Annotated in this window: 110 protein-coding genes and 2 pseudogenes (2 of these 112 cut by a window edge); 53 read left to right on the forward strand and 59 right to left on the reverse strand. The window is 70.9% G+C overall.

Annotation, left to right across the window (positions count from 1 at the left end; translation table 11 throughout):
* Together ABG085_RS00550 and ABG085_RS00555 are read left to right on the forward strand one after the other, a co-directional pair.
* Nucleotides 1–906, forward strand: partial view of a patatin-like phospholipase family protein gene (locus tag ABG085_RS00550; RefSeq protein WP_347977512.1) — the 3' portion only. It extends 9 nt beyond the left edge of the window; the window shows 906 of its 915 coding nt (coding positions 10–915); its start codon lies beyond the left edge, outside the window; the stop codon is at nt 904–906.
* Complete coding sequence (locus tag ABG085_RS00555; protein ID WP_347977513.1) at nt 906–1,973, forward strand: 1-acyl-sn-glycerol-3-phosphate acyltransferase; 1,068 nt, start codon at nt 906–908, stop codon at nt 1,971–1,973. The genes ABG085_RS00550 and ABG085_RS00555 overlap by 1 nt, the downstream gene beginning before the upstream one ends.
* A gap of 30 nt (nt 1,974–2,003) precedes the next feature.
* Here ABG085_RS00555 and ABG085_RS00560 read toward each other — a convergent pair whose 3' ends face one another.
* The 5 genes from ABG085_RS00560 to ABG085_RS00580 all read right to left on the reverse strand — a co-directional run bounded on the left by ABG085_RS00560 (nt 2,004) and on the right by ABG085_RS00580 (nt 6,905).
* Complete coding sequence (locus tag ABG085_RS00560) at nt 2,004–2,993, reverse strand: hypothetical protein (RefSeq protein WP_347977514.1); 990 nt, start codon at nt 2,991–2,993, stop codon at nt 2,004–2,006.
* Nucleotides 2,994–3,032: 39 nt separating this feature from the next.
* Nucleotides 3,033–3,839 carry a hypothetical protein gene (locus ABG085_RS00565; RefSeq protein WP_347977515.1) on the reverse strand — a complete coding sequence of 269 codons (807 nt, stop codon included), beginning with the start codon at nt 3,837–3,839 and terminating at the stop codon, nt 3,033–3,035.
* Between the two features lie 124 nt (nt 3,840–3,963).
* Nucleotides 3,964–4,101 carry a hypothetical protein gene (locus tag ABG085_RS00570; protein ID WP_204260058.1) on the reverse strand — a complete coding sequence of 46 codons (138 nt, stop codon included), beginning with the start codon at nt 4,099–4,101 and terminating at the stop codon, nt 3,964–3,966.
* Nucleotides 4,102–4,234: 133 nt separating this feature from the next.
* Nucleotides 4,235–6,568: a phosphoribosylformylglycinamidine synthase subunit PurL gene (purL, locus tag ABG085_RS00575; protein ID WP_347977516.1), complete on the reverse strand. Its 2,334-nt coding sequence runs from the start codon at nt 6,566–6,568 to the stop codon at nt 4,235–4,237.
* 181 nt (nt 6,569–6,749) lie between these two features.
* Nucleotides 6,750–6,905, reverse strand: coding sequence for a hypothetical protein (locus ABG085_RS00580; protein ID WP_347977517.1), 156 nt, complete (start codon nt 6,903–6,905; stop codon nt 6,750–6,752).
* A gap of 156 nt (nt 6,906–7,061) precedes the next feature.
* Here ABG085_RS00580 and ABG085_RS00585 point away from each other — a divergent pair, with 156 nt between their 5' ends.
* Nucleotides 7,062–7,550: a hypothetical protein gene (locus ABG085_RS00585; RefSeq protein ID WP_347977518.1), complete on the forward strand. Its 489-nt coding sequence runs from the start codon at nt 7,062–7,064 to the stop codon at nt 7,548–7,550.
* Nucleotides 7,551–7,573: 23 nt separating this feature from the next.
* On the opposite strand, the gene ABG085_RS00590 is transcribed toward ABG085_RS00585, so the two are convergent.
* Nucleotides 7,574–8,296 carry an alpha/beta hydrolase gene (locus ABG085_RS00590; RefSeq protein ID WP_347977519.1) on the reverse strand — a complete coding sequence of 241 codons (723 nt, stop codon included), beginning with the start codon at nt 8,294–8,296 and terminating at the stop codon, nt 7,574–7,576.
* Between the two features lie 145 nt (nt 8,297–8,441).
* Here ABG085_RS00590 and ABG085_RS00595 point away from each other — a divergent pair, with 145 nt between their 5' ends.
* The 5 genes from ABG085_RS00595 to ABG085_RS00615 all read left to right on the forward strand — a co-directional run bounded on the left by ABG085_RS00595 (nt 8,442) and on the right by ABG085_RS00615 (nt 12,174).
* Nucleotides 8,442–9,107, forward strand: a complete 666-nt coding sequence (locus ABG085_RS00595) for a GntR family transcriptional regulator (protein ID WP_347977520.1) — start codon at nt 8,442–8,444, stop codon at nt 9,105–9,107.
* A gap of 150 nt (nt 9,108–9,257) precedes the next feature.
* On the forward strand, nt 9,258–9,698 hold the full coding sequence (locus tag ABG085_RS00600) for a metalloregulator ArsR/SmtB family transcription factor (protein WP_347979247.1): 441 nt from the start codon (nt 9,258–9,260) through the stop codon (nt 9,696–9,698).
* A gap of 2 nt (nt 9,699–9,700) precedes the next feature.
* Nucleotides 9,701–10,681 carry an SRPBCC family protein gene (locus ABG085_RS00605; RefSeq protein ID WP_347977521.1) on the forward strand — a complete coding sequence of 327 codons (981 nt, stop codon included), beginning with the start codon at nt 9,701–9,703 and terminating at the stop codon, nt 10,679–10,681.
* Nucleotides 10,682–10,701: 20 nt separating this feature from the next.
* Nucleotides 10,702–11,580 carry an alpha/beta hydrolase gene (locus ABG085_RS00610; protein WP_347977522.1) on the forward strand — a complete coding sequence of 293 codons (879 nt, stop codon included), beginning with the start codon at nt 10,702–10,704 and terminating at the stop codon, nt 11,578–11,580.
* A 99-nt stretch (nt 11,581–11,679) separates the two neighbouring features.
* Nucleotides 11,680–12,174 (forward strand): SRPBCC domain-containing protein, encoded by a 495-nt coding sequence (locus ABG085_RS00615; protein WP_347977523.1) that lies wholly within the window; start codon nt 11,680–11,682, stop codon nt 12,172–12,174.
* Between the two features lie 48 nt (nt 12,175–12,222).
* Here ABG085_RS00615 and ABG085_RS00620 read toward each other — a convergent pair whose 3' ends face one another.
* The 8 genes from ABG085_RS00620 to ABG085_RS00655 all read right to left on the reverse strand — a co-directional run bounded on the left by ABG085_RS00620 (nt 12,223) and on the right by ABG085_RS00655 (nt 21,616).
* On the reverse strand, nt 12,223–13,302 hold the full coding sequence (locus ABG085_RS00620; protein ID WP_347979248.1) for an acyl-CoA desaturase: 1,080 nt from the start codon (nt 13,300–13,302) through the stop codon (nt 12,223–12,225).
* 276 nt (nt 13,303–13,578) lie between these two features.
* Nucleotides 13,579–14,268 carry a response regulator transcription factor gene (locus ABG085_RS00625; RefSeq protein ID WP_347977524.1) on the reverse strand — a complete coding sequence of 230 codons (690 nt, stop codon included), beginning with the start codon at nt 14,266–14,268 and terminating at the stop codon, nt 13,579–13,581.
* Complete coding sequence (locus tag ABG085_RS00630) at nt 14,265–16,802, reverse strand: DUF4118 domain-containing protein (RefSeq protein ID WP_347977525.1); 2,538 nt, start codon at nt 16,800–16,802, stop codon at nt 14,265–14,267. Before ABG085_RS00630 ends, ABG085_RS00625 begins: the two co-directional genes overlap by 4 nt.
* 43 nt (nt 16,803–16,845) lie before the next feature.
* Nucleotides 16,846–17,457 carry a potassium-transporting ATPase subunit KdpC gene (gene kdpC / locus ABG085_RS00635; RefSeq protein ID WP_347977526.1) on the reverse strand — a complete coding sequence of 204 codons (612 nt, stop codon included), beginning with the start codon at nt 17,455–17,457 and terminating at the stop codon, nt 16,846–16,848.
* A 26-nt stretch (nt 17,458–17,483) separates the two neighbouring features.
* Nucleotides 17,484–19,703 (reverse strand): potassium-transporting ATPase subunit KdpB, encoded by a 2,220-nt coding sequence (gene kdpB, locus ABG085_RS00640; RefSeq protein WP_347977527.1) that lies wholly within the window; start codon nt 19,701–19,703, stop codon nt 17,484–17,486.
* Nucleotide 19,704: 1 nt separating this feature from the next.
* Complete coding sequence (kdpA, locus tag ABG085_RS00645) at nt 19,705–21,387, reverse strand: potassium-transporting ATPase subunit KdpA (protein ID WP_347977528.1); 1,683 nt, start codon at nt 21,385–21,387, stop codon at nt 19,705–19,707.
* Nucleotides 21,387–21,476, reverse strand: coding sequence for a K(+)-transporting ATPase subunit F (gene kdpF, locus ABG085_RS00650; RefSeq protein WP_347977529.1), 90 nt, complete (start codon nt 21,474–21,476; stop codon nt 21,387–21,389). Before kdpF ends, kdpA begins: the two co-directional genes overlap by 1 nt.
* Nucleotides 21,473–21,616 carry a hypothetical protein gene (locus ABG085_RS00655; protein WP_347977530.1) on the reverse strand — a complete coding sequence of 48 codons (144 nt, stop codon included), beginning with the start codon at nt 21,614–21,616 and terminating at the stop codon, nt 21,473–21,475. Before ABG085_RS00655 ends, kdpF begins: the two co-directional genes overlap by 4 nt.
* Nucleotides 21,617–21,840: 224 nt before the next feature.
* Between ABG085_RS00655 and ABG085_RS00660 the strand changes: the two genes are divergently transcribed.
* Both ABG085_RS00660 and ABG085_RS00665 read left to right on the forward strand, forming a co-directional pair.
* Nucleotides 21,841–22,353 carry a toxin-antitoxin system HicB family antitoxin gene (locus ABG085_RS00660; protein ID WP_347977531.1) on the forward strand — a complete coding sequence of 171 codons (513 nt, stop codon included), beginning with the start codon at nt 21,841–21,843 and terminating at the stop codon, nt 22,351–22,353.
* A 16-nt stretch (nt 22,354–22,369) separates the two neighbouring features.
* Nucleotides 22,370–23,224 carry a hypothetical protein gene (locus tag ABG085_RS00665; protein WP_347977532.1) on the forward strand — a complete coding sequence of 285 codons (855 nt, stop codon included), beginning with the start codon at nt 22,370–22,372 and terminating at the stop codon, nt 23,222–23,224.
* Nucleotides 23,225–23,319: 95 nt separating this feature from the next.
* Here ABG085_RS00665 and sufU read toward each other — a convergent pair whose 3' ends face one another.
* From sufU to ABG085_RS00680, 3 genes are all read right to left on the reverse strand, one after another.
* Nucleotides 23,320–23,787: a Fe-S cluster assembly sulfur transfer protein SufU gene (gene sufU / locus ABG085_RS00670; RefSeq protein WP_347977533.1), complete on the reverse strand. Its 468-nt coding sequence runs from the start codon at nt 23,785–23,787 to the stop codon at nt 23,320–23,322.
* Nucleotides 23,784–25,106 carry a SufS family cysteine desulfurase gene (locus tag ABG085_RS00675; RefSeq protein WP_347977534.1) on the reverse strand — a complete coding sequence of 441 codons (1,323 nt, stop codon included), beginning with the start codon at nt 25,104–25,106 and terminating at the stop codon, nt 23,784–23,786. Before ABG085_RS00675 ends, sufU begins: the two co-directional genes overlap by 4 nt.
* Before the next feature lie 71 nt (nt 25,107–25,177).
* Nucleotides 25,178–27,190 (reverse strand): APC family permease, encoded by a 2,013-nt coding sequence (locus ABG085_RS00680; protein WP_347979249.1) that lies wholly within the window; start codon nt 27,188–27,190, stop codon nt 25,178–25,180.
* 442 nt (nt 27,191–27,632) lie between these two features.
* Here ABG085_RS00680 and ABG085_RS00685 point away from each other — a divergent pair, with 442 nt between their 5' ends.
* Nucleotides 27,633–28,694 carry a VanZ family protein gene (locus ABG085_RS00685; protein ID WP_347977535.1) on the forward strand — a complete coding sequence of 354 codons (1,062 nt, stop codon included), beginning with the start codon at nt 27,633–27,635 and terminating at the stop codon, nt 28,692–28,694.
* Between the two features lie 84 nt (nt 28,695–28,778).
* Here the strand turns inward: ABG085_RS00685 and ABG085_RS00690 are convergent, their stop codons facing one another.
* The 3 genes from ABG085_RS00690 to ABG085_RS00700 form a co-directional block, all read right to left on the reverse strand.
* Nucleotides 28,779–30,005 (reverse strand): amidohydrolase, encoded by a 1,227-nt coding sequence (locus ABG085_RS00690; RefSeq protein WP_347977536.1) that lies wholly within the window; start codon nt 30,003–30,005, stop codon nt 28,779–28,781.
* Between the two features lie 146 nt (nt 30,006–30,151).
* Entirely contained in the window at nt 30,152–31,171 is a 1,020-nt protein-coding gene (locus ABG085_RS00695) for a LacI family DNA-binding transcriptional regulator (protein WP_347977537.1), read from the reverse strand.
* Between the two features lie 127 nt (nt 31,172–31,298).
* Complete coding sequence (locus ABG085_RS00700) at nt 31,299–32,981, reverse strand: alpha-amylase family glycosyl hydrolase (RefSeq protein WP_347977538.1); 1,683 nt, start codon at nt 32,979–32,981, stop codon at nt 31,299–31,301.
* Between the two features lie 213 nt (nt 32,982–33,194).
* Here ABG085_RS00700 and ABG085_RS00705 point away from each other — a divergent pair, with 213 nt between their 5' ends.
* Entirely contained in the window at nt 33,195–33,713 is a 519-nt protein-coding gene (locus ABG085_RS00705) for an adenine phosphoribosyltransferase (RefSeq protein ID WP_347977539.1), read from the forward strand.
* Between the two features lie 264 nt (nt 33,714–33,977).
* Here ABG085_RS00705 and pucL read toward each other — a convergent pair whose 3' ends face one another.
* From pucL to ABG085_RS00735, 6 genes are all read right to left on the reverse strand, one after another.
* A complete protein-coding gene (gene pucL, locus ABG085_RS00710; protein WP_347977540.1) occupies nt 33,978–34,889 on the reverse strand; it encodes a factor-independent urate hydroxylase in 912 nt (303 codons plus the stop codon).
* Between the two features lie 2 nt (nt 34,890–34,891).
* Nucleotides 34,892–35,230: a hydroxyisourate hydrolase gene (gene uraH, locus ABG085_RS00715; protein ID WP_347977541.1), complete on the reverse strand. Its 339-nt coding sequence runs from the start codon at nt 35,228–35,230 to the stop codon at nt 34,892–34,894.
* Between the two features lie 4 nt (nt 35,231–35,234).
* A complete protein-coding gene (gene uraD, locus ABG085_RS00720; protein ID WP_347977542.1) occupies nt 35,235–35,735 on the reverse strand; it encodes a 2-oxo-4-hydroxy-4-carboxy-5-ureidoimidazoline decarboxylase in 501 nt (166 codons plus the stop codon).
* 45 nt (nt 35,736–35,780) lie between these two features.
* Entirely contained in the window at nt 35,781–36,572 is a 792-nt protein-coding gene (locus ABG085_RS00725; RefSeq protein WP_347977543.1) for an ABC transporter ATP-binding protein, read from the reverse strand.
* An 11-nt stretch (nt 36,573–36,583) separates the two neighbouring features.
* Entirely contained in the window at nt 36,584–37,468 is an 885-nt protein-coding gene (locus tag ABG085_RS00730) for an ABC transporter permease (RefSeq protein ID WP_347977544.1), read from the reverse strand.
* A gap of 118 nt (nt 37,469–37,586) precedes the next feature.
* Entirely contained in the window at nt 37,587–38,576 is a 990-nt protein-coding gene (locus tag ABG085_RS00735; protein ID WP_347977545.1) for an ABC transporter substrate-binding protein, read from the reverse strand.
* Between the two features lie 236 nt (nt 38,577–38,812).
* Between ABG085_RS00735 and ABG085_RS00740 the strand changes: the two genes are divergently transcribed.
* From ABG085_RS00740 to ABG085_RS00765, 6 genes and pseudogenes are all read left to right on the forward strand, one after another.
* On the forward strand, nt 38,813–39,499 hold the full coding sequence (locus ABG085_RS00740; protein WP_347977546.1) for an XRE family transcriptional regulator: 687 nt from the start codon (nt 38,813–38,815) through the stop codon (nt 39,497–39,499).
* Nucleotides 39,500–39,656: 157 nt separating this feature from the next.
* Nucleotides 39,657–40,946 (forward strand): annotated as a pseudogene (gene allB / locus ABG085_RS00745) (allantoinase AllB); the annotation flags it as partial.
* Nucleotides 40,947–41,108: 162 nt separating this feature from the next.
* Nucleotides 41,109–42,188: an acetamidase/formamidase family protein gene (locus tag ABG085_RS00750; protein WP_347979250.1), complete on the forward strand. Its 1,080-nt coding sequence runs from the start codon at nt 41,109–41,111 to the stop codon at nt 42,186–42,188.
* A complete protein-coding gene (locus ABG085_RS00755; RefSeq protein ID WP_347977547.1) occupies nt 42,181–43,857 on the forward strand; it encodes an AtzH-like domain-containing protein in 1,677 nt (558 codons plus the stop codon). The genes ABG085_RS00750 and ABG085_RS00755 overlap by 8 nt, the downstream gene beginning before the upstream one ends.
* Entirely contained in the window at nt 43,854–45,080 is a 1,227-nt protein-coding gene (locus tag ABG085_RS00760) for an alanine--glyoxylate aminotransferase family protein (RefSeq protein WP_347977548.1), read from the forward strand. The genes ABG085_RS00755 and ABG085_RS00760 overlap by 4 nt, the downstream gene beginning before the upstream one ends.
* 2 nt (nt 45,081–45,082) lie before the next feature.
* Entirely contained in the window at nt 45,083–46,387 is a 1,305-nt protein-coding gene (locus ABG085_RS00765) for an allantoate amidohydrolase (protein WP_347977549.1), read from the forward strand.
* 143 nt (nt 46,388–46,530) lie between these two features.
* Here ABG085_RS00765 and ABG085_RS00770 read toward each other — a convergent pair whose 3' ends face one another.
* The 9 genes from ABG085_RS00770 to ABG085_RS00810 all read right to left on the reverse strand — a co-directional run bounded on the left by ABG085_RS00770 (nt 46,531) and on the right by ABG085_RS00810 (nt 57,616).
* Entirely contained in the window at nt 46,531–47,403 is an 873-nt protein-coding gene (locus tag ABG085_RS00770; protein WP_347977550.1) for an ABC transporter permease subunit, read from the reverse strand.
* Complete coding sequence (locus tag ABG085_RS00775; RefSeq protein ID WP_163615954.1) at nt 47,400–48,209, reverse strand: ABC transporter permease subunit; 810 nt, start codon at nt 48,207–48,209, stop codon at nt 47,400–47,402. The genes ABG085_RS00770 and ABG085_RS00775 overlap by 4 nt, the downstream gene beginning before the upstream one ends.
* Nucleotides 48,209–49,084 carry an ABC transporter ATP-binding protein gene (locus ABG085_RS00780; protein ID WP_347977551.1) on the reverse strand — a complete coding sequence of 292 codons (876 nt, stop codon included), beginning with the start codon at nt 49,082–49,084 and terminating at the stop codon, nt 48,209–48,211. Before ABG085_RS00780 ends, ABG085_RS00775 begins: the two co-directional genes overlap by 1 nt.
* Nucleotides 49,085–49,109: 25 nt before the next feature.
* Nucleotides 49,110–50,228, reverse strand: coding sequence for an ABC transporter substrate-binding protein (locus ABG085_RS00785; protein ID WP_347977552.1), 1,119 nt, complete (start codon nt 50,226–50,228; stop codon nt 49,110–49,112).
* A gap of 132 nt (nt 50,229–50,360) precedes the next feature.
* Nucleotides 50,361–53,255, reverse strand: coding sequence for a molybdopterin cofactor-binding domain-containing protein (locus ABG085_RS00790; protein WP_347977553.1), 2,895 nt, complete (start codon nt 53,253–53,255; stop codon nt 50,361–50,363).
* Nucleotides 53,252–54,091 carry an FAD binding domain-containing protein gene (locus tag ABG085_RS00795; protein ID WP_347977554.1) on the reverse strand — a complete coding sequence of 280 codons (840 nt, stop codon included), beginning with the start codon at nt 54,089–54,091 and terminating at the stop codon, nt 53,252–53,254. The genes ABG085_RS00790 and ABG085_RS00795 overlap by 4 nt, the downstream gene beginning before the upstream one ends.
* A gap of 176 nt (nt 54,092–54,267) precedes the next feature.
* Nucleotides 54,268–54,900, reverse strand: a complete 633-nt coding sequence (locus ABG085_RS00800) for a pyridoxamine 5'-phosphate oxidase family protein (protein ID WP_347977555.1) — start codon at nt 54,898–54,900, stop codon at nt 54,268–54,270.
* 134 nt (nt 54,901–55,034) lie between these two features.
* Nucleotides 55,035–56,393 (reverse strand): 8-oxoguanine deaminase, encoded by a 1,359-nt coding sequence (locus tag ABG085_RS00805; RefSeq protein WP_347977556.1) that lies wholly within the window; start codon nt 56,391–56,393, stop codon nt 55,035–55,037.
* Nucleotides 56,390–57,616 (reverse strand): XdhC family protein, encoded by a 1,227-nt coding sequence (locus ABG085_RS00810; RefSeq protein WP_347977557.1) that lies wholly within the window; start codon nt 57,614–57,616, stop codon nt 56,390–56,392. Before ABG085_RS00810 ends, ABG085_RS00805 begins: the two co-directional genes overlap by 4 nt.
* A 93-nt stretch (nt 57,617–57,709) precedes the next feature.
* Here ABG085_RS00810 and ABG085_RS00815 point away from each other — a divergent pair, with 93 nt between their 5' ends.
* Nucleotides 57,710–58,330 (forward strand): NTP transferase domain-containing protein, encoded by a 621-nt coding sequence (locus ABG085_RS00815; RefSeq protein WP_347977558.1) that lies wholly within the window; start codon nt 57,710–57,712, stop codon nt 58,328–58,330.
* 301 nt (nt 58,331–58,631) lie between these two features.
* Here ABG085_RS00815 and ABG085_RS00820 read toward each other — a convergent pair whose 3' ends face one another.
* A complete protein-coding gene (locus ABG085_RS00820; protein ID WP_347977559.1) occupies nt 58,632–59,564 on the reverse strand; it encodes a 2-hydroxyacid dehydrogenase in 933 nt (310 codons plus the stop codon).
* Nucleotides 59,565–59,669: 105 nt separating this feature from the next.
* On the opposite strand from ABG085_RS00820, the gene ABG085_RS00825 reads away from it, so the two are divergent.
* Nucleotides 59,670–60,101: a DUF1761 domain-containing protein gene (locus ABG085_RS00825; RefSeq protein ID WP_347977560.1), complete on the forward strand. Its 432-nt coding sequence runs from the start codon at nt 59,670–59,672 to the stop codon at nt 60,099–60,101.
* 18 nt (nt 60,102–60,119) lie between these two features.
* On the opposite strand, the gene purQ is transcribed toward ABG085_RS00825, so the two are convergent.
* The gene (gene purQ, locus ABG085_RS00830; protein ID WP_347977561.1) at nt 60,120–60,827 is read right to left on the reverse strand and encodes a phosphoribosylformylglycinamidine synthase subunit PurQ; all 708 of its coding nucleotides are present in this window, start codon (nt 60,825–60,827) and stop codon (nt 60,120–60,122) included.
* Nucleotides 60,824–61,072, reverse strand: a complete 249-nt coding sequence (purS, locus tag ABG085_RS00835; protein ID WP_347977562.1) for a phosphoribosylformylglycinamidine synthase subunit PurS — start codon at nt 61,070–61,072, stop codon at nt 60,824–60,826. Before purS ends, purQ begins: the two co-directional genes overlap by 4 nt.
* 350 nt (nt 61,073–61,422) lie before the next feature.
* Here purS and ABG085_RS00840 point away from each other — a divergent pair, with 350 nt between their 5' ends.
* From ABG085_RS00840 to ABG085_RS00860, 5 genes are all read left to right on the forward strand, one after another.
* The gene (locus ABG085_RS00840) at nt 61,423–62,667 is read left to right on the forward strand and encodes an ABC transporter substrate-binding protein (RefSeq protein WP_347977563.1); all 1,245 of its coding nucleotides are present in this window, start codon (nt 61,423–61,425) and stop codon (nt 62,665–62,667) included.
* A 90-nt stretch (nt 62,668–62,757) separates the two neighbouring features.
* Nucleotides 62,758–63,792: a sugar ABC transporter permease gene (locus ABG085_RS00845; protein WP_347977564.1), complete on the forward strand. Its 1,035-nt coding sequence runs from the start codon at nt 62,758–62,760 to the stop codon at nt 63,790–63,792.
* Nucleotides 63,789–64,703 carry a carbohydrate ABC transporter permease gene (locus ABG085_RS00850; RefSeq protein ID WP_347977565.1) on the forward strand — a complete coding sequence of 305 codons (915 nt, stop codon included), beginning with the start codon at nt 63,789–63,791 and terminating at the stop codon, nt 64,701–64,703. Before ABG085_RS00845 ends, ABG085_RS00850 begins: the two co-directional genes overlap by 4 nt.
* A 63-nt stretch (nt 64,704–64,766) precedes the next feature.
* Nucleotides 64,767–66,245, forward strand: a complete 1,479-nt coding sequence (locus ABG085_RS00855) for a family 1 glycosylhydrolase (RefSeq protein WP_347977566.1) — start codon at nt 64,767–64,769, stop codon at nt 66,243–66,245.
* Between the two features lie 45 nt (nt 66,246–66,290).
* The gene (locus ABG085_RS00860; protein ID WP_347977567.1) at nt 66,291–67,304 is read left to right on the forward strand and encodes a LacI family DNA-binding transcriptional regulator; all 1,014 of its coding nucleotides are present in this window, start codon (nt 66,291–66,293) and stop codon (nt 67,302–67,304) included.
* A gap of 177 nt (nt 67,305–67,481) precedes the next feature.
* On the opposite strand, the gene ABG085_RS00865 is transcribed toward ABG085_RS00860, so the two are convergent.
* Nucleotides 67,482–68,369 (reverse strand): VOC family protein, encoded by an 888-nt coding sequence (locus tag ABG085_RS00865; protein ID WP_347977568.1) that lies wholly within the window; start codon nt 68,367–68,369, stop codon nt 67,482–67,484.
* A gap of 170 nt (nt 68,370–68,539) precedes the next feature.
* Entirely contained in the window at nt 68,540–69,886 is a 1,347-nt protein-coding gene (locus ABG085_RS00870) for a solute carrier family 23 protein (protein ID WP_347977569.1), read from the reverse strand.
* 220 nt (nt 69,887–70,106) lie between these two features.
* Between ABG085_RS00870 and ABG085_RS00875 the strand changes: the two genes are divergently transcribed.
* From ABG085_RS00875 to ABG085_RS00890, 4 genes are all read left to right on the forward strand, one after another.
* Nucleotides 70,107–70,871, forward strand: a complete 765-nt coding sequence (locus ABG085_RS00875) for an ABC transporter ATP-binding protein (protein ID WP_347979251.1) — start codon at nt 70,107–70,109, stop codon at nt 70,869–70,871.
* Complete coding sequence (locus tag ABG085_RS00880) at nt 70,853–72,430, forward strand: hypothetical protein (RefSeq protein ID WP_347977570.1); 1,578 nt, start codon at nt 70,853–70,855, stop codon at nt 72,428–72,430. The genes ABG085_RS00875 and ABG085_RS00880 overlap by 19 nt, the downstream gene beginning before the upstream one ends.
* 141 nt (nt 72,431–72,571) lie before the next feature.
* Nucleotides 72,572–73,108 carry a thioredoxin family protein gene (locus tag ABG085_RS00885; RefSeq protein ID WP_347977571.1) on the forward strand — a complete coding sequence of 179 codons (537 nt, stop codon included), beginning with the start codon at nt 72,572–72,574 and terminating at the stop codon, nt 73,106–73,108.
* Nucleotides 73,108–73,857, forward strand: coding sequence for a cytochrome c biogenesis protein CcdA (locus tag ABG085_RS00890; protein ID WP_347977572.1), 750 nt, complete (start codon nt 73,108–73,110; stop codon nt 73,855–73,857). The genes ABG085_RS00885 and ABG085_RS00890 overlap by 1 nt, the downstream gene beginning before the upstream one ends.
* A gap of 54 nt (nt 73,858–73,911) precedes the next feature.
* Here ABG085_RS00890 and ABG085_RS00895 read toward each other — a convergent pair whose 3' ends face one another.
* Both ABG085_RS00895 and ABG085_RS00900 read right to left on the reverse strand, forming a co-directional pair.
* Nucleotides 73,912–74,883 (reverse strand): phosphoribosylaminoimidazolesuccinocarboxamide synthase, encoded by a 972-nt coding sequence (locus ABG085_RS00895; RefSeq protein WP_347977573.1) that lies wholly within the window; start codon nt 74,881–74,883, stop codon nt 73,912–73,914.
* A gap of 39 nt (nt 74,884–74,922) precedes the next feature.
* Nucleotides 74,923–75,285 carry a hypothetical protein gene (locus ABG085_RS00900; RefSeq protein ID WP_347977574.1) on the reverse strand — a complete coding sequence of 121 codons (363 nt, stop codon included), beginning with the start codon at nt 75,283–75,285 and terminating at the stop codon, nt 74,923–74,925.
* A gap of 102 nt (nt 75,286–75,387) precedes the next feature.
* Between ABG085_RS00900 and ABG085_RS00905 the strand changes: the two genes are divergently transcribed.
* The 5 genes from ABG085_RS00905 (at nt 75,388) to ABG085_RS00925 (ending at nt 80,125) form a co-directional block, all read left to right on the forward strand.
* Entirely contained in the window at nt 75,388–76,068 is a 681-nt protein-coding gene (locus ABG085_RS00905) for a PadR family transcriptional regulator (protein WP_347977575.1), read from the forward strand.
* A complete protein-coding gene (locus tag ABG085_RS00910; protein WP_347977576.1) occupies nt 76,065–77,660 on the forward strand; it encodes a DHA2 family efflux MFS transporter permease subunit in 1,596 nt (531 codons plus the stop codon). The genes ABG085_RS00905 and ABG085_RS00910 overlap by 4 nt, the downstream gene beginning before the upstream one ends.
* 108 nt (nt 77,661–77,768) lie before the next feature.
* Nucleotides 77,769–77,927: a hypothetical protein gene (locus ABG085_RS00915; RefSeq protein ID WP_204259964.1), complete on the forward strand. Its 159-nt coding sequence runs from the start codon at nt 77,769–77,771 to the stop codon at nt 77,925–77,927.
* 119 nt (nt 77,928–78,046) lie between these two features.
* The gene (locus tag ABG085_RS00920; protein ID WP_347977577.1) at nt 78,047–79,144 is read left to right on the forward strand and encodes an acyl-CoA desaturase; all 1,098 of its coding nucleotides are present in this window, start codon (nt 78,047–78,049) and stop codon (nt 79,142–79,144) included.
* 129 nt (nt 79,145–79,273) lie between these two features.
* The gene (locus ABG085_RS00925) at nt 79,274–80,125 is read left to right on the forward strand and encodes a CPBP family intramembrane glutamic endopeptidase (RefSeq protein WP_347977578.1); all 852 of its coding nucleotides are present in this window, start codon (nt 79,274–79,276) and stop codon (nt 80,123–80,125) included.
* A gap of 12 nt (nt 80,126–80,137) precedes the next feature.
* Here ABG085_RS00925 and ABG085_RS00930 read toward each other — a convergent pair whose 3' ends face one another.
* From ABG085_RS00930 to purD, 4 genes are all read right to left on the reverse strand, one after another.
* Nucleotides 80,138–80,782 carry a response regulator transcription factor gene (locus ABG085_RS00930; RefSeq protein WP_347979252.1) on the reverse strand — a complete coding sequence of 215 codons (645 nt, stop codon included), beginning with the start codon at nt 80,780–80,782 and terminating at the stop codon, nt 80,138–80,140.
* Nucleotides 80,779–81,897, reverse strand: coding sequence for a histidine kinase (locus ABG085_RS00935; protein WP_347977579.1), 1,119 nt, complete (start codon nt 81,895–81,897; stop codon nt 80,779–80,781). Before ABG085_RS00935 ends, ABG085_RS00930 begins: the two co-directional genes overlap by 4 nt.
* A gap of 4 nt (nt 81,898–81,901) precedes the next feature.
* The gene (locus tag ABG085_RS00940; protein ID WP_347977580.1) at nt 81,902–82,597 is read right to left on the reverse strand and encodes a DUF2306 domain-containing protein; all 696 of its coding nucleotides are present in this window, start codon (nt 82,595–82,597) and stop codon (nt 81,902–81,904) included.
* Between the two features lie 99 nt (nt 82,598–82,696).
* Nucleotides 82,697–83,971 (reverse strand): phosphoribosylamine--glycine ligase, encoded by a 1,275-nt coding sequence (gene purD / locus ABG085_RS00945; RefSeq protein ID WP_347977581.1) that lies wholly within the window; start codon nt 83,969–83,971, stop codon nt 82,697–82,699.
* 105 nt (nt 83,972–84,076) lie between these two features.
* Here purD and ABG085_RS00950 point away from each other — a divergent pair, with 105 nt between their 5' ends.
* The 6 genes from ABG085_RS00950 to ABG085_RS00975 all read left to right on the forward strand — a co-directional run bounded on the left by ABG085_RS00950 (nt 84,077) and on the right by ABG085_RS00975 (nt 89,050).
* Nucleotides 84,077–84,445: a sterol carrier family protein gene (locus tag ABG085_RS00950; RefSeq protein ID WP_347977582.1), complete on the forward strand. Its 369-nt coding sequence runs from the start codon at nt 84,077–84,079 to the stop codon at nt 84,443–84,445.
* A gap of 232 nt (nt 84,446–84,677) precedes the next feature.
* On the forward strand, nt 84,678–87,284 hold the full coding sequence (locus ABG085_RS00955) for a nitrate- and nitrite sensing domain-containing protein (RefSeq protein WP_347977583.1): 2,607 nt from the start codon (nt 84,678–84,680) through the stop codon (nt 87,282–87,284).
* Nucleotides 87,281–87,685, forward strand: a complete 405-nt coding sequence (locus ABG085_RS00960; protein WP_347977584.1) for a roadblock/LC7 domain-containing protein — start codon at nt 87,281–87,283, stop codon at nt 87,683–87,685. Before ABG085_RS00955 ends, ABG085_RS00960 begins: the two co-directional genes overlap by 4 nt.
* A gap of 27 nt (nt 87,686–87,712) precedes the next feature.
* Complete coding sequence (locus ABG085_RS00965; protein WP_347977585.1) at nt 87,713–88,066, forward strand: DUF742 domain-containing protein; 354 nt, start codon at nt 87,713–87,715, stop codon at nt 88,064–88,066.
* A 13-nt stretch (nt 88,067–88,079) separates the two neighbouring features.
* A complete protein-coding gene (locus ABG085_RS00970) occupies nt 88,080–88,658 on the forward strand; it encodes an ATP/GTP-binding protein (protein ID WP_347977586.1) in 579 nt (192 codons plus the stop codon).
* A gap of 38 nt (nt 88,659–88,696) precedes the next feature.
* Nucleotides 88,697–89,050: a potassium transporter Trk gene (locus ABG085_RS00975; protein ID WP_347977587.1), complete on the forward strand. Its 354-nt coding sequence runs from the start codon at nt 88,697–88,699 to the stop codon at nt 89,048–89,050.
* A 44-nt stretch (nt 89,051–89,094) separates the two neighbouring features.
* On the opposite strand, the gene ABG085_RS00980 is transcribed toward ABG085_RS00975, so the two are convergent.
* Nucleotides 89,095–89,706, reverse strand: coding sequence for a zinc-binding alcohol dehydrogenase (locus ABG085_RS00980; RefSeq protein ID WP_347977588.1), 612 nt, complete (start codon nt 89,704–89,706; stop codon nt 89,095–89,097).
* A gap of 497 nt (nt 89,707–90,203) precedes the next feature.
* On the opposite strand from ABG085_RS00980, the gene ABG085_RS00985 reads away from it, so the two are divergent.
* The 3 genes from ABG085_RS00985 (at nt 90,204) to purF (ending at nt 93,993) form a co-directional block, all read left to right on the forward strand.
* Entirely contained in the window at nt 90,204–91,088 is an 885-nt protein-coding gene (locus tag ABG085_RS00985) for a DUF559 domain-containing protein (protein WP_347977589.1), read from the forward strand.
* A gap of 230 nt (nt 91,089–91,318) precedes the next feature.
* Nucleotides 91,319–92,467: a phosphoribosylformylglycinamidine cyclo-ligase gene (purM, locus tag ABG085_RS00990; RefSeq protein WP_347977590.1), complete on the forward strand. Its 1,149-nt coding sequence runs from the start codon at nt 91,319–91,321 to the stop codon at nt 92,465–92,467.
* 65 nt (nt 92,468–92,532) lie between these two features.
* Nucleotides 92,533–93,993, forward strand: a complete 1,461-nt coding sequence (gene purF, locus ABG085_RS00995; RefSeq protein ID WP_347977591.1) for an amidophosphoribosyltransferase — start codon at nt 92,533–92,535, stop codon at nt 93,991–93,993.
* Nucleotides 93,994–94,035: 42 nt separating this feature from the next.
* On the opposite strand, the gene ABG085_RS01000 is transcribed toward purF, so the two are convergent.
* From ABG085_RS01000 to ABG085_RS01010, 3 genes are all read right to left on the reverse strand, one after another.
* Nucleotides 94,036–94,638 (reverse strand): TetR/AcrR family transcriptional regulator, encoded by a 603-nt coding sequence (locus ABG085_RS01000; RefSeq protein ID WP_347977592.1) that lies wholly within the window; start codon nt 94,636–94,638, stop codon nt 94,036–94,038.
* Nucleotides 94,639–94,736: 98 nt separating this feature from the next.
* Complete coding sequence (locus ABG085_RS01005) at nt 94,737–95,528, reverse strand: strictosidine synthase (RefSeq protein WP_347977593.1); 792 nt, start codon at nt 95,526–95,528, stop codon at nt 94,737–94,739.
* 33 nt (nt 95,529–95,561) lie between these two features.
* Nucleotides 95,562–96,419, reverse strand: coding sequence for an alpha/beta hydrolase (locus tag ABG085_RS01010; protein ID WP_347977594.1), 858 nt, complete (start codon nt 96,417–96,419; stop codon nt 95,562–95,564).
* Nucleotides 96,420–96,593: 174 nt separating this feature from the next.
* Between ABG085_RS01010 and ABG085_RS01015 the strand changes: the two genes are divergently transcribed.
* A complete protein-coding gene (locus ABG085_RS01015; protein ID WP_347977595.1) occupies nt 96,594–97,850 on the forward strand; it encodes an MFS transporter in 1,257 nt (418 codons plus the stop codon).
* Between the two features lie 52 nt (nt 97,851–97,902).
* Nucleotides 97,903–98,289: a TIGR02611 family protein gene (locus tag ABG085_RS01020; RefSeq protein WP_347977596.1), complete on the forward strand. Its 387-nt coding sequence runs from the start codon at nt 97,903–97,905 to the stop codon at nt 98,287–98,289.
* A 115-nt stretch (nt 98,290–98,404) separates the two neighbouring features.
* Here ABG085_RS01020 and ABG085_RS01025 read toward each other — a convergent pair whose 3' ends face one another.
* Complete coding sequence (locus tag ABG085_RS01025) at nt 98,405–98,599, reverse strand: DUF3073 domain-containing protein (protein WP_163616007.1); 195 nt, start codon at nt 98,597–98,599, stop codon at nt 98,405–98,407.
* 168 nt (nt 98,600–98,767) lie between these two features.
* Here ABG085_RS01025 and ABG085_RS01030 point away from each other — a divergent pair, with 168 nt between their 5' ends.
* A complete protein-coding gene (locus tag ABG085_RS01030) occupies nt 98,768–99,307 on the forward strand; it encodes a universal stress protein (RefSeq protein WP_347977597.1) in 540 nt (179 codons plus the stop codon).
* A gap of 91 nt (nt 99,308–99,398) precedes the next feature.
* Here ABG085_RS01030 and ABG085_RS01035 read toward each other — a convergent pair whose 3' ends face one another.
* Both ABG085_RS01035 and ABG085_RS01040 read right to left on the reverse strand, forming a co-directional pair.
* Nucleotides 99,399–100,007 (reverse strand): PadR family transcriptional regulator, encoded by a 609-nt coding sequence (locus ABG085_RS01035; protein WP_347977598.1) that lies wholly within the window; start codon nt 100,005–100,007, stop codon nt 99,399–99,401.
* Nucleotides 100,007–100,960, reverse strand: coding sequence for a DUF4097 family beta strand repeat-containing protein (locus ABG085_RS01040; RefSeq protein WP_347977599.1), 954 nt, complete (start codon nt 100,958–100,960; stop codon nt 100,007–100,009). Before ABG085_RS01040 ends, ABG085_RS01035 begins: the two co-directional genes overlap by 1 nt.
* Nucleotides 100,961–101,231: 271 nt before the next feature.
* On the opposite strand from ABG085_RS01040, the gene ABG085_RS01045 reads away from it, so the two are divergent.
* Nucleotides 101,232–102,011, forward strand: coding sequence for a MerR family transcriptional regulator (locus ABG085_RS01045; protein ID WP_347977600.1), 780 nt, complete (start codon nt 101,232–101,234; stop codon nt 102,009–102,011).
* Nucleotides 102,012–102,093: 82 nt separating this feature from the next.
* Here the strand turns inward: ABG085_RS01045 and ABG085_RS01050 are convergent, their stop codons facing one another.
* Entirely contained in the window at nt 102,094–102,258 is a 165-nt protein-coding gene (locus ABG085_RS01050; RefSeq protein ID WP_194412039.1) for a hypothetical protein, read from the reverse strand.
* Between the two features lie 211 nt (nt 102,259–102,469).
* On the opposite strand from ABG085_RS01050, the gene ABG085_RS01055 reads away from it, so the two are divergent.
* The 6 genes and pseudogenes from ABG085_RS01055 to ABG085_RS01080 form a co-directional block, all read left to right on the forward strand.
* Nucleotides 102,470–103,357 carry an SDR family oxidoreductase gene (locus tag ABG085_RS01055; protein ID WP_347977601.1) on the forward strand — a complete coding sequence of 296 codons (888 nt, stop codon included), beginning with the start codon at nt 102,470–102,472 and terminating at the stop codon, nt 103,355–103,357.
* A 36-nt stretch (nt 103,358–103,393) separates the two neighbouring features.
* Complete coding sequence (locus ABG085_RS01060; protein ID WP_347977602.1) at nt 103,394–103,660, forward strand: Rho termination factor N-terminal domain-containing protein; 267 nt, start codon at nt 103,394–103,396, stop codon at nt 103,658–103,660.
* 87 nt (nt 103,661–103,747) lie between these two features.
* The gene (locus tag ABG085_RS01065; RefSeq protein ID WP_347977603.1) at nt 103,748–104,716 is read left to right on the forward strand and encodes a DNA topoisomerase IB; all 969 of its coding nucleotides are present in this window, start codon (nt 103,748–103,750) and stop codon (nt 104,714–104,716) included.
* 102 nt (nt 104,717–104,818) lie between these two features.
* Complete coding sequence (locus tag ABG085_RS01070) at nt 104,819–105,232, forward strand: CrcB family protein (protein WP_347977604.1); 414 nt, start codon at nt 104,819–104,821, stop codon at nt 105,230–105,232.
* A complete protein-coding gene (locus ABG085_RS01075; RefSeq protein ID WP_347977605.1) occupies nt 105,229–105,606 on the forward strand; it encodes a CrcB family protein in 378 nt (125 codons plus the stop codon). Before ABG085_RS01070 ends, ABG085_RS01075 begins: the two co-directional genes overlap by 4 nt.
* 116 nt (nt 105,607–105,722) lie before the next feature.
* Nucleotides 105,723–108,797, forward strand: a pseudogene (locus ABG085_RS01080) (efflux RND transporter permease subunit); the annotation flags it as partial.
* Nucleotides 108,798–110,029: 1,232 nt separating this feature from the next.
* On the opposite strand, the gene ABG085_RS01085 reads toward ABG085_RS01080, so the two are convergent.
* The 5 genes from ABG085_RS01085 to ABG085_RS01105 form a co-directional block, all read right to left on the reverse strand.
* Nucleotides 110,030–110,467, reverse strand: coding sequence for a VOC family protein (locus ABG085_RS01085; protein WP_347977606.1), 438 nt, complete (start codon nt 110,465–110,467; stop codon nt 110,030–110,032).
* Nucleotides 110,468–110,501: 34 nt separating this feature from the next.
* Entirely contained in the window at nt 110,502–110,732 is a 231-nt protein-coding gene (locus ABG085_RS01090; protein ID WP_347977607.1) for a YkvA family protein, read from the reverse strand.
* Between the two features lie 93 nt (nt 110,733–110,825).
* Nucleotides 110,826–110,996: a hypothetical protein gene (locus ABG085_RS01095; RefSeq protein WP_347977608.1), complete on the reverse strand. Its 171-nt coding sequence runs from the start codon at nt 110,994–110,996 to the stop codon at nt 110,826–110,828.
* Nucleotides 110,997–111,023: 27 nt separating this feature from the next.
* Complete coding sequence (locus ABG085_RS01100) at nt 111,024–111,191, reverse strand: hypothetical protein (protein WP_347977609.1); 168 nt, start codon at nt 111,189–111,191, stop codon at nt 111,024–111,026.
* A 147-nt stretch (nt 111,192–111,338) separates the two neighbouring features.
* A protein-coding gene (locus ABG085_RS01105) for an NAD(P)/FAD-dependent oxidoreductase (protein ID WP_347977610.1) crosses the window boundary here: on the reverse strand, nt 111,339–112,458 show its 3' portion. The gene runs 29 nt beyond the window's last position; the window shows 1,120 of its 1,149 coding nt (coding positions 30–1,149); its start codon lies beyond the right edge, outside the window — the gene reads right to left on this strand; the stop codon is at nt 111,339–111,341.

Below are 112,458 nucleotides of genomic sequence, written 5' to 3' on the forward strand. Positions count from 1 at the left end.
GCGTTCGTTCTCGGCGGTGGCGGCGTCCGCGGCGCGGTCGAGATCGGCATGCTGCGGGCGCTCCTCGAGTCCGGCATCCGTCCCGATCTGGTCGTCGGCACCTCGATCGGCGCCATCAACGGCGCGCTCGTCGCGAGCGACCCGACGCCGGCGGTCATCGGGCGCCTGCTGGACGCGTGGACGTCCCCCGCGGCGAACGCCGTGTACGGCGACTCGCTCCTCTCGCAGTTCACGCGGTTCGTGAAGACCAAGACGCACCTCAACTCCCCGGCGCCGCTGCGGCACCTGCTCGAGCGGTCGCTCGGCGCAGACACCCGCTTCGAGGACCTGCCGGTGCGCCTGCGGGTGGTCGCCGCGAGTATCGAGCGCGCCGCCGAGCACGTGTTCGAGTCGGGACCCCTGATCGAGGCGATCCTGGCGTCCGCGTCGGTGCCCGGCCTCCTGCCCCCCACGCGCATCGGCGACGAGCACTTCATCGACGGCGGCATCGTGAACTCGATACCGATCTCTCAGGCGGTGGATGCCGGCGCCCGCACCGTCTTCGTGCTGCAGGTGGGCCGCATCGAGGCGCCGCTCGCCGCGCCGCGGTCGGCCGTGGAGACGGCGCGCGTGGCGTTCGAGATCGCGCGTCGCCACCGGTACGCACGCGACATCGCGACGCTGCCGGAGGGTGTCGACCTCCACGTGCTGCCCAGCGGCGGCGGTCTCGACGGCGACGACGCGCTGATGTCGTACCGCCGCATGGACACCGTTCGCCGGCGCATCGACGCCGCCTACGACGCGAGCCGGTCGTTCCTCGCCGAGCGGGGCCTTGCCGGCGAGCGGGGCCTCGGCGGCGAGCAGCCGGCCGGAGGCGACGCCGCGCTCCGTGGCGACGACACCGCCCGCGGCGAGGGCGGACTCTGATGGGCGTGCCGCCGACCTGGGTGCGCCGCATCCTGCTGGCGCCGCTCGTGATCGTCGCCGCCCTCGTCATGCTGGTGCTCACGCCGGTGTGGCTGCTCGTCGCGCTCGCCCTCACGTCGCTGGTGCCCGGGCGGTTCCGCCTGCCCCGCGTGCTCTGGCTCGTGACCGTGTACCTGCTGTGGGACGCCATGCTCGTCATCGTGCTGTTCGGGCTGTGGATCGGCTCGGGTTTCGGCTACGCGATCTGGCGACCGGGGTTCGTGACCGCCCACTATCGCCTCGCGGCTTGGGCGCTGCGGGTGCTGTTCCGGATCTTCGGCGGCGTGCTGAGGCTCACCATCACCACCACGGGGGCCGATGACGGCGAGGCGGCGTCGAGCCTGGCCGCGTTCGAGCGGCTCTTCTCCTCCCGGACCCCGCTGGTCGTCGCGAGCCGGCACGGGGGGCCGGGCGACTCGCTGATCCTGATTCACACGCTGCTGAACGAGGTCGCCCGGCAGCCGCGCATCGTGCTGAAGTACACGCTGCAGTGGGATCCTGCGGTCGACATCCTGCTGCACCGCGTGCCGGCGCGGTTCATCGTGCCGACCGGCTTCGGGAAGCGGCACACGGGCGGCGGCCTGCGCGTGGAGGAGGCGCTGGCCGAGCTGGCGACGGGACTCGGTCCCGACGACGCGTTCGTCATCTTCCCCGAGGGCGGCAACGTCAGCCCCACGCGGCGCAGCTCGCGGATCGCGCGTCTCCGCGACGCCGGGCGCGAGGCGATGGCCGAGCGGGCCGAGGCGCTGCGGCACGTCATGGCGCCGCAGCCGGGCGGCATGCACGCTGCGCTGGATGCCGCTCCCGACGCGGACGTCGTCTTCATCGCCCACACCGGGCTCGACCGGCTCGTCACCCTCCGCGACATCTGGCGCGAGCTGCCGATGGACAAGGGCATCACCATGCGGGCCTGGCGCGTCCCCCGTACGGAGGTGCCCGAAGACCTGGATGCCCGCGCGGCGTGGCTGTTCGACTGGTTCGCCCGCATCGACGCGTGGATCGACGCGCAGCCCGTGGTCAGCGCCTGACCGCACGCGGCGTCTGGCGCGTTCGGACGCTCAGCGGTGGGGCTTGGGATGCGTGACCCGGCCGGGCACGTCGCCCGTGCCGCGGGCCGGGACCGGCCACTGGGCGGCGGCGGGCGGGGTCGTGCTCGGGCGCTTCGGCGCGGGCAGCGGTTCGGCGACGGGCTCCGGTGACGCCGGCGGCGGGGAGGCCGCAGGTGCGACGGGTTCGGACGTGGGCGGGGCGACGGCGGGCGTCGGCCCGGTGCTGGGTCCGAGCTCGAGCATCACCTTGTTCTCGAGCACCTCGATCGCCTCGTCCGAGATCGAGATGAGCCCGTCGAGCTCTTCGCGCACGCGCCGGTAGGCGAGCTGGCGCTCCGCGGGCGTGGCCGCCTCGTCGATGGCGACGGTGAGAAGCTTCTTGGCGGTGTCGAGCCGCTTGCGCTCGACCTCGGTGAAGCTCGAGTCGCGCAGGCGCCGGGCGTCGCGCTCGGCGACATCGAAGGCGACCTCGAAGTCGGCCACGGCGTTGCGGTACTCGGTGAGCTGCTCCTTCGACAGACGCGCCTTGGATGTTGCCGGGCGCAGTCCGTCGGCGATGCGCTTGGCGCGCAGGAATGCCGCCGTCAGCGGCTGGCGACCGTCGCTCATCGCCGGGAACGCGATGATCTTGGCCACGTCGAGCTCGTACTCGAGCCACCGCGCCGTGACGGCGTCGTGCGTCGCGAACAGGCGCTCGAGCTGGGTGGCCTGCGTCTCGCGCACCGGTGCCGCGGCCCCACGGCCTGCGGCGACCTCGTCGCTCACGCTCTGGGTGATCGATCCGGCGTCGACGGAAGGCAGGGATGCCGCCGGCACCACCTTGCCACGCGCCGCGGCCTGTGCGGCCTTGAGCTCCGCCTTCGCGTGCATCAGCTCGAGGCGCCGCTTGTGCCGGCGTCTCGTGCCCTGCTCCCATGCGTTTCCCAGAGCGGCAAGAAGACCGAACGCAGGGAAGGCCAGCCACCAGAAATCGCCCAGGAACTCGAAGAACGGCTCCACCCTGTCATGCTAACGGCCTCGCGGGCCGCTGTGTCGGGCTCAGGGCACCCTGCCAGCGGGTGGGTCGCTCCGCCGCGGCGGCGGCATCCGTGCGATGAGCGAAGGCAGGCGGTCTGCGAGCTCCGCGACGACGGCGGCCGCGGCGGTCAGCCCGGCGGCGGCGGTCGCTGCGGGTGAGGCGGGGCGGGCGGCTCCGGGGACCCCTGCCTGACGCTCGGCCTCGTCGAACGTGGACTCGAGATGGCGCACCGCGGCGCTGTACTCGCGGAACTGCTCGGGCGTCGCGCGCTCGCGCAGCGTCGGGCGCGCGGCGAGGGCCTCGCGCTGGGCACGGAGGAAGGCGACGGTGGCCGGATGCCGCACGTCGGTCATCTGCGGGTACTTCAGCGCCCGGTCGACGTCGGTCTCGTAGGCCAGCCATCGCAGGTTGACGGCGTCATGCGCGGCGTACAGCCTGTCGATCGGAAGGGGATCGCTCGACGTCGCCGCCCGGTACTGGGCGTAGCCCGCCTGCACCCGGGACCTGCTCGCGCGGAGCGCGAGCGACGCCGTCTTCTCCGCCTGCTTGGCGGCCAGCAGCTCGCGGCGCGCGTCGCCGGCCTGGAAGGCGGGTGCGCCCTGGCGCGATTTCGCCGTGAGCAGGTCGGCGGTCGCGGTGCGCACCCGCGCCTTGGCGGCGACGAGCTCGCGGTAGGCCAGCGACTCCTCCTGGCGCGCGGCATCGAGCTCGAGCCTTCTGGCTCGGCGGCTGCGCGTCGTCAGACCGGCATAGGTCGCCGCTCCGGCGCCGGCGGCGGCCGGAGCGATCCACCACCAGCTCGACACGATCAGGAGGATCGGCTCCACCCTGCCATGGTAGCCGCGGCTGCGGCCGCTGAGCCCGGGAGTTCGCCGACGATCTGCAGCGGTGCTCCGGGCCGGGCCCCCTGAGAAGCGCCGCCTCGAGCGTGAGGTTCGGCGAAAGAGCGGATCAGCCGAAGAGGAGGGCGAAGACCGTGGCGCCGCCGCCGACGAGGATGAGGGCGACGATCGTCACCCACGCGATGATCTTGACGCGCCGCTGCCGGGTGTCGTTGAAACCGCTGTACTCGTCGTCTTCCGGCGCCATGGGCTCAGTCTAGTGGCCGCGTTCGGGGCGCAAATCGTCCGTCGGGGCGCAGAAATCGCGCCCCGACGGAGCGAATACGCCCCAAACCCGGAAGCTCGCTGCCGCGAGGGGGCCACGACGGGGGAGTGGCGGGTCAGGCGGTGTGCTCGGTGACGATCGGTCCGAAGGCGTCGGGAAGGGTCGACGTCGACAGGCCGCGCAGTTCGGCGAGCGGCACCGTGAACAGTCCCTGCACCTCGAGCGCCGGCTCGTCGCCGTCCGCCGCGCTGTCGGTGACGCCGATGCGCAGCACCGGGTAGCCCCGGCCCTCGCACAGGCCGCGGAACTTCACGTCGTCCTCGCGCGGCACCGTGACGATGACGCGGCCCGTGGATTCGGAGAAGAGCGCGGTGGCGGCATCCACACCGTCCCGCTCCATGATCTCGTTCAGCCACACCCGCGCACCGACGCCGAAGCGCATGACACCCTCCGCGAGGGTCTGCGCGAGGCCGCCCGACGAGAGGTCGTGCGCCGACGACACCAGCGACTGCTGGCCGGCGGCGTGGAGCAGCTCGGCGAGCTTCTTCTCTTGCGCCAGGTCGACCGCCGGCGGGCGACCGCCGAGGTGACCGTGGATCGTGCCGGCCCACTGCGAGCCCGAGAGCTCGGTCGCCGTGACGCCGAGGAGGTAGATGTTCTCGCCGGCGTCCTGCCACCCCGAAGGGATGCGGCGGGCGACGTCGTCGATGATGCCCAGCACGCCGACCACGGGCGTCGGGAAGATCGGCTGGTCGCCGGTCTGGTTGTAGAACGAGACGTTGCCGCCGGTGACGGGCACGCCGAGTTCGAGGCAGGCGTCCGACAGGCCGTCGACCGTCTGCGAGAACTGCCACATGACCTCGGGGTTCTCGGGGCTGCCGAAGTTGAGGCAGTCCGTGACGGCGGTCGGCACCGCGCCGGTGACGGCGACGTTGCGGTACGCCTCGGCCAGCGCCAGCTTCGCGCCCTGGTACGGGTCGAGCTGGCAGTAGCGGCCGTTGCAGTCGGTGGCGATGGCAAAGCCCAGGCCCGAGTGCTCGTCGACGCGGATCATGCCGGCGTCGTCGGGGAACGCCAGCGCGGTGTTGCCCATGACGTAGTAGTCGTACTGGTTGGTCACCCACGACGTATCGGCCAGGTTCGGGCTCGAAACGAGGCGCGTGAACTGGTCGCGGAGGGTGCCGGCGTCGGTCGAGCGGGGAAGAGCGGATGCCGAGTCCTCGCGCAGCGCGTCGATCCAGGTCGGGTAGGCCACGGGGCGCTCGTAGACCGGTCCGTCGACGGCGACCGTCGACGGATCGACGTTCACGATCTCCTCGCCGTGCCAGAAGATCTGCAGGCGGCCGTCGCCGGTGACCTCGCCGAGCACCGACGTCTCGACATCCCACTTGCCGACGACTGCCAGGAAGGCGTCGAGCTTCTCGGGAGCCACGATCGCCATCATGCGCTCCTGGCTCTCGCTCATGAGGATCTCCTCCGGCGTGAGCGAGGGGTCGCGCAGCAGCACGTTCTCGAGGTCGACGCGCATGCCCGAGCCGCCGTTCGCGGCGAGCTCGCTCGTGGCGCACGAGATGCCTGCGGCGCCGAGGTCCTGGATGGCTTCGACGAGCTCGTCGCGGTAGAGCTCGAGGCAGCACTCGATGAGCACCTTCTCGGCGAACGGGTCGCCGACCTGCACCGCGGGGCGCTTGGTCGGGCCGGTGCTGTCGAACGAGTCGGAGGCGAGGATGGATGCTCCGCCGATGCCGTCGCCGCCGGTGCGGGCGCCGAACAGCACGACCTTGTTGCCGGCGCCGGTCGCGTTGGCGAGCTTGAGGTCTTCATGGCGCAGGACGCCGACCGCGAGCGCGTTGACGAGCGGGTTGCCCTGGTACACCGCGTCGAACACCGTCTCGCCGCCGATGTTCGGCAGACCCAGGCAGTTGCCGTAGAAGCTGATGCCCGAGACGACGCCGTGCACGACGCGCGCAGTGTCGGGGTTGTCGATGGCGCCGAAGCGCAGCTGGTCCATCACCGCGACCGGGCGCGCGCCCATCGAGATGATGTCGCGCACGATGCCGCCGACGCCGGTCGCGGCGCCCTGGAACGGCTCGATGTAGCTCGGGTGGTTGTGCGACTCGACCTTGAAGGTGACCGCCCAGCCCTCGCCGATGTCGACGACGCCGGCGTTCTGGCCCATGCCCACCATGAGGCGCGTCTTCATCTCGTCCGAGACCTTCTCGCCGAACTTGCGGAGGTAGATCTTGGAGGACTTGTAGGAGCAGTGCTCCGACCACATGACGGAGTACATCGCCAGCTCACCGGAGGTGGGGCGGCGACCGAGGATCTCACGGATCCTGTCGTACTCGTCAGGCTTGAGACCGAGCGCCGCGTACGGCTGCTCCTTCTCCGGCGTGGCGATGGCGTTGTCGACGGTATCGGCGACGGCGGTCGAGGAGGGGGTGGTCACGCGGCTCAGCTCCAGAAATTCGGGGATGCCGGACCGGTCCAGTCTAGTTCGGCCGCGGCATCCGCTCGTCTCGTGCGACGGCTGCCTCCAACCAGGGGATCCGCCGCCGAACCCGCGGGTGTCTCGGGTCCGTGTTGGCATGGATGAGCGAGGCGCGTGGTGCGGCAGGATGGCTCCGATGTCAACGCCAGCCGATCCTCGCCTCGAGGAGCTTCACGCTCTTCGCACCCGTGCGTACGGACCGCACGCCGACATACACGAGGATGCGGCGGCGCTCGCCCGCCTGCGTGAACTCGAAGCGCACCCGGACGGCGAAGTCGGTGAGAGTCCGATCCACGCGCAAGCCGTCCAGGGGCGCCTAGAGTCGACGGCCGGCCCGTCGGCCCCGGCAGGCGCCGGGCACGCCTCCCTCGAGCCTGGCGGCGACGTATCGGCCCCGGGCGCGCCCGTCGGTTCCGTGGAGTCTCCGGCGTGGTGGCGCCGGAGGGTACCCGTGCTCTGGACCGCCGCTGCGGTCGTGGTGGGCATGGTGCTCGGCATGGGAGTGATGTTGCTCGTGCAGCCGGCTGCGTCAGGTCAGGTCGCGGTGGCGCAAGCCGCTGCGCCCACGCCCCGCGAATCCGAGCCCGCGGAATCCGTTACCCCGCCAGTCACCGACGCAGAGACGTGCGCGGCTATCGCCGACGTCCAAACGATCACGTTCAACGCTGACAACGGGGTGCGCGACGGCCGGATGGTCACCCAGGAGCAGCAAGGCTGGTACCGACTCGCGGCACGTACTCTCGCTGCGGTTCCGACTCGAGGGGAAGGACCCGTCAGCGACGCGGTCGCCGGCCTGCAAGAGGTCGCCCCGGTCAGAGGACCCGTGCTGACTGGGACGCAGATCGGATCGGACCAGTGGAACGCCGCAGCACAGGTGGTGTTCGAATCCTGCCGGGAGGCAGGGGCCCAGGTCATCGTGGAGGCCTACACCGGCGGATAGCAGCAGTCTCCCGATTCACCGGTTCAGCGAGCGCCGGCTGCGGCCGCCACCTTGGCGGCAGAGTTCGCGGCAGTGGCGATCACGTCGGCGACGGTCTCGGCCTGCGTGAGGAACAGGGCGTGGCTGCCGGGAACGTTCGTGATCTCGGCGCCGATGCGGCTGGCCATGTGCTGCAGCATCGCCTGGTCGAACGCCTTGTCCTCGGTGGCGATGACCGCCCAGCTCGGCTTGTCGCGCCATGCGGCAACCGTGACCGCTTCGCCGAACACGGCCATGTTGACCGGCACCTGACTGTCGGCCATGAACATCGCGTCGGCCTCGCTCACGTCGGCGGCGAATCCGGCATGGAAGGCGTCGCGGTTGAGGTAGCCGAAGCCGTCGCCGGTCACGTCGATGACGAACTCGGGCGTGGCGGCGAAGCCCTCGTACTGCTGCCCGCTGGTCTCGCCGACATCCGGGATCAGGGCCGACACATAGACCAGCCCGGCGACCTTCGGGTGCACGCCCGCCTCGGTGATGACGGTGCCGCCCCACGAGTGGCCGACGAGGATGGCCGGACCGTCCTGGGCGTCCAGGACACGGTTGGTCGCAGCGACGTCGTCGGCGAACGAGGTGAGCGGGTTCTGCACGATCGACACGCGGTAGCCGCGCGCGGTGAGGAGGTCGTAGACCCGGCGCCAGCCGGACCCGTCCGCGAACGCCCCGTGCACGAGGACGACGTTCTTGATCTCTTCGGTGGTTGTCATGACTCTTCCTTCCGATTCGGCTCCGACGAGCCGGGTGGTTGTGAGGTGTAACACCAGCGATACGCAATATATTGCACACAGGATTCAAGACGCAAGAGGACATGCCGACTTGCATTCGCGGCCGACAACGTGCGCAATATATTGCATGCCGATTCCTCAGCAAGCCCCAGGCGTGGACCGCAGGCTTCTGCGTGACGACGTCTTCCGTCGGTTGCGCGATGCGATCGTCGATTGCACGTTCCTGCCCGGCGAGCAGTTGAAAGACACAGATCTCGCCGAATGGCTCGGTGTGAGCCGGACGCCGGTGCGTGAAGCGCTGCTGCGGCTCGCGGCGAGCGGGCTCGTGATCGCCAAACCGGGCCGATCCACCACGGTGAGCGCCATCGATCCCAAAGCCGTCCGCGATGCCCGAGACGTCGTCGCTGCGATGCACGTGCTCGCCGTCCGTGAAATGGCGGGGAACGCCACAGAGGCGGAACTCGACCGTATGAGGGATGCGAACCGCCGCTTCGCGGAGGCGTTGAGCGCGGGCGACATCGCCGCGGCGATGGACGCCGACGAGGACTTCCATCGAGTGCCCGTGACAGTACTCGGCAACGATGCGATCGTGTCGGTGCTGGACCAGTTCGGGCCCGTCGTGCGCCGTGCGGAGCGCATGCGCTTCGCCGCGGACGGCCAGTCTTCGCTCGAACGTCACGAGCAGCTCATCGCGCTGATCGCCGGCGGGGACGCTGAAGGGGCATCGGATCTGACCTTCAAGACCTGGCACACCCTGTCCGTCGACGACGACCCGTCACCCGAACAGAGCTGAGCCGAAGAATTGCGGCGATGCCTCCACGCGCTGGAGGCACTCGCCGTCGTTCGCCGACGTCGCCGCGCTCGGGAATGCGCTCGTGACGAATCTCTTCGTCGCGAGAAAAACTGTTGACGGATGCCGCAGGCGGGCGTAACGTACAACCAAATGGTTGTACGAATTGAACTCACCGACGATGAGACCGATCGCGTGTTCCACGCGCTCGCGGCGGCGACGCGGCGTGACATCCTGCGCCGCGCGATCGAGCGCGAGCACTCGGTCTCGGCGCTCGCGCGCGACTACGACATGTCTTTCGCGGCGGTGCAGAAGCACGTCGCCGTGCTGGAGGCGGCCGGGCTCATCGTCAAGCGCGCCGAGGGCCGCGAGCGCCTCGTGCGAGCGGACCCGACGATGATCGCCCGCGCGCGTGCGCTGCTGGGGCACTACGAAGAGATGTGGCGCGGGCGCATCGACCGGCTCGACGCACTCCTGGCGGGCCCGCGTGGGTCGGGGCCGCCGACGGCCCCGACCGGGCCTGACGAATCCACGACGCAGGAATCCACGACACACAAGTCCACGACGCAGCAATCCACGACACAAGGAGAATGACAATGCCTGTCACCGATGTCACCACCGACGCAGAAGCGCTCACACTGACCATCACGGCCGAGTTCCCGGCCCCGGTCGAGCGCCTCTGGGAGGCCTTCACCGATCCCCGCCAGCTCGAGCGCTTCTGGGGCCCGCCCGGATACCCCGCGACGTTCACCTCGTTCGACCTCACGGTCGGGGGCCGCGCGCGCTACCTCATGACCAGTCCCCGGGGCGAGAAGTACCACGCGACGTGGGAGTTCCTCGAGATCGACGGCCCGCGCTCGCTCGCGGTGCTGGACTCGTTCGCCGATGAGACCGGCAAGGTGCTCGACGACATGCCGACCTCGCGGATGACGATGACCTTCGAGCCCACGTCATCCGGCACGCGACTGGAGACCGTCACGCGCTTCACCTCGGCCGATGCGCTGGAGCAGGTCGTGGCGATGGGGATGGTCGAGGGCACGACCATGGCGATCAACCAGCTCGACCGCGTGCTGCAGGGCCTGCGCGAGTACGCCGCGGGCAAGGGCACGCAGGTCGAGATCCTCGACGACAGGCACGTGCGGATCACCCGGCTCATCGACGGGCCGATCGATCTCGTGTGGCGCGCCCACCAGGAGCCCGAGCTGCTCGAGAAGTGGATGCTCGGACCCGACGGCTGGCGGATGTCGGTGTGCGAGGTCGACCCCGCGGTCGGCGGTCGCTACCGCTACGAGTGGGAGCCCCTCGAAGGCACCGAGGGCCGGCGATTCGGCTTCGACGGCGAGACCCTGCTCTCGGAGGCGCCGCGCCGAGCGGTCACCACCGAGCACATGACCGGGACGGACTACCCCTCGACGCTCAACGACCTGAACCTCGAGGAGGAGGACGGCGCCACGCTCATCACGCTCCTCATCGAGTACCCCGACAAGGAGACGCGCGACATGGTGCTCGCCACCGGCATGACCGACGGCATGGAGACGAGCTACGCCCGTCTCGAGGGCGTGCTGGCCGCCGTCTGACGGGCGAAGCGGAGACGATGATGACTGAGAACACCGTCACGCGCGCCGTGACCACTCATGTCGTGGGCGCCGGAGACGACGCCATCACCTACGACATCCACGGCGACCTGACCGAGGCGACCGTCGATCGGCCCGCGCTGTTCCTCTTCGCCGGTCCGATGGACGCGAGCGGGCTCGCACTCCTCGCCGCGCGCATCACGGACAGGCCGGTGGTGACGTACGACCCGCGCGGTGCCGGGCGCAACCCCGTCGGCACCGCCGACATCACCGTCGAGCAGCACGCGTCCGATCTGCATCGCGTCATCGCGGCGCTCGGCGTCGGCAGCGTCGATGCCTTCGGCACGAGTGGCGGGGCGGTACACCTGCTCGCGCTCATCACGGCCCACCCGGACGACGTGCGGATCGCCGTCGCGCACGAGCCGCCCCTCGCTGAGCATCTCCCCGACCGCGATGCGGTGCTCGCCGTGATCGCCGACATGAAGCGCACCTACGCCGAGCAGGGCGATGGCGCTGCAATGGCGAAGTTCATCGCCTTCGTGACGTTCGACGGACCGGTGCCCGACGACTACCTCGACGCAGCTGCGCCCGATCCCGAGATGTTCGGCATGTCGTCCGAGGATGACGGCGCCCGCACCAGTCCGCTGCTGCGGAACATGCCGGGGACCATCGCCTACAACCTCGAGGTCGACGCGCTGCGAGCGCTGGGCGAACGCCTCGTCGTCGCGGTCGGCGTGGAGTCCGGCGACACGCTGGCCGCGCGCGGTGGCCGCTCGGTCGCCGCCGCGGTCGGCGTGCCGGTGGTGGAGTTCCCCAGCCACCATGCCGGCTTCACCGATCAGCCGGGGTATCCCGGCGACCCGGCGGGCTTCGCCGCTCGCCTTCAGGAGGTTCTCGGTTGACGGATCGGGGCCGCCGCGAATTCGGCGGCGAGCCCCGCCACCCGCGCCCCTGAGGGCGTGACCGCGACGGTACGGTACGACCAGAAGAAGGAGAGGACGATGGCTACGACGTTCGACGTAGAGGTGAGCCGCGAATTCGATGCGCCGATCGAGCGCGTCTGGGGGGCGTGGACCACGCCCGCCGACCTGCGGGAGTGGTGGGGACCGGAGGGGTTCACGTGTCCTCGCGCCGAAGCCGACATCCGCGTCGGCGGCGCGATCATCGTGACGATGCGCGCGCCGGCGGAATGGGGTGGCGTCGACTACCACAACCGCTGGGACATCACCGAGCTCGAGGCGCCGACGACCCTCCGCTACATCATGCGATTCTGCGACGAGGACGGGACGCCGATCACCCCGGCTGAGGCCGGAGTCCCCACGGCGACGACCGAAGACGGCCGCCACGAGGTGACGTTGACACACCTCGGCGGCGGGCGCACCCGCCTCGACATGGTCGAGCACGGCTACCTGACCGCCGAGGCGCGGGACATGTCGACGATGGGCCTGGAGCAGTGCCTCGACAAGATGCAGCGCCTGGTCACCCCGCAGCCGTGAACGCGAAGGGGACGGATGCCGCGGCATCCGTCCCCTTCTCGAATCAGCTCAGACGGTGCGGAAGCGGTTGACCATCGGGCAGTCGAACGGGTCGCGGGCCGAGAGGCCGACGCGGTTCAGGTAGGCGATGACGATGCCGTACGACTGGATCAGGCTGGTCTCGGTGTAGGGCACGCCGCGCGTGCGGCACTGCTCCATCACGATCTCGCGGGCCTTCGCGAGGTACGGCCGCGCCATGCTCGGGAAGAGGTGGTGCTCGACCTGGTAGTTGAGGCCGCCCATGAGCGTCGTCGCCCACCAGCCGCCGCGGATGTTGCGCGAGGTGCGCACCTGCTTGGAGAAGAAGTCGAGCTTCGCGTCGGCCGCGATGATCGGCATGCCCTTGTGGTTCGGCGCGAACGAGGCGCCCATGTAGACGCCGAACACGGCCAGCTGCACACCGAGGAAGGCGAACGCCATGCCGATCGGCAGGAACAGGAACAGCGGCGTGAGGTAGAGCGCGAAGCGCACGACGATCAGCGAGAGCTCGATCCAGCGGCCCTTGACCTCGCCGCGCGAGAGGAGGTGCTTGAGGCCGAGGAAGTGCAGGTTCAGGCCCTCGAGCGTGAGCAGCGGGAAGAACAGCCAGCCCTGCTTGCGGGTGATGAGCGCGCCCAGGCGGCTCACCTTGGCGGCGTCCTCCTCGAGGAAGCGGATCGTGTCGACCTCGATGTCGGGGTCCTTGCCGACGCGGTTGGGGTTCGCATGGTGCCGGTTGTGCTTGTTGTTCCACCAGGAGAGGCTGATGCCCACGACGCCGGAGGCGAGGAAGCGCCCCAGCCGGTCGTTCGCGGGTCCGGAGGCGAGGATCTGCCGGTGGGCGGCCTCGTGCGCGAGGAACGAGACCTGCGTGAAGATGATGCCCAGCGCGCCGGCGATCAGCAGCTGGTACCACGTGTCGCCGAGCAGGATGAATCCGGTGATCGCGCCGCCGAGGGCGAGTACGAGTGCGGCGCCGACGAGGGCGTAGAACCACTGGGCCCGCGCGAGCAGGCCGGTCTCGCGGACGACCTGCGAGACCTCGGTATAGGCCCGGGCGACGGGGGGAAAGGTCTCGGTGCCGGCGTAGGTCTGTCGGACCGGGCCCAGACGGGCGACCTCGGGTGCGACAGCGGTGATGGTGGCGATGATCGCACCTGCTCTGGTCGATTGCCGACCGCCTGGTCGACGCGTAGCCACAGACGGATGCCGGTCGCTAGGGCCCACACTACGCAGGTGCATATGACCGCAGGGGAATGGGCTGGCGATGCCCAGCATGTTGGGGGTCCATGCCCAGGCGCGCCCTCTTGACAGGCCCAGGCGCGAGCGCCGCTTACGGTGGCGTGGACGTCTCCTTCGCTCCACGCCCGCTCCCGGGCCGCCGGGTCAGGCGGCGTCCGGGGTGTCGGTGAGCAGGCGGTAGCCCATCCCCGACTCGGTGAGAAGGTGCGCCGGGTGGCCGGGGTCGGCCTCGAGCTTCTTGCGCAGCTGCGAGATGTACAGCCGCAGGTAGCCGGTGTCGGCCACCTGCTCGGTGCCCCAGATGTCCTTGAGAAGCGCCTGCCGGGTGACGAGCGAACCCGGGTTGCGGGCGAGGAACTCGAGGATGCGCCATTCCGTCGGCGTCAGGTGCACGCGCTCGCCGCCGCGGGTGACGGTCTTCGTCGAGAGATCGACGACGACGTCGCCGAACGTCACGACGGGGGCTCCGGATGCCGCGCCCAGGCGTCGTGACAGCGCGCGCAGCCGTGCGAGCAGCTCGTCGATCTGGAACGGCTTGGTGACGTAGTCGTCGGCACCGGCATCCAGCGCCTCCACCTTGTCGGCCGAACCGGTGCGGCCCGAGACCACGATGATCGGGGCCGTCGTCCAGCCGCGCAGCGCCTGGATGACCTGGACGCCGTCGAGCCGGGGCATCCCGAGGTCCACCATCACGATCTCGGGATGCTCCTTGGCCGCGAGCGCCACGGCCGCCGCCCCGTCGGGAGCGGCGATGACCTCGTAGCCGTGGGCGGCGAGCGTGATGCGGAGAGCCCGGACGAGCTGCGGATCGTCGTCGGCGATGAGCACCTTCACGACAGGTCATTCATGAGAGGGGCCTCTCTGGGCGTGGAGGGTTCGGCCACGGGCAGGGAGATGACCATCGTGAGACCGCCGCCCGGGGTGTCTTCGGGGGCGAGCGTACCGCCCATGCCCTCGGTGAAGCCCTTGGACAGGGCGAGCCCGAGACCGAGGCCCGCGGTGTTGTCGGTGTCGCCGAGACGCTGGAACGGCGTGAACATGTCGTCGCGACGCTCGGGCGAGACCCCGGCGCCGTGGTCGATGACCCGGATCTCTGCGATGCCCCCGAGGCGGCTCGTCGTCACCCGGACGCGGGTGCCGGAGGGCGCGTAGCGGGCGGCGTTCGCGAGCACGTTCACGAGCACGCGCTGCAGGAGCACCGGGTCCGCCTCGACGGACCGCAGCTCCGCGTCGAGGGCGAGCTCGAACCGATCGGGGCCGGCGCCCAGCTCGTCGAGCGCCGCGAGCACGACCCCCGCGCTGTCGACCTCCTGCAGCGAGACCGCGAGCACCCCCGCCTGCACGCGGCTGACATCGAGCAGATCGGTGACCAGCGCCGACAGCGTCGTGAGCGACTCGTCGGCCGTCGCGATGAGCTCGGCGCGGTCTTCGGGTGACAGATTCCCGCCGGAGGCGCGCAGGCCCCCGACGGCCGCCACGGCAGCCGCGAGCGGCCGGCGCAGATCGTGGCTCACCGCCGAGAGCAGCGCGCTGCGCACCTGGTCGGTTTCGGCGAGCACACCGGCCTTGCGCGCGGCCGCCGTGAGATCGGTGTGCTCGAGGGCGGCCGAGAGCTGCGCCGTCACCGCATCGATGAGGCGGCGCTCCGACGCGTCGAGCACGTGGCCGTGCAGCTCGAGCGTGGCCGGCGGGCCGCCGTTGCGGCGGGCGACCGTGACGGCGTCGAAGCGCCCGTCGCGCACGGGCTCACCGTCCGTCGCGAGCACCGAGCCGTCGGCATCCACGAGTCGCACACCCGCAAGACCGATCGACTCGCGTGTCCGCGCGATCAGGGCGGGCACCGCCGAGTCGCCGCGCAGGACGCTCCCGGCGACCGTCGCCAGCAGCTCGGCCTCGGCCTCGGCGCGCCGGGCGGCGCGTGCGGCGCGGGCGGCACGGTCGACGATGAAGCTCACGAGCACCGCGATGACGACGTAGAGCAGCAGGGCCCACACGTTGCGCGGATCGGCGACGCCGACCGTGTAGTACGGCGGCACGAAGAAGAAGTTGAGGGTGAGTCCCGACATCACCGCCGCGAAGACGGCCGGCCAGATCCCGCCGACGAGGGAGACGAGCACGACGAGCAGCTGGTAGGCCAGGACGTCGCTCGTGATGGTCTCGTCGCTGCGGATGGAGACCAGCAGCCAGGTCAGCAGCGGCCCGCCGACGATCGCCAGCAGGAAGCCCAGCAGGCGCCGCTTCATGCTCAGCGCGCCGCCCGTGATGCGCGGCAGCCGGAAGCGGTCGCCGGCGGCGGCGTGGGTCACGATGTGCACGTCGATGTCGCCGGACTCTCGGATCACCGTCGCGCCGATGCCGGGGCCGGTGAGGGCCGCGGCGAGCCGCCCGCGCCTGCTCACGCCGATGACGAGCTGCGTCGCGTTCACCGAGCGGGCGAACTCCACGAGCGACCGGGGGACGTCGTCGCCGACGACCTGGTGGTACGTCCCGCCGAGCGACTCGACCAGCGCCCGCTGGGCGGCGAGCGCGCCCGGGTCGCCGGAGCGCAGACCGTCCTGACTCGACACGTGCACGGCGAGCAGCTCGCCGCCGGCCGATCGCGCGGCGATGCGGGCGCCGCGGCGCAGCAGCGTCTCGCCCTCCGCGCCGCCGGTGAGCGCGACGACGACCCGCTCGCGCGCCTGCCAGGTGCCGCTGATGCCGTGCTCGGCGCGGTACGTCTTGAGGGCGCTGTCGACCTCGTCGGCGAGCCACAGCAGTGCGAGCTCGCGCAGCGCGGTCAGGTTGCCGAGGCGGAAGTAGTTCGACAGCGCCGCGTCGATCCGCTCCGCCGGGTACACCAGCCCGGCCGACAGGCGGTCGCGCAGCGACTGCGGCGACAGGTCGATCACCTCGACCTGATCGGCGGCCCGGACGACGGCATCCGGAACCGTCTCCTGCTGTGCGACGCCCGTGATCTGCTCGACCACGCCGCCGAGCGACTCGATGTGCTGCACGTTGACCGTCGTGATCACGTCGATGCCGGCGTCCAGGAGCGCGTCGACGTCCTGCCAGCGCTTGTGGTGCGGCAGCCCGGGGGCATTGGTGTGGGCGAGCTCGTCGACGAGCGCGATCTCGGGATGCCGCGCGAGCACGCCCTCGAGATCCATGTCGGTCAGCTCGACCCCGCGGTGCGAGATCCTGGTGCGGGGTACGACGGCGAGGCCCTCGACGAGGGCGCCCGTCGCGGCGCGGTCGTGCGTCTCGACGACGGCGATGACGACGTCGCGGCCGTCGTCGGCGAGGCGGCGGCCCTCTTCGAGCATCTCGTACGTCTTGCCCACTCCGGGCGCCGCCCCGAGCAGCACCCGCAGCTTGCCGCGCTTCATGTGGTCACCCTATTTCGTCGGGAGGTCGTGCAGCGCGTGCCCGTCAGCGGCGCAGGGCGTCGAGCGCGAGGTTGAGCTCGAGCACATTCACGCGGGGCTCACCGAGGTAGCCGAGGTCGCGCTGCTGGATGTGGTGCTCGACCACCGCGCGTACCTCGGACTCATCCACTCCCCGCGCGGCGGCGACGCGCGGCGCCTGCAGCAGGGCGTACGCCGGGCTGATGTGCGGGTCCAGGCCCGAGGCGGATGCGGTGACGGCATCGGCCGGAATCTCGGACACATCGACGCCCTCGAGCTCGGCGATCGCGACCCGGCGCTCCTCGATGGCCGCGATCAGGTCGGGGTTCTCGGGGCCCAGATTGGAGCCGCTCGACGCGCTGCCGTCGTAGCCGTCGCCGGCCGCCGACGGGCGGGACTGGAAGTACTCGGGAAGCGCGTCGCCGTCGGCATCCGTGAACGACTGCCCGATGAGCGCGGAGCCGACCGGCTCGTCGCCGGCGGTCACGACCGAGCCGTTGGCCTGCCAGGGCAGCGCGAGCTGCCCGATGCCGGTGACCAGCAGTGTGTAGCCGACCCCCAGCGCGAGGGTGAACACGAGCATGGCGCGCAGCGCCACGCCCGTCGTGCGAACGGTGGTGCGGGTGATGGTGGACATGTGCGTCTCCTGTCGGGCTCGAAGGCTCAGAAGCCCGGGATGAGGCTCACGACGAGGTCGATGAGCTTGATGCCGAGGAAGGGGGCGATCACGCCGCCCAGGCCGTACACGAGCAGGTTGCGGCTGAGGATCTGCGAGGCGCTCGCCGGGCGGTACTTCACGCCGCGCAACGCCAGCGGGATGAGGACCACGATGACGAGGGCGTTGAAGATGATGGCGCTGGTGACGGCGGATGCCGGCGAGCTGAGCTGCATGACGTTCAGCGCCGCGAGCCCGGGGAAGATCCCCATGAACATCGCGGGGATGATCGCGAAGTACTTGGCGATGTCGTTGGCCAGCGAGAACGTCGTCAGCGCGCCGCGCGTGATGAGCAGCTGCTTGCCGATCCGCACGATGTCGATGAGCTTCGTCGGGTCGGAGTCGAGGTCGACCATGTTGCCGGCCTCCTTCGCTGCCGACGTGCCCGTGTTCATCGCCACCCCGACGTCGGCCTGCGCGAGCGCGGGGGCGTCGTTGGTGCCGTCGCCGGTCATCGCGACGAGGTTGCCGCCCTCCTGCTCGCGCCTGATGAGCGCGAGCTTGTCTTCGGGGGTGGCCTCGGCGAGGTAGTCGTCGACGCCCGCCTCCTTGGCGATGGCCCGCGCGGTCAGCGGGTTGTCGCCGGTGATCATGACGGTGCGGATGCCCATCGAACGCAGCTCGGCGAATCGGGCGCGCAGGCCGTCCTTGACGATGTCCTTCAGGTGCACGACGCCGAGCACCCGCCCGGCGCCGTCGGCCCCGAGCGTCGCGACCACCAGGGGGGTGCCGCCCGACTGCGCGATGGCGTCGGTCTCGCCGATCAGCTGTGCGCGGGTCGCGGGCACGACGGGGGATCCGGATGCCTCCAGCCACGCGAGCACCGCCGAACCGGCGCCCTTGCGCACCTGCGTGCCGTCTGCCAGGTCGACGCCGCTCATGCGGGTCTGCGCGGTGAAGGGCACGCTGGTGGCGTCGTCCGGCGCCGTGACATGGATGCTGCGGACCGCGGCCAGCTCCACGACCGAGACGCCCTCGGGCGTGGGGTCGGCCAGTGACGAGAGCGCCGCAGCGCGGGCGAGCTCCTCGTCGGCGATGCCCGGCATCGTGACGAAGTCCGACGCGCGGCGGTTGCCGTAGGTGATGGTTCCCGTCTTGTCGAGCAGGAGGGTCGTGACGTCGCCGGCCGCCTCGACGGCCCGGCCCGACATCGCGAGCACGTTGCGCTGGACGAGACGGTCCATGCCGGCGATGCCGATCGCCGACAGCAGCGCGCCGATCGTGGTGGGGATGAGGCACACCAGCAGCGCGACGAGCACCGGGATGCTGACGGGCGCCGCCGCGTACGACGCGATCGGGTTGAGCGTGAGCACCACGATCACGAACACGATCGACAGGCTCGCGAGCAGGATGTTCAGCGCGATCTCGTTGGGCGTCTTCTGGCGGCTGGCGCCCTCGACGAGGGCGATCATGCGGTCGACGAACGTCTCGCCGGGCTTCGAGGTGATGCGCACGACGATCCGGTCCGACAGCACCCGGGTGCCGCCGGTGACGGCGCTGCGGTCACCACCGGACTCGCGCACGACCGGTGCGGACTCGCCGGTGATGGCCGATTCATCGACCGTGGCGATGCCGTGCACGATGTCGCCGTCACCCGGGATCAGCTCTCCGCCCGTCACGATGACGATGTCGCCGAGCGTCAGGTCGGAGGACGCGGCTTCGACGGTCTCGGCGCGGTCGGCTGCGGCATCCGTCTTCGCATCGTAGGCCAGCACCCGGCGCGCCATGGTGGAGGTGCGGGTCTTGCGCAGCGTCGCCGCCTGCGCCTTGCCGCGCCCCTCTGCCACGGACTCGGCGAGGTTCGCGAACAGCACGGTGAGCCACAGCCACACCGCGATGCCCCAGGTGAATCCGAAGGGAACCGCGGTGCCGCCCGAGGACTCGGGACCTCCGAGGAACGGCTCGGCGATCGCGATCACGGTCGTCAGGGCCGCACCGACCCACACCAGGAACATGACGGGGTTGCGCCACAGCGCGGCCGGGTTCAGCTTGCGCAGCGCACCCGGCAGGGCGGCCCACAGCTGCGCCGAGTCGAAGGCGCGAGAGGTTTGCGGGCGTTTCGTCTCGGCCGCTCCGCTCGCTCGCTCAACGACCGGCGTCTCGGTCGTTGAGCGAGCGAAGCGAGACGAAACGTGCTCGGGGGCGGTGGGGGACTGTGTTTCGGACATTTCAGACGAGCCCTTCCGCCAGGGGACCCAGCGTGAGAACGGGGAAGTAGGTGAGCGCGGTGATGACGACCGCGACGACGGCCAGGAGGCCGACGAACTGCGGACGATCGGTGGGGAGCGTGCCCATGGTGGAGGGCACGGACTTCTGGGCGGCGAGCGAGCCGGCCAGCGCCAGCACCAGCACGATCGGGATGAAGCGGCCGAGCAGCATCGCGACGCCGAGCGCGGTGTTCAGCCACGGTGTGTTCGCAGTGAGCCCCGCGAAGGCCGACCCGTTGTTGTTGGCCGCCGAGGTGAAGGCGTAGAGCACCTCACCGAGGCCGTGCACGCCCGGGTTCCAGATCGACGTCGACTCGACGTCGTCGCGGATGCCGGGGACGGCGAAGCTCAGCGCGGTGCCGGCCAGCACGAGCGTCGGCGTGACCAGGATGTACAGGCTCGCGAGCTTGATCTGGGTCGGGCCGATCTTCTTGCCGAGATACTCGGGCGTGCGTCCGACCAGCAGCCCGCCGACGAACACGGCGATCACCGCGAGCACGAGCATGCCGTAGAGGCCCGATCCGACGCCGCCCGGGGCGACCTCGCCGAGCATCATGTTGATCATCGGGATCATGCCGCCCAGCGCCGTGTACGAGTCGTGCATCGAGTTGACGGCGCCGGTGCTGGTGAGCGTGGTCGCGCCCGCGAACAGCGTCGAGCCGAAGATGCCGTAACGCACCTCCTTGCCCTCCATCGCCGAGCCCGCGAGCTGAGGCGCGGTGCCGAGGCCCAGCGACTCGATCCAGGTCAGCGCGGCGATCGACACGACCGCGATCGAGCCCATGGCGGCGAGGATCGCGTAGCCCTGTCGGTTGTCGCCCACCATGCGGCCGAAGGCGCGCGGAAGAGCGACCGGAATCGCCAGGAGCAGCAGGATCTCGAGCACGCTCGACCAGGGAGTGGGGTTCTCGAACGGGTGCGCGGAGTTGGCGTTGAAGAAGCCGCCGCCGTTCGTGCCGAGCTCCTTGATCGCCTCCTGTGACGCGACCGGTCCGCCGGGGATCAGCTGCGTTCCGCCGCTGATCGTTCCCACCTCGGTGAAGCCGTTGAAGTTCTGGACCACTCCCGCGATCATCAGCGCGATCGCCGAGAGCAATGCCAGCGGCAGCAGCAGCCGGGTGACGCCGCGCGTGAGGTCGACCCAGAAGTTGCCGATGGTGGCCGATCCGCGCCGCGAGAACCCGCGTACGAGCGCGATCGCGACCGAGATGCCGACGGCGGCCGACACGAAGTTCTGCACCGCCAGACCGGCGAGCTGCACCGTGTACCCCAGCGTCAGCTCGGGGGAGTACGACTGCCAGTTCGTATTGGTGACGAACGACACCGCGGTGTTGAAGGCGAGACCCTCGGGCACGGCGGGCAGCTCCAGCGAGTACGGCAGCACGGCCTGGAAGCGCTGCAGCGCGTACACGAACAGCACCCCCACGGCCGAGAAGGCCAGGACGCCGCGGACGTAGGCCTGCCACGTCTGCTCCGACCCCGGGTCCACGCCCATCAGTCGATACGCGCCGCGCTCGACGCGCCAGTTCCTGTCAGTGGTGTAGATGCGCGCGATCCCGTCGCCCAGCGGGCGGTACAGGAGCGCGAGGATGAGGAAGACCGTGGCGATCTGAAGGATGCCGGTCCACACGGTGGCAGCGTCCATCAGAACCTCTCGGGCTTCACGAGGGCGACCACGAGGTAGACGATCGCGGCGACGCCGAGGGCGGCGCCGATGAGCGAGAAGACGATCATCGGCTGCCCTCCTCGCCGCGCATCGCGTCGTGCGGAGCCGTGGCGCGGCCACGGGCCGCCAGTTTCTCGGCGCCCCGGGCGATCACCCACACGAGGGCGAAGAGCGCGAGCGTCAGGGCGAGGTAGATGACATCCAGCACAGGGACTCCCGGAGGGTGCGGTCCGCGCGGCGGACCGTGCGGTCGCCCACCGTGCGGCGGGCGTGGACTCGATGCAACTCCCGAGCGGATGCCGCAGCCGCCGTCCTCACGGAATCCGAACGCCGCGCGTCCTGACGCTCACGGTCCCCACACGGTCGCGGCCTTCGGCCGCTCCGCTGGAATCCGGCGTTGACGTGACGCCATTGTGATGTCAATCTGACGTCATGCAGATCACCGTCCATGTCGAGGAGCTCCAGCGACAGCTCGCGGCGGCGGCCGCCGCCGGCGGGACCGAGGCCGCCGAGGTCGCCGGGCGCCTGGCCGCCGCGCTCGAGCCTGCCGCGCGGCTGGCGATCCTCGAGGCGCTGTCGGAGGCGGCGGGCGAGATCACGCGCGAGCTCGCGCCCGGCTCCGTCGACGTGCGCCTGCGCGGTCGCGAGGTCGACTTCGTCGTGTCGCGCCCCGGTGCTGAGATCAGTGCGACGGCAGCGAATGCCAGCGGGCCGGTCTCCATCGCCTCGGCGTCGGCTGCGGCATCCGCCGACGACGCCGACGACGCCACCGCCCGCACGACGCTCCGGCTGCCGGACTCGCTCAAGGTGCGCGCCGAGGCCGCAGCCGCGGCGGAAGGGCTGTCGCTCAACACCTGGCTCGTGCGCGCCGTGACGGCCGCGCTCGATCCTGCGGCGGACGCCCCGGCACGCACGAGCGCGTCCTACACCGGCTGGGTGCGCTGATAGGGGGCGTGCGCTGATGACGACGTTTCCGGTCTCGGGTCCGGCCGCCGTGCGCATCGAGCTGCAGATGGGGCGCATCGACGTCGTCGCCGAGCAGCGCCGCGACCTCGCGGTCGACGTCGGTCCGGCCAACCCGCATCGCAACGGCGACCGCAGCGCCGCCGACGCCGTGCGGGTGATCCACTCCGGCTCCGACCTGCGCATCGTCGGCCCCGTGCGGTTCACCCTGTTCGGCTCAGGTGATTCGGTCGACGTCTCGGTGCGTGTGCCGACCGGCTCCGACGTGTCGCTGGCGCTCAAGTACGGGTCGATCCGCGTCGCAGGAGCGGTCGGCACCGCTCGCATCGCTCTCGACTACGGCGACGCCACCCTCGAGCGCACCGGCCGGGCCGACCTCGGTCTCGGACACGGCGAGCTGCGGGTCGAGCACGTGCGCGGCGACGCCGATGTGAGCATCAGCTCCGGGCGTGCGCGCATCGGCATCGTCGACGGCGCGCTGAGGCTGAAGGGATCGGATGCCGGCATCGACGTCGGCTCCGTCTCGGGCGTCGCCGACATCGCGACGTCGAGCGGTGTCGTCCACCTCGGCGATCCCGGCCCGGCGCTCACCGTCCGCTCGGCCTACGGACCAGTGCGGATCGGCGATCTCAACGGCGGCACGGCACGGGTCGAGGCGTCGTACGGCGCGGTGACGCTCGGCATCCGCTCGGGCACCGCCGTCTGGCTCGACGCGTCCAGCCAGCACGCTGCGGTGCGCAACGAGCTCGCCGCCGCGACCGGCCCGATCGACGGCGAGGCCACGCTGGAGCTCTACGCGCGCACCGGGTACGGCGACATCACCGTGCACCGGACGCACCCGGTCGCCGGCTGACGCTCTCGGTCGCTGAGGGTGTCGAAGGGCGGTTCGACAAGATCAGCGACCGGTAGGAGGGCGCTTCGACAAGCTCAGCGAGCGCGATGTGCGCGTCAGGCGCGGGCGGTGGCGTCCTCGAAGGCGACCCACGCGAGCATGGCGCACTTCACGCGGGCCGTGAACTTCGAGACGCCCGACAGCGCGGCGGCGTCGCCGTACACCTCTTCGTCGAGCGGGATCTCTCCGCGCGAGCGCAGCGCCTCGCGGAAGCCCTCGACGAGAGCGGATGCCTCGGCCCGCGGCATCCGTCCCTCCTCTTCGATCAGCGCGGCGAGCATGGATGCCGACGCCTGCGAGATCGAGCAGCCGGCGCCGTCCCACGTCACCTCGTCGACGGTGGTGCCGTCATCGGACAGGCGGACGCGGAGCGTGATCTCGTCGCCGCAGATCGGGTTGCGCTGGTACGACGTGGCGACCCGGCCGGTCTCGGCGGCGTGGGCTTCGGCGAGGGGCCCCTTGCCGTGCGGACGCTTGGAGTGGTCGAGGATGAGCTCCTGGTACAGCGACTCGAGGCCGTTCATGCGCCGGCTCCGAAGAAGCCACGCACACCCGAGAGCGCGTCGAGGAACACGTCGACGTCGTCGGCGGTGTTGTAGAGCGCCGTCGACGCGCGCACCGACGCCGTGAGGCCGAATCGGCGATGCAGGGGCTGGGCGCAGTGGTGCCCGACGCGCACGGCCACGCCGCGGGCATCGAGGAACTGCCCGACGTCGTGCGCGTGCACGCCGTCGACATCGAACGACCAGAGGCCCACGCGCTCCGCGCCCTCCCTGGTTGCTGAGCCTGTCGAAGCGTCGCCGAGCAGGCGGATGCCGGGGATCGATCGCAGCCCCTCGCCCATGCGGGCCTCGAGCGCCTTCTCGTGCGCGTGGACCGCGCTCATGCCGACGCCGTCGAGATAGCGGACCGCGGCCGCCAGGCCGATCGCCTGCGACACGGGCTGGGTGCCGGCCTCGAACCGCTGCGGCGGCGGCAGGTACGAGGCTTCGTCGAGCGTCACCGTCGTGATCATCGAGCCGCCGGTGAGGAACGGCGGCAGCGCCTCGAGCACGTCGGCACGGCCGTAAAGGCCTCCGACGCCGTACGGCCCGAGCATCTTGTGACCCGAGAACACGGCGAGGTCGACCCCGAGGCTCGGGAGGTCGAGGGGCAGATGCGGCGCGGACTGGCAGGCGTCGAGCACGGTCACCGCGCCGACGGACTGCGCCAGGACGACGAGCTCGGCCACCGGGTTCACGATGCCCAGCACGTTCGAGACGTGCGTGAACGCGACGACGCGCGTGCGCTCGCCGATGACGTCGGCTGCGGCATCCATGTCCAGCGTCCCGTCGTCGTGAACGGGGATGTGGCGCAGGACGGCGCCGGTGCGGGCGGCGAGCTCCTGCCACGGGATGAGGTTCGCGTGGTGCTCGGTCTCGGTCACCACGATCTCGTCGCCGGGATGCAGCGCGAAGCGGGTGGATGCCGGGGCTCCGCGCCCGATCGACGCGTTGCCGATCGCGTAGGCGACGAGGTTGAGTCCGGCGGTGGCGCCGCTCGTCCACACCAGCTGCTCGGGCGGTGCACCGACGAATCCGGCGACGGTGGCGCGTGCGTCCTCGAAGAGCTCGGTCGCCTCGGCGGCGAGGGTGTGCGCGCCGCGGTGGACGGCGGAGTTCGCGCGAGTGAGGAAGTCGACCTCGGCGTCGATGACCGCCTGCGGCTTCTGGCTCGTCGCGCCCGAGTCGAGGTAGACCAGGCGCTCGCCGTTGACACGCTCGCCGAGGATCGGGAAGTCCGCGCGGAGCGCCGCGGCGTCCGGGAGCACGGCCGGCGAGGGGGCAGAAGCGGGAGGGGTCACCCTTCAAGGCTACGCGGGATGCCGCCGCCCGGCGCGGGCCCGCATGACATCGTCGCGTGCGACGCTCGCGGTCATCGCTGCGCCGGAACCGGCGGCTCGGTGCTGTCCGCCTTCTCGGGCGGCCCGGCCGGGCGGATGACCCGCCGGCCTCCGCGATGGACCTCGAGCTCCGACATCCGTCCCCCACGGTCGTCGCCGGGAAGCGCCCGGGAGCGGCGGCCGTAGATCAGCTCCGAGGAGTCCAGCAGCCACGGCACCAGCGTGATCGAGACGCCGTGCACAAGCATGAGCTGCTGCGCGATGCGGCGCGCGCGGCGGTTGTGCAGGAGCGACTCCCACCAGTGACCGACGATGTACTGCGGCAGGTAGACGGTGATCACCGCCGAGCCGTTCTGCTCCCGGTACGCCTTGACGAACTCGGCGATCGGGCTGGCGTAGGTGCGGTACGGCGACTCGATGATCTTCAGCGGGATCGGCATGCGGTGCGCGCGCCATTCGGCCTCGAGGGCCGCGGCATCCTCCTTCGTCACCGAGATGTGCACCGCGAACGTCTTGTCGTGCTTGGCGGCCAGGGCGTAGTCGACCGCCTTCACGACCGGCTTCTGCAGCTTGTTGACGAGGATCAGGGCGACGTCGCCGGTCGAGCCGAAGTGGATCCGGTCGTCCATCGCGATCTCGTGATCGACGTCGCGGTAGTAGCGGTGCACGCCGATCATGAGGAACGACAGCACGGGGATGGCGAGGAAGATGAGCCAGGCGCCGTGCGTGAACTTCGTGATGGTGACGATGATGAGCACGGATGCCGTCATCGTGGCGCCGAGCGAATTGATGAAGAGGCCCTTGCGCAGGCCGAACATCTCGGCGCGGACGGCCTTGCTGTCGCGCTGTTCGGCCGGGAGCAGGCGGATGGCGCGCAGTCCTCGCGTCCAGTGCCGGATCATGCCGATCTGACCGAGCGTGAACGAGACGAAGACGCCGATGATGTACAGCTGGATGAGGTTCGTCAGATTCGCCTGGTAGACGATGAGCACGCCGATCGCGACCAGACCCAGGATGATCATGCCGTTGGAGTACACCAGGCGGTCGCCGCGGGTGTTGAGGGCCTTCGGCGCGTAGCCGTCGCGGGCGAGCACAGAGCCCAGCAGCGGGAACCCGTTGAAGGCCGTGTTCGCCGCGAGCAGCAAGACGATCGCGGTCGCCGCCTGGATCACGAAGAACGGGATCGAGTTCATGCCGAAGACGGCCGACGACACCTGCGCCATGAGGCTCGGCTGCGGGTTCGCGCAGTCGAAGCCGATGAGGTCGCAGGGGTTCTCGGCGTAGTGCACGCCCGCCATGAGCGCGATGGCGGTGAGGCCGGAGAAGAGCAGGATCGCGATCCCGCCCATGAGCGCGAGCGTGGTCTGCGCGTTGCGCACCTTCGGCTGGCGGAAGGCCGGCACGCCGTTCGAGACCGCCTCGACGCCCGTCAGCGCCGAGCAGCCGCTCGAGAACGCCCGCAGCACCAGCAGCATGACGGCCGCCTGTGTGAGATCCTGCGTCTCGACCGCGTAGTGCGCGCTCGACGCCACCGGCGGGTCGCCCATCACGACCTGGAACAGTCCGACGACGATCATGACGGCGACCGACCCGATGAAGACGTACGTCGGGATCGCGAACGCCCGCGAGGCCTCGCGGACGCCGCGCAGGTTCATGACGACGATGAGGATGACGAAGCCCACGGCCAGCTCGACGCGGAACGGATCGAGCCCCGGCAGCGCCGAGATGATGTTGTCGACGCCGGAGGCGACCGAGACCGCCACGGTGAGGGCGTAGTCGACGGCGAGAGCCGAGGCCACGACCACGCCGGGGATCTCGCCCAGGTTCTTGCGGGCGACCTCGTAGTCGCCGCCGCCGGACGGGTAGGCCCTGATGAGCTGTCGGTAGCTGATCACCACGACGGTGAGGAGCACCACCACCGCGGCCGCGATCCACGGGGCGAAGGCGAGGAACGCGAGGCCACCGGTCAGCAGGATGAGGAGGAGCTCCTGGGGCGCGTACGCGACGGACGACAGCGCGTCGGAGGCGAAGATCGGCAGCGCCATCTTCTTCGGGAGCAGGTGCTCGTCGGTGTCGGTGGACGCCAGCGGATCGCCGAGGATCAGGCGTTTGGCCTTCGGCGCCTCGTCGACCGACGGCTCGCGGCTTTCGTTCGTCACGGCCGGTAAGGCTACGCGCGAGGACTTCGTGAGGACGCATCCAGACAGCGATCCTCACGGAATCCATGCACCGCCCCTGCGCCCGGTCGTTGAGCGAGCGAGGAGCGCGGTCGTTGAGCGAGCTCGCGAGTCGAAACGCAGAGACGAAACGCCCCGATGCGGTCGCGACCACGGGCCGCGGCATCCCCTGGGACACTCGAAGCATGCAGGACCGGGTCATCCTCGCCGTCCTCGCGCCCGGTCGTTGAGCGAGCGAGGAACGAGCGAGACGAAACGCCCCGATGCGGTCGCGACCACGGGCCGCGGCATCCCCTGGGACACTCGAAGCATGCAGGACCGGGTCATCCTCGCCGTCCTCGCGATCACCCTCGGGGTGGTCGTCGCGGTGCTGGTGTTCGTGCCGTTCGTCGCGCTCAGCTTCCGTCGCCGCGGCGGCTTCGGCGTGCGACGGTTCCTGCTCTGGGGTGCGGCGCTCGTCGCCGTGATGGCGATCTGGACCTACACGCTGCTGCCGCTGCCCGATCCCGACGCGATCCGCTGCGCGGGCGTCAACGTCGACGTGACCGCGCTCGCCGACGACGTGCGCGGTGCCATCGCCCGCAGGGGGAGCGCGGCGGCCGGCGATCCCGCCGTGACGCAGCTGCTGCTGAACGTGCTGCTGTTCGTGCCACTCGGGTTCTTCATCCGTGTGCTGGGCGGGCGCGGCGTCGTCACGGCCCTCGTGGTGGGCGCCGCGCTGTCGGCGTTCATCGAGGTGACGCAGCTCACGGGGGTCTGGGGCCTCTACCCGTGCGCGTACCGGGTGTTCGACGTCGATGATCTGCTCACGAACACGTTGGGAGCGGTCCTCGGTTCGCTGCTCGGGCTGGTCGTGCCGCGGCGTCTTCGCGGCTCGCCGCGGCTTCCCGGCGCCGACGAGCCGCGGCCGGTGACGCGGGGCCGGCGGCTGCTCGGCATCCTGTGCGATGCCCTCGCCGCCTGGGTGCTCGGCCTCGCCGTCATCGTCATGGTGCAGGTCTCGCTGTACCTGCTCGGCGCGGAGTCTGCTGTGCAGGACGGCTCGGCCGCGACCGTGGTGGGCAGCGTCGTGCCGATCGTCCTGTGGCTCGTCGTCACGCTGGCGACGGGCCGCACCATCGGCGACCACGCCGTGGAGCTGCGCTTCGCCGGAGGGCCGCTGCCCGTCGGCCTCGCCCGCGCGCTGCGCTTCGTCGGCGGCATCGGCGGCTGGATGGTGCTCAACTCGCTCCCCGGCGCGTGGGCGTTCGTCGCCGGGGTGTTCGCGGTTCTGTCGGTCGTGCTCCTGCTCGTGACCCCTGACGGTCGCGGACTGCCGGGGCTCGCGTCCGGTCAGCGCGTGGTCGACGCGCGCGTGCCGGAGGATCGCTGAAGACCGGATGCCGGCGGCCGGCGCCACGGCGGGCACGCGAACGAGATGCGAAGCCCCTGACGCGGGCCGCGGCATCCGTCGTGTTCAGGCGGTGGGCTTTCCCAGGAACTCGCGTGCGGCGACCACGAGCGCGTCGACGCCGCGGCTCAGCGTGGGCTGCAGCACCGGCGCGAAGAAGGGGGAGTGGTTGGTGGGGATGTCGCGCTCCAGGGTGCCCGCGGCGGACGCCTCGGCGAACTTCGCGGGATCGACACCGCCCCAGAACCAGAACACCAACGGGACGCCGGCCTCGCGGGCGAACCACGACACGTCCTCGCTGCCGGTGAACATGCCGGGGTCGATGACCGTGCCGTCGCCGAACGCGGCGTCGAAGGCGGTGGTGAGGCGCTCGGTCGCGGCGACGTCGTTGATCGTCGGCGGCAGCGTGTGGTCGGTGACGATCACCGGGGGCTGCTCGGCGCCGGACGCCTGCGCCTCGGCGCGCACGATGCGCTCGACCTTCTCGAGCACGCGGGCACGGGCCTCGTCGTCGGGGTAGCGCAGGCTCAGCTCGAGCTTCGCCTCGGCGGGGATGATGTTGTTCTTGAGGCCGGCGTGGATGGAGCCGACGGTGACGACCGCGACGTCGCGGGGGTCGACCTCGCGCGACACGATGGTCTGCAGGCGCATGACGGTGGCCGCCGCCATCACGACCGGGTCGATGGTCGCCTGGGGCCGCGAGCCGTGGCCGCCGCGACCCAGCAGGGTGACGGTGAGACCATCGGATGCCGCCATCTGGGTGCCGCTGCGCACGCCGATGGTTCCCGCGGGCAGCGGCGTGACGTGCTGACCGAGCACGATGTCGGGCTTCGGGAAGCGGTCGAGCACGCCGTCGGCGATCATCGCCTGCGAGCCGGCGCCGTACTCCTCGGCGGGCTGGAAGACGGCGACGATCGTGCCCGACCACTCGTCCTTCGTGGCGACCAGCCGCTCGAGCGCGCCGAGCAGGGCGGTGACGTGCATGTCGTGGCCGCACGCGTGCATCACCGGCACGTCGTTGCCGGACGGGTCGGTGCCGCGGGCGGTGCTGGCGTACTCGAGGCCCGTCTGCTCGGGTACGGGCAGTGCATCCATGTCGGCGCGCAGCCACACGACCGGGCCCTCGCCGTTGCGGATAACGGACGCGACGCCGGTCTTGCCGATGCCCTCTTCGAACTCGATCCCCAGCTCGGTGAGGCGCTGCGTGATCACGCCCGCGGTGCGGGTCTCCTGGAAGGACAGCTCCGGATGCCGGTGCAGATCGATGTAGAGCGCTTCGAGGTCGAGGGTCATGGGCACGAGCCTATCCGCGGGCGTTCCCGGTCGTTGAGCGCGCGAGGCGAGAGGCCTGGGGCGAGGCCCATCCCGGTCGTTGAGCCAGCGAGGAACGAGCGAGACGAAACGCCCCGAGCGCGGCCACGACGCCGGGCCGCGACGCGTCAGGAGAGGAGGCGCGCGGTCGAGCCCCGGACGATCAGCTCGTACGGCAGCTCGCCGGGCCGGTGCGGCGGGGCGTCGGAATCCGCGGGCTCGAGCGCCTCGAGGATCGCGTCGGCGGCCCGCTCGCCCTGGCCGAGGGGGAACTGGTCGACGGTGGTCAGACGGAAGAACTCGCCGAGCTCGTGGCCGTCGATGCCGATGACCGAGAGGTCCTCGGGCACGCGGTAGCCCAGCTCACGCGCGGCCAGCAGCGCCCCGATCGCCATCTCATCCGATGCGGCGAAGATCGCGGTCGGCCGCCCGCCCGGCTTCCCGAGCAACTGCTTGGCGGCACGGAAGCCGCCCTCGATCGTGAAGTCGGCAGGCTCGAACAGCGACGGGCGGACGGTGATGCCGGCATCCGCCAGCGCCTGCTCGAAGCCCTGACGCCGCTGCGTCGGGATGTGGAAGTCGATGTCGAACTCGGGGCTCGCGCCGATGTGCGCGATCTCTCGGTGGCCCAGCGCGAGCAGATGCTCGGTGGCCAGGCGGGCGACGGCGACGTCGTCGACCGTGAGGGTGGTGAGGCGCGGATTCGGCCCGCCGATGGCGATCACCGGCAGGTCGAGCGCCACCAGCCGCTCGGTCTCCTCCTCGCCGAGCTCCAGCGAGATCGCGATGACGCCGTCCACGCGCTGACGACGCAGGAAGGTGTCGAAGATGTCGCGACGCTCCGCGCGGTCCGCGGTGAGGCTGTACAGCGTGATGTCGTACCCGCGGCGCATGAGGGCCGAGGCGATGCCGCTCAGCACCGTCGAGAAGAACCAGCGGTCGAGGAACGGCACGAGCACGCCGATGTTGCGCATGCGCCCCGACGCGAGACTCGAGGCGGATGCCGACACCACGTAGCCGAGGCTCTTCGCGGCCGCCTCCACCTTCGCCTTGGCGCCGGCCGACACGTGACCTCGCCCGCTCAGCGCGCGCGAGACGGTCGCCGTCGAGACGCCCGCCTGGCGGGCGACCTCGTCGATGCTGACCACGCCGTCACCTCTCTTCGCCCCGGTTGACTTGCCCTATATGTACAACACGCGCCGCGTGTCGCGTGCATATGGGGCACGTCAACGAGCGTGTTCGTGCCCGGAGGCCGCCGTGCCCGGGGGCTCCGGCTCAGTCGTTCGTCAGCCAGACCGTCGTGTCGGCCGGCAGTTCGCCGCCCGCGAGGGGACCGCTCGACGCGATCACGATACCGCTCGGCAGCGGGATCGGCGTGGAACCGGTGTTGGCGATCACGGTGACATTCCCGTTGCGGAATGCGACGGCATCCGTTCCGTAGCCGTCGATCCACTCGAGTGAGCCCGCGCCGAGCGCCCGCGCGCGACGCTCGGCGAGCAGCGTCCGGTACAGCTCGAGCGTCGATCCCTCGACGCCGGACTGGGCGCTGCGGGCCAGCGTGGCCCACTCGGCCGGCTGGGGCAGCCACGAGGCGCCCGTCGGGCTGAAGCCGTAGGCCGGGGCATCCGCGGTCCACGGGATCGGCACGCGGCAGCCGTCGCGGCCGTACCGCTCGCCGTTCGTGCGGAACCACGTCGGGTCCTGACGGGCGGAGCCGGGTATGTCGATGACCTCGGGGAGGCCCAGCTCCTCGCCCTGGTACAGGTAGGCCGAGCCGGGCAGCGCGAGCATGAGCGTCGTCGCGGCGCGGGCGCGGGCGAGGCCGACCTCGGGGATCGGCTGGCCGGGGGACTCGGGGCCGATGCCGTGACCCTGCGGGTTCTCGGCGGTCAGCGCGAGGCGCGACGCGTGGCGCACGACGTCGTGGTTCGACAGCACCCACGTGCTCGGCGCGCCGACGCCCGGGAACGCCTTCAGCGACACGTCGATGACTTCGCGGAGGTGAGCGGCGTTCCACTCGGTCGAGAGGTAGGGGAAGTTGAAGGCCTGGTGCATCTCGTCGGAGCGCACCCACTGCGCCGTCCGCTCGGCGGTCGGCAGCCACGCCTCGGCGGCGAGGGCACGGTCGCCCTCATACTCCTCGAGGATCTTGCGCCAGTCGCGGTACACCTCGTGCACGGCATCCTGTCCCCAGTAGGGCACGTTCTCCTCTTCGCCGCCCATCGATCCGGTCTCGGGGTCGGGGATGTAGTCGGGGAGGCCCTCGGCCTTGATCAGGCCGTGGGCGACGTCGACGCGGAAGCCGTCGACGCCGCGGTCGAGCCAGAAGCGCAGGATGCGGCGGAACTCCTCGCGCACCTCCTCGTTCGACCAGTCGAAGTCGGGCTGCGACGAGTCGAAGAGGTGCAGGTACCACTGGCCGAGCCGGCCGTCGGGCTCGACGACGCGCGTCCAGGCCGGGCCGCCGAAGACCGACTCCCAGTTGTTCGGCGGGAGCTCGCCGTGCGCGCCTTGTCCGTCGCGGAACATGTAGCGCCCGCGCTCAGGGCTGCCGGGAGCCGCGACGAGCGCCTGCTGGAACCACTCGTGCTGGTCGGACGAGTGGTTCGGAACCAGATCGACGATGACACGGATGCCGCGGCCATGGGCTCCGGCGAGCATCGTGTCGAAGTCGGCCAGCGTGCCGAACAGCGGGTCGACGTCGCAGTAGTCGCTGACGTCGTAGCCGGCGTCCTTCTGCGGCGACCGCTGGAACGGGCTCAGCCAGATCGCGTCGACGCCGAGGCTCTTCAGGTCGTCGAGGTGCGACGTGATGCCGGGCAGGTCGCCGACGCCGTCGCCCGAGGCGTCGGCGAAGGAACGGGGGTAGATCTGGTAGATGACGGCGGTGCGCCACCATTCGCCCCCGATGGGGGCGAGGAACGCGTCCGTGCGCTCAGCGGTCTCTGCGGAAGTCATCGGGCCAGTCTACTGCAAGCGCTTACAGTGTGACGTTGCCCCGGCCGGCGGTCCTCAGTCGAGGAACAGGGCCGAGATGAGGACCGAAACGCCGTGCGCGGCCCCTCATTCCGGCACCGTTCCTCAACTGAGGAACGACCCAGGCGCCGGGCCGGCGCGGTGGTGGCGAAGCGCGGAGGCGGCGGGAATCGAGCCCGGGCGTAGGGTGGGCGAGTGCCGTCCGAAGCCCTCACACGCGCCGAATCCCTCATCCGCACGATCCCCGACTACCCCGAACCGGGTGTGCTGTTCCGCGACATCACGCCGCTGCTGGCGGATGCCCGCGCCCTGCGCACGGTCATCCACGCGATGATCGCCCCGTTCGAGGGATCGTTCGACGTGGTCGCCGGGGTCGAGGCGCGCGGGTTCCTGCTCGCTGGCGCCGTGGCGATGGAGGCCGGTGTGGGCCTGGTGCCGATCCGCAAGGCCGGCAAGCTGCCGCTGCCCGCGGCATCCGTCACCTACGCGCTCGAGTACGGCACCGCCACGATCGAGGCGCACGACGACATCGCCCAGGGCAGTCGTGTGCTGCTGGTCGACGACGTGCTCGCCACCGGCGGCACCCTGGTCGCCGCCCATCAGCTGGTCGGCGAGCTCGGCGGCGTCGTCGTGGGCACGGCGGTGCTGATGGAGCTGACCGCGCTCGGCGGCCGCGAGGTCGTCGGCGACGTGCACACGGTCTTCACCGGCTGAGCTCGTCACCGAGCCGATGGTCTGCGCCGGGTACGGGGCGTTTCGTCTCTGCGTTTCGACTCGCAAGCTCGCTCAACGACCGCGTTCCTCGCTCGCTTAACGACCGGAACACCGCAACACCGGAACAGCGGAATACCGGAACAGCGACCCCCGGTCGTTGAGGAGCGCCAGCGACCGAGAACACCGCAACAGCGCCCCGGTCGTTGAGCGAGGGAGCGCCAGCGACCGAGACGAAACGCGGCGAGCCCGCCGACGAGCCAGGGGTCAGACGAAGCCCGGCAGGTCCAGCCACGCCGCGGGCGCGGCATCCACCCCATCCCGGACGACGGTGCCTTCGATGAGGCCGTACGGACGGTCGGCGGCGTAGAACACCTCGTTGGGGTTCTCGAGCCCGAACGGCGACAGGTCGTAGGCGAAGTGATGCTTGTTCGGCATCGCGAAGCGCACCTCGGCGATCTCGGGCCGTGCCTCGATCGCCGCCTTGCCCATCGCGAACAGGGTCTGCTGCAGCGCGAGCGAGTGCACGGTCGCGAAGGTTGACAGCAGCACGCCCAGCACCTCGGCGTAGAGGCCGTTGTAGTCGATGCCGGCGGCGACGGCGTCGGGCAGGAAGCGCCACCGCCCCGTGACCGAGGTCGCCATGATGCGGTCGGTCGCCTCGGGCAGGGTCGTGTACCGGTCGCGCGGGAACCCCGAGAACTCCGAGCCGGTCGACTTCAGCACGGTGAGATCCTTCACGCCGCCCGTGACGTGCGTCGCGCCGTCGATCTTCTGCACGGTCGCGAGCCGGGTGCCCTGGCCCTTGCGCACGAACGAGTGGTCGTGCGGCACGCCGTCGACGAGGATGCGCTCCCACTCGTACTGCTCGGCCTGCCAGAGGCCGCCCTCGATCCAGTCGAAGGCCGACACGAAATGGTCGCCGAGCGTCAGCAGGTACTCCTCGGGAGAGGGGATGCCGTGCTCCTTGGCGAAGGCGAACGCCGTGTTCTTCTGCGTGTCGGTGGCGACGATCATCGCGTTGTCGCCCTCGAGGAACGAGCTCGCGAGCGCCGCTCCCCGCAGCTGGGACGTGACGCTGAGGTCGACGATCTCGTGACGAGGCGCGTCGCGGTAGATCCGCACGAGGCGGTTCTCCGCCTTGCCGTACTTGTTGGGGCCGAGGCTCACCGAGACCATGACTAGCTCCCTCTGTAGGTCGAGTACGCGAACGGGCTGAGCAGGAGCGGCACGTGGTGGTGCCGGTCGGTGTCTTCGACGGTGAAGGTCACGGTGACGAGGGGGTAGAACGTCGGGATGCCGCGGTCGGCGAACCACGCCCCGGTGCCGAAGGTGAGCGCGTACATGCCGGGCTCCAGCCGCTCGGGGCCGAGGGCCGCGCGCCCGTCGGTATCGGTGAATCCCTGCGCGACGCCGGTGGTGCCGCCGCCGGGCAGGTGCCGGGCGAGGGACACGACGACGTTCTCGGCGGGGGTTCCGCTCGTGGCGTCGAGGACATGGGTGGTCAGGTGGCTGCTCATGCCTTCATCCTGGCGTCACGGCGGCACGCAGGCGCAGCAGCGCGATCTCCGCGAGCTGGCCGGCGGCTTCGCGAGCCTCGGTCTCGTCGTCGTTCGCGAGCCGGCGTTCGAGCTCGGCGAGCATCTCCTCGGGCGATCGGCCCGCAGCGCGGATGAGGAACACGCGACCGAACCGCGTCTCGTAGTCCGCGTTGCCGGCGGCGATCCGGGCGGCGACGTCGGCGGCGGCATCCGTCATCGAGGCCTGTTCGCGACGGGATGCCGCGGCCTCCGCGTCGTCGCCCGTCACGCGCGCGCCGATCCGGGGGTGATGTGCGAGCGCGGTGTCGAGATCGGCGCGCGTCCAGTCCCGGGTGGCGGATGCTGCGGCAACGGCCAGATCGTCAACGTCGTGGTACGGCCGGCCGCCGATCACGGCCTCCACCCACGACGGGATGGCCGCCCAGACCGCGACCTCGGCCCGCGCCGAGGCGGCGTCGAGTCCGTTGAAGTGGTCGATGTTCATCGGCGTCCTTCCCGGCGTGACGCCGCCCCCGCCCCCGCGGCCGACTCACACATGGCCGGCCACCGCGTGCACGAGGTCGGAGATCTCGCGCTTGTACTCGTTGAAGTCGGGGCTCGTGATGTCGCGTTCCCCGGGCAGGTCGATCGTGACGACGCGGCTGATGTGACCGGGCAAGCCGTGCGAGGCGCCGCCGGTCATCACGACGACGCGGTCGGCGAGGAACACGGCCTCCTCGATGGAGTGGGTGACGAACACCACGGTCGTCCTGGTCTCGACGTGGATGCGCTTGAGCTCGGCCTGCAGATCCGACCGGGTGAGCGCGTCGAGCGCGCCGAACGGCTCGTCCATCAGCAGCACCGTGGGTTCGTTCGCGAGTACCCGGGCGATCGCGACGCGCTGCTGCATGCCGCCGGAGAGCTGGCCCGGGTACTTGTCGGCGAAGCGCGTGAGGCCGACGGTCCGGATGAAGCGCTCGGTGAGCTCTCCTGCCCGCGCGCGGGGGACACGGCGGCGGCGCGGACCGTAGGCCACGTTCTCGTGGACGGTGAGCCAGGGGAACAGCCCGTAGTCCTGGAACACGACACCCCGTTCGGGGCCGGGCGCCGTGATCGGCGCGCCGCCGACGGTCACCGTGCCGCCGGTGGCGGGCTCGAAGCCGGCGAGGATGCGCAGCACGGTGCTCTTGCCGCACCCCGAGGCGCCGACGATCGCGACGAACTCGCCGGAGGCGATGTGCAGGTCGACGTCGGCGACCGCCTGCACCCCCGCGCCCTCCGGGCCGTAGCGCTTGGAGAGCCCGCTGATGTCGACGTGGGCGTTGGTGGTGATGTCGCTCATGGCGGGTCCTGTCACTTGATCAGCGGGCGGCCGCGGGTGAACAGCTGGAAGGCGCCCATCAGGATGCGGTCGGAGAGGAAGCCGGCGACGCCGACGACCATCATGCCGACGACGACCATGTCGGTGCGCACCACGTCGCGGGCGAGGATGATGTTGGCGCCGAGGCCGACGTTCACGCCGACGCCCTCGCCGAGGACGAGCACGACCCAGGCGATGCCGAGGCCAACGCGCATGCCGTTGACGACGGCGGGGGCGGAGGCGGGGACGACGACCTGGGCCAGCACCTCCCAGCGCCGGGCGCCCAGCATCCGTCCGGCTTCGATGAGGCGCGGCGGGACCTCTTTCGAGCCGCTGATCGCGCCCAGCACGATCGGGAAGAACGCCGACAGCGCGATGAGGAAGATCGTGGCCTGGTCGCCCCAGCCGATCAGGAGGCCGACGAGGGGCACCCAGGCGGTCGCGGGGATGGGGCGGAAGAGGTTGATGAACGGATCGAAGAGTGCGTCCATCGTGTAGTAGCGGCCCATCAGGATGCCGAGGGGCACGGCGATCGCGGACGCGATGGCGAATCCGACGAGCACGCGCAGCGAGGACGTGCCCAGGTTGATCCACAGGTCGCCCGAGAACGCATCGTCATGGATGCCGCCGAAGGCGTAGTCCCAGAGCGATGCGACGACGTCGGCGGGAGAGGGCAGGTACCCCATGCGGATGCCGACGACGGGGATCTCCCACGCCTGCTCGCGGCCGACCTGCCAGACGATGAGGAACAGGATCGGCACGATGCTGCCGAGCAGCACGCGATTCAGCGCGGAACCCCGGGCGAAGGGGCGTGGCCGGCGCCGCGGGGACGCAGGCGAGGGGTCGGGGGCGAGGTCGGTCACGATGGCCTGGGTCACGATGACCTCCTTTCGAACGGATGCCGGATGCGGCGGTGAAGCAGTGGGTCTGTCGCGCTGCGGTGGTGCGAGGGGTGAGGCGGTGGCGGCGCGGGGGGCTCGCCGCCACCGCCGCCTGTCACGGGGCGAACGTCGTGTCGACGATGTCCTCGCCCGTGGGCGCGTCCGTGATCAGGCCGATCTCGGCCATCGCGGACGCGAGCGCCTCGAGCTGGCCGACGTACTCGTCGGACAGATCGGAACGCAGCCAGAAGTTCTCGAGCGCCGAGGTGAAGACATCCTCGTCGCCGCCGAACTCCTCGACCATGCCCGGCAGCCACTCCTCGATGTTGTCGGCCATGTACTCCGTCGTGACGGCGTGGGTGTCGACGACCTTCTGCACGAGCTCGGGGTCCTCCTCGATCAGCGCGCCGGTCGTGATGAGGCCGATGTTGACCTTGCCGATGGGGGTCGAGTAGGGGTCGACGACCTCGGTGCCGCCGTTCGCCTTCGCGATGGAGACGCCGATCTCGACGCCCATGAACGCCGCGATGTCGCCGGCCGCGAAGGCCGACGCCATCTCGGGCACCGGGATGACGGTGAGGGCGAAGTCCTCGGGGGTGAGGCCCGCGTCCTCGATCAGCAGGCGCAGGGCGACCTCCTGGGCCGAGCCCTGAACGATGCCGATCTTCTCGCCGACGAGCTCGTCGAGCGACGACTCGCCGTTGCCGATGAAGCCCGAGCCGCCGTCTGCGGCACTGGCCACGACCTGGAGGTCGCGGTCCTGCGAGATCGAGGCGATCGTCGGCGTGACGCCCGAGATGGCGAAGTCGATCGATCCCGACACGAGGGCGTCCGACAGCGCCGGCGTCGTGTCGAGGGTGACGACCTCGAACTCGACGCCGTCGACGGCGTGGTCGTTGTAGAGGAACGGCTGGTAGAAGTGCGGCTGGCCGCGGAGCGTCCCGATCTTGACGGTGACGGTCTCCTCGCTCGAGGAGGCACCGGACGACCCGTCGTCGGCGGACGAGGAGCCGCTGCAGCCGGCGAGGGCGAGCACGGCGGCGGTGGCGAGGGCGGCGCCCGCGGCGAGGCGGTGGGCGAGGGTGCGATGGGACAGGGGGCGCATGGAGGACACTCCTGGGTCGGGCTCCGGCGACGGAGGGCGGGGGATGCTGTGTGGGACTGGCCTCATTCAAGGACGCCCGTTCGCGCGGGCCGTGAAGGCCGTGTAACGAGTGTGTTAAGTGATCGCTTAAGGAGTGGTTCGACTGTCGGGTCGACGGCTCTCGCCCCCGGTGAGGGCCGCCGGCGTCATACGATGTGGCGCACAGCCCGGCCGGCAGCCGGAGTGAGGAGGCGTCGATGGGTGAGGTGCCCACGCAGATAGGACCGCGACTGCGCACGCTCCGCGCCGCCACCGGGCGGTCGCTCTCGTCCGTCGCACACGAGCTGGGGATCTCCTCGAGTGCGCTGTCCCAGATCGAGACCGGAGTCATGCAGCCGTCCGTCAACCGGCTCATCGATCTCGTGGGCGTGCTCGGCGTGCCGGTGTCGGCGATCTTCGACGACGCCGGACGGTTCGCCCCGCGACCGCACGACGACCGCTCCGACGTGTCGGAGCAGCTTCCCGGGGTGCTCGTCGCGCACGCCGGCAGGATGTCGCCCGCCGCGCTGGCCGAGGGGGTCACCTATCGCCGGCTCTCACCGGCGTCGCTGCCGGGAGTCGACTGGTTCGAGTCCACGTATCCCCCCGGTTCGTCGTCGAGCGTCGACGGCACGATGCTCGTGCACGCCGGGTACGAGAGCGGATGGGTCGCCCGCGGCGAACTGACCTTCGAGTTCGCGGACGGCAAGGTGCGGCTCGGTCCTGGCGGGTCGCTCTCCTTCCCGGCATCCCGCCCCCATCGTGTGGTCAACGACACGGCCGAGCCCGCCGTCGCGATCTGGCTCACGCTCACCGGGCCCGCCGCCGGCGCTGCCGGCGACGCGGGCGCCGCCGCCGGCGACGCGGGTCGCGCGGGCGGCGGAGGCGTTGACGGAGAGGCGTAGTCACGAGGGCGTTACACGGGGGTAACCCGGCGGGCGACATTAAGCAATAGCTTTACGGGATGCGGCATCGCCGCGTCGCGGCATCCGCTCATCGACACCCTCTGGAGATCGCCATGACCTCTCCCGCCACCTCCCACCGGCCGGGGATCGAGACGCCATGACGCGCGGGCGGTCTGTCATCCGCGCCCAGCGCACCTGGATCGGAGGCTCCTTCCGGCCCGCCGCGATCGTCGTCGAGCGGGGGCTCGTCGCCGGCATCGTCGATGTGCGCGCGCATGTGGCCGGGGCGCGCACCGTGCTGGTGCCCGACGACGCGGTGCTCCTCCCCGGGCTCGTCGACTCGCACGTGCACGTGAACGAGCCGGGCCGCACGGAGTGGGAGGGCTTCCGGTCGGCCACCCTCGCGGCCGCCGCGGGCGGCGTCACGACCATCGTCGACATGCCGCTGAACTCACTGCCGCCCACCACGACGCCGGACGCGCTCGAGGTCAAGCGTGCGGCGGCCGTGCCGTCGGCCTTCATCGACGTCGGCTTCTGGGGCGGCGCGGTGCCCGAGAATCTCGGCGCCCTCGCGCCCCTGCACGACGCCGGCGTGTTCGGGTTCAAGTGCTTCCTCTCGCCGTCGGGCGTCGACGAGTTCGGCCACCTCGACCGTGCCCAGCTGCTCGCCGCGATGACCGAGATCGCCGCGATCGGGTCGCGGCTGATCGTGCACGCCGAAGACCCGGCGCTGCTGCACGACCATGGCCCGCTCGGTCGCGAGTATGGCGCGTTCCTCGCGTCGCGGCCCGCCGAGAGCGAGGCATCCGCCATCGACGCCGTGATCGACGCGGCCCGCCGCACCGGCGCCCGTGCGCACATCCTGCACCTGAGCGACGCACACTCGCTGCCCGCGATCCGGGCGGCCAAGGCCGAGGGCGTCGCACTCACGGTCGAGACGTGCCCGCACTACCTGACGATCGCCGCCGAGGAGATCCCCGAGGGTGCGAGCGAGTTCAAGTGCTGCCCGCCGATCCGCGAGGCCGCGAACCGCGACCTGCTCTGGCAGGGCGTCGTCGACGGCACGATCGACGCGATCGTGAGCGACCACTCGCCCTCGACCGTCGACCTGAAGCGCTCCGGTGACGGCGACTTCGGCCTGGCGTGGGGCGGGATCTCGGGACTGCAGGTGGGTCTCGCGGCGGTCTGGACCGAGGCTCGGGGTCGCGGCATCCCGCTGGAGACGATCCTGCCGCTCTACACGACCGGGCCCGCGCGGGTCGCGGGCCTGGACGGCGTGGGCGCCATCGAGGTCGGTGCGCCCGCGCACCTGACGGTCTTCGGCGTCGACGACCCCTTCGCGATCGACGCGGCGCGGCTGCTGCACAAGAACCCGATCACCGCCTACGACCGCCGCGTGCTCACCGGCCGCATCCGCCGCACCTGGCTGCACGGCGAGTCGGTGTTCGACGTCACCTCCGGTGGACCCGGCGAGGCGCCGCTGTTGCGCGGTGCGCCGCGCGGCCGGCTGCTGCGGGCTACCGCCGGCAGCGACGGCAGCGCCGCCGGCCTGCCGGCCGACGCGCCGGGAACAGACGGGCAGGCGCCGACCACCCCGACCGCGCCGCCGGTGCTGCAGCGCCGCACCGGGCCCATCGCGGGCGACCACTACCTGCCGGCCTCGCCGGACACCGTGCTGTGGGGCCGGCTGCCGTGCGAGACGGATGCCGCGGCGCTGACGATCGCGCCAGGTGAGACCGTGACATTCGACACCGTGAGCCACGAGGGGATCCTCGAGGACCAGGGCAAGGACCCGCTGGCGTTCTTCACGGGGCACGGCGTGGCGGCGGCATCCGTCCTCGACGATGCGATCGAGATCGCCGCGACCCTGTCGCGCGACCCCGCCGCCGACGGCCCGCACGTCGTCACGGGGCCCGTATTCGTCGAGGGCGCCGAGCCCGGCGACCTGCTGAAGATCACCGTGGAGCGGCTCGTTCCCCGCGTGCCGTACGGCGTGATCTCGAACCGTCACGGCAAGGGCGCACTCGTGGGCGAGCTGCCCCGCGGTGCGGCGAACGTGAGCGTCTTCACCCCGGTCGAGGAGCGCGCGTCGGGGCTGGTGGGCCTCCTGCCGGTGACCGAGGGCGGGCCGCGCGTCGTCGAGTTCCCGCTCGCACCGTTCCTCGGCACGATGGGCGTCGCGGTGGCGGGCGCCGCGCGGCCGCACTCGGTTCCGCCGGGGGCGCACGGCGGCAACATCGACATCAACCTGCTCACAGAGGGGGCGGTGCTGTACCTCCCGGTGCAAGTGCCCGGGGCGCTCGCGTACGTCGGCGACCCGCACTTCGCGCAGGGCGACGGCGAGGTGGCACTCACGGCGCTCGAGGCGTCGCTGCGCGCGACGCTGCGCTTCGAGGTGGTGCCGCGCGCGACCGCGCTCGCCGAGTTCGGCGACGTCGCAGGCCCGCTGGTCCGCTCGCGCGGCTATCTCGTGCCCACGGGGCTCGACCCCGACCTGAACGTCGCGATGCGCCACTGCGTGCGGGCGGCGCTCTCGCTGCTGCAGGCGCGCTACGGCATGGACGAGCACCTCGCGTACGCGTACCTCTCGGCGGCGACGGACTTCGACATCTCGCAGGTCGTCGACATCGTGTGCGGGGTGCACGCACGCATCCGCGAGGCGGACTTCGCGGCGGTGGAACGTGGCTGAGCCGACGCCGCCGCGCACCGCCGTCTCCGGCGCCGAGACGGTGCCGGCGGACCTGCTCGCCGCATTCGAGCGGTACGAGGCGGCCATCGTCGCCGACGACGTCGAGGTGCTCGACGAGACGTTCGCGCCCGGCCCCGACACGCTGCGCGGCGACACCGCGGGCCTCCTCGTGGGGCATGACGCGATCTCGGCCTTCCGCGGCACGCGGGGCGGCGTCGCGCCGCGGTCCATCGAGCGCATCGAGCACCGTGCGGTGGGGACGGATGCCGCGCTCCTGGTGTCGGTGTCGCGCTACGCCGGCGGGGGCCGGGGACTGCAGACGCAGCTCTGGCAGCGCATCGACGGGGCGTGGCGCATCACCGCGGCGCACGTCTCGCCGCGCCCCCAGCCGCTGGACCGCACGGTCTGGCGCACGGTCGGCGACCCGCTCTGGCAGGGCGCCTGGGACGGAGCGCTGACGGGACTCACCGTCGCGGTCAAGGACCTCTTCGCGATCAGGGGCTATCGCATCGGCGCCGGCAATCCGGCGTACCTGGACTCCGCGCGGCCCGAGACCACGACCGCACCGGCGGTGAGCGATCTGCTGCGCGGCGGGGCGTCCGTGCGCGGCATCGCCCGCACCGACGAGTTCGCGTACTCGATCGCGGGCGACAACGTGCACTACGGCACGCCCCCGAACGGCGCCCTGCCCGGCGCGCTCCCCGGCGGCTCGTCGAGCGGGCCCGCGACCGCCGTGGCCACCGGCCAGGCGGACATCGGGCTGGCGACCGACACCGCAGGGTCGGTGCGCGTGCCGGCCTCCTACCAGGGTCTCTGGGGCCTTCGCACGACGCACGGGCTCGTGCCGCGTCAGGGCCTCCTGCCGCTCGCGCAGTCCTTCGACACCGTGGGCTGGCTCACGCGCGACGGCGACACGCTGCAGCGGGTCGTCGACTGGTGCCTCAGCTACGACGGAACGTCGGTCGCGGGCGACGGCGTGGAGTCCGACGGCGAGTCGGGCGCGGACTCCGGCCGAGGGCGCTGGGGCGAGTCCGGCGCCGACCTCCCCTGGCGATTCGTCGTGCCCGACGAGGCGCTCGCCGCGGCCGAGCCGGCCACGCGCGACGCCGTCGAGTCGCTGCTCGCGCGGCTCGCCGCCGAACCCGGCGCTCCGGCCGTGTCGCGCGCGTCGATCGGCGACCTCGATTCCTACCTCGTGCCATTCCGCACCGTGCAGGCCGCCGAAGCCTGGCGCAACAACGGCCGGTGGGTGCGCGAGCACCCGGGCGCCGTCGGCCCCGCCGTGGCCGACCGCCTCGCAGCGGCGGCCGCCGTCACCGCCGAGGACGAGGCATCCGCTCGCGCCCTTCTCGCGCCGCTGCGCGAACGCGTACGCGATCTCGTGCAGTCGGAGGTGCTGCTGCTGCCGACCGTGCCGGGTGCGGCACCGGCACGGGGCCAGAGCGGTGAGGGCATCGACGCCGTGCGCCTGGCGACCCTCCGCATGACGACGCCGGCCGCCGTCGCAGGACTGCCCGCCCTGTCGGTGCCGCTCCTCACGGTGCCCTCCGTGCTCGGCCCCGCGCCGGTGGGGCTCTGCCTCGTCTCGCGCGAGGGCACCGACATCGCCCTCGTGCGCCTCGCGCGGCGCCTCGCCGCAACCGTCTCAGCTTCTGGAGTCACGCCATGACCGACCTTCCCGGCCCGATCGACCCGCCCGCACGCCTGCTGATGGGCCCCGGCCCGATCTCGGCGTATCCGAGCGTGCTTCGTGCGATGTCGGCGCCGCTCGTCGGGCAGTACGACCCGTTCATGACCGCCGCGATGACCGAGACGCAGGAGCTCTATCGCGGTGTCTGGGCCACGGGCAACGAGGCGACGCTGCTCATCGACGGCACCTCGCGCGCCGGCATCGAGGCCGCGATCGTGTCGCTCGTGCGCCCGGGCGACCGCGTGCTCGTGCCGGTGTTCGGCCGCTTCGGCCATCTGCTGGCCGAGATCGCCGAGCGTGCAATGGCCGAGGTGCACACCATCGAGACCGAGTGGGGGCAGGTGTTCCCGGTGTCGGTCATCGAAGAGGCGATCGTGCGGGTGAAGCCCACGCTCCTCGCGATCGTGCAGGGCGACACGTCGACCACGATGAATCAGCCGCTCGACGAGGTCGGCGCGATCTGCGCGCGCCACGGCGTGCTGTTCTACACCGACGCGACGGCGACGCTGGGCGGCAACCCGTTCGAGGCCGACGCCTGGGGGCTGGATGCCGCCACCGCCGGTCTGCAGAAGTGCCTCGGCGGTCCGTCGGGGTCGTCGCCCCTCACCCTGTCGGACCGCGCCGTCGAGGTGGTGCGGTCGCGCACGCGCATCGAGGCGGGCATCCGCGAGGCCGGCGACCTCTCGGCGGCCGATTTCGTGCGCTCGAACTACTTCGATCTCGGCATGATCCTCGACTACTGGGGTCCGCGCCGCCTCAACCACCACACCGAGGCGACGTCGATGCTGTACGCCGCCCGCGAGTGCGCGCGGGTGCTGCTGATCGAGGGGCGGGATGCCGTCATCGAGCGTCACCGCGTCGCCGGTGCGGCGATGCTGGCGGGCGTCCAGGCGCTCGGCCTGGCGGTGTTCGGCGACCTCGCCCACAAGATGAACAACGTGGTCGCCGTCGAGATCCCGTCCGGGGTTCCCGGCGACGAGGCCCGCAGGGCGATGCTCGACGACTTCGGCATCGAGATCGGCACGTCGTTCGGGCCCCTCCACGGCCGCGTCTGGCGCATCGGCACGATGGGCTACAACGCCCGCGAGGACGCCGTCCTGACGACGCTCGCCGCCCTCGAGGCGGTGCTGCGGCGGTTCGGCGCGTCGGTGCCGGCCGGTGGCGGGACGGATGCCGCCGCCGACGTCTTCCGGAGCGCGTGACGATGGCCCTGCTCGCGGTCGACCGCGACCGCATCGCGGCAGCGGCGCGTCGCGTGATGGCGCGGTGCGACGAGCTCGCGCGCGTGTCGGCGACGAGCGGCGCGATCGAGCGCGTGTACCTCTCGCCCGAGCACGCGCGCGTGAATCGACTCGCGGCGGAGTGGATGCGCGAGGTCGGCATGGCGACGCGCCAGGACGCCGCGGGCAATCAGCTCGGGCGGATCGACCCTTCGACGAGCTCAGGGACCGATGGGGGCGACGCGCCCGCGCTGCTGCTCGGCTCGCACCTCGACACCGTGCCCGACGCGGGCCGCTTCGACGGCATCGTCGGGGTGCTGATCGCGCTCGAGGTCGCGCGCCTGCTGCGGGCGCCCGGCGACGGGCCGGCGCGGGCCGGCCTGCCGTTCGCGCTCGAGGTGATCGCCTTCTCGGACGAGGAGGGCACCCGCTTCGGCAAGGCGCTGCTCGGCTCGTCGGCCGTCGCGGGAACGTGGGACGACGAGTGGTGGACGCTGACGGATGCCGACGGCACGAGCCTGCGCGAGGCCTTCCTCGAGTTCGGCCTCGACCCCGCCCGCGTGGGCGAGGCGGCGCGCCGACCCGCCGAGCTCGTGGGATACCTGGAGGCCCACATCGAGCAGGGTCCCCAGCTCGACCGGCGCGGCGAGTCGCTCGCCGTGGTGTCGTCGATCGCGTCGGCGCGGCGCTTCCAGCTCACCGTCGAGGGCGAGGCGCGCCACGCGGGCGGAACGCCCTACGACATGCGCCGCGACGCGCTGCTCGGCGCCTCGGAGGCCGCGCTCGCCGTCGAGAGCATCTGCCGCGCCGAGCACCACATCATCGGCACCGTCGGTCAGCTGGAGGCCTTCCCGGGCGCGGTCAACGTCGTGCCCGGCGAGGCACGGCTCTCGCTCGACCTCCGGGGCGAGTTCGACGGCGAGCGGGACCGCGTGTGGCTCTCGATCGAACGCGAGCTCGACGCGATCATGGGGCGCCGCGGCCTGCGCTGGCGGGCTCAGGAGGTGCACAGCGCCCCCGCCGTGTTCTGCGCGCCGCTGCTGCAGGATGTCGTGCGCGAAGGCATCCTGTCGACCCTCCCCGGCGGGGCCGGCGACCCTGCCGTCCTCTTCAGCCCCGCGGGCCACGACGGCATGGCCATCGGGGCCATCACGGACGTCGGCATGCTGTTCCTCCGCAACCCCGATGGCATCAGCCACCACCCCGACGAAGCGGTGTCGGCCGGCGACGTCGCGCGCGGCATCCAGGCGCTCGCCGAGGCCGTGCTGCAGCTCGCCGCCGACCGCTGACGTCGGCGCGGCTCCGCACGCCTCCGCGATACCGGGGAGTCCCGTCGAGCCCGAGGACGTCGCCCCATGGTTCGACGGAAATCCCCTGGTTCGCCTTCGAGAACGCGGAGGGTCGCGTCCGCGAGGTGCCGCGGGCGCGCAGCTCAGCGTCCGGACGTCGGCATCCCCATGCGGGCCAGCACGACGTTCTCGACGACCTGGACGATGTTGTAGAGCAGCAGCGTCACGATCGTGATGAGCGCCACCGAGGCCCACAGCTCGTCGAAGCGGGCGGAGGCGCTGAACTTCTGGATCATGCCGCCGATCCCCTGACCGGTCGACAGCCACTCCGCGAGCAGGGCTCCGGTCACCGCTCCCGGCACCGAGACCCGGGCGGCGGCGAACAGCGACGGCAGGGCCCCCGGAACGTTCACCTTGCGCAGCTGCGTCGCACGACCGCCGCCGTAGACGTGCACGAGATCGAGGCTCTCCTTCGACGCCCGGCTGAGGCCGAACATGATCGAGGCGAGCGCGGGGAACAGCACGACGATCGAGCCGATGACGGCGACGGATGCCGGAGTCCCGCGTCCGGTGATCAGGATGATGACCGGGGCGATGGCGACGAGCGGCACCGAGCGCAGCAGCAGCGCGAGCGGCATCACGCCCATCTCGACCGAGCGTGACAGCGAGAACGCCAGGGCGAGGACGACGGCGACGAGCATGCCCACCACGAAGCCGATCGCGGCGTCGGCCAGGGTCTGGGCCAGCAGCGGCATCATCTCGGCCCGGTTCGCGGCCGCCTCGTCGGACGTGAAGAAGAACTCCCACACGTCGGCGGGACCCTTGGCGACGTAGGGAGAGATGCCGGTGAGGTTCACCACCGCCCACCACAGGGCGATCACGATGACGAAGGTGAGCAGCGCGTTCACGAGCGACCGGCCGACGGCACGCGAGACGGCGCTGGCACGGGCGGAGCGCGGGGCGGAGGCGGTCGGCGCGGAGGCGTTCGCCGGGGCGTTCGGGATCGTCGCGGTCATGCGGCCACCGCCTTCCCCGAGACCCAGGGTGTCACCGCTCGGGCGACGAGGCCGACGAGTGCATACCCGACCAGGGCGACGACCGCCGAGAGCAGGAACACCGCCCAGACGCGCGCCGAGTCGAGATCGCCCTGCAGGCGGATGAGGGTGATGCCGACTCCGCGGTCGGTGCCTCCCATGTACTCGCCGAGGATCGCGCCGAGGAAGGCGGAGGGCACTGCGATCTGCAGGGCGTTGAGGATCGCCGGCGTCGCGGCGATGAGCCGCACCTTGCGCAGCTGCGTGAACCGCGACCCGCCGTACACCCGCACGACGTCGAGGCTCGAGCGGTCCGCCGCGCGGAAGCCGAGCAGGGCGCCGACCACCGTGGTGAAGAACACGGCGAGGGCGGCGAGGAAGATCGCCGTCGCACTCGGATCGCCGGCGCGCTTCGCCCCTCCGAGCACCACGATCGCGATGCCGCCGACCGCGACGACCGGCAGGCAGTAGCTGACGACCGCGATCTGCACGACGACGGTCTCGATGCGCGGCAGCAGCAGCACCGTCGCCGCCACCAGCAGGGCGATGCCGTTGCCCCAGGCGTAGCCGATGAGCGCCTCGGTGATCGTCACCTGGAAGACGCTCCAGTACGCGGCCAGCCCGTCCTGCCAGATCGTCTGGAACACGACGAACGGCGACGGCACCGGGGTGAACGTCGTGCCCGGCGGCGGCTGGAAGACGGTGACCGAGAACAGCCACCACGCGGCGATCAGGGCGGCCGCGCCGATGATCCCCGCGAGCCAGCCGGGAAGGGAGCGCCCGCGCATCAGGACTCCGCGGCGGCGCGGCCGTCCGCGCCGAAGAGCAGCTCCGACGCGCGGTCGACGAGGAGGTGGAACTCGGGGGAGCGCTGCATGTCGGGCGTGCGCGGATGCGGCAGGTCGACTTCGATGATCTCCTTGATGCGGCCGGGGCGCGGCGACATCACCGCGACACGGTCGGACAGGAAGATCGCCTCCGAGACGCCGTGCGTCACGAGCAGGGTGGTGGCCGGCTTCTCGGTCCAGATGCGCAGCAGCTCGAGATTGAGGTTCTGGCGCGTCATGTCGTCGAGGGCGCCGAACGGCTCGTCGAGCAGGAGCACAGAGGGCTTCAGGGCGAGCGCGCGCGCGATCGACACGCGCTGGCGCATGCCTCCCGACAGCTGCGCCGGCTTGGCCTTCTCGAAGCCGGTGAGGCCGACGAGGGCGATGAGCTCGTCGATGTACGCCTTGTCGGCCCGACGGCCGGCGATCTCGAAGACCAGCCGGATGTTCGCCGTGACGCTGCGCCAGGGCAGCAGCGCATGGTCCTGGAAGGCGATGCCCAGCTCGCTGTCGCGGCGCAGCTGCGCCGGTGTCTTGCCGTCGACGAACACCTCGCCGGTGGTGGGCGTCTCGAGGTCGGCGAGGATGCGGAGGATGGTCGACTTGCCGCAGCCGGAGGGGCCGAGCAGAGCCAGGAACGACCCCTGGTCGGTGTGCAGGTGGGTGTCCTGCAGGGCGGTCACGCTCTGGCCGCGACCCGTCTGGAACGTCTTGCTGAGTCCGTCGATGCGGATGCCGGTGCCCGGGGCGGGCGCCGCCGGCGAGGTTTCCCCCGCCGACGGCGCCACGGCCGCGGCATCCGTCGCCCTGGTGCTGTTCAGGTGCGTGTCGGTCATGATGATTGCCGCCCGGTCTCGGGGACTACGGCAGGTAGTCCTTGAGCTCGGGGTTCTCCTCGTAGATCTCGTCGATGATCGTCGTGTCGAACAGGTCCTCGACCGAGACGTCCCAGCCCGCGGCGGCGAGCGACGCGACGGTCTGCTCCTTGAGCTCGTCCGAGATGGTGAAGAGGCCGTTCGCCTCGGTCTCCTCGGTCGAGATCAGCAGCTTCTCGGCCTCGAGCCCCTTGGCGGTCTTGACCGGGTCGAGGGCGCCGAAGACGGCCTCCAGGCCGTCCTCCGACTCGGACGCGGCCTCGTTGTAGTACGTCTCGATGAGCGCGACCGTGTCGTCGGTCGACTCGAGGAAGACGTCGGTCCAGCCCTTGATCTCGGCGATCAGGAACGCCTTGAGCAGGTCCTCGTTCTCGGCGAGGAACTGGTCGGTGACGCTGAACGCCTCGGCGACGTAGGGCACGCCGTTCTCGGCGTACGAGAGGTTGGTGACCTCGTAGCCGGCGAGCTCGACCGTGAGGGCCTCGTTCGTCAGGTACGCCATGAAGCCGTCGACCTCGCCGTTCATCAGCGGGGTGGGGTCGAAGTCCACCGGCACGACGGTGACGTCGGCCGGGTCGATGTCGTTGGCGTTCAGGAGGGCGGCGAACACCGAGGCGTTCGAGTCCTGGACGCCGATGGTCTTGCCGACGAGGTCCTCGGGGGTGGTGATGTTGCCGCCGTCGGCCAGCGAGAGGATCGTGAAGGGGTTCTTCTGGAAGGTCGTGCCGATGATCTTCAGCGGCGCCTCCTCCTCGGCGATCGCGGCGCCGATCGAGGCCGCGTCGCTGAGGGCGACCTGGACGCTGCCCGAGAGGAGCTTGGCGACGCCGGTGTCGGGTCCGGAGATGCCGATCACCTCGTCGAAGCCGGCCTCGTCGTAGTAGCCGTTCTCGTACGCGTAGAACTCTCCCGCGAACTCCTCGTTCTTGATCCAGGAGTACTGGACGCTGATCTCGCCGTACGACGCCTCCTCTTCGCCGCCGCCGCTCGCGCCGGGCGCGGAGCCCCCGGATGCGCAGCCGGCGAGGACGAGGGCAGAGGTGACGAATGCGGCCGCGGCCGCCGCGAAGCGGCCGGACCGCCTCAGGTTGCTGTGTCGTGCCATCGGGTGTGGCTCCCCTTCTGATGCGATGTGATCTGAGCGACGCTATGACCTCGACGTTTCGCCTCGTGCGCCCCGGTGTTTCCGGGGTGTGACGAGGTGCTCAGGGCGCGGAATCGGCACCGCGGGAGCCCCTCAAGGGCGGACGGACACCTCGACCGGGACGGATGCCTCGACAGGCACGGATGCCGCATCCGTCGCGCCGTCCTGCAGCAGGCGCCACACCCGCTCGCGGGTGAACGGCTGGTGGTACGGGCGCCGGCCGACGGCCCGCGCGATCGCGTTGCCCACGGCCGCCGCGACCGGGTTGTAGGGGGACTCGCTCATCGACTTCGCACCGAACGGGCCGACCGAGTCGTGCGTCTCGGCCAGCAGCACCTCGGTGGTCGGCACGTCGGCGAACTGCGGCACGCGGTACAGGCGGAACACCGGATTCGCGACCGCTCCCGCGTCGTCGATCAGCACCTCTTCGTACAGCGCGCTGCCGAGGCCCTGCGCGGCACCGCCCTCGATCTGCCCGCGGCACTGCGCCGGGTTCATCACGAACCCGGCGTCGGCGGACTGCACCGACTGCAGCACGCGGACGGTGCCGGTCTGCGGATCGACGGCCACGCGGACGGCGTGGACGTTGAACGAGAGGCTCCGCTCGTCGCCGTGCTCGCTGCCGGTGCCGACGATGCCCTCCGCCGTCCGTTGGGCGGCCGTCGCGGCGCGCACGAGCTCGGTGTACGAGACGAGGCGATCTCCCGCCTGCACGCCGCCGGGAGCGAGGCGCACGGCATCCGCCCCGGTGATCCGGCGTGCGGACTCGAGCATGCGCGTCTTCAGCTGCCGGCACGCGGCGGTCAGCGCCTTGCCGGCGCCGGTGACCCCGGACGAGGCGAACGCTCCGGTGTCGTGCAGGACGAGATCGGTGTCGGCGCCGCGCAGCACGATCCGCTCCGGTGCCGCCTCGAGCACGGTCGCCGCGATCTGACGCATCACGGTGCTCGTGCCGTTGCCGAACTCGGCGGTGCCGACCGCCAGGGCGATCGTGCCGTCGGTGCGGAGCGTCGCCGACGTGTGCGCGTGGTGGCCGCCGGGCGCCATCGCGGCGATGAACGACAGCGCCATGCCCTCGCCGACGAGCCAGCCGTCGGGCACTGCGACGCCGTTGCCGCGGCGCAGCGCGCCCTGGGCGAGGTCGAGGCACTGGTCGAGGCCATAGCTGCCCCACACCAGGTCTTCGTCGTGCTCGTCGTGCACGGTGAGGAGCGGGTCGCCCGCCCGCACCGCGTTGAGCCGGCGCAGGTCGAACGGATCCATGCCGAGCCGCTCGGCGAGCATGTCGAGCGCCGACTCCACTCCCAGGATCACCTGGCCGAGCCCGTAGCCGCGGAAAGCCCCCGACGGCACGTTGTTCGTGTAGACGACCTCCGCGTCGACGCGCTTGACCGGACAGCGGTAGACGTTGATCGATTCGGCGCAGCCGTGGAACATCACGCCGATGCCGTGGTTGCCGTAGGCGCCCGTGTCGCTCAGCACGTCGAGCCTGATGGCCGTGAGAACGCCCTCCGCCGTCGCGCCGAGCGTCACGCCGACACGGAAGGGATGCCGCACCGAGGTGCGGCGGAATTCGTCGGCGCGCGTGAACTCATAGGCCACCGGGCGGCCGGTGCGGAGCACCGCCAAGGCGACGAGGTCTTCGGCGAACATCTCCTGCTTGCCGCCGAAGCCCCCGCCCACCCGCGCCGCGTGCACGCGGATGCGCTCACGCGGCAGCTCGAACAGGCGCGCCAGCTCGTCGCGCACGAGGAACGGCACCTGCGTGCTCGAGCGGATGACGAGCCGCCCCTCCTCGTCGAGCCGGCCGACCGCGCCGTGCGTCTCGAGCTGCGCGTGGGAGACGCGGCTCGTCTGCCAGGTGCCGGTGACGGTGACCGCGCTCGCCGCGAGAGCGGCGTCGACATCGCCGCCGATGCCGTCCTGGAGCGTCGCGAGCACATTGCGGGAGGCCTTGGCCACGCGATCCTCGGCGGTCCGGCCGGGGTGCAGCACCGGTGCGCCGGGGCGGCGGGCCTCCTCGGGATCGAAGACCGCCTCGAGCACGTCGTACTCGACGGCGATCAGCCGGCAGGCCTCGTCGGCGGCCTCGGCCGTCTCAGCGACCACGGCGGCCACCCGCTGCCCGACGAAGCGCACGACGTCGTCGAGGATGCGGGTGTCGTCGGGGTCGTCCTCGCGGTGCTCGTGCCGCGCGGTGGAGAACCGCCGCGCCGTGACGTTCTGGTGCGTGAAGACCGCGACGACCCCGGGCACGGCGCGCGCCGCCGTCGCGTCGATCGAGACGATGCGGGCGTGCGCATGCGGCGAGCCCACGACGCGGAGCACGAGGGTGTCGGAGGCGTCGGTGTCGAAGGTGAAGGGCTCGAGCCCCTGCACGATGCGCCGGCCGGGCTCGGGCCGCACCGACTGCCCGACGTGCCCTTCGACAGGCTCAGGGACCGGGGGCGCATGCTCAGGGGCCGGGGCTACGGGCTCAGGGGCCGACGTGCCGGTCGCTGAGCCCGTCGATCCGGTCGCTGAGCCTGTCGAAGCGCGCCCGGTCTCGCGCACCGGGCCGAGCACCGCTGCGTGGATCGCGTCGCGGATCGGCCGGTACCCCGTGCACCGGCACAGGTTGCCCTTCATGCGCCGGTCGAGGTCGGGCAGGTCGTCGGCGCTCAGCGTCGAGGCGGTCACGGCCATGCCCGGGGTGCAGAACCCGCACTGGAACCCGAAGTGCTCGACGAGCGCCTCCTGCACCGGGTGCAGGTCGTCACCCGGCGCGAGCCCGGCCGCCGTGGTGACGGAGGCACCCTCGGCGCGCACCGCCGGGATGATGCAGGAGTGCACCGGCACGCCGTCGAGGATCACGCCGCACGCGCCGCAGTCCCCGGCGTCGCAGCCCTTCTTCACCTCGTGGTGGCCGCTCTCGCGCAGCAGGGTCCGCAGGCACTGCCCCGCGCGGGGTTCGGCCTCGAGCGGCTCCCCGTTGACCTCGAGCCTCATGCCGCCGCCTCCTCGGCGGCGAGCTCGCCGCGGATCCGCTCGGCCAGCACGACGCTCACGGCCCGCCGCCAGTCGGCGGCTCCCAGCGCGTCGCCGTAATACCCCGGAGCGCCTTCGATGACCTCGGCGAGGAGCGCCGCATCGGGCACCTGCGGGAATCGGAACACGACGGGTCGCTCTGTCGCCGCGGTCACGGTGACCACGCATTCGCCGTCGACGTCGACGCGCCCGGTCACGACAGCGCCCGATCGCCCGTGCTCGGCGAGGGCGATCTTGCGCAGCAGCACGCGCGACCGCAGCGCGTGCTCGGGCAGGTCCACGGCTCGCAGCACCTCCCCGCGACGCAGCGAGTTCTCGCCGTTGGCCGTGATGAGGTCCGCGACCGGCAGCGTGTACTTCCCGCCTCCGGCCGTCCACACCTCGGCGGTGCCGTCGAGGGCGACGGCGAGCGAGATCATGGCGCCGGCGGCGAACGAGCGGCATACGTTGCCGCCCACGGTGGCGGTGTTCCAGATCTTGAACGACGCGAGCAGCGCGTTCGCCGCGTCGGGAATGACCGATGCCGCGGCCCACGCCGCCGGCACGCGCGGCTCGACGCGGCCCTCCGCCCAGGCGACGAGGTGCGCGATCGTGCACGTCGCTCCGATCCGCAGGCCCTCACGGGTGAGCTCGAGGGCGGGCCAGCCCATGGTCGTCAGATCGACGAACCCCGTCGTGCCGGGCTGCGGCTCGCTCATGAGCCAGGTGCCTCCCGCGAGGAACGTCTCGCCCGCGGCGAGGCGCAGATCCTGCCGTGCGCACGCCGGGCGGTACGAGGTGACCGAGGTGATGTCCACGCGTGCGTCCTTCCACTGCGACTGCCGGGCGTCCGCCGGGTCGAGCCCGTGCGGGTCGAGCCGGTGTGGGCCGCTGGTCCGCCAGTCAAGCAACGCGCGGTTTCGACGGTGTTTCGCTCGATTGCGGGCGCGCGGCGATTCGCCGGTGACGGGCTGCCGAGGGCCGCGAAGACGCCTCAGTCGCCGGGTTCGCGGCCCGCATCGCCGGGGTGCGCGGCAGTGGGGCGGGGACCGTGGTGCGGGATCGGCTGCGGCGCCTCGCCGCGGGACGGGTGGGGTGGCTCAGGAAGGGCATCTGCGTGCACACGCCCCTCGAAGGCGATCAGCCGATCAGTGCGACCGGAGCGCTTCGGGAAGCGACGGCCCGTCACCGTGTTCGCGGTGATCTTGATCGCGAAGAACTTCGGAGTGGGGCTCCAGGACTCGAGCTCCCTCACGCCGCTGCGGCGGAGATCGTCCTCGCTCGTGACGCGGGCGGCGCTGCCGCGGACGACGACGCTCCAGCGGGAATCATCCGTCTCGCCATCGACCTCGAACGCGACCAGCGGATGCTGTGCGATGTGCAGGAGCTTCGCATCGCGGGCCGTGCGCACGAAGAGCGAGCCCTCGGAGGTGGTGAAGTTCACGGGGAAGACGTCGGGCGCGCCGTCGGCGTGGATCACCGCGAGCCGGCCCAGCCGAGCCTCCTCGAGCAGCGTCCAGCATTCCGCCGTCTGCAGGCGCTCCACCTGCGGGGTCACGGGTGCAGCGGCTCCGCCGTCGGCGGTTGCCGCGGACGCGTCGCGCCCCGTCGACCGGGATGCCTCCATCGCCGCCTCCTCTTCCTCCTCCTTCGGTCATACCCCCGACCGGCGTGATTGGGAAGGGCCCGCGGCGCGACGGAGGGCCGGGTGCGGCATCCGTCCCACTCCTTCCACGCCCCGTTGCGCGGGGCGACCGTTCGTCAGAGGCGCTCCGCAAGGGCGACGGATGCCGCGGCCACCTCCCGGGCGAGCCGCCCCTCGTCTACGGTGACCAGCGTCCCGTCCTCGACGACCGTCTTGCCGCCGACGTAGAGGCGCTTGAGCGGTGGCAGCGCGCCGAGGCCGAGCGCGGCCACCGGATCGAGGATGCCGGCGTGCTCGATGCCGTCGACCTGCCACACGGCGATGTCGGCGAGCTTGCCGGGCTCGAGCGACCCGATCTCCTGCTGCCTGCCCAGCACCCGGGCGCCGCCCATCGTGGCGATGCGCAGCCCGTCGCGCACGCTCATCGACTCCGAGCCGGTGCGGAGGCGATTCATCAGCACCGATTCGCGGATCTCGATGCCGAGCTGACCCGATTCGTTCGAGGCGGAGCCGTCCACGCCGAGCCCGACCGGGACGCCGGCGTCGAGCAGCGCCCGCACCGGCGCGATGCCGGCGGCGAGCCGCGCGTTCGACGACGGGCAGTGCGCGACCCCCGTACCGGTCGCGGCATAGCGCTCGATCGCGGGGGCGTCGAGGTGCACGCCGTGCGCCATCCACACGTCGTCGCCGAGCCACCCGAGCTCTTCCAGGTACTGCGTCGGGGTCCGGCCGAAGTGCTCGGCGCAGTACGCGTCCTCCTCGACCGTCTCGGACGCGTGGGTGTGCAGCCGCACGCCGAGCGACCGGGCCAGCATCGCGGCCTCCCGCAGCAGGTCGGCCGTCACCGAGAACGGCGAACAGGGGGCGATCGCGATCCGCACCATCGCGTCGAACGAGGGGTCGTGGTAGCGCTCGACCGCCGCCTGCGACGCCTGCAGGGCGGCATCCGTCGTCTCGACCGCGAAGTCCGGCGGAAGCCCGCCCTGCGACTGCCCGAGGTCCATCGACCCGCGCGTCGCGTGCAGGCGCACGCCGATGGTCGATGCCGACTCGACGAGGGCGCCCACGATGTCGCCCGACCCGCGGGGGAAGACGTAGTGGTGATCGCCGACCGTGGTGCAGCCCGACCGCGCGAGCACCGCCATGCCACCCGCAGCGCCCACGCCGGTGAGGCCCGCATCGATGCGCGCCCACAGCGGGTACAGCGCCGTGAGCCAGTCGAACAGGATCGAGTCCTGCGCGTAGCCGCGCGTCAGCCACTGGTACAGGTGATGGTGAGTGTTGATGAGGCCCGGCGTCACCAGGCATCCGCGCGCGTCGACGATGTCGGCGCCCTCGCGCCAGCGCCCGTCCGCACGTCCGTGGCCGACCGCCACGATGAGTCCGTCCTCGATGACCACGTGCCCGCCGGCGTGCTCGGTGCCGACGGCGTCGACGGTCACGACATGCGCGTTCTCGATGAGGGTGCGGGTCATGAGGCTCCTGCCGCGAGGGGGATGCCGCAGCCCGACGTCGCGCCGGCGGCAGGGGACTGCGGCGCAGGGGCCGTGGAGATCGGGGCGCCGGACGCTTCCTCGTCTGAGGGCGACGCGCCGGAGGAGGTCTGGGCGGAGTCCCGTGCGGCGGCAGCGGGTCTGCGATGGAGAGGCCCCGAGCGCGCGCTCAGCGGGACGCCGGACCCGCCGTGCCGCGTCGCGACGATCTCGGCGAGCACCGAGATCGCGGTCTCGTCGGGGCTGGCGCCGCCGAGGTCGAGGCCGAGCGGCGACCGCACCCGCGCGATGTCGGCCGCCGTGACACCGGCGTCGCGCAGCTGCGCCGTGCGGTGGGTCACGGTGCCGCGGGCGCCCATGGCGCCGACGAACCCGACCGGAAGCGCCAGCGCCGCGGCCAGCGCCGGAACGTCGAGCCGCTCGTCATGGCTCAGGACGCAGACGGCCGTGCGGGAGTCCACGACGGAGGCATCGAGCTCGGCGAGGTACTCGTGCGGGAGTCCGACGATCAGCTCGACGGCCGCGGGGAAGCGCTCGCACGTCACGAGCGTCTCCCACACGTCGCACACGGTCACCGCGAAGCCCGCGGCCGCCGCCACGCGGCAGAGGGCCGCGGCGTGCTCGCCGGCGCCGACGACGATGAGACGGGGTGCCGGGGCGTGCGACAGCACGAGGACATCGTGACCGTCGAGCGCACCGGGGAGCACGACGGTCGTGCGGTGGCGGAAGGCGTCGTCGAGCGCCTCGTCGGCCGCTTCTGGACGCCCCGCGAGCGCCGCACGGAGTGCGGCCTCGTTCAGCATCGTGCCCGCGGCCGGCCCACCGAGCACGAGGCCCACCGTCGCACCACGGCCCGAGGCCGCCGCCTCGAGCGCATCGATGACCGCCGGTTCGGCGCGCACCGCGTACGCCGCGACATCCACGCTTCCGCCGCAGGCGAGCCCTGCGGCATGGGCGGCGTCGTCCGAGAATCCGAGGCGTGCGGTGCGGGGCGCTCCGTCGACACGGGCGCCGTGCGCGAGCAGGATCGCGTCGCCCTCGACGCAGCCGCCCGAGATCGATCCGATCACGCGCCCATCCGCCGTCACCGCCATCGTCGCGCCGGCGCCGCGGGGCGCGCTCCGGTCCACCCGGGTCACCGTCACCGCCGCGACCACGCCGCCGGTCCGCAACAGCGGCAGCAGTTCACGGGCGCGTTCGAGCATGCCCACACGCTAGGCCCGCCGTGTTTCGTTCGCACTACGCTCAGGAAACGCCGCCGGCACCGCCGCGGCATCCCATTCCGAGGAGGCCGGTTCGTGCGCATCTGCGGCATCGTGCTCGCGGCCGGCGCGGGCGCCCGATACGGGTCGCCGAAGGGTCTCGCGCACACCCCGGACGGCGAGCCCTGGGTCGCTCGGGCCGTCCGCACGCTGCGGGAGGGCGGCTGCGACGAGGTGCTGGTCGTCGTCGGCGCGCGCGCGGACGAGGTCGCAGCACTCGTGCCGGACGACGCCGGGCTGGTCGAGGCCGCAGACTGGGCCGCCGGACTCTCAGCGTCGCTGCGGGCGGGACTGCGCGCGGCGCAGGGCGCGCGGCACGGCCCGGAGGACGGCGCGGAGGACGCGGCATCCGCTGATCCGGGGTCCACGGCTGCTGCGGCGTTCGACGCCGTCGTCGTCATGCCCGTCGACACCCCCGATGCGCCGGCATCCGTCGTTCGTCGAGTGATCGCGACGCTTCGTCGGGGAGCCCCCCTCGTTCAGGCCGTCTACGGCGGTGTGCCGGGGCATCCCGCGGCGATCGCCCACTCGCACTTCGCCGCGCTGGCGGCCGCGCTGGACGGAGACCGCGGTGCACGACCGTATCTCGTCACCCACGGCGTGTTCGAGGTCGAGTGCGGCGATGTCTGGTCGGGAGCCGACATCGACCACCGGTGACCCCGCGCCGGACGCTGAGCGAGGCCAGGGCACAGCTGCCACCGGTCGTTGAGCGAGGGAGCGCCAGCGACCGAGACGAAGCGTCTCGAGCCGACGTTCAGCGCCGGGTGCGGGCGTTTCGTCTCGCTCGTTCCTCGCTCGCTCAACGACCGGTACCTCGACCTCCGGTCGTTGAGCGAGGGAGCGCCAGCGACCGAGACGAAACGCCTTGAGCCGACGCCCTGCGCCGGGTGCGAGCGTTTCGTCTCGCTCGTTCCTCGCTCGCTCAACGACCGGGCGCCTCGCCCGCGTCGTCGGTGCGTCAGTCGCCCAGGACGACGTTGAGCGGCGGCTCGCCGGCGACGAGGCGCTCGATCTGGGTGCGCACGAGCTTCGCCACGCGCGGGCGCATCGCGCTCGAGGCTCCGCCGACGTGCGGGGTGATGAGGACCCCGGGAAGGCTCCACAGCGCGTGCCCTTCGGGCAGCGGTTCGGGATCGGTGACATCGAGCGCCGCGCGGATGCGGCCGCGGCCGACGTGATCGACCAGCGCCTCGGTGTCGATCAGCGACCCGCGTCCGACGTTGACGACCAGCGCGCCGTCGGGCAGCGCCGACAGGAACGCATCGTCGACCAGGTTCTTCGTCGCGTCGCCGCCGGGAAGCGTCAGCACGACGATCTCGGCGCGGGGGAGCAGGGCGGGCAGCTCGTCGATGCCGTGGACGGCCACGCCGTCCTCGTCGCGTGCCCGCGAGGCGACCGGAATCAGCTCCACCTCGAAGGGTGCGAGCCGTGCGGCGACCGCCTTGCCGACGCCCCCGTAGCCGAGCAGCAGCACTCGGCGGTCGGCGAGGCTCTGTGCGAAGACCGGCGCCCACCGGCCGCCGGCGGTGTCGACGGCGAACGCGTCGATGTGCCGCTGCGCCGCGATCGCGAGGCCTACCGCCAGCTCGGCGGTCGAGGTCTCGTGCACCGAGGCGGCGTTGGCGAAGGGGAGGCCCTCCGGCAGGATGTCGGCGACGCCGTCGTAGCCGATGGACTGGCCCTGGACGAGCCCGACCTCGACGTCCTCGAGGCGCTCGAGCACCCGCGCCATCGACATGTACGGCGGCACCACCATGTCGAACCGCGGGCGGGGGGCCGCGGCATCCATCGGCCACACCACCAATTCGACGCCCGCGGGGAGCTCCCCGAGATCGGCGGCGAGTTCTTCGGTGGGGACGCTGACGACAAGATTCCGGATGCCACTGCTCACGCCGTCCACGCTACCGGCGCGGTGCGGTGCGGGCGTCGCCGGGCGGCGCTACGCTCTCGGCCAGCGGACACCGTCGCCCGAGCGGCGCCGCACGAGGAGGCGGACGTGGTTCCCGAGATCAACTACTGGGCGGTGCTGATCGCGACGGCGTCGAGCATGGTCGTCGGCTCGATCTGGTACACGCCGAAGGTGTTCGGCACGCGATGGGCGAAACTCGCGAACGTCGACATGGACCGGCCGGGCGCCAGCGCCGTGGTGCCGATCGTCGTCACCCTGATCGTGAGCTTCATCACGGCGTGGGTGCTCGCCGGCGCGACGTCGATCGCCTGGCATTTCTACGGTGGCGGGTATCTGCTCGCTGCGGTGGGCACGGGTGTCATCCTGTGGGCGGGCTTCACGGCCGCGCGGTTCATCACCCACGATGCGTTCGAGGGCCGGCCGTCGTCGCTGACGGTGCTGAACATCGCCCACGAGCTGGTGACGATCGTCATCATGGCTCTCATCATCGGCGTGTGGCCGCCCGCCGGCACCGTGTGAGCAGGTCGCCGCTGGGGCTCAGGCGGCCTGGGCCACCACGGCGGCGATGGCCGAGGTGAAGAACGACCGGCCGTCGACGCCCGATCGCATGGCGTCCGCGGTGTCGGGGCCGAAGCCGGGCTCGACCGCGTGCTCGGGGTGCGGCATGAGGCCGACCACGTTGCCGCGTTCGTTGGAGATGCCGGCGATGTCGCGCAGCGAGCCGTTCGGGTTCACGCCCACGTACCGGAAGGTGACGAGGCCCTCGCCCTCGAGGCGGTCGAGCTCGTCCTCGGAGGCGATGTAGCCGCCGTCGGCGTTCTTCAGCGGGATCACGATCTCCTGGCCGGAGGCGAAATCGCTGGTCCACGCGGTGTCGTTGTTCTCCACGCGCAGGCGCTGGTCGCGGCGGATGAACTGCTGGTGCGCGTTGCGGATCAGGCCGCCGGGGAGCAGGTGCGCCTCGACGAGCATCTGGAAGCCGTTGCAGATGCCGAGGATCGGCATGCCCTGGGCTGCGGCATCCTTCACCTCCGACATGATCGGGGCGAGCGCGGCGATCGCTCCGGCGCGCAGGTAGTCGCCGTAGCTGAAGCCGCCGGGAAGCACGAGGCCGTCGACCCCGTCGAGGTCGTGCGAGCCGTGCCAGAGGGCGACGGGCTCACCGCCGGCGATCTCGATCGCGCGCTGCGCGTCGCGGTCGTCGAGCGAGCCGGGGAACGTGATGACGCCGATGCGGGCGGTCATTCGACGACCTCGATGCCGACGACGTCCTCGATCACCGCGTTCGACAGGATCTCGTCAGCAATGCGCTGGGCCTCGGCGAGGACCTCTTCGGTGACCTCGCCGTCGACGGTGAGCTCGAACCGCTTGCCGATGCGCACCGCGGTGAAGTCCGAGACGCCGAGCCGGGCGAATGCGCCCGAGACGGCCTTCCCCTGCGGGTCCAGGAGCTCGGCCTTGGGCATGACGTCGACGACGATGGTGGGCATGTCGATCCTCCTGGCGGCCGGAGGCCGCAGCTATCGGTCGTTGAGCGACGAGCGCAGCGAGGAGTCGAAACGCCGGATGTCGCGGGCAGGGGTCTCGTCCAGTCTACGGGCCCCGGCATCCGTCGTTCTCTCGCCCACGTGAGCGGTCCGTGACGCAACCGTGATCAAACCGTGGGAGCGCTCCCTTGACTTCATGGGAGCGCTCCCGTAGCGTGACGTCTCGACTGTTGGGAACGCTCCCACGGTCGCACCACACGGCACGGATCCGATCCGCGCCGATCCTGCAACACACACGACCCTGACAACACAAAGGAGTGACAGTGAACGCACGCGCCTTCCGCAGAAGCGCTGTGGCAATCGCCGCATTCTCGGCTTCCGCCATCGTCCTCGCCGGCTGCGCCGGCGGCACCGGCAACGAAGATGCCGGCGGCGAAGACGGCGAGATCACGCTGACCGTGGCCACCTTCAACGACTTCGGGTACACCGATGAACTCCTCCAGGAGTACATGGACGAGAACCCGAACGTCACCGTCGAGCACACCCGTGCCGCCGAGTCGGGCGACGCCCGCTCGAACTACTTCGCGAAGCTCGGCAAGGGCGGCCTCGCCGACATCGAGGCCGTCGAGATCGACTGGTTCGCCGAGGCCATGCAGTACTCCGACCTGCTCGCCGAGGCGCCGGACGACGTCAAGGGCCGCTGGCTGGACTGGAAGGAAGCCGCCGCGACGGACGCGGACGGCCGTCTGGTCGGCTTCGGCACCGACATCGGCCCCCAGGGCATCTGCTACCGCGCCGACCTCTTCGCCGAGGCCGGTCTCGCGAGCGACCCCGCGGGCGTCGCGGACCTGTTCAACGGTGACTGGGAGAACTTCCTCGACGTCGCCGACCAGTACAAGACCGCCACCGGCAAGCCGATGATCGACTCGGCGAACTCGGTGCTCCAGGGCATCGTCAACCAGATCGAGTACACCTACACCGAAGAGGACGGCACGGTCATCGCGACCGAGAACCCCGAGGTGCAGGACGCGTACAACCTGGTGGCTGAGCGCGCCGTCCCCAACTCGGCATACTCCGGCCAGTGGTCGGACGACTGGTTCGCGTCGATGGCCAACGGCGAGTTCGCCGCGATGCTGTGCCCGGGCTGGATGCTGGGCATCATCGAGGGCAACGCGCCCGACACCGCTGACTGGAACATCGCCGACGTGTTCCCGAACGGCGGCGGCAACTGGGGCGGGTCGTACCTGACCGTCCCGGCCGACGGCGAGAACGTCGAAGCCGCCCTCGAGCTCGCGGACTGGCTGACCGCTCCCGAGCAGCAGATGAAGGCGTTCGCCAACGCGGGCACCTTCCCGAGCCAGACCGAGGCTCTCGAGAGCCAGGAGCTCGCGGATGCCACCAACGCGTACTTCCAGGACGCGCCGGTGGGTGAGATCCTGACCACCCGTGCCGAGGCTGTGACGGTCGCGCCGTACAAGGACGCGAACTACTTCAAGTACCACGACGCGCTCCAGAACGCGGTCATCCGTGTCTTCGACGGTGTCGAGGACCAGGAGACCTCGTGGAACACGTGGGTCGCCGAGGTCGGGGCCTTCTAAGACCTCACCTCAACACCCTGACCGGGTGCGTGCGGACGAAACCGCCCGCACGCACCCGGTCGAACCGACCAGACCCCTACTGGAGCCATCGTGACTGCCACCGACGTGCGGCCCGACGCGCCTGAGGCGCCGCCGCAGCGGAAGGAGAAGCCCGTCCGGGTGCTCTCCTTCAGCCAGAACCTCAGCCGCTGGGACCTCAAGTTCTCGCCCTACCTGTACATCTCGCCGTTCTTCATCCTGTTCGCGATCGTCGGCCTCTTCCCGATCGCCTACACCGCCGTCATCTCGTTCATGGAGTGGGACCTCGTCCGCAACTCCGGCGAGTTCATCGGGTTCGGCCAGTACGTCTGGATCCTGGAGAACCCGCACTTCTGGACGGCGCTGCGCAACACGTTCAGCATCTTCCTGCTCTCGAGCGTGCCGCAGCTGCTGCTGGCGGTGTTCATCGCCGCCATGCTCGACAAGAACATCCGCGCCAAGACCTTCTGGCGCACCAGCGTGCTTCTGCCCTACGTGATGGCACCCGTCGCCGTCGCCCTGATCTTCAGCAACATGTTCGGCGACAACCACGGTCTGGTGAACAACATCCTCACCGACCTGGGGCTGCCGGCGGTGCCTTGGCACAAGGATCCCTTCTGGAGCCATGTCGCCATCGCCACCATGGTGAACTTCCGCTGGACCGGCTACAACGCGCTCATCCTCCTCGCGGCGATGCAGGCCGTTCCCCGTGAGTACTACGAGGCGGCCACCGTCGACGGTGCCGGCGCCTTCCGGCAGTTCTGGAGCATCACGCTGCCGTCGCTGCGTCCCACGCTCATCTTCGTCATCATCACGTCGACCATCGGCGGACTGCAGATCTTCGACGAGCCGAGCCAATTCGACAACACCGGCGAGGGCGGAGCCGCGCAGCAGTGGCTCACCATCTCGCTCTTCCTGTACAACATCGGCTGGCGGGACTGGAACTTCGGTCGGGCCGCGGCATTGGCCTGGATCCTGTTCCTCATCATCCTCGTGATCGGCCTCATCAATCTCTTGGTCACCCGCCGACTCGTCCGCGACGAGGGCGGCCGTGGCGTCACCATTCCCCGCAAGCGGGGCCTGAGCAGGAAGGGACAGGGCCGATGAGCACCACTCCTCCCCTCGCGATGGTCGAACAGCCGATCGCCACGGCCGGCCTGCGCCGCGGACGCGGTGATCGCAGCGTGAAGATCCGCGGGTATCGCGCCGGATTCTGGGTGTACGCGGGTCTGGCCCTCGTCCTCGTCTCGGCCGTGTTCCCGTACTACTGGTCGTTCCTGATCGGTTCGGGGGATGCCTCGACCATCAACGATCCGAACATGTCGTGGATCCCGGGCGGCAACTTCTTCGCCAACGCCGCTTCGGTGCTGAACGACCCCGCGGTGAACTTCTGGCCGGCCCTGTGGAACTCGATCTACAGCTCGACGCTGATCGCGATCTCCGTCGTCGTCACCTCGACGCTCGCCGGCTGGGCGTTCGCCAAGCTGCGCTTCCCCGGCAGCAAGGGGCTGCTCGTCTTCGTCGTGGCGACGATGGCGGTGCCGATGCAGCTGGGTGTCGTACCGCTCTACATCCTGTTCTCCGACCTCGGCTGGACCGGAAACGTGGGCGCGATCATCATCCCCTCGCTCACGAGCGCGTTCGGGGTGTTCTGGATGACGCAGTACCTCCAGCAGACGGTTCCCGATGAGCTCATCGAGGCCGCGCGCGTCGACGGGGCGACCATGTTCCGCACGTTCTGGACGGTGGCGGTCCCCGCGGCCCGACCCGCGGCGGCGATGCTGTTCCTGTTCACCTTCGTCACCGCCTGGAACAACTTCTTCTGGCCGTTCATCGTGCTCGACCGCCGTGACCCGACACTGCCCGTCGCCTTGTCGCTGCTGCAGTCCAACTACTTCGTGGACTACTCGGTGGTGCTCGCGGGCGTGCTGCTGGCGACGATTCCGCTTCTGCTGCTCTTCGCCGTCGCCGGCAAGCAGCTGGTCAGCGGCATCATGGCCGGCGCGGTCAAGGGCTAGCGTTCTGCCGTCGCCCACCTCCGACATCCTGAATCCACCGCATCCAGAGAGGATCTTCCCCTCATGACGACCGCGATCCCGCGCGCCTTCCCCCAGGACTTCCTGTTCGGGGCGGCGACCGCCGCCTACCAGATCGAGGGCGCGGCCCACGAGGACGGCCGCCGCGACTCCATCTGGGACGCCTTCGCCCGCGTTCCCGGCGCCGTCATCAACGCCGACAACGGCGATGTGGCGTGCGACCACTATCACCGCTACGGCGATGACGTGGCGCTGATGAAGGACCTCGGTCTGCAGACGTACCGCTTCTCCACGTCGTGGTCGCGCGTGCGGCCCGACGGCGGTGCGGTCAATCTCCAGGGTGTCGACTTCTACAAGCGGCTGACCGACGAGCTGCTGGATGCCGGCATCCTGCCGTGGCTGACGCTGTACCACTGGGATCTGCCGCAGGCGCTGCAGGAGAAGGGCGGCTGGGCCAACCGCGACACGGCCGACCTCTTCACCGAGTACGCCCTGACGATGCACGACGCGCTGGGCGACCGCGTGAACGTGTGGACGACGCTCAACGAGCCGTGGTGCTCGTCGTTCCTGAGCTACACCGCAGGCATGCACGCGCCCGGTCACTACAGCGTCGAAGAGGGTGTGCTCGCCGCTCACCACCTGCTGCTCGGCCACGGGCAGGCCGTGCGCGAGCTGCGGGCGCGCGACGCGTCGCTGAAGCTCGGCATCACGCTGAACCTCACCGTCGCCGATCCGGTCGACGAGAGCGACCCGGCCGACGTGGACGCCGCACGGCGCATCGACGGCCAGTTCAACCGGTGGTTCCTCGACCCGATCTTCCGCGGTCAGTACCCGGCCGACATCGTCGAGGACATCCGCAAGGTGGATGCCGCAGCCGTGGCCGCCTGGGAGTCCGCGGTGCGCCCGGGCGACCTGGAGGCGATCGCGACCCCCATCGACACGCTCGGGGTGAACTACTACCACGGCGAGTACGTGGGCGGTCACGAGCCGGTGAATCCGCCGATCGGCGGCGACGCGCCGACCGATCGCCCCGGCCACTCGCCGTACCCCTCGCACGAGGGCATCTTCTGGCACGAACGCGGCCTGCCTCGCACGCCGATGCAGTGGGAGGTGCAGCCCGACGGGCTCACCACGCTGCTGCACCGCGTGTGGGACGAGTACGCGGAGCCGGCCGGCACCGTGCTGTACGTCACCGAGAACGGCGCCGCGTACGACGACGAGCTCGTCGTCGAGGCGGGCGAGAAGCGCATCCACGATGCTGATCGCGTGGAGTTCCTGCGGGCACACCTCGGCGCGATCCTCGATGCCGCTGACGCCGGCGTCGATGTGCGGGGATACTTCTATTGGTCGCTCCTCGACAACTTCGAGTGGGCGTGGGGGTACGAGAAGCGGTTCGGCATCGTCCGCGTGGACTACGACACGCAGGAGCGGACGCCCAAGGACAGCGCGCTCGAATACCGCCGCATCATCGGCGCACGGGCCCTCGACCTGGAGTCCGCGCGCGCGGCGGCCACGGCGTCGTAGCGACCTGGCCCCACATCGGGGTCGTAGCATGCGGGAGGAGGACAGATGAGCACCGAGGCCATGCGATCGGCTGTCACGATCGAGGAGGTCGCCGCCGCGGCGGGGGTCTCGCGGTCGACCGTGTCGCGCGTCGTCAACGGTTCGACCGCCGTCAGCCCGGAGGCCCTGGAGTCGGTCAAGCGAGCGATCGCCGACCTCAACTACGTGCCCAACCGGGCCGCGCGGTCTCTGGCGAGCCAGAAGACGCACGCGGTCGCGCTCATCGTTCCCGAAGACACCACGAGGTTCTTCGGCGATCCCTTCTTCGCCGCCATCGTGTCGGGCATCAACTCCCGCCTGAGTCGCTCGGACTACGTCCTCAACCTCTTCATCGCGAGTGACGACCCGGGCGACAAGACCACGAGCTACGTCCGCAGCGGCGCGGTGGACGGCGCCGTCGTGGTCTCGCACCACACCAGCGACACGTTCATCGACCGCATCGCCAGCGTCGTGCCGGTCGTCTACGGCGGCCGGCCGGTGCGCGAGCGCGAGCGCGACTACTACGTCGACGTCGACAACGTGCGCGGCGCCTACGACGCCACGGTGTACCTCATCGAGAGCGGACGCCGGCGCATAGCGACGATCACGGGCCCTCGTGACATGCCCGCGGGCATCGACCGGCTCCAGGGCTACCGCGACGCGCTCGCAGCCTGGGAGCTCGACGAGATCGCCATCGAGGACGGCAACTTCACCGCCGACGGCGGCGCCGACGCGATGCGCCGGATCCTCGCCTCGGGCGCCAAGCCCGACGCGGTGTTCGTGGCGAGCGACCTCATGGCCCGCGGTGTGCTCACCGTGCTCGCCCGAGCGGGCCTCCGCGTTCCCGACGACATCGCGATCATGGGCTTCGACGACTCGCCGGTGGCGACCTCGGTCACGCCGCAGCTCACGACCGTGCGCCAGCCGTCGTTCCAGCAGGGAGAGCGCATGGCCTCGGTGCTGATCGACCTCCTCGCGGGGCGGCATCCGCGTCACGTCACGATTCTCGAGACGGAGCTCGTCGTCCGCGACTCGGTCTGAGCCCGCCGGCGCCCTCCGCTCCTTGTGGTCGGCAGTCGGTTGTCGGCAGTCGCCGTCTCGCCGAAACCGGGGGTCCGCGCCGAAACCGAGGGCGACGCCATCGGTCTCGCCGCGGATTCCTTGTCTCGCCGAAATCGAGGCCGCCCCCGCCCCCGCGCGCGCAGCCGCGGCGCGCGGTCAGCCGCGGCCGGGTGCGGTGGCGTGCAGCAGGTTGCGCCAGGGGTCGTCGAACGAGAGTGTGCGGCCGTCGTCGCGCACGTCGAACCCGTGGTGCCGCAGACGCTCGCCGAGCTCGCCGAGCGCGTCCGCGTCGGGCAGATCCAGGTCGACGCGGCCGAGGCCCAGGGCAGGCATCCGTGGTCCGGCGCCGCGCGAGTTCCAGACGTTCATCGCCATGTGGTGGTGGTAGCCGCCCGCACTCACGAAGAGCGCCTGGTCGCCCAGCCCTGCGGTCTCGTCGAACCCGAGAGCGCCGACGTAGAACGCCCGCGCCGTGGCGACGTCGCCGACCGACAGATGCACGTGACCGACGGATGCCGCGTCCTGCCCGGTCGCGCCGCTCGCGGCCCGCTCTGTCAGGTGCTCCCGCAGGAAGGCGTTGGGGTCGAGGTACAGCGTCGCCATCTCGACCTGGCCGTGGACCCACGACCAGTCGGTGCGGACGCGGTCCCAGTAGAGCTCGACGCCGTTGCCCTCGGGGTCGGTGAGGTAGAAGGCCTGGCTGACGAGGTGATCGGCCGAGCCGGTGAACGTCTGCGGGGCGTGCTGCGCGACGCTGTACAGCGCGGCGGCCAGGGCCTCCTGCGTCTCGAACAGGATCGCCGTGTGGAAGAGGCCCGCCGCTCCGGGCGTGGCGTGCCGCAGCGCCGGCTCGTGCCGCAGCACCACGACTGCGCGGCCGCCGCGGCCGAGCACGACCTCGTCGCCGTCGGCCGAGAACACCTGCAGCGTGATGACGTCGCGGTAGAACGCCGTCATGCCGTCCAGGTCGCCCACGAGGAGCGTGACGGCTCCCATCGATGTATCGGCGGCGAGGCGGTCGGATGCCGCGGCTACTTCATGCATACGAATACACAACGCCGCGGCATCCGATCGTCTTCCCTCCCCCTCCGTGACCGTGTCCCACTTTCACGCCGAACCGGGCGTCCGGGCGCGCGAAAGTGGGACACGAAGGGCAGGAATCGGGACATGCCGCCGGAGACGGGCGAGGGAGAGGCCCGCGGCGTGGGCGGGGCTCAGCGGGGCTCGACGTCCTGCGGGTCGCCGCCGAGCTGCCCGACCGCCGGGATCGGGCCGCCGTCGTCGGCGCCGGTCTTGCGCCAGCGGGCGATGGCGTTGCCGAGGTGGTAGATCAGGAGGGCCGCCGCCGCACCGATGACGATCGCGCCGAGCTGGAAGTCGCCCCACTGCATCGTGAACCCGGCGATCGCGATGACGAGCGCGACCGCGCCGGTGTACTGGTTCACCGGGCGCGAGAAGTCGACGCGGTTGTCGACCCAGATCTTGATGCCGATGATGCCGATGAGCCCGTACAGCGCGGTCGTCACGCCGCCCAGCACGCCGGCCGGGATCGAGTTGAACACCGCGCCGACCACCGGCGACAGCGACAGCAGGATCGCGAAGAGACCGGCGACCCAGTACGCCGCCGTCGAGTACACGCGGGTGGCGGCCATGACGCCGATGTTCTCGCCGTACGTCGTCGTGCCCGAGCCGCCGAACGTACCCGCGAGCACGGTCGCCGCGCCATCGGCGATGAGCGCGCGGCCGGTGTACTGGTTGACGGATGCCTCGGTCATGGTCGCGACGCCGCGCACGTGGCCGACGTTCTCGGCGATGAGCACCAGCACGACCGGCAGGAACATCGCGATGACGCTCCAGGTGCCCGGATCGCCGAAGGTGGGGAGGGCGAAGGTCGGAAGGCCGACCCACTGCCCGTTCGCGACAAGGTCGTTCACCGCCGTGAAGTCCACCTCGCCGCGCAGCAGCGCCACGACGTAGCCGACGATCACGCCCAGGAAGATCGAGATCCGGCCGAGGAAGCCGCGGAACAGCACACTGCACAGGATGACGGCGGCCAGCGTGATGGTCGCGGTGATCGGCGCCTGCTGGAAGTTCGTCCAGGCGACCGGCGCGAGGTTGAAGCCGATCAGCGCGACGATGGCGCCGGCGACGACCGGCGGCATGAGCTTCTCGATCCAGCCGAGGCCCGCGAACTGCACGATGAAGCCGACGGCCGCCAGCAGCACGCCGACGGCGACGATGCCGGCGAGCGCCGAGCCCATGCCCTGCGAGGCGGTGGCCGCCGTCACCGGGGCGATGAACGCGAACGACGAGCCGAGGTAACTGGGCAGGCGGTTCTTCGTGATGAGCAGGAACAGCAGGGTCCCGATGCCCGAGAAGAGCAGCGTCGTCGAGACCGGGAAGCCGGTGAGCACCGGCACCAGGAACGTGGCGCCGAACATCGCGATGACGTGCTGTGCGCCGATCGCGACGGTCGCGGGCCAGTTCAGGCGCTCGTCGGGCTTGACGACCTTGCCCGGTTCGACGGTCCGGCCGTTGCCGTGAAGGGTCCACAGAGGCATGCGCGCGCTCCTTGCGCTCGGGGGATGGTGCGAGCATCACCCTAGCGAGCAGCGGCGCCGGTGCGAGTTGCCCCGGTCATGCGGCATCCGAGAGGCTGGAGCCGCGCCCCCGGCGCCGATGCGTGCGCGACCGATGTGACGGAGAGATGTGACCGACCCAGCGATTCCCCCGACGCCCCCCTTCGCCGCGCCCGCGCCCGCAGTTGCGCCGAACACGTCGATGCAGGGCGTGCCGCCGGCGCTCGAGCTGCGTGGCCTGCACAAGCGGTTCGGGCAGAAGGTCGCGGTCGCCGATCTGAGCCTGCACGTGCCCGCCGGGTCGTTCTACGGGCTGGTCGGCCCCAACGGCGCCGGCAAGACGACGACGCTGTCGATGGCGACGGGTCTGCTCGCACCCGACGCCGGCCAGGCGCTCGTGCACGGCGTCGACGTCTGGCGCGATCCGGTCACGGCCAAAGCGATGCTCGGCAACCTCGCCGACGGCGTCAAGCTGTTCGACCGGCTCACCGGCGAGCAGCTCGTCACCTACAACGGCCTGCTGTTCGGCATCCCCCACGACGAGATCGCGCGTCGCACGGCCGATCTCCTCGCCCTGATGGACATGACGGATGCCGCGGGCACGATGGTCGTCGACTACTCGGCCGGCATGACCAAGAAGATCGCGCTCGCGTGCGCGCTCGTCCACGCACCGCGGCTGCTCGTGCTGGACGAGCCGTTCGAGTCGGTCGACCCGGTGTCGGCGGCCAACATCCAGGACATCCTGACCAGCTACGTCGCCGGCGGCGGCACCGTCATCGTGTCCAGCCACTCGATGGATCTCGTGCAGCGGATGTGCGACCACGTCGCGATCGTCGCGGCCGGCCGCCTGCTGGTCGCCGGGACCGTGGACGACGTGCGCGCGGGGCAGTCGCTGCAGGACCGCTTCGTCGAGCTCGTCGGGGGCCGCCGTCACACGGAAGGGCCGGAATGGTTGCGACGCTCCTGAGGCTGCGCTTCCGGGTGCTCGGCAACCAGCTCGCGCGCAGCCCCTGGCAGCTGGTCGGCTTCATCTTCGGGGCGATCTACGGGCTGGGCCTCCTGGCCGCCATCGCCGTAGGGCTGGTGCTGCTCGGCTTCGGCGACCTGCGGCTGGCGAGCAGTGTCATCGTCGGCGTCGGGTCGGTGGTGACGCTGGGCTGGGCGCTCGTTCCCCTGGTGGCGTTCGGCGTCGACACGACGCTGGATCCCACCCGGCTCGTGGTCTTCCCGATGTCGCTGCCCCGCATGATGGTCGCGCTGACGCTCGCGGGCGTCTGCGGCATCCCCGGAATCATCACGTCCGCCGCGGCGATCGCGACGATCGCGACGTGGGCGCACTGGCCGGCGGCCATCGCCGCGTGGGCGGTGAGCACCCCCGTCGCCGTGCTGACCGCCGTCGTGGCCTCGCGCGCCGTCGCGTCAGTCGCCTCGGGGCTTGGCAGCGGGCGGCGCTTCCGGGAGGTGTCGGGGACCGTCATCTTTATCCCCCTGATCCTCGCCGGGCCGATCATCGCCGGCGTCGCGACAGGGTTCGCAGTGAACGTCGACACCCTCGCGGAAGCGATCCCGGTGCTGGGCTGGACGCCGCTCGGTGCCGCGTGGGCGGTTCCCGCGGCCGCCGCGGCGGGCGATCTGCCCGAGGCGGGTGCGAAGCTCCTCATCGCCCTCGTCACGCTCGCGGTGCTCTGGCTGCTGTGGCGCGCGTCGCTCGGCCGTTCCCTGGTGCGCCCGTCGCACACCTCCGCCGCGCCGGTGCGCGCGGGTTCCATCGGATGGTTCGGCCGTGTGCCGACCGGCGCGGCGGGTGCGATCTTCGCGAGGGCGGTCACCTATTGGATGCGCGACCCGCGGTACCTCCGCCAGCTGATCGGCGCGCCGCTGGTGCCCGTGCTGCTGTGGTTCTACGCGCGCGACGGCGACCCGCTGGTGGCCCTGACGTTCGCGGGTCCGATCATCGCGATGGTGATCGGCATCGTCATCTACGCCGACATCTCGTACGACGGCACCGCGTTCGGCACCGAGCTCATCACCGGCGCCTCCGGACGCGCCGATCGGATCGGCCGCAGCCTCGCCGCGGCAGCTGTGGCCCTGCCCCTGGTGCTGCTCGCCGTGATCGTGCCGTTCGCCCTGTCGGGTCAGTGGGAGCAGTTCCCCGGGATCCTCGGCATGTCGGTCGGCATCCTGCTCACCTGCTACGGCGTGTGCGCGGTGACGTCGGCACAGCTGGTGGTGCCTGTCGCGGCATCCGGCGACAACCCGTTCAAGCGGGTGCCCGGCACCACGTTCCTGCAGGGCATGGCGTTCTTCGGCATCTGGCTCGTGGCGCTCGTGCTGTCGGCGCCGGTCGTGATCGTCGGCCTGATCGGCTACTTCACGCAGAACGCGACGCTCAGCTGGATCGCGTGCGCGGTCGGGTTCGTGGTCGGCATCGCGGTCCTCATCGGCGGCATCCTGCTCGGCGGCCGCATGCTGGACACCACCGCGCCGGTGCTGCTCGCGCGGCTCAAGGCGATGAAGAACGCCTGACCCCGGATGCCTCGGCGAGGCGGCGTCACTGCCTCCGGCTTGCCGAGCCGAGGTCACAGGTGATTCTGCCTCCGCGGTTCGTATGAGAACCGTAATGATTGCGATGGCTCCGCGCGCTGCGGCACGGATCAGGATGGTGTCATGAAGCGGGCAACGGTGATCGGGACAGCGGTGGGCGCCGTTGTGGTGGTGGGCGTCGCCGCGGCGATCGCCTTCTCGGCGAGCGGGGACGCCGGGCTCGCCGGCTCCGGGGGCTCCTCGCCGACCGCCTCCGCGACGGCAGAGCCCAGCGCTTCTCCGTCAGCGGACCGCCAGAGTCCGGAGCCGACCGCCGAGCCGCAGGCGAGCGAGACCGCCCCGGCGCCGGGCGCCTACGTCGACTACAGCGAGGAGGCACTCGCCGCAGCGAGCGGCACGAGGGTCTTGTTCTTCCATGCGCCCTGGTGTCCGCAGTGTCGCGCGCTGGAGTCCGACATCCTCGCTGCCGGGGTGCCGGCAGGCGTCACGGTGGTCAAAGTGGACTACGACTCACACCAGGATCTGCGTCAGCAGTACGGCGTCAGGATCCAGACGACGGTGGTGGCCCTGGATGGCGAGGGCAACGGCACCGCCACCTTCGTCGCGTACGACGAGCCGACTCTGGCAGCGGCACTGTCGGGGCTCGGACTCAGCGGCTGATGCTCGCGCTGACGGTCGTCTCGTTCGCGGCCGGAGTGCTGACGGTTCTCGCCCCGTGCGTGCTCCCGCTGCTTCCGGTGATCGTCGGAGGCACCGCTGTGCGGACGGCTTCGACAGCCCAGGCCGCCGAGCGCGAGTGGTACCGCCCGCTCGTGATCACGGCATCCCTCGCGGTATCGGTCGTGGTGTTCACCCTGCTTCTGAAGGCGACCACCGCACTCCTGGGGGTTCCCACCTGGGTCTGGCAGGCGGCGTCGGGCGTCATCGTCGCCGCCTTCGGGCTCACGATGGTGTTCCCCGGTCTCTGGGAGCGGCTCACGGTGGCGGCCGGCTGGCAGGCGGGCGGCGGGCGGCTGCTCGATCGGGGCTACCGCCGGGGCGGGCTGAGCGGCGACATCGCCCTGGGCGCGGCTCTCGGTCCGGCTTTCAGCAGCTGCAGCCCCACGTACGCCCTGATCGTCGCCGCGGTGCTTCCGGCGAGCTTCGCCGCCGGCGTCCTGTACGTCTCGGCCTACGCCGTCGGCCTCGCCCTCGCACTGCTCGGGATCGCTCTGGCCGGCACAGCGCTCGTTCGCCGGCTGGGCTGGCTCGCCGATCCCCGTGGCGTGTTCCGTCGCGTGATCGGCGGCCTGCTGGTGCTGGTGGGGGTGGCCGTCGCACTCGGCTGGGATCGTGTGGTGCAGGCGTGGGTGCTCGAACAGGGGTGGTACGGCCCGATCGAGAACATCGAGCAGATGCTGCTGGGGTGAGCGGGCCTGTCTCGCGGCGCGGCGGACCCACCCGCGCATTCGCGGCGGCGCGGCTCAGGCGGAAGTGAGGCGCTCGAGCAGCTCGCGATAGCGGGCGGTCGTGCGCGCCACGATGTCGGCCGGAAGCGCCGGGGGCTCGCCCTCGCGCGGAGCGGGCCAGTTCGCGGCGAGCCAGTCGCGCACGATCTGCTTGTCGAAGCTCGCCATGCGCTCCTCGGGAGTCGTGCCCGACGCCCAGGCTTCGGCATCCCAGTACCGTGACGAATCGCTCGTGAGCACCTCGTCGGCGAGCGTCATCACGCCGTTCTCGTCGAGCCCGAACTCGAACTTGGTGTCGGCGAGGATCACCCCGTGCGCCTCGGCCGTCGCCGCCGCGCGGGTGTAGATCTCGAGCGACAGCTCGCGCAGCTCCGCCGCACGTTCTGCGCCGACGAGCTCGATGGTGCGCTCGTACGAGATGTTCTCGTCGTGCTCGCCCATCGGCGCCTTGAAGGCGGGCGTGTAGATCGGCTCGGGCAGCCGGTCGCCGTTCGCCAGTCCATCGGGCAGCTCGATGCCGCACACGGTGCCGCTCTCGCGATACTCCGCCCAGCCCGAGCCGGTGAGGTAGCCGCGCACGACGCACTCGATCGGCTGCATGTCGAGACTCTTCACGACCATCGCACGGCCGATGACGGCATCCGGAATCAGGCTCTGCAGATCGTCGGCGGTGTTCGCCTCGCCGTCGGCACCGCGCGTGAGCGTGTGCGACGCGGCGAGATGGTTCGGGATGCTGCGGCCGCCGTCCGCGCCCGCGAGCTGGTCGAACCACCACAGGCTGAGGGTGGTGAGCAGCTCGCCCTTGCCCGCGATCCCCGGGGAGAGCACGTGGTCGAACGCGCTGACGCGGTCGCTCGCCACGACGAGCATGCGCGCGGGGCGGGCGCCCTCCGGCGTGTCCGCCGGGACGTAGAGGTCGCGCACCTTGCCGGAGTAGGCGTGGCGCCAGCCGGAGAGCTCGGTCGTGGGGGTGGGGGTAGCCGTCACCCGTCCCATTATCCCGGCCGAGGCCGCATCGCCTCAGCCTCAGGGAGTGATCTCGTCGAGGTAGGCGAACGCGTCTGCCGTCAGGGGTGCCCAGCGGTCGGCGCGGTCGGGCCCGATCACGACCCACTCGCGCATCGTGCGGCCGCGCATCTGCATGCGCTCGCCGTCGCCGGCGGCCTCGATCGCGTCGGCCCGCGGCTCCGGCACCTTCACGACGAGGGCGCCCTTGTAGCCGACGAACGCGAACACCTTGCCGCGCACGCGCAGACCCTCGCTGCCGAACATCGGGCCGATGTCGACCTCGGGGCGCTCGAGGTACTCCGCGGCGATCGGGTCGAAGATCGCGTGCGCGCGCTCCGCCGCGTCCGCAGATGCCGCATCGCCGTCGAGCTCACCCGTCATGGGCACAGGGTACGAGTCCCACCCGACATCGCGCGAGGGGTGATGCGCTTACGCCAGGAGGCGTATAGTCCATGTGGACTAATCCACATGGAAGGATCGATCGTGATCGACGCCACGCCCTCACGTGAGGTGGCGGACACCGTGCCTGACGCATCGGGGCGCGTGGCCCCGGCCGTCGCCCGCCTGACCCCGCTCGGGGTCGCCGTGCTCGCTCTCTTGAGCGAGGGCGACATGCACCCGTACGAGATGATCCGGCTGATGCACCTCCGCCGCGACGACCGCCTGGTCACCATCACCAACGGCACGGTGTACCACACGGTCGCGCGCCTCGAGCGAGCCGGCCTCATCGCCGAGGTCGGCGTCGACCGCAACGGCAACCGCCCCGAGCGCACCACCTATACGCAGACGGATGCCGGAGCCGCCGCCGTCCTGGAATGGGTGCGGCGCGAGCTGCCCCGCGTCGACCATCCGGTCGAGTTCCGCGTCGCGCTCGCCGAAGCGCACGGCCTCGATCGCGAGGAGGCTCTCGCACTTCTGCACACCCGGCGCACGGCACTCGCGGAGGCGCATGCCGCTCTCGTCGAGGGCCACCGCCAGGCGCGCGCCAAGGGCGTGCCGGAGCAGTACCTCCTCGAGATCGCGCGCGAAGAGGCGCTGCTCCAAGCCGAGCTGTCCTGGATGGATGCGACCCTCCCGCGGATCGCGGACCCCGACTTCGCCTGGGGCCCCGACGCGACCCCGTCAGAGCGCTATCTCGCCCAGAGAAAGGCAGCACGCCAGTGACCGATGCTTCGACAGGCTCCGCAACCGGAGACGGGGGCGCGACCCGCACGGCGGGCGCGGCATCCGCAACCGCGTCGGCTGCCCACCCGCCCACCGGCGCCTATGCCGCCGGACACAAGCCGCGGAGCCCCTGGCCCGCGCTCTGGGCGCTCGTCATCGGGTTCTTCATGATCCTCGTCGACACCACGATCGTGTCGGTCGCGAACCCGGCCATCAAGGCGGCGCTCGACCCCGAGACGAACAACCTCGACAACGTCGTGTGGGTCACCTCGGCCTACCTGCTGGCCTACGCGGTGCCGCTGCTCATCACCGGCCGCCTCGGCGACCGGTTCGGCCCGAAGAACATCTACCTGATCGGGCTGTCGGTGTTCACGCTGGCCTCGCTCTGGTGCGGTCTGTCGGGAACGCTCGAGATGCTGATCGTCGCTCGCGCCGTGCAGGGTCTCGGTGCCGCGCTGATGACGCCGCAGACGATGGCGGTGATCACGCGCACGTTCCCGCCGGACCGACGCGGCGCCGCGATGGGTCTGTGGGGTGCGACGGCGGGCGTCGCCACCCTCGTCGGACCGCTGGCCGGCGGGCTGCTCGTGGACGGGCTCGGCTGGGAGTGGATCTTCTTCATCAACATCCCCGTCGGCGTCATCGCCTTCGTGCTCGCCTGGATGCTCGTGCCGAGGCTCGAGACGCACCCGCACCGCTTCGACATCGTCGGCGTGGTGCTGAGCGCCGTCGGCCTGTTCCTCATCGTGTTCGGCCTGCAGGAGGGGGAGAAGTACGACTGGGCGCCCTGGGTGTGGGCGATGATCGGGGGCGGTGTGGTCGTGATGGCGATGTTCGTCTGGACGCAGGCGCGCACCAAGAGCGAACCGCTCGTGCCCCTGCCGCTCTTCCGCGAGCGCAATTTCTCGGTCTCGAACCTCGCCATCTCGATGGTCGGGTTCACGGTGACGAGCATGTCGCTCCCGCTGATGTTCTTCATCCAGCTGGCGCGCGGCCTCACGCCGACGGAGTCCGCGCTGCTGCTCATCCCGATGGCGGTGCTGTCGGGCGTGCTGGCACCCTTCGCGGGTCGCCTGCTCGACCGTACCGACCCGCGCTTCCTGTTGGTCCCCGGCCTCCTCCTCGTGGCGGGATCGCTGTTCTGGTACGCGTCGCTGATGAACACCGACACGCCCATCTGGATGTTCCTGCTCCCGTCGGCACTGATGGGCATCGGCAACGCCGGGATGTGGGGTCCGCTCGCCACGACCGCCACCCGCAACCTGTCCCCGCGACAGGCCGGCGCCGGCGCGGGCATCTACAACACGACCCGCACGATCGGCTCGGTCATCGGATCCGCCTCGATCGCGGCGTTCATGCAGGCGCGTCTGGAGGCGAATCTACCCGGCGCGGCGGACGCCGCCGGTGGCTTCGGCGAAGGCACCCTCCCGCCCGTCGTCGTCGACGGCTTCTCGCAGGCGATGGCTCAGGCGATCCTGCTCCCCGCCGTCGTGATGCTGGCCGGGGTGGTGGTCGTGCTGTTCCTGCGCCGGCCGAAGGCCACCTCGAACGAGGACTGGCAGGCGGCCCAGGGCGCGGACTCGGCCGCGTAGAGCCCGTGATCTCGCGGAGCGGCCGGCCACGCTGCTCCGCGAGAACCGGCGTCGGCGCCGTTTGTCAACCCATTGATGAGCGCCCCGACGTGACGCCAGGATCAGAGCATGACCGGACTCGCAGTGATCCTGCTCATCGTCGGAATCGTCCTGCTGCTGCTGGGCGTGTTCATCGAAGCGGCGCAGTTCCTGCTGTGGATCGGCCTCGTGATCATCATCATCGCGGTGATCGCCTGGCTGATGCGCTTCATCCGCCGCCAGACCTGACTTTCGCTCTGGCACTGCCGTTGCGCCTGACATCGGCGTAGCCTGGCCGACAAGGACGTCCCGGACCCCGACATCCACGGACCGCACACGCGTGCGGCCGGAGGATCGGGGACGAGCACATGACCGACCAGCTCACCGGAGGCGTCCGCGCCACGGTCGCCCGAACGCCCCGAGCGGGCAACGACTTCACCGACCTCGCCAAGATCATCGGCACCAGCGGTCTGATGCGCCGCCGGTACGGGTACTACTGGACCAAGCTCATCGGCGCGGTCGTCGTGCTGGCGGCAGCCATGACCGCTTTCGTGCTGATCGGCGACACCTGGTGGCAGCTGTTCACGGCGGCGGGCCTGGCGATCCTGTTCACGCAGATCGCGATGCTGGGGCACGACGCCGCGCACCGGCAGATCTTCGTCTCGGGCCGCTGGAACGACTGGACGTCGATGCTGCTCGGCAACCTGCTGGTCGGGATGAGCTACGGCTGGTGGCAGCACAAGCACACGCGTCACCACGCGAATCCGAACAAGATCGGCTCCGATCCCGACATCGAGTTGCCGGTCGTGTCGTTCACCCCCGATCAGGTGGAGCAGCGCGCGAAGCAATACGGCCCCCTGCTGGCGTGGGTCATGGCCCACCAGGGGATGTTCTTCTTCCCGATCCTCCTGCTCGAGGGCTTGTCGCTGCACGCGTCCAGCGTGCGCCGCGTCGTCGCGCGGGAGCCGCTGCGCCGGCGCAGCGTCGAGATCGTCTTCCTCGCCGTGCGCATCGGCGGCTATCTGGCGCTGGTGTTCTTCGTCCTCTCGCCCGGAATCGCCGCGGTCTTCCTGGCGGTGCAGCTGGGTCTGTTCGGGGTGTACATGGGCATGGCCTTCGCCCCCAACCACAAGGGGATGCCGCTCGTGCCGGCCGAGGTGAAGGTCGACTTCCTGCGTCGGCAGGTGCTGATGAGCCGGAACATCAGGGGCAGCCGATTCCTCGACGTCGTGATGGGCGGGCTGAACTACCAGATCGAGCACCACCTGTTCCCATCGATGCCGCGTCCTCACCTGAGGAAGGCGTCCGGCGCGATCAGGGACTACTGCGTCTCCCATGAGGTGAGGTACACCGAGACGGGGCTCTGGGAGTCGTACCGGATCGTCACGCGCTACATCAACCGGGTCGGGCTCGGGGAGCGCGATCCGTTCGAGTGCCCGCTGCTGCAGCAGCGGCAGGCGGTCTGACCGGCCTCGCGCCGGGCGCGTGATCTGGGGCGTCGTCCGCGACCTGTCGGGGGGGGCAGGTCGCGGACGACGAGTCCGCGTGGGCGGGAGACGGCCGGAAGCCTCTGCCCTCTACTCTCGAAGTCAGACATGGCAAACGACGAGGGGGAGTCCGTGACCGGTTCCGGCGAAACGAACACGTGGAGGCGCTTCTGGGAACGGGGCGGATGGTGGCGAGCACTCATCCTGGTCGTGGGATATTTCGTGCTCTACCAGGGGGCATCGCTCGCACTCGGTCCGATCGCGCCGTCGATCGACGACACCGAGAGCGCCGGCTACGTGCTCTTCTTCTACGCCCTCCCGATCTTCGTGGGCGGTGTCATCCTCGTCCTCTTCGGCCTGTCGGTCGGCTGGCTGCGCGAACTGTTCGGCCCGCAGCCGATCCGCGGCCGCGGATGGATGTGGATCGCGGTCGCCGTCGTGCTGCTGTTCAACGTCCTCCGCTTCGCGACCGTCGACTACGCCGAGGTCGACCTCGGATTTGTGGCGGCGTGGCTCCTGGCGGGGCTCTTCATCGGCTTCGCAGAGGAGGTCCTGACGCGAGGCTACGTCGTGAACCTCATGCGCAAGGCCGGGCACACCGAGATCGCGGTCGCCCTCGTGTCGGCGGCCCTCTTCGCCGTACTGCATGCCGGCAACCTGCTGTCGGGTCAGCCACTCTTCAACACACTCCTGCAGCTGCTCTACACCTTCGCGTTCGGCATCTGCATGTACCTCACCCTGCGCGTCACCGGCAACCTCATCTGGCCGATCCTGCTGCACGCGAGCACCGACCCGAGCATCTTCCTGCAGGGCACCCATCCGGCCGACGGTCCGTTCGCCACGATCGCCGGGTTCGGCAACATCGCCGTCATCCTCGTCGGGCTGCTCGCGATCATCTTCATCCGCGGCCGCGTGGCTGTGCAGGAAACGGATGCCGCACCCGCCGTCGCCCGGTTCTAGCCGACGCCGCCCTCACCGACGTCGTTCGTGCGCCCAGATCGCGAGCTCGACGCGATTGCGGGTGCCGGTCTTCGTCATGATGCTCCCGAGATGGGTCTTCACGGTGCTGAGCGAGATGTGCAGCTCGTCGCCGATCTCGGTGTTTCCGAGCCCTCGTGCGACCGCGGCGAGCACCGACTGCTCGCGGTCGGTGAGCGGACTCACGGGCAGCGGCAGGTGCTCGGGCGCCGCACCCGCGAACGCCTCGATCAGCCGCACCGTGACGTTGGGGTCGATGAGCGCGTCGCCACGCGCGGCCGCCCGCACGGCCTCCGCGAGCAGCGTCGGCCCGGAGTCCTTGAGCAGGAAACCGCGTGCACCCGCGCGGAGTGCGGAGTACACGTACTCGTCGAGGTCGAACGTCGTGATCACCACGACGGGCACGGGGTCGGCGACGTCGGGTCCTGCCAGCGCCCGCGTGGCGGCGAGTCCGTCCATCACCGGCATCCGGATGTCGAGCAGGCACACGTCGGGACGCAGCCGCCGCGCGAGTGACACGGCCTCGGCGCCGTCGGCCGCCTCGCCGACGACCTCGATGCCCGGTTGGGCGTCGAGGATCATGCGCAGCCCCGTCCGCACGAGCGCCTGGTCGTCGGCGATCACTACGCGCACCGTCATGCCGACCACCCCGCCTTCGGCAGCGACGCCGTGACGAGCCATCCGCCTTCCGCCGCGGGACCGGCGACGCAGCTGCCACCGAGCAGCGCCGCGCGCTCCTGCATCCCCCTGATGCCGAAGCCGGGAACAGCGGATGCCGCGGCCACGCCGTCGTCGCGCACCTCGACGAGCACCGCATCGGCGTCGACACGGACGTCCACAGCGACCCGGCGTGCGTCGCGGGCATGCCGTCGGGCGTTCGTCACCGCTTCCTGGGCGATCCGGAAGACGGTGGCGGCCACTGCCGCCGGCACCGCGTCGGCCTCGCCCTGGACGCGCACGGCGACTTCGGGAGGGGCGGTGGTGGCGAGGGAGCTCAGATCGCCGAGGCTCGGGGTCGGCGCCAGGACCGCGGCATCCGCTCTCAGCACACCGACCATCGCCCGCATCTCGCGGAGCGTGCGCGACGCCTCGGTCTCGATCGCCTGGAACACGCCGATGGTCGCCTGCTGGTCGGTGGCTGCCACGAGGGCGCCTGCCTGGGCCTGGATCGCGATTGCCGAGACGTGGTGCGCGACGGTGTCGTGCAGGTCGCGGGCGAGCTGCATGCGCTCGGCGAGGCGTGCCTGATCGAGCTCGCGTGCTCGAGCGCGGCTTCGCCAGCGGAAGGCCACGCCGAGGGTGCCCGTCGCGACCGCGACGGCGATGCCGCCGATGATGTCGGCGGGTGCCGGCGACGACACGAGCGAGAGGAGGATCCCCGTCACGACCAGCAGGCCGCCGACGACGATCGCCCGGCCGCTGCCCCACCGGAAGAGCGAGTACAGCAGCACCAGGAAGTAGGCCGTGGTGTAGAGCTGCGGCTCACCCGCCGTCGCGAGACCGAAGCCGGTGCCGATCGTGAACGCGATCGCGAGCATGGCGAGCGGCCGGACGCGCCGCCACAGCAGCGTCGCCGAGAGCGCGACGAGCAGCGCGGCCCAGAGCCATCGCCACGGCACCTCGGGCCGCAGCAGAGCCTCGAGGGGGGCGAGGACTGCGATGGCGGCGACGAGCGCCCAGTCGCGCCACACCCGTCGCGGGGGCGCGGGGGCAGCCGCCGGGGCCGCCCAGAGCGCGCGCACCGGGCTCGTCATGCCCTCATGATAGGCGGGCGCCCGCCGTCTCCGGCCGGTGCGGCGACCGCGATGCCGTGCGCCCGCCCGCGCGCCGGATCGCAACCTCGGCGACGACGAGATTGATGGCCCATCCGGCTCCCATCAGCACGGTGTACACGACAGGGCCCGGGGTGCCGATGAAGACGGTCCAGGGCAGGAGGACCAGCACCTGGGTACCCGCGCCGAGTCCGATCGCGTAGGCACGGGTCATCCAGGCGCGGTGCCTCGGCACGTCGCCGTGGCGGATCGCGACGACGGCCGCGACGATCGCGCCGATCATCGCGGTGGCGAGCACGAGCCGGATGGCAGACAGGCCCGGACCCGTCACCGAGGACGGCAGGTCGTAGAACAGCGTCATCCAGATCGCCGACAGCGCCGAGACGAGGCCTGCCGGTGCGGCGATGCGTCCCGCCCTCCGGTGCCACGCGCGTCGGCGCAGCGCGGGCGAGAACTGCATCGCACCGAGCAGCAGATACACGCTCGAGCCGACGATGTGCGCGATGACGGGGATCGGCGAGTCGAAGAACCGGACGTTGTCGGCCGTGACAGCCGCACCTGCCGCCAGCTGCGAGACGCGCGCGGCCCCGGCGGCGATCGGAACGAGGCTGAGCGCGATGAGGCCGGCCGGCACGAGCCAGTCGGCCGGCGTGACGCGGCTGCGCGAGGTGTGGGAGGTCATGCGGCCATCGTCGCGGCGGGCAGCGGCTCGCCACATCGGCCAGGAGGCCCGACTGGCCTCAGCCGATCGGCCGAGTCGCTCGCGCTCGGCCGGGCGGCGTCAGAGCCCTTCGGCGACCCGGGCGGCGATGTCGGTGCGGTGCTGACCGCCGTCGAGGTGGATCTCGCCGAGCGCGCGGTAGACGCGCTCGCGCGCCTCGACGAAGGTGGTGCCGACTGCGACGACGTTGAGCACCCGGCCGCCGGTGGCGACGATCCCGCCGTCGGTCTCGGCGGTGGCGGCGTGGGCGAGGTGCACCTCCGGCACCTCCTCCGCCTCGCGCAGACCCGTCAGCGGCCGGCCCGTCACCGGCGCGGCCGGGTATCCCTCGCTCGCCAGCACGACCGTCACGGCGACGTCGGTGGCGAACGCCGGACGCGGAAGATCCTCCAGATGACCGGATGCCGCAGCCAGCAGCAGCTCCGACAGCGGGTCGACGAGCCGGGGCAGCACGACCTGGGTCTCGGGATCGCCGAAGCGCGCGTTGAACTCGATGACCTTGATGCCCGCGTCGGTGAGGATGAGGCCGGCGTAGAGCAGTCCGATGAACGGCGTGCCCTCGGCATCCAGCTGTCGGATGACCGGCTCGGCGACGTCACGCGTGACGAGATCGACGAATTCCCGCTCGCTGCCGAAGCGGCCGTCGAGCCAGGGGAGCGGCGAGTAGGCGCCCATGCCGCCGGTGTTGGGACCCTCGTCGCCGTCGAGCAGACGCTTGTAGTCCTGGGCGGGGCTGAGGGGCAGCACGTGGTCGCCGTCGCTGAGGAAGAAGAGCGAGACCTCGGGGCCGGCGAGGAATTCCTCCACGAGCACCGGTCCCGACGGAAGATAGCTGTCGGCGTGGGCGAGTGCCGCCTCGCGGTCGGACGTGACGATGACGCCCTTGCCGGCGGCGAGGCCGTCGGCCTTGACCACGTGCGGAGCGCCGAGCTCGTCGAACGCTGCCTCGACCTCGGCCCTGCTGGCGGCCCGCACCGCGCGGCCCGTAGGCACGCCTGCGGCATCCATGATGCGCTTCGCGAACGCCTTCGAGCCCTCGAGCTGCGCGGCGGCCTTGCCCGGACCGAACACCGGGATGCCGCGCTCGCGGACCGCATCGGCGACTCCCGCGACCAGCGGCGCCTCGGGGCCAATGACCACGAGATCGATGAGGTTCTCGTTGGCGAAGATCGTGACGGCAGCGGGGTCGTTCACATCGAGGTCCACCAGCTGCGCATCCTGTCCGATGCCGGCGTTGCCGGGAGCCGCGAAGATCTCGTGCTCGGCCTCCTCCGCCCGCAGCGCGAGGATGATGGCGTGCTCCCGCGCGCCCGAGCCGAGGACCAGGATCTTCACGCACTCCAGCCTACCGGCGGGTCTCGGCGGCGTTTCGGCGCTCGTGGGCGCCCTACGCGATCGCGACCCGGACGGGAGGGGCTGGCGGCGGCGTACGGTGGAGGCGTGGCACGCAAGATCTCGACCGACGACGGCCGCGCGGCCTTGAGCGCGGTCGCGGCCGCGGCTGCGGCATCCGTCCCGCCCGCCCGCACCGACAACGCGACGGCCGTGCGCTATCTGCTGCAGCTGCTCGCCGAGAAGGCGCCGGGCAACTCCGTCGAGGTGCGGGTGCCGCCGTTCGGCGCGGTGCAGGTCATCGAGGGTCCTCGGCACACGCGCGGCACGCCCCCGAACGTCGTGGAGACCGACCCCGCGACCTGGATCGCGCTGGCCACCGGAGCCGAGCAGTGGACGGATGCCGCAGCCGCCGGCCGCATCAGCGCGTCGGGCACGCGCGCCGACATCTCGGCCCTGCTGCCGCTGCGCCCCTGATGGTGCACGGGCGAGTCTTCGGGCCGCGAGGACGCCGACGTTCTCCCCAAGAGCAGAGGCCCGCGTGAAGGCAGCCCGACGAAGTGGGTTATTATCCCGTGTCAACCGTTGCGCCTTAGCTCGACACGGCGATGTCGAGATATCCGACCAGCTGCACGGACGCAGAGAGAGCGAGACCGGGGCATTGCCCGCAGGCACCGCCTGGCCTCGGTCATAACTCAGGAGGGCCCATATGGCCGAGCAATCGAGCGAGCGCGTCGCCCCGCGGAGATGGTGGCGAGGCATCCGACCGCGCCTGATCGCCGTTCTGCTCATCCCCATGGTCGCGGCCCTCGCGCTGGGCGGGCTGCGCGTCGAGACAGCGGTCGCGGCGAGCAGGGAGGCGTCGCGCGCCGAGAGTCTCGCGAGCGCCCTTCCCGACGCCTTCCGACTGGCGATCCAGCTGACCGTCGAGCGCGACTCGGCAGGATCCGGCATACCGGCGGAAGCCCGCGAAGCCATCCTCGCCGAGACCGATGAGGCGATCGATGCCTGGAGCGACAGCGCCTCCGCGATCGATTCCTCCGAAGACCCGGAGCTCGCGGTGGACCTCGACGCGGCGAGCACCGGGCTGGACGACATCGACGTGGCCCGCGAGGAGATCGTCGAACCCGGCACCCGGGCGGCCGCGATCGAGTCGTACACGGACATGATCAACACGCTGTTCAGGCTCGCCACGCGGCTCCCCGAACTCGGGGATCCGGCGATCTATGCGCAGGCCGACGCGCTCGCCGAGGTGCGGACGGCCTCCGAGGTGCTGGGTGTCGTCCGGGTGGTCGTCGGCCAGACGCTGATGACCGGACAGATCAGCCCGGAGGGGCTGATGCAGCTGGCCGGCGCGCAGAGCGTGTGGGACCGGGCGAGTGTGGAGTTCATCGAGGGCACCTCGCGGGCGGCAGGGGAGCGGTTCGAGGAGCTCACCGACCGCGGGACCACAGACACCCCGACACCGCTTCACGTCATGGATCAGGTGATCCAGGACGGCGGCATCGAACAGCTCGACCTCACCGTGCCGAGCTGGATGAAGATCTACGGGGACTTCGTCGGAAGCATGGAGGAGGTCATCGTCCGGGCGGCTGACGACCTGGCCGCGGATGTCACCGACCTCCGAGACTCCGCCCAGCAGACCGCATACCTGACCGCCGGCGTCGTCCTGCTGGTCCTCGCCGCGGCGCTCGTGCTGACGCTGCTCGCGGCACGGTCGATTCTCCGGCCGCTGGTCCGGCTGCGCCAGGCCGCGCTCCAGATCGCCGGTAAGACGCTGCCGGAGCGCGTCGCGCAGATCGCGAACGCTGAAGGCCCCGTCGACACCTCGGTGAAGCCGATCGGCGTCACGCGGCGAGACGAGATCGGCGAGGTCGCCGAAGCGTTCGACGCGGTCCACGCCGAGGCGGTTCGGCTGGCCGGTGAGCAGGCCCAGATGCGAGCGAACGTCAACCGGATGTTCGTCAACCTCTCGCGCCGCAGTCAGAACCTGGTCGAGCGGCAGCTGCGCCTCATCGACGATCTCGAGGCGGGCGAGCAGGACCCGGCGCAGCTGGCGAACCTGTTCCGTCTGGACAACCTCGCCACCCGGATGCGACGCAACGACGAGAGCCTGCTCGTTCTCGCGGGCGGTGACACCGGGCAGGCCAACCGCGGCAACGTGCCGGCTCTCGACGTGCTGCGCGCCGCGACATCCGAGATCGAGCAGTTCGCGCGTGTCGAGGTCGACTCGGCGGAAGCCGCCGAAGTGCGCGGCTCGGTCGCCGGCGACCTCGTTCACCTGCTCGCCGAGCTGATCGAGAACGCCACCAACTTCTCGCCGCCCGAGACGCCGGTCGTCGTGCGCACCTTGCCGCGCCACCCCGGCGAGCCGTTGATCGTCGAGATCCAGGACGACGGCATCGGGATGACGTCGGAGGAGCTGCTCGCGGCCAACACCAAGCTGCGCAGCACCAGTGGGCTGGACGCCGACGTCGCGCGCATGATGGGTCTGGTCGTGACCGCCCGCCTGGCCGATCGCCACGGCATGTCGGTCGAGCTGCGGGACAGGAGCCCGCGCGGCGTCGTCGCTCGCGTCGAGATCCCGACGAGCGCCCTCACCGAGAGCCAGACGCGACCGCTGCCCGTCGTGACGGTGCCCGCCCCTCAGCAGTCGACCCCACCTGCACCCGCCGCCATGCCGGTGAGCGCGGCGACGTCCGTCACGACCGGCTGGGCGCAGGCTCCGGAGCCCGCCCCGCAGTCGACCGGCCCGGCGTACGCCGGCGAACCGCTGGGCGCCGGGGACCGGCTGGGCGCCGAGGACCGGCTGGCCGCCGACGATCGGCTGGCCGCTGCGGACCGGCTGGCCGCCGAGGACCGGCTGGCCGCTCAGGACACCGCGGGTACCGACGACACGCTCGACGGCGACACGCCGATCTTCGCCGCCCTCCAGTCCGAGTGGTTCATCCGACGGATGCCGGAAGGCACCCGCCGCGAGGCGAATGGCCACGTCGACGGGCTCGACGGGCTCGACGGGATCGAAGGCCCGCTCGGCTGGTCCTCCCCGGGCGACGACGGCTGGAAGCTTGCGGCCGACGTCTCCCGGCGGCCCGAGCCGGAACTGGTCACGGCCGGCGGACTTCCCAAGCGCGTCCCGGGGCAGAATCTGCTGCCGGGCACGGCACCGGCGACCAGCAGCCCGATTCCCCAGACCCCACGCCCCGTGGACCCGCGCCGCAGCGGCGCTCTGTCCAGCTTCCAGCGCGGAGTGAGCCGTGCCCGGGTCGACGCGGCGCCCGACCCGTTCCGATCCGAAAGTGAGCAAGACAAGTGACGACCGCTCTTGAGAACCTCGACTGGCTGGTCGACAGCCTGACTCGTCGCACGGCGGACATCGCGCACGCCATCCTGGTGTCCGCCGACGGCATGCCGATGGCGCGCTCTGCCGCCTTCCCGCCCGACCGCGCCGACCAGCTGGCGGCGATCACCTCCGGCCTGACCAGCCTCACCCAGGGTGCCGCGCGCTGCTTCGCGGCCGGTCAGGTCCACCAGCTGGTGGTGGAGATGGACGGCGGCTACCTCGTGGTGATGTCCGTCGGCGAGGGCTCCAGTCTCGCGGCGCTGGCGAGTCCGCAGTGCGATCTGGGCCAGGTGGGCTACCAGATGCAGCTGCTGATCGCGCGCGTCGCGACCGCGCTCACGCCGGAGATCCGTGCCGTCCAGCCGGGCGCCTGATCCCGTCCCGGATGCCCGAGACCGATCGTGAGCCCCTCTGACCCCACCCCGCCGCAGCGGGTCAGGCCGTACGCACTGACGCGCGGGCGCACCGCGCCGGCGCGGGCCTACCCGATGGAGGCGCTGGTCCGCACCGAGGTTCCGGTGCCCGAGGGCCACGTGCTCTCGCCGGAGGAGCGGTCGATCGCCGAGCTGTGCCGCGAGAGCCGCTCGGTGGCCGAGGTGGCGGCGCTGGTCCGGCTCCCGCTCGGCGTGACGCGTGTGCTCATCGGCGACCTCGTCGAGCGCGGCGTCGTGAGGGTGCACACGCAGGCAGAATCCGAGTCCACCCCAGGCACGGCGCTCCTCGAGCGCGTGCTCAGCGGGCTGAAAAAGCTGTGAGGAGACAGAAGCTGTGAGCCCCGACACCAGTCAGGCGACCCTTTCCGCAAAGATCATCGTCGCGGGAGGGTTCGGCGTGGGCAAGACGACTCTCGTCGGCTCGGTCTCCGAGATCGACCCGCTCACCACCGAAGCGGTGATGACGGCGGCAAGCGTCGAGGTCGACGACCTGTCCGCGGTACCGGACAAGACGACGACCACGGTCGCCATGGACTTCGGACGCATCTCGCTGGACTCCGACCTGATCCTCTATCTGTTCGGCACGCCCGGTCAGAACCGCTTCTGGTTCATGTGGGACGACCTCACCCAGGGAGCGATCGGCGCCGTCGTGCTGATCGACACCCGCCGGCTCGCCGACTCCTTCGGCGCGATCGACTACTTCGAGTCGCGCGGAGTGCCGTTCATCGTGGCCCACAACGTCTTCGGCGCCGAGTATCGCCACACGTCCGACCAGATCCGCGAGGCGCTCTCGCTTCGCGCCGAGGTCCCCATCGTGGCGTGCGACGCCCGTGACCGGGAGTCCACCAAGGCGACCCTGATCAGCCTCGTCGAACACGTGCTGCGGATGACGTCGGGGGCAGGCATCCGATAGCAGCCCCTGACGGGCGCCTCGGGTGGGACAATGGGTGCATGCCCGAGCACAGCCAGGACCACATCGAGACCGTGCGCGTGCGACGAGCACCCAAGATCTCGGTGTTCCTCATCCTCGGCGCCGCACTCGGCGTGCTCGTCGCGATGATCCTCACCTTCTCGTTCAACGGCACCGCCGACGCGAGCCCCAACACGGGCGTGCAGTACTCGCAGGGTCAGGTTTTCGGCTTCCTCGTGCTCGTCTGCGCGCCGATCGGCCTGGCGCTCGGCGGCATCGTGGCGCTGATCTTCGACCGTCGTTCGCGCCGTCGCACCCACGAGGTCGCCGTCGACCACGCGTCGGTGCACGTCGACCCCGAGCCCGGCACCAACGGCCACGGCTCGGCCCACTAGGGGTCCCGGACGCGGCTGAGGGCCGCGACGGTGGACCGCCGCGACTAGGCCAGCTCGGCGATGATCGGGTGGATGGCGGTGTCAAAGGCCGCGACATCCCCCCGAAGTCCGTCGGTGACCGCCACCGTGAGCGAGCCGATCCACCACACGCCCCGCTGACTCAGCGGCAGCACCTGCACGTTGAGCTCGAACGAGTGCGCCCGCCGCCCGACCTGCCGCTCATGCTCGGCGATCGCGCCGGCGTAGGCGCGATACGCCGTGCCGGAGCTGTGCGAGGCCTCCTTGCGATACCGCTCGTTCGCGGCCCGCGCGAACGCCAGCGCCTCGCGCGCGTGCGGGATGAAGGCGGACCGCAGCTCGTCGCAGCCTTCGACCGGCAGGGCGAGCACGGTGTCGAATCCGTCCACGAGATCGAGGGGCACCGCTGACGGGTGGGCCTGCGGCTCGACCGTCATCGCCCAGTACTGCCGCCACTGCCGTTCGAGCGTGGCCTGGGCCTCTTCCGACCGGTCGTTCGCCCGCGGCGGGATCCCGCGCAGGTGCGGCAGCTCATCGGGAGAGCGGATGCCGAGAACCTGGCGCAGATAGAGGGCAAGAAGCACCGGCTGACCGGCGTCTTCGCGGATCAGCCACTCCGGTGCACCGGCGCCGCCCATGCGCTCCATTCTAGATCCGGGCCCGCGGCGGGTGCCCCGTCCGGCGGCATTCGCCCGCCTCGGATTCCGGCGTCGCCGCTCGCCTGCGACGCCACGACCCGCGCGTCCGGCCCCCACGACCCGCGCGTCGCCGCCCGCCTGCGACGCCACGACCCGCGTCGCCGCCCGCCTGCGCCGCCGCGACCCGCGCGTCGGCCGCCGCGTCGCCCCGCGGCGTCCGTTTCCCTCCCGGAGCGTTCGCCCCGCGGCGTCCGTTTCCCTCCCGGAGCGTTCGCCCCGCGGCGTCACGAGCGGAGGAGATGTGACGAGGGGAGGATGATCTGGCCCGAATCCGCCCTCCTCTCCACCCATCCCCTCCGCCCATGACGCCGGGTGCGGAATGCAACGCGGGGGTGGATGCCGCAACCGGCTCCTCCCCAGAAGCAACACGGGGCCGAACTCCCACAGGTATGGTTCACGACGCGCCGGCGGGCGTCGGCCAGCCCCACGATAAGCGGATGGTTCATGGCGGAGCTGAAGCTCGGGCACGCGCACTCATTGCGGCGGTGACGGATGCCGGTGGCATCGCGCGCCGTGCGACGCTCGTGAAGCGCGGGCACTCGCAACGGACGATCGATGCCGCCGTTGCGGCGGGACTCGTCCACGTGGCCCGTCGAGTCTGGATCGCCGTGCCGACGGCCGACCCGTACCTCGTGGCGGCGGCGCGAGCAGGGGTCGTGATCTCGTGCGTGACCCGTGCGCGTCGCCTCGGGCTGTGGGTCGAGGCGGACGCCGCGGCGACCCATGTCGCCGCCCACCCGCATGCGGGCCGCATTTCCGTGGCGAAGAATACTCGTGTCCATCGCGCGGTGCCGGTGATCGCCCGCGACCCCGCGGCGCTCGAAGACACGATCGAGAACGCGCTCGCCATTCTCTGCGCATGCCAGCCCTTCGAGGCGGCTCTCGCAAGCGTCGAGTCGGCGCTCAACAAGTCGCTGGTGACCAAGCCGTCGCTTCTGCGCCTGCCCTTCGCGCCCGGGGTGCGGCGGATCATCGAGGCGGCGAGCCCCTATTCCGACTCGGGACTCGAGACATATGTCGTGCCCCGTCTGGCCTGGATGAAGCTGCGGATCGTGCCGCAGGCGTGGATCGCCGGTCATCGGGTCGATTTCCTCATCGGCGCGCGACTCGTGCTGCAGATCGACGGCGGGCATCACGTCGGAAGGCAGCGCGCGAGTGACAACGCCCACCACGCGGTGCTCCGGCATATGGGCTACCACGTGATCCGTGTCGGCTACATCCAGATCGTCGAGGACTGGCCGGGCGTGCAGGCGCTGATCATGCAGGCAGTCGCACAGGGGCTGCACCTCGCAGAGAAGCGGTCGCAGGCGGCCGCCGTGTGACGAACGGAGGAGATGTGACGAAGGGAGGAGGAGAGCGGGCCGAATCATCCTCCGTGCCTCACATCTCCTCCGCCCGTCGCGGATAGCCGTGCGGCGATGGACGGACGACGGGCGGATGCTGCGGGTCGTGTGAGTGCGGCGCATCCGGCTGCAGAGGCCCCGTCCGGCGGCAATCGGAGGGCCGCGACGCCCGGCGTCCGTCCAGGCACGTCGCCGGTAGGCTTGTGACCGTGGCCTCATCCGAACGCGATGCCCCCTCCCGCCCCGCACAGCCCGTGAACCCCTACACGGCTGCCGGCGTCGACACCGCTGCCGGCGACCTCGCCGTCGAGCTGATGAAGTCGGCGGTGCGTCGCACGCAGGGCCCCGAGGTGCTCGGGGGAGTCGGCGGATTCGCCGGACTCTTCGATGCCAGCGCATTCAAGGCCTACGACAAGCCGCTGCTGGCCACCAGCACCGACGGCGTCGGCACCAAGGTCGCGATCGCCCAGGCCATCGACAAGCACGACACGATCGGGCAGGACCTCGTCGGCATGGTCGTCGACGACATCGTCGTCGTCGGCGCGAGGCCGCTGTTCATGACCGACTACATCGCGTGCGGCAAGGTCTTCCCCGAGCGGATCGCCGACATCGTCCGCGGCATCGCCGCCGGCTGCGCCGAGACCGGCACCGCCCTCGTCGGCGGCGAGACCGCCGAGCACCCGGGCCTCCTGGGAATCAACGACTACGACGTCGCGGGCGCCGCCACCGGCGTGGTCGAGGCCGACCGCCTCCTCGGCGCCGACCGGGTCCGCAGCGGAGACGTCGTGCTCGCGCTCGCGAGCTCGGGCCTGCACTCCAACGGCTACTCGCTGGTGCGGCACATCGTCGCCGGCGCCGGCATCCAGTACGGCGACAACTCCGCCGACCTCGGCGCGACGTGGGGCGAGGCGCTGCTCGAGCCGACGCGCCTCTACACGCGTCCGCTGCTGCGTCTGATCGCCGACCACGGCGACCGCGTGCACGCGCTCAGCCACGTCACCGGCGGCGGCATCGCAGCCAACCTCGCACGAGTGCTGCCCCAGGGAACGTGGGTCGAGCTGGACCGCTCGACGTGGTCGCCGTCCCCGGTGTTCCGGGTGCTGGCCGACCTCGGCGACCTCGACCTCACCTCGACCGAGGGCACCTGGAACCTCGGCATCGGGTTCCTCGCGGTCGTGGCGGCCGACAAGGCCGAGGCTGCGGCATCCGCTCTCTCGCGCGAAGGCATCGCGACCTGGCAGGTGGGCGTCGTCCACGACGGTGCGCGCCCGGACGGTCACTGGGAGCAGGGTGCCAAGGGCGTCGACGGCGGCGCCGTGCGCCTCGTGGGCTCCTACGGGGACCACACGGCTCGCTGAGCCGGCAGACGGCACGACGCAGAACCACACAGCGCAGAAACGACAAGACGGAGCAGGCAACACCCATGTGCGGAATCGTCGGAGTGGTGGGCCGTGGGTCTGCCAACCAGGAGATCTACGACTCCCTTCTGCTTCTGCAGCACCGCGGCCAGGACTCCACCGGCATCGCGACGGCCGAGCGCAGCGGGGTCGTGCACCAGCACAAGACCCGCGGGCAGGTGCGCGAGTCGTTCCGCACCCGCGACATGCGGGCGCTGCTCGGTGAGATCGGCCTCGGCCATGTGCGCTACGCGACGAAGGGCACCGCATCCAACGAGGAAGAGGCGCAGCCCTTCTACGTGAACGCCCCCTACGGCATCGTGCTCGTGCACAACGGCAACCTCACGAACACGCGTGAGCTCACCGCCGAGCTCTTCCACAAGGACCGCCGCCACCTCAACACGTCGTCCGACACCGAGCTGCTCGTCAACGTGCTGGCCAACGAGCTGCAGGCGTCGATCTCGGGCCTCGAACTCGATCCGACGCAGGTGTTCCAGGCCGTCAGCCGCGTGCACGAACGCGTCGAGGGCTCGTACGCGGCCATCGCCCTGATCGCCGGCTACGGTCTGCTGGCGTTCCGCGACCCGTTCGGCATCCGTCCGCTCATCCTCGGCACGCGCAAGCACGAGGACGGGCACTACGAGTGGGTCGTGACGAGCGAGTCGCTGGTGCTCGAGAACGGCGAGTTCGAGATCGTCCGCGACGTCGACCCGGGCGAGGCGATCTTCATCGACCTCGAGGGCAACCTGCACACCCAGCAGTGCGCCACCGACCCGAAGCTCGTGCCCTGCTCGTTCGAGTACGTCTACCTGGCTCGCCCCGACTCGGTCATGAACGGCATCTCGGTGTACGAGGCGCGCCTGCGCATGGGCGACCGGCTCGCCGACACCATCGCGAAGTTCACGCCCCGCGAGGCGATCGACGTGGTCATGCCCATCCCCGACTCGTCCCGCCCCGCGGCCATGCAGGTCGCACGCAAGCTGGGAGTCGAGTACCGCGAGGGGTTCTACAAGAACCGCTACGTCGGCCGAACGTTCATCATGCCCGGCCAGGCGGCGCGCAAGCGCAGCGTGCGCCAGAAGCTCAACGCCATGTCGAGCGAGTTCAAGGGCAAGAACGTGCTCCTCATCGACGACTCCATCGTGCGCGGCACGACGTCGAAGGAGATCATCCAGATGGCACGGGATGCCGGAGCCAAGAGCGTCACGTTCGCCTCCGCCGCGCCGCCCGTGCGCTACCCGCACGTGTACGGCATCAACATGCCTTCGCGCCAGGAGCTGGTCGCCCACGGTCGCACGATCCCCGAGATCGCGGAAGAGCTGGGCGCCGACTTCGTCGTCTACCAGGAGGTCGAAGACCTGAAGGCGGCGATTCTCGAAGGCTCCGACGTCGAGGACCTCGACATGAGCTGCTTCGACGGCCGATACATCACCGGCACGGTCACCGACGAGTACCTCGCCTGGGTCGAGGGCTCGCAGGAGAGCTGACCCTGCAAGGGGACCTCTGACGGCGAGCGCAGCGGTACGGCGTCAGCGCGGGAGAAGCGCCCGCACCTGACGGCGGATGTCGTCCACGATCTCGTCGACCGAGAGGGCGATGTTCACCGTGGCCGCCATGCTGACGAACGTGATGGCGGAGACCACGTGCGCGAGCGTGGCCGCATCGGCAGCGCTGGTGCGCTGGTCGCGCTGCAGGACGCTCGCGATCGCCTCTTCGGTCTGCACGGTGAGGGCGAGCGCCTCTCGGTGGTGGGGCTCTTCAGGGTCGCCGAAGACGATCTCGCGCAGGTAGGTGCGCCCGTTGTCGATCTGCACGCGGTTGCACTCGACGACCGGCCGGATGATCGCGATCACCGCCTCGAGGGGATCTGCGACCCCTTCGGCCGCGGCCGTGCCCTCGGCGAGTGCGGCGAGGTAGCTGGAGTTCTGCACGAGCAGGAGCAGCTCGCCCTTGTTCTTGGCATAGAGGAAGAGCGTTCCCGTGCCGATGTCGGCCTTGTCGGCGATCTGCTGCGTCGTGACGTCGTCGACCCCGTGCTCGGTGAAGAGCTCTCGGGCGGCGGCGGTGATGCGCTGGAGCTTGTCCTGCTTGTTGCGCTCGCGTCGACCGATCGGCGGAGTGTCGATGGCCATGACGTGATCCTCCGGGGTGGTGCAGACGGTGACGGGCGTTTCTGATTGTAGTCAGGAACGGGTGGACTTCAGGTGTCCGCCGCCAGGCGGCGGCACCTTCACTCCCGGTAGTGGGGCAGGATGACGCCGCCGCTGACGTAGGTCAGGGCAGCCGACACGTCGTAGGCGTGGATCGCGGAGACGTGCCGCGCGAGTGCGCTCGAGAGCCTTTCGACCTCGCGGCTCGCGAAGAACGCCGCACGGGCGCCCGGATCATCGAAGCCGAGGCTGACGGATGCGTGGAACCGCTGATCGACGGGGTTGTCGTGGGCGACGTCCGGCGTGTCCCAGAGCTTCTCGTTCCAGGGAAGGAAGGTCTGAGTCCGCAGCTCGCGGAGCACACCGGTGCCGGCGAGCGCGGGTGCGAGTTCTCCGGTGACGAACCTCCGGAAGGCCCGTCCGCCGACGTCGGGGCGCCTCCGCAGATAGACGAAGGCGCGCGCACCCGGACGCCGACCGGGCTCCGCCAGGCGATACCACCGGGCGGAGTACGGCGGCCCCGCATACAGGAGGGTGCGGCGGAAGACGTTGATCTCGTCCTTGAACGCCAGACGGGTCTGCGCACGGCCCTGCAGCGGCGCGAGGATCGACCGGAACGTGACCTCTGCGACGCCGTCGATCCTGCGGTCCGCGGGAATCGCCGTCTCGATGCCTCGGGTGTCCGGCCAGAGTCCGGGATTTCGCTCGGCGAGATGGATCTGCCGGTACTCCTCGAGTCCGGGGGTCGCCGAGATGATGCCCGAGTGGGGGCCGCTCCAGTGGTCCATGCCGGTCTGACGCGGCTGGTCGGTGCGGACCCACAGCAGGATCGATGACGTGAGGGGCTTCCTGTTGTAGGGGGCGACGCTCATGTGCTCATTCCTCTCGATGAATCGGGATGCCGGTCAGGGGGCGAGGAAGCCGACCGCGACGGGCGCGAACTGCTCGTGGAACTGGAAGATCCCGCCGTGACCGGAGTCGCGGTAGATGACGAGCTCGGATCCCCGGATGCGGCGGTGCAGGTCTTCCGAGAGCACGGAGGGCACCATCCGGTCGTTGTCGCCGTTGGCGATCAGGGTGGGCTGGGTGATCTGGGAGAGGTCGGCCGGCGCGGAGCGCCCCCACTTCTTGATCGCCTTCAGCTGCGTCCGGAACGCCTTCGTCGTGATGGGTGCGTCGCGGTCGGCGGTGCGCTCCTGGAGGCGCCTCACGAAGGCCTTGCCGGCGACCTTGCCGGTCGCGTTGCGGTTGAAGAAGAGGAACTCCTTCGGGTCGGAGCGCGTCAGCGTCGCGCGCACGATGTCGTAGTAGGTGACGCCGGCGACCTTGTCGATGTCCTTGCCGCCGGCGGGGCCGGTGCCGGTGAGGACGAGCTTGCGCACGAGCTCCGGGTGCTTGACCACGAGCGCCTGCGCGACCATGCCGCCGAGCGAGAAGGCGAAGACGTCGATCGTGTCGAATCCCAGTCCCCGGATGAAGGCGTAGGCGTCGTCCGCCATCGCCTCGACGCTGTCCGGCACCTCGCCGGTGGAAGCGCCGACACCGCGGTTGTCGAACGTGATGACGTTGCGGTCCTCCGCGATCGGATCCACGATGCGCGGATCCCAGTTGTCGAGGGTCGCGGCCAGATGCACGAAGAAGACGACGGGGACGCCGCCCTTCGGCCCCAGCTCGCGATACGCGAAGGTGACCCCGCCGGCGGAAAGGGTGCGGGTCGGTGCCTTCGCATACGACGTGGTCGGGTCGCTGCTCGTGGTGCTCATGAGGTTCTCCTTGCGGTTCGTGGGACGTCGGATGCGATGGTCCGAACAAATACGAGTGCACTCAAGTATGACTACACTCAACAACAATGTCAATTGCCAGCGCGATTCGCCGACGGGCCGGGGCCGCGCGGCCTCCGCGACCGTCGGTCTTCCCGCGCCGCCTAGGGTTGACAGGTGAGCTCCCCCTCGTCGCGACCCCTCTGGCGTGGTCGAGCGCTCGCCCTCGTGGGCATCGTGCTGTTCGCCTTCTCGCTGCGTTCGGCAGTCGCCTCGCTGTCGCCGCTGTACGACCACATCGCCGCCGACTTCGATGTGCCGGCGGCCGTCATCGGCCTGATCGGCACCGCGCCGCCGGTCTGCTACGCCGTGTTCGGCTTGCTCACTCCGGCGCTCGAGCGGCGGTTCGGGCTGGAGCGACTGGCGGTCGTCGCGATGGTCGTCGTCGCCATCGGGTTGATCCTGCGCAGCCTGGCACCGGACTCGGGGCTGCTGCTGGCCGGCACGGCGCTCATCTTCGCCGCGGTCGGCGTGGGCAACATCCTGCTGCCGCCCCTCGTGAAGCGGTACTTCGCTGATCGCGTCGGCCTCATGACCACCGTCTTCTCCACGACGATGGCGCTCGCGACGTTCCTCCCGCCCCTCGTGGCGGTGCCGGTCGCGGATGCCTCGGACTGGCACGTCTCGCTCGGACTCTGGGCCGTGTTCGCGCTGGTCGCGACCGTCCCGTGGATCGGCCTGGCGGTACGCCATGCCGCGGCCGAGAAGAGCCGTGCCGAAGCGGCGGACGCAGACGATGACGACATCGAGCAGCCGAGCCCCCGCGCCTTCGGCCGCATGTGGCGGCTGCCTGTCGCGTGGGCGCTGCTCGTCGGGTTCGCGGTGTCGAGCAGCCTCGCCTACACCGCCTTCGCATGGCTGCCGACGATGCTCGTCGACATCGCGGGCGTCACCCCCGTCGTGGCCGGCGTGCTGCTCGCGCTGTTCGGGTTCATGGGTCTGCCGGCGTCGCTGGCGGTGCCCCTATTGGTCACCCGGGCAAACGCCACACGCGCGCTGTTCGGTGTGGCCGTCGGCACCGGCTTCGCGGGCCTCGCCGGGCTGCTCTTCCTCCCCACGGTGGCGCCGTGGCTGTGGGTCGCGCTCCTCGGGCTGGCACCGTTGCTGTTCCCGATGATCCTCGTGCTTCTCGGCCTCCGCACCCGCACGCACGAGGGTGCAGTGGCGCTGAGCGGGTTCGTGCAGAGCGGCGGCTACGCGATCGCCGCCCTCTTCCCCGTCGGCATCGGACTCCTCCACGACGCGACGGACTCCTGGACCGGCCCGCTCATCGTGCTCGCCGTCGTGGTCGCAGCGGCCATCCCCGCCGGCGTCGTCGCCGCGCAGCCGCACACCGTCGAGGACGACTGGGAACGTCGCCACGGCGCCTGGTGAGGCATCCGACGTTCTCAGGCAGTTCGCGATATATCGTGTTAGGTTCGCCGACGTGACCATCGACCCGACGCCGGAATCCCCCGAGACCCCTGAATCCCTCGAGACTCGTGTGCGCACCGAGATCGCCGCTGCCGAGGCTCCCCACCGTCCGATCCGACGGATGCTGCGCCGCGCGCGCGTCTGGATCGACGGGCATCCGCGGCTCAACCGCGCCTACCGGTTCGGCGTCGGCACGGTCGGCGGCATCCTCGCGGTGGGCGGACTGCTGCTCGTTCCGCTGCCGGGGCCGGGATGGCTCGTGGTGTTCCTCGGGCTCGCCGTGCTCGGCACCGAGTTCCACTGGGCGCGGCGAGCAGCAGCGGCGCTCAAGCGCCTGCTCGACCGGTTCTGGGCGTGGTGGCGAGCGCGACGCGCGGCGCGCGCGGGCGACGCGGCCTAGCGGGGCCGGCCCTCCCGCGCGCTCAACACCCGGGCGTGCCGCGCTGCGGGCACACGCCACTCACCCTGCACCCGCGCGCGAACACGGGGGTGCAGGGTGAAGGTGACGGAGGTGTTTAAGCCTGCGACGACGAGACGGGCGAGGTCTCGTCCTCGTCTTCGTCGTTGTACTGGTCGGCCCACTTGTCGACGAACTCGTCGTCGTGGTGACCGAGCTCGCGCTCGAGTGCCGAGTAGTTCACGTTGTACGTGTCGTACTTCAGCTCACGGGCGATCTTGGTGTGCTTCGCCTTCTGACGGCCACGCCCCATGCGAGACCCCCTCATTTAAGGTCGCGGGCTATTCTGCGGGCTCTGGGCCTCGCAAACCCGGGCATTCACGAATCCGGCTTCGAACCGGTAAGAGTAGCATTCAGGATAACACGGAGCCCCGGTAGCCCGGCCGCTGCGGCCCCAGGGGCATAGGAGGAGTGCGGACATATGACCGATGAGGCATCCGAGCCCCAAGGTGACGCGACGAGTGACGAGAGCCTCCACGGGGCGGTGATCGCGGGGGTGATCCCCGACCAGTCGCCGCGGGTGCTCAAGGAGGCGGCCCGGTACGCGAAGCTGCTCCAGGTGCCGCTGGTCGTCGTCCACGTCGATGTGACCCGCTTCGTCACCTACGAGGACCCCGATGGGTACGTCCACTCGGCGCCGATCGACATCAACATCGCGGCCGGCGAGGGTGAGCTGGCGAAGGTGCAGAGTGCCGCGGCATCCGTTCTCGGCGATGCCGGCCCGCACTGGACGGTGCGCCAGCTGGTCGGCGACCCGGCGATGGCGATCAAGCACTTCGCCGATCAGATCGACGCCCGGCTGATCGTCGTGGGCACGCGCAAGCGGGGCTTCGGCGAGTCCGTCCGCGAGTTCTTCACGGGTGCGGTCGGCGTGCGCCTCGCGCACCGGCAGCACCGCCCGATCCTGGTCGTGCCGCTCGGGGAGCCGGTGCCCGACGACGAGGAGATCTGGCCCGCATAAGCACCGCCGCACGACGCAGAAGGGTGATCCCGCCGATGGCGGGACCACCCTTCTGGTTTCCGGGGGAGGATGCGGAACAGGATGCCGCGGCTCAGCCGCGCAGCGCGCGCGTCACCTCTCGGGCGACCTGGTCGAGCTCGCTCGCGACCTGATCCACGATGGATGCCGCGAGCTCGCCGCCGCGCGCCACATGGACGCGGACGTCGCCGCGCAGGTTCGCGCGGAACTCGTTGACCAGAGCGTCGAGGCGCTGCATCTGCTCGCGGCTGCGGACCCGCGGGTCGTCTTCGCGGGGGCCCTGGGGCGTCGACTCGCGCTCGTCGTGAGACGCGGCGGCCAGATCGGCGCGCAGGCTCTTCATCGCCTCGCGGACGCTGCCGCGCACCTCGTCGGCGATGAGCCGCACCGAGTCGGCGAGTCCCGCCTCGATGCCCACGAGGTCGCCCGCGCGCGCCTGCACTTCGGCGTGGCCGGCCTCGGTGATCGCGTACACGGTCTTGCGGCCGTCGACCGACTTGGTCACGAGTCCCTCCTCTTCCAGCTTCGCCAGGCGCGGGTAGATGGTGCCGGCGCTGGGGGTGTAGGTGCCCCCGGTGCGGTCCGACAGGGCCTGCATGATGTCGTAGCCGTGGCGCGGCCCTTCATCGAGCAGGTTCAGCAGGTACAGGCGCAGATCGCCGTGGGAGAAGACCGGGGTCATCACAGCTCTCCTCGGTCGAAGCCGGCCGCCGCTTCACGGGCGGCCGAGTCATCGGTGCCGTCGGCCCCATCGGAGGTCGTCGGCGTGGATGCGCCGGGCGTCTCGGACGCCAGGGGTGCGGCATCCGCAGACGGGGTGGCCGCGCGTCGCAGCACCGTGATGTCGCCCGAGACGCTGTGGGCGCGCACGTCGGCGAAGCTGCCGCTGAGTTCGCCGACAGAGCCGGCGAAGTTCGTGGTCGGGCCCGTGCCGTTGCCGGAGCGGACGACGCCGTCGACCTGCACCCGACCGCTGACGCTGCGGACGACGTAGTTGGCCGGGTAGCCCTCGTCCAGGCGCACCGTCGAGCTGCCGCTCACGGTGTTGAGGCCGACCGAGAGGATGTCGCCGGTCGAGTCGACCAGCACCGCGCCCGAGACCGTGTCGATCGTGGCCTTGCGGAGCGTGCCGGTCGCAGCGACGTCGCCCGAGACGCTGTTCGCGTTGAGCGCGCCGACAAGCTCGCGCACCTGCACGTCGCCCGAGACGGCGTTGACCGAGAGGTCGCCGCTGAGTCCGTCGACGATGATGTCGCCCGAGACCGTGTTGAGGGATGCGTCGCCGCGGAGGCCCGAGACGAGGGCGCTGGCGCTGACGACGCCGAGGGTGAGGGCGACCTCGCGGGGGACCGCGACGCTGATCTCGGCCTTCGGTCCGCCGGCCCCGAAGTTGCGGAACACCTCGAGGAAGTTGTCCCAGCGCAGCTGCGGGTGGTCGATCTCGACGTGGTCGTCGGAAACCTCGATGCGGAGGTCCTTGACGGTGACGTCGTGCACTTCGATGCGGATGCCGGGCTCGTCGTGGGCGACCACGTCGATCTGCCCGCCGACGAGTCCGATCTTGAGCGTGCGCACGGTCTCGATGTCGATGACGCGCGTCTCGCCCGGGTGGATGATCCACTTCTCCAGGGTCATGACTGCTTCTCCTGCGTATCTCGGGGGTTTCAATTCGCGATATATCGCGTTGCCTCAGAGTAACACGATATATCGCGAGTCTGTCAAGGCCGCGTTCCGGATCTTCAGGTTCTTCCGGGTTTGGGGCGCATGGGTGACGCTTGGGGCGCACGCCGTGCGCCCCGAGTGCACGCCACGCGCCGCAAACCCTGCAGTGACGCCGTGCCCGCGCTTGACCTTGACGCAACGTCAACCTTTAACGTGGTCAACGAGCCGAGAGAGGAGAGGCGACATGGACCAGGACGAATGGTCGATCCAGCAGATCGCCAAGCTCGCGGGCACCACGAGCCGCACACTGCGTCACTACGACGACATCGGGCTGCTTCCGCCGTCGAGCATCGGCCACAACGGGTACCGGTACTACGACCGAGCGGCGCTCGTGCGCCTGCAGCGCATCCTGCTGCTGCGGGAGCTGGGACTCGGCCTGCCGCAGATCGCCCAGGTGCTCGAGCGTGAGACCGCGGAGGAGTCGGCTCTCGAGGCTCACCTGGCGTGGCTCCGTCAGGAGCAGGACCGGCTGGCGCGACAGATCGCGTCGGTGCAGCACACCATCGACGCACTGAGAGGAGGTGAGGGAATGATGGCAGAGAACATGTTCGACGGCTTCGACCACACGCAGTACAAGGACGAGGTCGAACAGCGCTGGGGAAAGAAGGCGTACGCCGACAGCGACCGCTGGTGGCGCTCGATGAGCGCCGACGAGAAGGCCGCGTGGCAGCAGCGTGTCTCGGACCTCGGCCGGGACTGGATCGCCGCCGCGGAGGCGGGGATCGCCCCCGACAGCGACGAGGCGCAGGCGCTCGCGAAGCGCCACGTCGAGTGGCTGACCGGCGTGCCCGGCACGCCCGCGTCCGCGCCCGGGGGTGACGTGAAGGGCTACGTGCTCGGTCTCGGCGAGATGTACGTCGCCGATCCGCGCTTCGGCACCAACTACGCGACGAGCGACGGAGGCACCCGCGGGGCGGAGTTCGTGCGAGACGCGCTCCGCGTCTACGCGGAGGCGCAGCTGTAGGCGCGAAGGCCCCCGCAGGACAGACGGATGCCGCGGCCCACTCCGGCCGCGGCATCCGCTGTCTTCACATCTGTGGTGCAGATCAGGTGTTGCGGTTCCCGCTGATCACTCTGAACAGGAATGCGATCAGCGCGATGACTCCGACGATGATGGCCACCCACAGCAGCCAGCTCAGTGCGGAGTTGAGGCCGCCGACGATCGCGAGCACGATCGCGACGACGATGATGATGATCAGGGCGAGGTTCATGGGACGTTCTCCTTCTGCGTTGTCGATGCAGGGAATGCACCGCATGCCTCGTGGGCATGAATCGACAGTGGCACCCCGGCGACGCGGTCCGTAGGGGCTTGACGGCGCTGGTTTTCCGGTGATAAGTCGGCCGGCCGACCGGTGATACGGCCGACGGGCGGCGATGTCAAGCCCCGTGAGCGCATCCTCGCGCATCCGTATTTTCGCGGGTATGAGCACATCCGCCTCCACCGACCCGACGACCGCCCACCACGACGGCTCGTTCCCTCCGCAGGAGCAGGAGCAGCCCGGTCTGACGGAGGAGACCCGGCCGGAACCGGACCTCGGCGAGCGCTCGTACCGCGGCGCGCTGCGCCTGACCGAGCGGCGAGCACTCATCACCGGCGGCGACTCCGGCATCGGCCGGGCGGTGGCTATCGCGTTCGCACGCGAGGGCGCCGATGTCGCACTGACCTACCTGCCCGAGGAGCAGGAGGACGCCGACGAGACCTCCCGCTGGGTCACGGAGGCAGGGGTGCGCGCGCTGCCCATCGCCGGCGACCTGCGGGAAGAGGACTTCTGCGCAGAGATCGTCGACCGTGCCGTCGGCGAGTTCGGCGGCCTGGACGTGCTCGTGCTCAACGCCGCGTACCAGAAGGACCGCGAGGGCATCGAGAAGCTCGAGACCGCCGAGTGGGACCGCGTGTTCCGCACCAACCTCTACGCGCAGATGTTCACGGCGCGGGCCGCGGTGCCGCACATGCAGCCCGGTTCATCGATCATCGTGACGACCTCGATCCAGGCGTTCAACCCCTCGCCGGGGCTGATCGACTACGCCATGACCAAGGCCGCGCAGGTCGCCTTCATCAAGGCGCTCGCGCAGGAACTGGGCCCGAAGGGCATCCGTGTGAACGGCGTCGCCCCCGGGCCGATCTGGACACCCCTCATCCCCGCGACGGGATGGGATGCCGAGCGGCTCGAGTCGTTCGGCCAAGACACGCCCCTGGGACGGGCGGGGCAGCCTGCTGAGCTCGCCGGTGCCTACGTGTACCTGGCGAGCGACGACGCGTCGTATACGTCGGGGGCGATCCTGCCGGTGACCGGGGGCAAGGGCCTGTGACATCCGCCCACGCGGCGGTGACCGAAGGAGGAAGCCATGCCAAAAGGACGCGGGTCGAATCTCAAGGACCGCGAACTGTACGAAGAGCTCCGCGAAGAGGGTGCCTCGAAAGAGAAGGCGGCGCGCATCTCGAATGCCGCTGCCAGCCAGGGCCGCAAGACCGTCGGCCGTCGCGGCGCCAAGGCGGAGAACTACGACGACCGCACCGTGCCCGAGCTGCGCAAGCGTGCCAAGGAGCTCGGCCTCAAGGGGTACTCGGGCAAGAAGAAGTCCGAGCTGGTCGCGATGATCCGCAACCACTGACGACGTGGTCGCCGGTCCCGCCGCGTGCGCTGTCGAGTCCATCGACGGGCGCTCCGGCGGGACCGACGACCCGGGTGGCGTGAGCGGATGCCGAAGCTCGTCCGCGTGCGCCCCTACCAGGATCCGGGGTTCCGTCGGCTGCGTTCCGGATCCGGGTTCCGCTACCTCGACGCGAAAGGCCGTGCGCCGGGGCAGAGACATCTGGCCCGTATCCAGGCGCTGGTGATCCCGCCGGCATGGCAGGACGTCTGGATCAGTGCGCGTCCGGAGGGTCACATCCAGGCGGTCGGCGTCGATGACGCCGGCCGTCGGCAGTATCTGTACCACGCGGACTGGACCGCCGGCCGCGACCGCGGCAAATTCGCGCGTGCCCTGGCGCTGGCCGAGGCGCTGCCGCGCGCCCGCGCCCGGGTGACGACATCGCTGCGACGGGACGGGCTCGACCGGGAACGGGTGCTGGCGGTCGCATTCCGGCTCCTCGACGACGCGGCCCCGCGCATCGGCTCGGAGCGCTACCTCGCCGCACACGGCAGCCGGGGCCTCACGACCCTGCAGCGACGGGATGCCACGGTGGAGGCATCCGTGGTCACGTTCGCTTTTCCGGGCAAGAGCGGCAAACGGCAGCTTCTCGAGATCGACGACGCGGAACTCGCGGCGGTCATCGAACTGCTCGCCGCCGGAAGGCCCCGTTCGCCGCTGCTCGCGTGGCAGCGCGGCAGCCGGCGCGTGCCGCTCACGCCGGCCGAGGTGAACGCGTACGTGCGCTCTCTGACCGGGGGCCGGTTCACCGCCAAGGACTTCCGCACCCTGCGCGGAACCATCCTCGCTGCCGAGGCACTGGCACGCATCGGCACGGTCGACACGAAGACGGACCTCAAGCGCGCCGAGGTGCTGGCGGTGCGGGTCACCGCCGAGGCGCTCGGCAACACGCCATCGGTGGCGCGCGGCTCGTACATCGACCCCCGCGTGTTCGCCCGGTACCGAGACGGCCAGCTTCTCGACCTGTCCATCACGCCCGAGTCCGCGATCCGCGGCCTGCTCCGACAGGGCCGCTGAGCCCTTCGACAGGCTCGGCGATCGTCGGTTCCGGTCGCTGAGCCTGTCGAAGCGCCCTTCGGCAGGCTCGGGGGCCGTGAGGTGCCGGAGTAGCGTGAAGGGATGCCGCAGCCCGTCGACCCGCGCGTGCTCGGCGTCACCGTGGCGGGCGGAGCGATCGGCGTCCTCGCACGCGCGCTCCTGGTCGCACCTGTGGAGGATCCGGCGGCCGTGCCGTGGGTGACGCTCGGCATCAACGTCGCCGGATCGCTGATCCTCGGGATCGTGGTCGGCTGGCTCGATGACCGCCGCCCGCTCGCCCGCGCCTTCCTCGGCACTGGGATCCTGGGCGGCTTCACGACCTACAGCGCATTCGCGGTCGCGACGGCGCTGTGGGTCACGACGCCGTGGCTCGCGGCGGGGCTGGCCGCGGCATCCGTCATCGCAGGCGTCGCGGGAGCGCTCGCCGGGCTCCTCCTCGGACGCCGGATCTCGCACCGACAGGGCCGGGTCGAACTCCCCGAGGACGCCGAGTGAGCCCCTGGCTGCTGCTCGCCGCGCTCGCCGGCGGCGGGGGCGCCGGACTCCGCTACGTCGTCGACCGGCTGCTCACGCCGGCGGGCGGGATGGGGTTTCCCTGGGGGATCCTCGTGGTGAACGTCTCGGGGTCCTTCGCCCTCGGCGTGATCACCGGGCTCGGGGCCGCCATCGCGCCCGAGCTGTCACTGGTTCTCGGGCTCGGTCTGCTCGGCGGGTACACGACCTTCAGCACCGTCTCGGTCGAGACGGTGCTGCTCGCCCAGCGGAAGCGCCGTCGGGATGCCGCACTCAACCTCCTCGGCACATTCGCGCTCGCGGTCATCGCGGCCGGCCTCGGGCTCCTGCTCGGCGGGGAGATCGCGGCGTCCTGAGCGCAGGGGCTCAGGAATCTCAGATGAGAACCGCATGAAATACTGACAACCGATACATCTCCGTATCGTGCGGGCTCCCGCATCCCTTGCACCACCACACCAGCGAAGGCCTCTGTGTGTCGAACCTCGCCGTCCTGAGTCTCAAAAACCGTGCTCTGATCGCTCTGATCACGATCGTGGCCGCCATCTTCGGCGGACTCGCACTCACGAACCTCAAGCAAGAGCTCATCCCCTCGATCGAGTTCCCCGCGCTCATCGTCGTCTCGACCTACCCGGGCGCGTCGCCCGAGGTCGTGAGCAACGACGTGTCGGTGCCCATCGAGACCGCCATCCAGGGTGTGCCGGGGCTCGAGTCATCGACCGCCACCAGCACGACGAACGCCTCGATCGTGCAGGCGTCCTTCACCTACGGCACCGACCTCGCGACCGCCGAGCAGAAGATGACGCAGGCGATCAACCGCATCCAGAGCCAGCTGCCCGAGGGGGTCGACCCGAGCGTCATCTCGGCGAGCATCGACGACTTCCCAGTGATCCAGGTGGCCGTCACCGGCTACGACGACGAAGCGACGATCCAGGCTCAGCTCGAGGCATCCGTCGTCCCCGATCTCGAGGATGTCGACGGGGTCAACGCCGCGCAGATCGTCGGCGGCGTCGGCCAGCGGGTCACGATCACCCCCGACCAGGCGGCGCTCGCCGCGGCGGGCTTCACGCAGCAGGCGATCAGCGACGCGCTCGAGCAGAACGGCGTGCTGTTCCCGGGCGGTGAGGTCACCGAGAACGACGAGACGCTCACGGTGCAGACCGGCTCGAAGATCACGTCGGTCGACGAGATCGCGGCGCTGCCGCTCGTGCCCTCGACGGCCGAGCAGCTCCAGGGCGGCGCGACGACCATCGCGGATGTCGCGACCGTCGTCGAGGAGACCGACCCGGTCACCACGGTCTCGCGCGTGAACGGCGAGCCGGCTCTGACGATCGCCGTCACCAAGCTGCCCGCGGCCAACACCGTGGACGTGTCGCGCGGCGTGCTCGCGCTCCTTCCCGACCTCGAGGAATCCCTCGACGGCGCCGAGTTCACCGTCGTCTTCGACCAGGCCCCCTACATCCAGGAGTCGATCGACACGCTCGCGAAGGAAGGTCTGCTCGGCCTCGTCTTCGCCGTGCTCGTCATCTTCATCTTCCTGCTGTCGGTGCGCTCGACGCTCGTGGCCGCGATCTCGATCCCGACGAGCCTGCTCATCACCTTCATCGGCCTGCAGGCGTTCGGCTACTCGCTGAACATCCTGACGCTCGGTGCGATCACGATCGCGATCGGACGCGTCGTCGACGACTCGATCGTCGTCATCGAGAACATCAAGAGGCACTACGTCGGGGATTCCGACAAGAAGACCGCCATCCTGCGCGGCGTCCGGGAGGTCGCCTCCGCCATCACGGCGTCGACCATCGTGACCGTCGCGGTGTTCCTGCCGATCGCGTTCGTCGGCGATGTCACGGGCGAGCTCTTCCGTCCCTTCGCGATGACCGTCACGATCGCCATGACCGCGTCGCTCTTCGTCGCGCTGACGATCGTGCCGGTGCTGGCGTACTGGTTCCTGAAGCCCGGCAAGCCGATCCTCGACGCCGAGGGCGTCGCGATCGACCCCGAAGACCCGGCCGCCCCGCCGAGCCGCCTGCAGAAGTCGTACCTGCCGATCCTCCGCTGGACGCTCAAGCACTCGTGGGTGACGCTCGCGCTCGCCGTGCTGGTGCTCGTCGGCACGATCGCCGCCGCGCCGTTCATGAAGACCAACTTCCTGGGCGACTCCGGCCAGAACACCTTCACGATGACGCAGGACATCGGTCCGGCGCCTTCGCTCGAGGCCGAGAGCGCTGCGGCGGAGCAGGTCGAGGAGGTGCTGCTCGGCATCGACGGCATCGACACCGTGCAGGTGTCGATCGGCTCGAGCGGCTCGGCGCTGCGCGACGCGTTCTCGGGTGGCGGCAGCGGCATCACCTACTCGATCACCACCGACTCCGGCGCCGACCAGGTGGCGCTGCGCGAAGAGGTGCAGGAGGCGGTCGCCGAGCTCGACGACGCCGGCGAGATCACGGTCGCGTCGGGGGGCGGCGGCTTCGGCTCGACCGACATCGCGATCGACGTGACCGCTCCCGACTCCGACACCCTGCAGACTGCGACGGATGCCGTCATCGACGCCGTCGACGGCGCAGAAGGCGTCGGCCAGGTCTCGAGCAACCTCGCGGCGTCGCTGCCCTACATCGCCGTGACGGTGGACCGCGACAAGGCGGCGCAGCTCGGCCTGTCGGAGGTCGCGGTCGGCGCGCTGGTGTCGAACACCATGCAGCCGCAGTCCATCGGCACCGTCGAGATCGACGACACGTCGCTCACGGTGTACCTCGCCGCCTCCGAGACCCCGGCGTCGCTCGATGAGCTGCGTCAGCTGCAGGTGCCGAGCGCCACGGGCCCCATCGCACTCGAGGAGGTCGCGACGGTCGAGCAGAGCGAAGGTCCCACGTCGATCACGACCGAGGCCGGCGAGCGCACGTCGACCGTGACGGTGACCCCGTCGACCGACGACCTCGCCACCGCGTCCGCCTCGGTGACGACCGCCCTCGCGGACGCCGACCTGCCCGCCTCGGCCGATGCGACGCTCGGCGGCGTCGTGACGCAGCAGCAGGATGCGTTCTCGCAGTTGGGTCTCGCCCTGCTCGCGGCCATCCTGATCGTCTACATCGTGATGGTGGCCACGTTCAAGTCGCTGCGCCAGCCGCTGCTGCTGCTCGTCTCGGTGCCGTTCGCGGCGACCGGCGCCATCCTGCTGCAGATCATCACGGGCGTGCCGCTCGGCGTCGCGTCGCTCATCGGCGTGCTGATGCTCATCGGCATCGTGGTGACGAACGCGATCGTGCTCGTGGACCTCGTGAACCAGTACCGCGAGAAGGGGCTCAGCGCGCACGACGCGACCGTCGCCGGCGGCTCTCGCCGTCTGCGCCCGATCCTCATGACGGCGCTCGCCACGATCTTCGCGCTGACGCCGATGGCGCTCGGCATCACCGGCCAGGGCGGGTTCATCTCGCAGCCGCTCGCGATCGTCGTGATCGGCGGCCTGGTGTCGTCGACCGTGCTGACGCTGCTCGTGCTGCCGACGCTGTACAACCTCGTCGAGGGTGCGAGGGAGCGGCGCGCAGCGCGTCGTCGCGACTTCGGTGACGAGAACGGCGGCGACGGCGGTCCGGCTCCCGAGGGCGAGGGCCCGCAGGGCGGAACGGATGCCGCAGCCGAGCGTGAACTCGTCGGCGCCGGTGTCGGCGCGGGTGCGGGAGTCGCTGCGGCCGGGTCAGGTTCGGGTGCCGCGGGTGCTGGTGCCGGCGGCGCGGGCGCTGGCGCCGCGGGTGCCGGTGCCGCCGGTGCGGCGGGTGTCGCAGCCGCCGCAGCAGGTGCGGCCGCGCTCGAGACCCGGCGCCAGCGTCGCCAGCGCGAGCGCGGCGGGGTGGCAGAGGTCGCCGTGCCGGTGATCGAGGAGGGCCCCGACGTCGAGGTGTCGGACTCGGCGCCCGCTCCGGCGATCGTGGACGCCGTGCCCGCGGACGCCCAGGAGCAGTCTTCGGCGTCCGCCGGCGCCGACTCGCCGGTGGACTCCGCCGTGCCCGTCATCGATGCCGCGCCGACGGGTCAGCCCTCGGACGAGGTGGTGGGCGAGCCGCTCGACGTCGCGGATGCCGACGTGCCGGATGCCGCCTCGGAGGCGCCGGTGGCCGAGCCGGATGCCGCCGCGTCCGAGTCTTCGGAGAGTGCCGTCGAGACGGAGCCCGAGACCGACACTGCGCACGACACCGCGCCGGCGGAGGAGTCTGAGCTGACGAGCGATGACACGTCCGGGACGGACGCCGATGCGGCAGCTGTGGCACCGATCGACGTCGAAGGCGAAACCGACGCGTCGGGTGGATCCGAGACGGAGCCCGGCGGACAGTCCGAGGCCGTGGCGGATGAGCCGCGGTCGGAGCCCGTCGTGGATGAGCCGCAGCCCGAGGTCTCGACGGGTTCAGGGGACGAGCCCGAGGCGGAGCCCGCCGATGAGGCCGCGACCGCGACCGAAAGCCACGAGCCCGAATCCGAGCCCGTCGCGGATGAGGCCGCTGCGTCCGAGGAGCCGGAGACCGTGCACGGCGACGCGACGGACGACGGCGGGGCCGCCTCCGAGTCTTCGCCCGCAGTCGAGGCCGAAGCTGAGGGCCGGCCAGGACCGGCCGATGGCCCCGAGACGAACGACGAGCCCGCTTCCGACCTCGATGGCGAACACGACGAGCGTCGCCACGACGCCTGACGCCCGACTCGAACGAGCCTGAAGGGGGCGGGTGCCGCGAGCAGCGGCATCCGTCCCCTTCTGTGTTGCGGACGATTCCCGCCGGGCGAGAACGCGATCGGCGGTCAGCTCTTCTTCAACTCTTCGGCGAACATCACGAGGATGCCGCTGGGACCGCGGAGGTAGGTGAGCTTGTAGACGTCCTCGTAGGTGGCCACGCCGCGCAGCGGATGGCAGCCGTGGCGTGCGGCGATCTCGAGTGCTTCGTCGATGTCGTCGACGGAGAAGGCCACGCGGTGCATGCCGATCTGGTTGGGCAGAGTGGGCTCGGTCTCGATGGCGTCGGGATGGATGTACTCGAAGAGCTCGAGCTGACCGTGACCGTCGGGCGTCTGGAGCACGGCGATCCTGGCGTGGTTGCCATCCAGGCCTACGGCGGTGTCGGCCCATTCGCCGCTCACCGTGTCACGGCCGAGCACCTTCAGGCCCAGGTCGGTGAAGAAAGCGATCGCCGCATCGATGTCCCGCACGGCGATGCCGACATTCTCGAGCTTGATGGCCATGAGCGGCATGCTACTCATAGGCCCCGACGCGGTCCTAGTGCGACGTGAGGCCAGCCTGCCAGCGGTGCTGCTCACGGGCGAAGAGCACGGCGAACGTCCCCCACACGCCGATGTCGTCGGCGAAGCCGAGCGGCCCCAGAAGCAGCTCGGGGATCAGATCGATCGGCGCGAACGTGTACACGACGGCGGCGATCGCCACGACCCATGTCGTCGGTGCGACACGATGCTCGCGGCGCTTGATCGCCCTGAGGAATCTCCACCACATGCCCCCCAGTGTGCGCGCGCCGCACGCCGGAGGGCCCGTCGAGACGGAATCGTGATCGATCAGTCAGAAGATGCACAGCCCGCGCTCAGCGGGTCACGGCTCGCCCTGATCCGACTCCTCGTCAGGGATCTCGTCGCTGCGGGGCCCGACGAAGTCGCCCGTGATGGTGTGCTCGCGCTCGACATCCTTGATCACATCGGTCTTGAGATCGCTCGCGGGATTGCCGTCTTCCGGCGACAGGCGCGGAACGAAGCTGTCGGTCATCACACTCTCCTTCGCGGCTGAGCTCGCCTAGCGGTCAGCCTTCTCGTCCTCTTCCGGCTCGAACGTCGACGGCACGCCGGTGTGTCCCGCGGCGACGCCGTCGGGTGCGTCGGGGATCGTCTCGTCACGCCCGAGGCCGCCCGGCTTGCGGGTGCCCTCGTCGTCCGTCTTCGGCTCTTCTGCGTTGCGGTCCATGTGGTGCTCCCTTCGTCTCGAGGGGAAACGTACGACCACCCGCGCGCGTACGGACCCCGGTTGACAAGAGCGAAGCGGCGCGGCAGGGCGCTTCGCTCACACGCGCAGCGGTCAGGATGCGCGCAGCGGTCAGGATGCGCGCAGCGGTCAGGATGCGCGGGGGTCCGCGCGCCGCAGCTCTCGGTGGATGACGCGGGCGACGGCCCGCGCGTCGAGGCCGATCTGGAAGAGCTGCCCCTTCAGGGGATTCCAGAGCCCGACGAACCGCAGCCCCGGTGCGCCGGGCGCGGATGCCGCACCCGTCACGATCGGACCGCCACGGCCATCGAGCACCCCGAGGTGACCGAGCACCGTGGTGAGCCCGGTGGTGTAGCCGATCGCGGCGATCACGGCATCCGGCGTGAAGCGTGTGCCGTCCGCGAAGACCGCCTCGGATCCCTCGAAGCGCTCGAGCGCGGCGACGGGAGTGACCGCGGCGGTGCGCAGCGCGGCCACGAGACCGACGTCGATCGTCGGCGTCACGCCCGTCGCGCGTGCCTGTGCGACCACGCCGGCGCGAGCGCGCGGCATCCCGTACCGGGACAGATCGCCGAGAGCCACCCGCTGCAGCAGCCGGTTCACCGGGTCGACGAGCACCGCAGGCAGGAAGTCCATCGGGACGGCCATCAACGTGGTGGGAAGGGGTCCGAACTGCCGCGGGATGATGTTCGGCGGCGTCCGGATCGACAGGCGCACGTCCGCCGCTCCGTGCTGGGCCAGGTCGGCGGCGATCTCGGCACCCGTGTTGCCGGCACCGACGACGAGCACCCGCCGGCCGGCGTACTCCGCCGGGCTGCGATACGCGGACGCGTGGATGACGGCGCCCTCGAATCCCTCCTGCCCCGGCCACCGCGGCTGGACCGGGATGTTGTTGTAGCCCGTCGCGACGACGATCTGCCGAGCACGCAGCGGGCCGGCATCGGTGGCTGCGACCCAGTGCCCGTCGTCGCGCTCGAGGCGGTGCACCTCCGTGCGGAACCTCGGCTCGAGGCTGTGCAGCCGGGCGTAGACGCGGAGGTAGTGCGCCATGTCGTCCTTGGCGACCCAGCGCCCGAACCGACGGGGCATGCGCAGGCCCGGCAGGGCGGATTGGACGCGGGGAGTGTGCAGGTGGAGCCGTTCGTAGCGTCCGGCCCACGTGTCGCCGACGGCGTCACCGCGGTCGACGACCAGCGCGTCGATCCCCTGACGTTTCAGACAGGCGGCGACGGCGAGGCCCGCGGGCCCC

Origin of the sequence: Microbacterium sp. ProA8, assembly GCF_039905635.1 — a bacterium.
GTDB classification, from domain to species: domain Bacteria; phylum Actinomycetota; class Actinomycetes; order Actinomycetales; family Microbacteriaceae; genus Microbacterium; species Microbacterium chionoecetis.

Excerpts from the sequence above, each read along its gene's own strand:
- ABG085_RS00555 (WP_347977513.1), top strand. The coding sequence starts at position 906 with ATGGGCGTGCCGCCGACCTGGGTGCGCCGCATCCTGCTGGCGCCGCTC.
- ABG085_RS00570 (WP_204260058.1), bottom strand. The coding sequence starts at position 4,101 with ATGGCGCCGGAAGACGACGAGTACAGCGGTTTCAACGACACCCGGCAG.
- ABG085_RS00590 (WP_347977519.1), bottom strand. The coding sequence starts at position 8,296 with ATGACAACCACCGAAGAGATCAAGAACGTCGTCCTCGTGCACGGGGCG.
- ABG085_RS00595 (WP_347977520.1), top strand. The coding sequence starts at position 8,442 with ATGCCGATTCCTCAGCAAGCCCCAGGCGTGGACCGCAGGCTTCTGCGT.
- ABG085_RS00600 (WP_347979247.1), top strand. The coding sequence starts at position 9,258 with ATGGTTGTACGAATTGAACTCACCGACGATGAGACCGATCGCGTGTTC.
- ABG085_RS00605 (WP_347977521.1), top strand. The coding sequence starts at position 9,701 with ATGCCTGTCACCGATGTCACCACCGACGCAGAAGCGCTCACACTGACC.
- ABG085_RS00610 (WP_347977522.1), top strand. The coding sequence starts at position 10,702 with ATGACTGAGAACACCGTCACGCGCGCCGTGACCACTCATGTCGTGGGC.
- ABG085_RS00615 (WP_347977523.1), top strand. The coding sequence starts at position 11,680 with ATGGCTACGACGTTCGACGTAGAGGTGAGCCGCGAATTCGATGCGCCG.
- ABG085_RS00630 (WP_347977525.1), bottom strand. The coding sequence starts at position 16,802 with ATGAAGCGCGGCAAGCTGCGGGTGCTGCTCGGGGCGGCGCCCGGAGTG.
- kdpC (WP_347977526.1), bottom strand. The coding sequence starts at position 17,457 with ATGTCCACCATCACCCGCACCACCGTTCGCACGACGGGCGTGGCGCTG.
- kdpB (WP_347977527.1), bottom strand. The coding sequence starts at position 19,703 with ATGTCCGAAACACAGTCCCCCACCGCCCCCGAGCACGTTTCGTCTCGC.
- kdpA (WP_347977528.1), bottom strand. The coding sequence starts at position 21,387 with ATGGACGCTGCCACCGTGTGGACCGGCATCCTTCAGATCGCCACGGTC.
- kdpF (WP_347977529.1), bottom strand. The coding sequence starts at position 21,476 with ATGATCGTCTTCTCGCTCATCGGCGCCGCCCTCGGCGTCGCCGCGATC.
- ABG085_RS00660 (WP_347977531.1), top strand. The coding sequence starts at position 21,841 with ATGCAGATCACCGTCCATGTCGAGGAGCTCCAGCGACAGCTCGCGGCG.
- ABG085_RS00665 (WP_347977532.1), top strand. The coding sequence starts at position 22,370 with ATGACGACGTTTCCGGTCTCGGGTCCGGCCGCCGTGCGCATCGAGCTG.
- sufU (WP_347977533.1), bottom strand. The coding sequence starts at position 23,787 with ATGAACGGCCTCGAGTCGCTGTACCAGGAGCTCATCCTCGACCACTCC.
- ABG085_RS00680 (WP_347979249.1), bottom strand. The coding sequence starts at position 27,190 with ATGGCGCTGCCGATCTTCGCCTCCGACGCGCTGTCGTCCGTCGCGTAC.
- ABG085_RS00685 (WP_347977535.1), top strand. The coding sequence starts at position 27,633 with ATGCAGGACCGGGTCATCCTCGCCGTCCTCGCGATCACCCTCGGGGTG.
- ABG085_RS00690 (WP_347977536.1), bottom strand. The coding sequence starts at position 30,005 with ATGACCCTCGACCTCGAAGCGCTCTACATCGATCTGCACCGGCATCCG.
- ABG085_RS00700 (WP_347977538.1), bottom strand. The coding sequence starts at position 32,981 with ATGACTTCCGCAGAGACCGCTGAGCGCACGGACGCGTTCCTCGCCCCC.
- pucL (WP_347977540.1), bottom strand. The coding sequence starts at position 34,889 with ATGGTCTCGGTGAGCCTCGGCCCCAACAAGTACGGCAAGGCGGAGAAC.
- uraH (WP_347977541.1), bottom strand. The coding sequence starts at position 35,230 with ATGAGCAGCCACCTGACCACCCATGTCCTCGACGCCACGAGCGGAACC.
- uraD (WP_347977542.1), bottom strand. The coding sequence starts at position 35,735 with ATGAACATCGACCACTTCAACGGACTCGACGCCGCCTCGGCGCGGGCC.
- ABG085_RS00725 (WP_347977543.1), bottom strand. The coding sequence starts at position 36,572 with ATGAGCGACATCACCACCAACGCCCACGTCGACATCAGCGGGCTCTCC.
- ABG085_RS00735 (WP_347977545.1), bottom strand. The coding sequence starts at position 38,576 with ATGCGCCCCCTGTCCCATCGCACCCTCGCCCACCGCCTCGCCGCGGGC.
- ABG085_RS00740 (WP_347977546.1), top strand. The coding sequence starts at position 38,813 with ATGGGTGAGGTGCCCACGCAGATAGGACCGCGACTGCGCACGCTCCGC.
- ABG085_RS00760 (WP_347977548.1), top strand. The coding sequence starts at position 43,854 with ATGACCGACCTTCCCGGCCCGATCGACCCGCCCGCACGCCTGCTGATG.
- ABG085_RS00765 (WP_347977549.1), top strand. The coding sequence starts at position 45,083 with ATGGCCCTGCTCGCGGTCGACCGCGACCGCATCGCGGCAGCGGCGCGT.
- ABG085_RS00770 (WP_347977550.1), bottom strand. The coding sequence starts at position 47,403 with ATGACCGCGACGATCCCGAACGCCCCGGCGAACGCCTCCGCGCCGACC.
- ABG085_RS00775 (WP_163615954.1), bottom strand. The coding sequence starts at position 48,209 with ATGCGCGGGCGCTCCCTTCCCGGCTGGCTCGCGGGGATCATCGGCGCG.
- ABG085_RS00780 (WP_347977551.1), bottom strand. The coding sequence starts at position 49,084 with ATGACCGACACGCACCTGAACAGCACCAGGGCGACGGATGCCGCGGCC.
- ABG085_RS00785 (WP_347977552.1), bottom strand. The coding sequence starts at position 50,228 with ATGGCACGACACAGCAACCTGAGGCGGTCCGGCCGCTTCGCGGCGGCC.
- ABG085_RS00790 (WP_347977553.1), bottom strand. The coding sequence starts at position 53,255 with ATGAGGCTCGAGGTCAACGGGGAGCCGCTCGAGGCCGAACCCCGCGCG.
- ABG085_RS00800 (WP_347977555.1), bottom strand. The coding sequence starts at position 54,900 with ATGGAGGCATCCCGGTCGACGGGGCGCGACGCGTCCGCGGCAACCGCC.
- ABG085_RS00805 (WP_347977556.1), bottom strand. The coding sequence starts at position 56,393 with ATGACCCGCACCCTCATCGAGAACGCGCATGTCGTGACCGTCGACGCC.
- ABG085_RS00810 (WP_347977557.1), bottom strand. The coding sequence starts at position 57,616 with ATGCTCGAACGCGCCCGTGAACTGCTGCCGCTGTTGCGGACCGGCGGC.
- purQ (WP_347977561.1), bottom strand. The coding sequence starts at position 60,827 with ATGACCGCCCGCATCGGCGTCATCACGTTCCCCGGCTCGCTCGACGAC.
- purS (WP_347977562.1), bottom strand. The coding sequence starts at position 61,072 with ATGCCCACCATCGTCGTCGACGTCATGCCCAAGGCCGAGCTCCTGGAC.
- ABG085_RS00850 (WP_347977565.1), top strand. The coding sequence starts at position 63,789 with ATGAGCACCACTCCTCCCCTCGCGATGGTCGAACAGCCGATCGCCACG.
- ABG085_RS00855 (WP_347977566.1), top strand. The coding sequence starts at position 64,767 with ATGACGACCGCGATCCCGCGCGCCTTCCCCCAGGACTTCCTGTTCGGG.
- ABG085_RS00860 (WP_347977567.1), top strand. The coding sequence starts at position 66,291 with ATGAGCACCGAGGCCATGCGATCGGCTGTCACGATCGAGGAGGTCGCC.
- ABG085_RS00865 (WP_347977568.1), bottom strand. The coding sequence starts at position 68,369 with ATGCATGAAGTAGCCGCGGCATCCGACCGCCTCGCCGCCGATACATCG.
- ABG085_RS00870 (WP_347977569.1), bottom strand. The coding sequence starts at position 69,886 with ATGCCTCTGTGGACCCTTCACGGCAACGGCCGGACCGTCGAACCGGGC.
- ABG085_RS00875 (WP_347979251.1), top strand. The coding sequence starts at position 70,107 with ATGCAGGGCGTGCCGCCGGCGCTCGAGCTGCGTGGCCTGCACAAGCGG.
- ABG085_RS00880 (WP_347977570.1), top strand. The coding sequence starts at position 70,853 with ATGGTTGCGACGCTCCTGAGGCTGCGCTTCCGGGTGCTCGGCAACCAG.
- ABG085_RS00885 (WP_347977571.1), top strand. The coding sequence starts at position 72,572 with ATGAAGCGGGCAACGGTGATCGGGACAGCGGTGGGCGCCGTTGTGGTG.
- ABG085_RS00890 (WP_347977572.1), top strand. The coding sequence starts at position 73,108 with ATGCTCGCGCTGACGGTCGTCTCGTTCGCGGCCGGAGTGCTGACGGTT.
- ABG085_RS00900 (WP_347977574.1), bottom strand. The coding sequence starts at position 75,285 with ATGACGGGTGAGCTCGACGGCGATGCGGCATCTGCGGACGCGGCGGAG.
- ABG085_RS00915 (WP_204259964.1), top strand. The coding sequence starts at position 77,769 with ATGACCGGACTCGCAGTGATCCTGCTCATCGTCGGAATCGTCCTGCTG.
- ABG085_RS00920 (WP_347977577.1), top strand. The coding sequence starts at position 78,047 with ATGACCGACCAGCTCACCGGAGGCGTCCGCGCCACGGTCGCCCGAACG.
- ABG085_RS00925 (WP_347977578.1), top strand. The coding sequence starts at position 79,274 with ATGGCAAACGACGAGGGGGAGTCCGTGACCGGTTCCGGCGAAACGAAC.
- ABG085_RS00930 (WP_347979252.1), bottom strand. The coding sequence starts at position 80,782 with ATGACGGTGCGCGTAGTGATCGCCGACGACCAGGCGCTCGTGCGGACG.
- ABG085_RS00935 (WP_347977579.1), bottom strand. The coding sequence starts at position 81,897 with ATGACGAGCCCGGTGCGCGCGCTCTGGGCGGCCCCGGCGGCTGCCCCC.
- ABG085_RS00940 (WP_347977580.1), bottom strand. The coding sequence starts at position 82,597 with ATGACCTCCCACACCTCGCGCAGCCGCGTCACGCCGGCCGACTGGCTC.
- ABG085_RS00955 (WP_347977583.1), top strand. The coding sequence starts at position 84,678 with ATGGCCGAGCAATCGAGCGAGCGCGTCGCCCCGCGGAGATGGTGGCGA.
- ABG085_RS00975 (WP_347977587.1), top strand. The coding sequence starts at position 88,697 with ATGCCCGAGCACAGCCAGGACCACATCGAGACCGTGCGCGTGCGACGA.
- ABG085_RS00980 (WP_347977588.1), bottom strand. The coding sequence starts at position 89,706 with ATGGGCGGCGCCGGTGCACCGGAGTGGCTGATCCGCGAAGACGCCGGT.
- ABG085_RS00985 (WP_347977589.1), top strand. The coding sequence starts at position 90,204 with ATGGTTCATGGCGGAGCTGAAGCTCGGGCACGCGCACTCATTGCGGCG.
- purF (WP_347977591.1), top strand. The coding sequence starts at position 92,533 with ATGTGCGGAATCGTCGGAGTGGTGGGCCGTGGGTCTGCCAACCAGGAG.
- ABG085_RS01000 (WP_347977592.1), bottom strand. The coding sequence starts at position 94,638 with ATGGCCATCGACACTCCGCCGATCGGTCGACGCGAGCGCAACAAGCAG.
- ABG085_RS01005 (WP_347977593.1), bottom strand. The coding sequence starts at position 95,528 with ATGAGCGTCGCCCCCTACAACAGGAAGCCCCTCACGTCATCGATCCTG.
- ABG085_RS01010 (WP_347977594.1), bottom strand. The coding sequence starts at position 96,419 with ATGAGCACCACGAGCAGCGACCCGACCACGTCGTATGCGAAGGCACCG.
- ABG085_RS01025 (WP_163616007.1), bottom strand. The coding sequence starts at position 98,599 with ATGGGGCGTGGCCGTCAGAAGGCGAAGCACACCAAGATCGCCCGTGAG.
- ABG085_RS01030 (WP_347977597.1), top strand. The coding sequence starts at position 98,768 with ATGACCGATGAGGCATCCGAGCCCCAAGGTGACGCGACGAGTGACGAG.
- ABG085_RS01035 (WP_347977598.1), bottom strand. The coding sequence starts at position 100,007 with ATGACCCCGGTCTTCTCCCACGGCGATCTGCGCCTGTACCTGCTGAAC.
- ABG085_RS01040 (WP_347977599.1), bottom strand. The coding sequence starts at position 100,960 with ATGACCCTGGAGAAGTGGATCATCCACCCGGGCGAGACGCGCGTCATC.
- ABG085_RS01045 (WP_347977600.1), top strand. The coding sequence starts at position 101,232 with ATGGACCAGGACGAATGGTCGATCCAGCAGATCGCCAAGCTCGCGGGC.
- ABG085_RS01050 (WP_194412039.1), bottom strand. The coding sequence starts at position 102,258 with ATGAACCTCGCCCTGATCATCATCATCGTCGTCGCGATCGTGCTCGCG.
- ABG085_RS01055 (WP_347977601.1), top strand. The coding sequence starts at position 102,470 with ATGAGCACATCCGCCTCCACCGACCCGACGACCGCCCACCACGACGGC.
- ABG085_RS01060 (WP_347977602.1), top strand. The coding sequence starts at position 103,394 with ATGCCAAAAGGACGCGGGTCGAATCTCAAGGACCGCGAACTGTACGAA.
- ABG085_RS01065 (WP_347977603.1), top strand. The coding sequence starts at position 103,748 with ATGCCGAAGCTCGTCCGCGTGCGCCCCTACCAGGATCCGGGGTTCCGT.
- ABG085_RS01070 (WP_347977604.1), top strand. The coding sequence starts at position 104,819 with ATGCCGCAGCCCGTCGACCCGCGCGTGCTCGGCGTCACCGTGGCGGGC.
- ABG085_RS01085 (WP_347977606.1), bottom strand. The coding sequence starts at position 110,467 with ATGGCCATCAAGCTCGAGAATGTCGGCATCGCCGTGCGGGACATCGAT.
- ABG085_RS01090 (WP_347977607.1), bottom strand. The coding sequence starts at position 110,732 with ATGTGGTGGAGATTCCTCAGGGCGATCAAGCGCCGCGAGCATCGTGTC.
- ABG085_RS01095 (WP_347977608.1), bottom strand. The coding sequence starts at position 110,996 with ATGACCGACAGCTTCGTTCCGCGCCTGTCGCCGGAAGACGGCAATCCC.
- ABG085_RS01100 (WP_347977609.1), bottom strand. The coding sequence starts at position 111,191 with ATGGACCGCAACGCAGAAGAGCCGAAGACGGACGACGAGGGCACCCGC.